Here is a 114,621-nt window from a genome sequence, read left to right as displayed (position 1 = left end):
GGGTGGAGGCGTTGACGGCGACGGTCGTGGAGTCGACCAGCTGGGTGAAGCGGCGGGCGGCGCGCTGGTCGGTGGTGACGATGGCCTCGGTGTGCCCGGAGGACCAGAGCCGGATGTGTTCGACGGCCCGGTCGAGGTCGTCGACGACGGCGGCGGCGATGTCGTAGGAGAGGTACTCGGTCTCCCAGTCCTCGTGGGTCGCCTCGACGACGGTGGCCTTGGAGCGGTCGGCGAAGGCGAGGATCCGCGGGTCGGCGTGGACGGTGACGCCCGCGTCGGCGAGGGCGTCCAGGGCGCGCGGCACGAACGCCTCGGCGATGTCCTGGTGGACGAGGAGCGTCTCGGCGGCGTTGCAGACGGAAGGGCGCTGCGCCTTGGAGTTGACGAGGATGTCGACGGCCATGTCGATGTCGGCGTGGGCGTCGACGTAGACGTGGCAGTTGCCGGTGCCGGTCTCGATGACGGGGACGATCGAGTTCTCGACGACGTTCTTGATGAGGGAGGCGCCGCCGCGCGGGATGAGGACGTCGACGAGGCCGCGGGCGCGCATCAGCTCGGTCACCGAGTCGCGGCTCTCGCCGGGCACGAGCTGCACGGCGTCGGCGGGCAGGCCGCTGCCGCCGACGGCGTCGCGGAGCACGCGCACGAGCGCGGTGTTCGAGGCGTACGCGGAGGAGCTGCCGCGCAGCAGGACGGCGTTGCCGGACTTGAGGCAGAGGGCGGCGGCGTCGACGGTGACGTTGGGCCGGGCCTCGTAGATGATGCCGACGACACCGAGGGGGACGCGGACCTGGCGCAGGTCGATGCCGTTGGGGAGGGTGTTGCCGCGGACGACCTGGCCGACCGGGTCGGGCAGGGCGATGACGTCGCGCACGTCGGAGGCGATGGCGCGGACCCGCTCGGGGGTGAGGGTGAGCCGGTCGATGATCGACTCGCTGGTGCCGGCCTCGCGCGCGCGGGCGGTGTCCTCGGCGTTGGCCTCGACGATCTCGGCCGTACGGACTTCGAGGGCGTCGGCGATGGCGGCGAGCGCGTCGTCCTTCTCGGCGCGCGGCAGCGGGGCGAGGTCGTTGGCGGCGCCGCGGGCGCGGTAGGCGGCCCGGGTGACGGGGGTCATCGAGTCGTACGGGTTGAGCGAAGGCGACGTCATGCACGGCAGGGTAACGGGGGACGGCGGGGCGTCCAGATCCTGTTCCGGGAGGTGAGACATGGCCGAAAAGGGGCAGGCCGACGCCGGGGAGTCGTTTGAAGCGGGTGCGTGCCCGAAATGTGGCGCCCGTCAAGAATGTGCACGTTCAACAGCCGGAGCGGGCCGGGACGGGTCAGAACGGGTGCACGCCCACCGGGGCCGCGGGCAGCGGTCCGTGCCCCTCCGCGATGCGGTGGTGGTAGGTCTCGCGGTCGATGACCTCCAGGCCGACGATCTCCCAGGGCGGCAGCTGCGAGGTCTGGCGGTGCTCGCCCCACAGGCGCAGGGCGACGGCCGCCGCGTCGTGCAGGTCGCGGGCCTCCTCCCAGTAGCGGATCTCCGCGTGGTCGACCGCGTAGCGGCTGGTCAGGAGGAAGGGGTGGTCGTGCGCGAGTTGTTCGAGGCCGCGGCGGACCTCGGCGAGCGGTGTCTCGGCGCCGGAGACGGTGAGCGTGATGTGCCAGAGCCGGGGGCCCTCCTCGGCCCTCGCCCCGCTGTCGGACCTCGTCTCCCCCGCCGTCTCCTCCTCGTAGGCGTCCCCCGCGGCCACGCTGGTCAGTGCCCGCTCCGCCGACGCTCGGGGCGTCGCCCCCGGGCGCGCTCGTCTCACGACGGCCTCCTTTGCGCAATGGTCGTGCGGAACTCCGCGCATGGTCCGCGTGCGCGCGCACTGCGTGAACATGCTCGGCATGAACTGCCTGCATCAAGAGTTGAGCAGGACGCGACTCGTCTTGGGGTGGTTTTACGGAAGGTCCCCCGCGGGTGGCAGGCTTTCGGCCGATTGCACAACGCTTTCGAAGGTGGCCGGGCGCCGGATCACGCCCGGAGGAGGACCAGATCGTCCGCGTGTACGACTTCGCGTTCGTAGGCGGGGCCGAGTTCGCGGGCGAGTTCGCGGGTGGAGCGGCCGAGCAGCCGGGGGATCTCCTTGGCGTCGAAGTTGACGAGCCCGCGGGCTACGGCCCGGCCCTCGCCGTCCCGCAGCTCGACCGGGTCGCCCGCGCTGAAATCGCCCTCCACCGCCGCGATCCCGGCCGGGAGCAGCGACGTACGGCGCTCGACCACGGCCCGCACGGCGCCGTCGTCCAGGGTGAGGGAGCCGCGCGGTGTGGACGCGTGCTGGAGCCAGAGCAGCCGGTCGGCGCTGCGGCGGCCCGTGGGGTGGAAGTAGGTGCCGGTGTCGCGGGCGGCGAGGGCGTCGGCTGCGTGGCTGGCGCTGGTGAGGACGACGGGGATGCCGGCCGCGGCGGCGATCGAGGCGGCCTCGACCTTGGTGACCATGCCGCCGGTGCCGACGCCCGCCTTCCCGGCGCTGCCGATCTTGACGTGCGCGATGTCGGCGGGGCCGCGCACCTCGGCGACGCGGGAGGTGCCGGGCCTGCTCGGGTCGCCGTCGTAGAGGCCGTCGACGTCGGAGAGGAGGACGAGCAGGTCGGCGTGGACGAGGTGGGCGACGAGGGCGGCGAGCCGGTCGTTGTCGCCGAAGCGGATCTCGTCGGTGGCGACGGTGTCGTTCTCATTGACGACCGGCAGGGCGCCCATGGTGAGGAGCTGGTCGACGGTGCGCGAGGCGTTGCGGTGGTGGGTGCGGCGGGCCATGTCGTCGCTGGTGAGGAGGATCTGGCCGACGCGGACGCCGTAGCGCGCGAAGGAGGCGGTGTAGCGGGCCACCAGGAGGCCCTGGCCGACGCTGGCGGCGGCCTGCTGGCGGGCGAGGTCCTTGGGGCGGCGGGAGAGGCCGAGCGGCGCGAGCCCGGCGGCGATGGCGCCCGAGGAGACCAGGACGATCTCCCTCTTGGCCGCACCGTGGTGTTTGGCGAGGACGTCCACGAGGGCGTCGACCCGGTCGGCGTCCAGGCCCCCCGCGGCCGTGGTGAGCGATGACGATCCGACCTTGACCACGATCCGGCGCGCTTCCGTCACGCCCTGTCGTGCCGCACGTGTAGCCCCTGACATGCACCGCAATGTACGTGACGTGACCACGGGGCCGCCGCCGGGTTTCGAGGGGCGGACAGCTCGAACGGCTCGCGGGCGGGCGGACGACCCTCCGAGGTGCGTACACTTTGCCCCTTTTTCGGGTGATTGCCGTCACGGAGGATTGCTACGGGACCGCTCCAAGTCATACGGTCAGTGGTCAGCCTTTTCACGCCTGACCCCCTGTTGATCCCCTCCTATTCCTGCCAGGAGCCCAGCCCGTGCCCTCCGCCGGACTTGCCCCGCGCCGCATCGTGCAGCTCTCAGCGCTGCTGGCGATGTTCGCGCTCTTCGTGGCCCAGCTCGTCAGCGCGTCCCTCCCGAACGTCCCGGTGTTCGTCGCCGCGAGCGCGGCCGGCCTCGCGCTCGACACCTACCTGCAGTACCGGCAGCCGGGCCTGCTGTCCCTCCTGGCCAAGGTGCGCTTCGACGTCACCGTGCGACAGCTGCTGCGCGACATGCTGATCTTCGTCGGCCTGCTGCGCATCGACGGCATCGACCCGACGGGCGAGCAGGCGCCGCTGCTCTTCGCGCTCCTCGCCGTCTACGTGCTGCACTTCGGCTGCCAGGCCGCCGCGGTCATGGTCCGCCGCAGCCGGACGCTGCCGATCCTCACCCGCAACATCGACGCCTCGGCGCTGCGCCTGTCCGCCGCCCCGCCGCGCATCCTGGCCCGCCGCCCCAGCCACCGCCTGCTGGCCTTCTCCCTGCCCGCCACCGCCGGTCTGCTCGCCACGGCCGCCACGACCGACGCCACCTGGGGCGGCATCGGCATCGGCGTCTCCATCGCCCTGTTCGGCGGCGGCCTGCTGTACCTGGCCACCTGGCTGCTGCCCAAGAAGCGGTCGCTGAACGAGGCCAAGGTCATGGAGTGGCTGGACAACTGGCTGGCCGACTACAAGCCGACCGTCGCCATGTACTTCTCGGGCGGCACGACCTCCGCGTACCAGGCGAACATGTGGCTGCCCACCCTCGCCGAGGTGGACGGCAAGCCGCTGATCGTGCTGCGCGAGCGCTTCATGGTCAACAAGATCGACGCGACCGACGTCCCGATCATCTGCTTCCCGAAGGTCGCCACGATGTTCTCCCTGGAGAACTCGACGCTGAAGATGATGCTGCACCCGGCGAACGCCGCGAAGACCTCCCAGGTGCTGCGCATCCCGACGATCAAGCACGCGTTCATCAACCACGGCGAGTCCGACAAGCTCTCGTCCTGCAACCCGTACGCGAAGGCCTACGACGAGGTGTGGGTCGCGGGCCCCGCCGCCCGCGACCGCTACCAGCTCGCCGATGTCGGCGTCGAGGACAAGGACGTCGTCGAGGTGGGCCGCCCGCAGCTCTCCCCCATCAGGACCGCCTCGGGCCCGGCCACCAAGCCGTACACGACCGTCCTCTACGCCCCCACCTGGGAGGGCTGGGACGGCAACCCCGGCAACACCTCGGTGATCCTGGCCGGTGAGAACATCGTCCGCCACCTGCTCGCCGACGACCGCGTGCGCCTGGTCTACAAGCCGCACCCGATGACCGGTTCGCAGGTCCCCGCCGCGGGCGCCGCCAACGAGCGCATCAAGGCGATGATCCGCGAGGCCAACACGCGCCGCTCCGGCGCCCGGCCCGGCCCCGAGGCCGCCGCCGAGCTGGCCCGCCGCACCGCCGAGCTGGACAAGCTGACCTCGACGGCGTTCCGCACCAGCGCCGACGACATGGAGAAGATGCTGCTCCAGGGCCGCCCCGACAGCGGTCGCCAGGCGGCCGTGGCCGAGGCGAGGGCGGCGTGGGAGGAGGCGTACTGGGCCTCGTTCCCCGAGTGGGAGCACCTCATCGTCACCGAGGCCCGGCCCGCGATCTTCACCTGCTTCAACCAGGCCGACGTCCTCATCTCCGACGTCTCCTCGGTCGTCTCCGACTGGCTCGCCAGCGAGAAGCCGTACGCCGTCGCCAACACCTCGGGGCTGACCGAGGCCGAGTTCCGCGCCGGTTTCCCGACGGTCAGCGCCGCGACGATCCTCGCGCCGGACGCGGAGGGCGTGCCCGCCCTTCTCGCGGCCGTGCGCGGCGAGACCGACGACGTGTACCGGGAGGCCCGTCTGGAGCTCAAGGAGCAGCTCCTGGGCCCCTCGGACCCGCCCTCCATCGACCGCTTCAACGCGGCCGTACGCGCCCTGTGCGAGCGCGCCGACGAGCGCCGCGCCCGGATGGCCGCGCGCGGCGACACGGACATCCCCGCGCAGCGCGAGGACTCCGTCGAGGAGCAGGTCGCCGACGCGGTGGCCGCGGAGGCGGCGCCGGAGTCGGAGGACGCGGACGCCGTGACGGCGTGACGCCGTCCCTCATCCGTTGACGGTACGAGGAAGGGCCCGGGGAGATCATCTCCCCGGGCCCTTCCTCGTACCGGCTGTCCTGCCAGGTCAGAACGGTTTGAACTCGTCGTACGCCTGCTCCGCCTCGTCCCGCTCGGCCTGCCGGTCGCGGCGGCGCTGGGCGGCCGGGCGCGGCGCCTCGAAGCGGTGGTCCTCGCCGCGGCGGCCGAGCATCTCGGCGCCGGCCATGACGGTCGGCTCCCAGTCGAAGACGACCGCGTTCTCCTCGGGGCCGATGGCGACGCCGTTGCCGTTGCGGGCACCGGCCTTCATCAGCTCCTCCTCCACGCCGAGGCGGGCGAGCCGGTCGGCGAGGTAGCCGACGGCCTCGTCGTTGTTGAAGTCGGTCTGGCGGACCCAGCGCTCCGGCTTCTCGCCGCGCACGCGGAACAGCGGCTCGCCGTCGGCCTCCTCGCGGGTGACGGTGAAGCCCGAGTCGTCCACGGCCTTCGGGCGGATGACGATGCGGGTCGCCTCCTCCTTCGGCTTCGCGGCGCGCGCGGCGCCGACCAGCTCGGCCAGGGCGAAGGACAGCTCCTTGAGGCCCTTGTGGGCGACGGCGGAGACCTCGAAGACGCGGTAGCCGCGCGCCTCCAGGTCGGGCCTGACCATCTCGGCGAGGTCCTTGCCGTCGGGCACGTCGATCTTGTTCAGGACGACGAGGCGCGGCCGGTTCTCCAGGCCCGCGCCGTACGCGCGCAGCTCGGCCTCGATGGTGTCGAGGTCGGAGACGGGGTCGCGGTCGGACTCCAGCGTCGCCGTGTCGAGGACGTGCACGAGGACCGAGCAGCGCTCGACGTGGCGCAGGAACTCAAGACCCAGGCCCTTGCCCTGGCTGGCGCCCGGGATGAGGCCGGGGACGTCGGCGATCGTGTAGACCGTCGAGCCCGCCGTGACGACGCCGAGGTTCGGGACCAGCGTCGTGAACGGGTAGTCGGCGATCTTCGGCTTGGCGGCCGAGAGGACCGAGATGAGCGAGGACTTGCCCGCGCTCGGGTAGCCCACGAGCGCCACGTCGGCGACCGTCTTCAGCTCCAGCACGATGTCGCGCAGGTCGCCGGGGACGCCGAGGAGGGCGAAGCCGGGGGCCTTGCGGCGGGCCGAGGCCAGCGCCGCGTTGCCGAGGCCGCCGCGACCGCCCTGGGCGGCGACGAAGGTCGTGCCCTGGCCGACGAGGTCCGCGAGGACGTTGCCCTGCTTGTCGAGGACGACCGTGCCGTCGGGGACGGGCAGGATCAGGTCCTCGCCGTCCTTGCCGGAGCGGTTGCCGCCCTCGCCGGGCCGGCCGGCGGTGGCCTTGCGGTGCGGCGAGTGGTGGTAGTCGAGGAGCGTCGTCACCGACTGGTCCACGACCAGGACGACGTCACCGCCACGGCCGCCGTTGCCGCCGTCCGGGCCGCCGAGCGGCTTGAACTTCTCACGGTGGACGGAGGCACAGCCGTGGCCCCCGCTACCCGCGGCGACATGCAGTTCGACGCGGTCCACGAAGGTGGTCATTGGTCAGTGCCTCCAGAAACATACGGTGCTGTCTGTGTGCGTGCTGTACCCATTCACAACACGCGAAAGGCGGACCCGCTTCCCCAGGGGGAAGTGAGGTCCGCCTCGCGAGAAAGAACTGGTCGAGACGCCTTAGGCGGCGGCGACCGGAACGATGTTCACGACCTTGCGGCCACGGTGGGTACCGAACTCCACCGCGCCGGCGTCGAGCGCGAACAGCGTGTCGTCCTTGCCACGACCCACACCGTTGCCCGGGTGGAAGTGGGTGCCGCGCTGGCGGACCAGGATCTCACCGGCGTTGACGGTCTGGCCGCCGAAGCGCTTCACGCCGAGCCGCTGAGCGTTGGAGTCGCGCCCGTTCCGAGTGGACGATGCGCCCTTCTTGTGTGCCATGTCTCAGTCCCTACCCTTACTTCGCAGCCGCGGGGATCTCAGTGACCTTGATCGCCGTGTACTGCTGGCGGTGGCCCTGACGACGGCGGTAGCCGGTCTTGTTCTTGTAGCGAAGGATGTCGATCTTCGCACCCTTGTGGTGGTCCACGACCTCGGCCTGGACCTTGATCCCGGCCAGCACCCACGGGTCGCTGGTCACGGCGTCACCGTCGACAACGAGCAGCGTAGAGAGCTCTACGGTGTCGCCAACCTTGGCCGTGGGGATCTTGTCAACCTCAACGATGTCGTCGACAGCAACCTTGTGCTGGCGACCACCGCTGCGCACGATGGCGTACACGCGGATCTCTCTTTCGCTCGGAACGGGACTCCCGCAGTCCAGCCACACGGGTGCGGCCTCTCCGGGGACTCCCAGGGGGATGCGCCCGGAGGAAAAAGGTTTACGGGAGTGCGGCGTATCGATGGACACGCCGACGGTCAAGATTACGGGTCCGGCCCGACAAGGGTCAAACCGGCCCCGCACAGGACGGGCGACGCCCCCGTACCGCGGCGGTGCGCCGCGGTACGGGGGCGTCGGACGGCTCAGGCCTCGTCGGCCGCGGCCGAGACGGAGGGCTGCGTCTGCTGCCCGGCCGCCGCGGTCTTCTTCGCGGTCGCCTTCTTGGCGGTGGTGGTCTTCGCCGCCTTCTTGGCCGTCGTCTTCTTCGCGGCCGTCTTCTTGGCCGCGGTCTTCTTCGTGGCGGCCTTCTTCGCCGTCGCCTTCTTGGCCGTCTTGCGGGCCGTCTTCTTGGCGGCGGGCGCCTCGGGCTCACCCTCCGTCTCCGGTGCGGCCTGCGGGGCCTCCTCCGCGGCGGCCGACGGGACGACCAGGACGGCCGCCTCCTCCGGCGCGGTGGGCGCCGCCGCCTTGCGGACGGCGCGGCGGCGCGGACGCGGCGCCGGAGCCTCCTGCACGGGCTCGGCCGGTACGGGCGCGGGCTCCTCGGCGACCGGCTCCTCCACCTTCGCCACCGGCTCGGCGACGGTCACCTCGGCGGCCTCCTCGGAGGACGCCTTCGGCGAACCGGCGGGCGCGGTCGCCTTGCGGGTGGCGCGACGACGCTGACGCGGCGCCGGAGCCTCCTCCTGCGCGGGCTGTACGGGCTCGGGCTCCTTCGGGGCCTCCGCCTCGACGGCCGGCTCGGGCGCGGGCGCCGGGGCCTCGGTGACCACCGGCTCCTTGGGCGCCCCCGCCGGGGCCGACGCACGGCGCGTGGCGCGGCGGCGCGAACGGCCGCCACGGCTCGCCGCGGCCTCCGCCTCGGCGGCGCTGGAGTACAGCTCCTCGTCCGGGGCGAACTCGGGCTCGGCGAGCGCCTTGGGCGCGGCCGCCTCGGCGGCGACCTCCGCCTCGGTCTCGACCGGCTCGGGCTCGGCGGCGGCCTCGTGCTCGTGACCCTGCTCGTGACCCTGCTCGTGGCTGTGGTCGTGGCCGTGGTCGTGCTCGCCGCCGTTACCACCGCGGCCGCGCTTCTTGCGCTTGCCGCCGTTGGAACCGCCGGAGACCGGCTGCTCCATATGGACGATGACGCCCCGCCCGTTGCAGTGCACGCAGGTCTCGGAGAAGGACTCCAGGAGGCCCTGGCCGACACGCTTGCGGGTCATCTGGACCAGGCCGAGCGAGGTGACCTCGGCGACCTGGTGCTTGGTGCGGTCGCGGCCCAGGCACTCCAGCATGCGGCGCAGGACCAGGTCGCGGTTGGACTCCAGGACCATGTCGATGAAGTCGATGACGACGATGCCGCCCAGGTCGCGCAGGCGCAGCTGGCGCACGATCTCCTCGGCCGCTTCGAGGTTGTTCCTCGTCACGGTCTCCTCGAGGTTGCCGCCCTGGCCGGTGAACTTCCCGGTGTTGACGTCGATGACGACCATGGCCTCGGTCTTGTCGATCACCAGGGAGCCGCCGGAGGGCAGCCACACCTTGCGGTCGAGCGCCTTGGCGAGCTGCTCGTCGATCCGGTACGTCGCGAAGACGTCGACCTCGCTGGTCCACCGCTGGAGGCGGTCGGCCAGATCGGGCGCCACGTGGGTGACGTAGCCGTGGATGGTCTCCCACGCCTCGTCACCGCTGACGATGACCTTGGAGAAGTCCTCGTTGAAGATGTCGCGGACGACACGGACCGTCATGTCCGGCTCGCCGTACAGCAGGCTCGGCGACGACGTCGAGATCTGCTTGGCCTTCTTCTGGATGTCCTCCCACTGCGCCTGCAGACGCTCGACGTCGCGGCGCAGCTCGTCCTCGCTCGCGCCCTCGGCGGCGGTGCGCACGATGACGCCCGCGTCCTCGGGGACGATCTTCTTGAGGATGGTCTTGAGGCGTGCCCGCTCGGTGTCGGGCAGCTTGCGGCTGATGCCGGTCATCGAGCCCTCGGGCACGTAGACCAGGTAGCGGCCGGGCAGCGAGATCTGGCTGGTCAGGCGGGCGCCCTTGTGGCCGATCGGGTCCTTGGTGACCTGCACGAGCACGGACTGGCCGGACTTGAGCGCGGTCTCGATGCGGCGCGGCCCGTTGGCCATGCCGAGCGCCTCGAAGTTGACCTCACCGGCGTACAGCACCGCGTTGCGGCCCTTGCCGATGTCGATGAAGGCGGCCTCCATCGACGGCAGCACGTTCTGGACCTTGCCCAGGTAGACGTTGCCGACGTACGAGGTCGACTGCTCCTTGTTGACGTAGTGCTCGACGAGGATGTCGTCCTCGAGCACGCCGATCTGGGTGCGCTCGCCGTTCTGGCGGACGACCATCACGCGCTCGACGGCCTCGCGGCGCGCCAGGAACTCGGCCTCGGTGATGATCGGCACGCGGCGGCGGCCCTGCTCGCGGCCCTCGCGGCGGCGCTGCTTCTTGGCCTCCAGACGCGTGGAGCCCTTGATGGACTGCACCTCGTCCGAGGAGGTCGACGAGCGCTCACGCTCGGCGAAGCTGTCCTTCTTGCGGGGCTCGCGGACCTTGACGACCGTGCGCTCCGGGTCGTCGGAGGCGTGCTGGTCGCTCTCGGCGGCGGCGTCACCGGCGCGACGGCGGCGGCGACGGCGACGGCGGCTGCTGCTCGACCCGGAGGCCGCGCTGTCGTCGCGCTCGTCGTGGCCGTGGTGCTCGTCCTGCTCGGCGTGGCTGTCCGCGCCGTCGTCGGCGGTGTCACCGTCGTCTTCCGCGTCCTGCTCGGCGTCGGCGTCCGCGTCACCGGACTCGTCCTGCTCGTTCTCGGCGTCGGCGGACTCGCCCCGGCGACGGCGGCGGCCACCACGACGGCGACGGCGGGCCGGACGGTCGCCGTTCTCGTGGTCGTGCTCGTCCTGGTCGTCGCCCGGCTCGTCCGCCTCCGCGGGCTCCTCGGCCGCGACCTGGGGCTCCGCCTCGACGGGCTGCTCGACGGGCTGCTGCTCGTCACTGGCGCGCCTGCGGCGGCGACGGCGCGGGGACTGCTCCTCCTCGGCGGCCACGACGGCGGCACCGGCGGCGGGCTCGACGGGCGCGGGCTTCTCCTCGGCGGCCTCGGCCGCGGCAGCGGCGGCGGCGCGCTCCGGCGTCTGGAACATCGGCTCGGTGAAGACGGGCGCCTGGAAGACGGCGACGGACGGCCGCTTCGGACGGCTCCCGCCCTCCTCCTCACGGGCGGCCTTGGACGCGGACCGCTGGGCCCTCGGCTCGGCGAAGCCGGCGGCGGCCTTACGGGTGGCGCGACGACGGCCGCGCGGCGCGGGCTCCTCGGCGGCCTCGGCCTGCGCGGCGGGCTCCGCCACCGGCTCGGCGGCCTGGGCCTCGGGGGCGGCGACGGCGCGGGTGGCGCGGCGGCGGGCGCGGCGCGGGGCGGCGTCCTCGGCCGGCTCCTCGACGGCGGGCTCCTCGGCCACCGGGGTCTCCTGGACCTCCGGGGTCTCCTGGGCCTGCTGGGTTTCCTGCGCCTGCTGGGTTTCCTGCGCGGCAGGGGCCGAGGCCGTACGGGTGGCACGGCGACGGCGGCGCGGCGCGGGCTCCTCGGCGGGGGCCTCCGGCTCGGCGGCGGGGGTGGTCTCGGCAGCGGGCTGCTCGGCCTCGGCGGCGGGCGCGGAGGTGGCACGGGTGGCACGACGGCGACGCGGCGCGGGCGCCTCGGCGGCAGCCTCCTGCTCGGCGGCGGGGGCTGTCTCGGCGGCGGCCTGCTCGGCCTCGGCGGCGGGCGCGGAGGTGGCACGCGTGGCGCGCCGACGGCGCGGCGCGGGGGCCTCTACGACAGGTGCGGCCTCGGGCTCGGGCTCGGCGGCGGGCGTCGCGGCCTGCTCAGCAACCTGCCCGGTGCTCTCCTCCGGCTCGGCGACCGGCGTCGACACGGCGCGCGTGGCACGGCGGCGGGTGCGGCGCGGGGCCGGCTCCTCGGCGGCGGGCTCGGCCAGCTCCTGCGGGGTGGCCGGGTCGGCGACGGCCTGGACTTCTTCCTGCACCTCGTCCGCCGCGGACGCGGCGGCGGGCGCACCGGCCGGCGCGGAGGCGCGGCGCGTGGCGCGACGGCGCGGGCGGGCGGCGGGCGCTGCGTCCTGCGCGGGGGCCTCGGCGGCCGGGGACGCGGCGGGCTCGGACTCTGCGTCCGCGGCGGTGGCCGGTATGGCCGGCGCGTTCCCGGCGGCGGTCTGTCCGGCGGGCGGGCCCGCGGGGCGCGACGCGGCCCGGCGCCGACGGCGCGGGGGCAGGGTGTCGCTGGGGCTGTCCAGTTCGGGGCTGGTCGCTTCGTTCTGCTCGGGCATGCGGGTGTGTCTCCCGTCGGCCCCCGGGCGCCGCGCCTCATCCGGATGACCGGTGACGCCTGCGGCTCGCGCGGGTGGCGCGGTGCCGCCGGTCCGGGGCGCGGGCGCCGCACGGGGGCTCTCTGTCTGTTCTCGCCGGTTCCGGTACGCGGGGTGCGTACGGCCTGGCGAAAGTCCTTGGGTGGGTGCGCTGCCCGACCCAGGTGGCTCCCGAGTACGAGGGCGGCGCTACGACGACCGCCTTACGCGGGACCTTCCACGGCAGACGCCGTCGCGGTGGCAGTTCCTGCGGCCTCCGGTCGGGGGGCCCGGACTGCCTCGCGGTCGGGCGCGAGCGGGTCGGTCACCGTGCCGGTCTCTTCATCGAAAGGCCCCTGCGCCAGCCTGGTCACCGCTGCGGGGACCGGCGGCGCCAGGTCAGCCACGGCGCGGAGACCGGACAGGACGTCGTCGGGTCGAACGGCAGGCGTCACGTGCCGAACAACCAGCCGCAGTATCGCACAGGCCCGCTCACCGGGCCTATCGGGCGCATCGACGGCTTCCAGACTCGCGACGGCTTCGCGGGCGTCGAACGTACGGATGCCGTTCTTCGTCCGGCGCTGCACCTCGACGCTGTCGGCGGCGCGGAACGCCTCGGCGGCGCGCGCCGCCTCCTCGACACCGACGCCGTCCAGGCGCAGCTCCCACACGGAGGCGGCGAGCCGGTCGGCGAGGCCGGAGGTGCGGGCCTCGACGGCGTCGACGATGTCGAGGCCGACGGGCATCGACTCGTCGAGCAGCTTCCTCAGCGTGTCGGGGTCGCGCTCCGCGGTCAGCGCGATCTCCAGGTACTCGGCCTCACTGCCCGTGCCGGTGGGTGCGGCATTGGCGTACGACACCTTCGGGTGCGGCGTGAACCCCGCCGAGTACGCCATGGGCACCTCGGCGCGGCGCAGCGCCCGCTCGAAGGCGCGCTGGAAGTCTCGGTGGCTGGTGAACCGGAGGCGGCCGCGCTTGGTGTAGCGCAGTCGGATGCGCTGCACCGCGGGTGCGGGCGGCGGGCCTACGGGCTGTCGCTTGCCCAGTGTCCTGATCCTTCGTGAGTACGGTCGTGCTGCTACCAAGAGTACGTCCACGCACGCGCTCCGGTTCCCCCGCACGGGCACTCACGAACCCTCATGGACGTTGACCTTCTCGAAAAGGCAAAATCAGCGCTGAAACCAGCGCCACTACGAGGGGGCTCCTCGCATGATCACGCTCACGAAGGAAGACGGCCCGGCGGACCTGGACGGGGTGACGCACCTGTCCATCGGGGTCTCGTGGGACCCCACCTCCGGGAGCAGCGGCGGCGTCCTGGGCGCCCTGCGCCGCAAGCAGGGCACCGACCTGGACCTGATCGCCATCGCGATGCAGGGCGCCGACCCGGTGCGCCTGGCGGGCCTGGACTCGCTCGACCCGCTGGGGAACGGCTCGCTGGTGCACTCCGGCGACAACCAGACGGGCAAGGGCGACGGGGACGACGAGACGGTCACGGTCGAGTTCGCGCGCGTCCCGCAGAACATCACGTCGATCGTGTTCATCGCGGCCGCGTTCAAGAAGGGCAGCTCCTTCCAGAAGGCGCGCAACGTCAGCATCAAGGTCTACGACGCCACGGGCGGCAGCAGTCAGCAGGTCGCCGACATCTGGCCGTCCATGCTCAGCACGGACAACGGCTGCGCGGTGGCAAAGGCGGTCCGCGCCCCGGGCGGCGCCTGGAAGCTCCAGGTCATCAACGAGACGGGCAAGATCAAGCAGGGCGACGAGGTCGCCTTGATGCGCTTCGCCGTGAGCAAGTAGCGCCCGCGCGCGGGGCTCACGCCGAAGGGGCGGCCGGTTGTGATCAACCGGCCGCCCCTTCGCGTACGTACGTGCTACTTGACGACCGTCAGCGGCAGCAGCTTCTTGCCCGTCGGGCCCACCTGGATGGAGGTGTCCATCGCCGGGCAGACGCCGCAGTCGAAGCAGGGGGTCCAGCGGCAGTCGTCGACCTCGGTCTCGTCGAGGGCGTCCTGCCAGTCCTCCCAGAGCCAGTCCTTGTCGAGGCCGGAGTCGAGGTGGTCCCAGGGGAGGACCTCCTCGTAGGTGCGCTCGCGCGTGGTGTACCAGTCGACGTCGACGCCGTGGGCGGGGAGCGTCTTGGCGGCGCACTCCATCCAGCGGTCGTAGCTGAAGTGCTCGCGCCAGCCGTCGAAGCGGCCGCCGTCCTCGTAGACCGCGCGGATGACGTCGCCGATGCGGCGGTCGCCTCGGGAGAGGAGGCCCTCGACGATGCCGGGCTTGCCGTCGTGGTAGCGGAAGCCGATGGAGCGGCCGTACTTCTTGTCGCCGCGGATCTTGTCGCGGAGCTTGGTGAGACGGGCGTCCGTCTCCTCCGCCGAGAGCTGCGGCGCCCACTGGAACGGGGTGTGCGGCTTGGGCACGAAGCCGCCGATCGAGACCGTGCAGCGGATGTCGTTGGAGCCGGAGACCTCGCGGCCCTTCTGGATCACGTTCATCGCCATGTCGGCGATCTGGAGGACGTCGTCGTCGGTCTCGGTGGGCAGGCCGCACATGAAGTACAGCTTCACCTGGCGCCAGCCGTTGCCGTAGGCGGTGGCGACGGTGCGGATGAGGTCTTCTTCCGAGACCATCTTGTTGATGACCTTGCGCATGCGCTCACTGCCGCCCTCGGGGGCGAAGGTGAGGCCGGAGCGGCGGCCGTTGCGGGTCAGCTCGTTGGCGAGGTCGACGTTGAAGGCGTCCACGCGGGTGGAGGGCAGCGAGAGGCCGATCTTGTCTTCCTCGTACCGGTCCGCGAGGCCCTTGGCGATGTCGCCGATCTCGGAGTGGTCGGCGGAGGAGAGCGAGAGCAGGCCGACCTCCTCGAAGCCGGTCGCCTTCAGACCCTTCTCCACCATCTCGCCGATGCCGGTGATGCTTCGCTCCCGCACGGGGCGCGTGATCATGCCGGCCTGGCAGAAGCGGCAGCCGCGGGTGCAGCCGCGGAAGATCTCGACGGACATGCGCTCGTGGACCGTCTCCGCGAGCGGCACGAGCGGCTGCTTCGGGTACGGCCACTCGTCGAGGTCCATGACGGTGTGCTTGGAGACCCGCCACGGCACGCCCGACTTGTTGGGCACGACGCGGCCGATCCGCCCGTCGGGCAGGTACTCGACGTCGTAGAACGCGGGGACGTAGATGTTGCCCGTCTTCGCGAGGCGGAACAGGACCTCCTCGCGGCCGCCGGGGCGCCCCTCGGCCTTCCACGCGCGGATGATCTCGGTCATGTCGAGGACAGCCTGCTCGCCGTCGCCGATGACCGCCGCGTCGATGAAGTCCGCGATCGGCTCCGGGTTGAACGCCGCGTGGCCGCCCGCGAGGACGATCGGGTCGTCGAGCGTACGGTCCTTGGACTCCAGCGGGATGCCGGCCAGGTCGAGCGCGGCCAGCATGTTCGTGTAGCCCAGCTCGGTGGAGAAGCTCAGGCCGAACACGTCGAACGCCTTGACCGGGCGGTGCGAGTCGACCGTGAACTGCGGCACCTTGTGCTCGCGCATCAGGGCTTCGAGGTCCGGCCAGACGCTGTAGGTGCGCTCGGCGAGGACGCCCTCGCGCTCGTTCAGGACCTCGTAGAGGATCATGACGCCCTGGTTGGGGAGACCGACCTCGTACGCGTCCGGGTACATCAGCGCCCAGCGGACGTCGGCGGACTCCCACGGCTTCACCGTGGAGTTGAGTTCACCGCCGACGTACTGGATCGGCTTCTGCACATGCGGGAGCAGCGCTTCGAGCTGCGGAAACACAGACTCGACCACTTGGGGTGCCGCGGCGGCGGCTTCGGCAGGCATAACCGTGGACCTTCGTGAGCTGGCAGGGGTGACCCTCAAGCCTAACCCGCTCACAAGCGCGGCTTCGCCGCCCGCTTCCAGACGGCGGGCAGCGCGCGCTCCCCGTCCGTCGCCGCCGCCTGCTCCTGCCCGTACAGCAGGCCCCACGCGAAGGCGGTCTCCCCCGCCGCGTGCGCCTGGATCGCCAGGTCGCGCAGCGCCTCGCGGGCGACGACGGAGTCCTGGTGGTCGCCGAGCAGCGACTGCACCTTCTTGACGCGCTTCGCGAACTTCTTCGCCTTCTTGCCGAGCGCGAGGACGGCGGTCTCCCCGGCGTAGCGGGCGCGCTTGGCGGCCTTGCGGGCGTCGTGCAGGGCGTGGTCGCGGTCGGTGCCGGGAGGCAGTGAGAGGGCGTGGTCGATACGGGCGGCGAGCCGGGCATGATCCTTGAGCGCCGCCTTGACCAGCACGTTCGCGGCCGGGCGGTCGGCGGCGGGCAGCAGCGGCGGGTCGGCGAGCAGCGCGTCGAGGGATTCGAGCAGCGCCAGGTAGCGGCGGCCGTCGAGCACGGCGACGGTGTGGCGGCGCGAGCCGAGGCGGCGGGCCACGGCCCAGATCCGCAGCCGGCCGCGGACGGGGCCGAGCAGCAGGGTGCGGGGCAGCGCGTCGATCCGGGCGGTCAGCCGGTCGGTCAGCACCTCGCGGTCCCGGTCGACGCCCAGTTCGGCGCCGAGCCACTTCAGCTCCTCGCCGACGGGTCCGGTGACGGCCGGGTCGAGGACCTTCTTGTACGTCTTGAACGCGCTGCGCAGCCGCCGGGTCGCGACCCGCATCTGGTGCACGGCGTCGGGCAGGTCGCGGCGGACGGCGGGGTCGAGCTCGACGAGGGCGTCGCGCTGTTCGCGGAGCCGGGCGAGGACGTGGTCCCCGGCGGTGACGGGCTTTCGCTCATCGGACTTCCCGGGGCCGCGGATGCCGGTCTCCTCCATGGCGCGGGCCAGCTTCGACGCGGAGGCGGAGCGCTCGACCCCGGCCTTGCGGAGCCGCTTCTCGACCTTGCCGAGGAACGCGGGGTCGCCGTCGTCGGCCAGCTCGACCTCGATCTCCGTCCACTCGGTGGCCTGCTCACCGCCGATCCGCTCCGCGCGTACGGCGTCGACGCAGACCTCGGCGAGTACGGTGCCGTCGGCGTCGGCCAGATGGGTGACGTCGCGGGACGAGCGCAGCCGTACGACGGGGACGAGCTGCGCGCTCCGCACCCGGGAGCGGACAAGCCCCGTGAGGGAGCGCGGCACGTCGTCGGAGAGGGGCGCCCGCACCTCGTCCCGTACGCCGTCCTCGACCCCGACGGGCAGCTTCAGATGCCAGCCCGCGTCGTCGCCGCCGGTGCGGCGCCGCAGGGTGATCCGCTGCGCGGCGAGCCGTTGGTCGGGCGTGTCGTAGTACACGGCGTCCAGCTCCACGACGCCCTTGTCGATGACCTCCGCGACACCAGGAACCTTGTGCAGGTCGGGCAGCCGGAAGCCCTCGTCCGGGGCGTCGTACTTCCGCTCGATCTCGCGCTTCGTCTCCGCCATGATTCGAATCTAGACGGCACGTGGGGCGCCGGATAGGGGCGGGGCGGGGACCCGGGGCGGCTTTCGGTCCTTCGGGGGCGGTTCTTCGGGTGCGGGACACGTCGTGGCTGGTCGCGCAGTTCCCCGCGCCCCTGAGATGCGCACTTCGTGCGGCATCTCCCTGGGGAAGGCTGCGCGCAGCGCATGCCTTCAGGGGCGCGGGGAACTGCGCGACCAGCCACAGCGAGACCGGCACACGCCCGACAACGCGCCGCCCCCAACGGCGAGCAGGCGGATCGGGGCGCAGCCCCGCCCCGAAAAACCGCTAAGCCGACAGCGGCCTCTGCACCCGGATCGACTGCAACAACCCCACCGCCACCCACACCGCAAACATCGACGACCCCCCGTACGAGACGAAGGGCAGCGGCAGCCCCGCCACCGGCATGATGCCGAGCGTCATCCCGATGTTCTCGAACGCCTGGAAGGCGAACCAGGCGATGATCCCGGCGGCGACGATCGTCCCGTACAGCTCCGTCGTCTCGCGGGCGATGCGGCAGGCGCGCCAGAGCACGACGCCGAGCAGCAGTATGATCGCGCCCGCTCCGACGAAGCCGAGCTCCTCGCCGGCCACGGTGAAGACGAAGTCGGTCTGCTGCTCGGGGACGAACTGGCCCGTGGTCTGGGAGCCGTGGAAGAGGCCCGAGCCCGTGAGCCCGCCCGATCCGATGGCGATGCGCGCCTGGTTGGTGTTGTAGCCGACGCCCGCCGGGTCGAGCGCCGGATTGGCGAACGCGGCGAAGCGGGCGATCTGGTAGTCGTCGAGGACGCCGAGCTGCCACACGGCGACGGCGCCGGCCGCGCCGACCCCGATGAGGCCGAGCACCCACCGGTTGGACGCGCCGGAGGAGAGCAGCACGCCGAGCACGATCATCACCATGACCATGACGGACCCGAGGTCCGGCATCAGCATGACGACGGCCATGGGGACGGCGGCGAGCCCGAGCGCCTGGAGGACGGTGCGGTGGTCGGGGTGGTCGCGGTCACCGGCGTCGACGCGCGCGGCGAGCAGCATCGCCATGCCCAGGATGATCGTGATCTTCACGAACTCGGAGGGCTGGAGCGAGAAGCCGCCGCCGATGATGATCCAGGCGTGCGCCCCGTTGACGGTCGCGCCGAGCGGGGTGAGGACGAGCAGCACCAGGAGGACGGAGATGCCGTAGAGGATCGGGACGGCGCCGCGCAGGGTGCGGTGGCCGAGCCAGATCGTCCCCACCATCAGGGCGAGCCCTATGCCGGTGTTGAGCAGGTGGCGCAGGAGGAAGTAGTACGGGTCGCCCTGGTTGAGCTCGGTGCGGTTGCGTGTCGCCGAGTAGACGAGCGCCGCGCCGATCATCGACAGGGCGAGGGCGGAGAACAGTATCGGCCAGTCGAGGCGCCGCACCATCGAGTCGCGGGCGAGGAGCCTGGACATGGTGGAGCGCTGGGGACCGTACCCGGAGACGGAGAAGCCATTGGTGCCGGCCATGCGGGTCAGTCCCTTCTGCCGTACGCGTTGGCGGGCAGGGCGCCCGCGAGTTGCTGCTGCTCGGGCGGTACCGGCTTCTGCGGCTTGTACGGCTTGACCTCGGGCGCGTCGATCGAGCCGTCGGAGCCGATCTTCGGCAGGGCGGTCTGCGGCTTGGGAAGGAGTGCCTTCTTCAGGTTCTGCTTGCCGTTGCTGTCGAGCCCGTACATCGCGTCGTAGATCTTGCGGACGGCGGGCCCGGACGCGCCGGAGCCCGTACCGCCCTGGGAGATCGTCATGACGATCGCGTAGTCCTTGGTGTACGTGGCGAACCACGAGGTCGTCTGCTTGCCGTAGACCTCGGCCGTACCGGTCTTGGCGTGCATGGGGATCTTCTTCTGCGGCCAGTTCTGGAAGCGCCAGGCGGCCGTTCCGCGGGTCGCCACTCCCGCCAGTGCCTGGTCTATGTGGTTGCGGGTCTGGCGGCTGAAGGGGAGCCTGCCGTTGCTCTTCGGCTTGATCTCGCTGATCTGCTTGCCGTCGGCGCTGACGACGGCCTTGCCGACCTCGGGCACGTGCAGGGTGCCGCCGTTGGAGATGGCCGCGTAGATCGACGCCATCTGGATGGGGGTGACGAGGGTGTCGCCCTGGCCGATGGAGTAGTTGACGGCGTCACCGGCGCGCATGAGGTTGCCTTCGAGGCAGTTCTCGTAGTTCAGCTTCTGGACGTAGTCGCCGTCCTTCTTGCCGGACTTGCACCAGGAGTCCTTGTTGGCCTTCCAGAACCGCTGCTTCCACTGGCGGTCGGGGACCCGTCCGCTGACCTCGTTGGGCAGGTCGATGCCGGTCTCCTTGCCGAGGCCGAACTGGTGGGCGGTCTTGTAGAACCAGTCCTGGGTGTCCTTGTTGCCCCGCAGGCCGCCGTCCTTCTTCCACTCCTTGTGCGCGAGGCCGTAGAAGACGGTGTCGCAGGAGACCTCGAGGGCGCGGCCGAGGCTGATCGAGCCGTAGTTCTCCGACTCGAAGTTCTTGAAGACCTGGCCGCCGATCGAGTACGAGCTGGTGCACGGGTAGCTGCCGTTGAACGGGTAGCCCGCCCTGACCGCCGCCGACGTCGAGACGACCTTGAAGATCGAGCCCGGGGCCGCCTGGCCCTGGATGGCCCGGTTCAGGAGCGGGTAGTTCGACTTCTTGCCGGTGAGCTTCGCGTAGTCCTTGCCGGAGATGCCGCCCACCCAGGCGTTCGGGTCGTAGGTCGGGTTGGAGGCCATGGCGACGACGCGGCCGGTCTTGGCCTCCAGGACCACGACGGCGCCGGAGTCGGCCTTGTAGTTGGTCCCGGTGTTGCGGTCGTGCTCCTTGCGGGCCGCCTTCATCGCCTCGTTCAGCTCGTACTCGGCGACGGCCTGCACGCGCGCGTCTATCGACGTGACGACGTTCGACCCCGACTCCGCCTTGTCGCTGTCGGCGCGGCCGATGACGCGGCCGAGGTTGTCGACCTCGTACCGGGTGACGCCCGCCTTGCCGCGCAGCTCCTTGTCGTAGGTGCGCTCAAGACCGGAGCGGCCGACCTGGTCGGAGCGCAGGTACGGCGAGTCGGTGTCCTTGGCCTTCTCGATCTCCGCGTCGGTGACGGGTGAGAGGTAGCCGAGGACCTGCGCGGTGTTGGAGCCGCCGGGGCCCGCGTAGCGGCGCACGGCGGTCGGCTCGGCGGTGATGCCGGGGAAGTCCTCGCTGCGCTCGCGGATCTGGAGCGCCTGCTTGGGCGTGGCCTCGTCGGTGATCGGGATGGGCTGGTACGGGGAGCCGTTCCAGCAGGGCTGCGGCGTCTTGGCGTCGCACAGCCGGACCTTCTCCTCGACCTCCTTGGGCTTCATCCCGAGGACGCCGGCGAGCTTGGCGAGGACCGCCTTGCCGTCGTCGTCCATCTTCATCAGGTCGGTGCGGGAGGCGGAGACCACGAGCCGGGTCTCGTTGTCCGCGATGGGCACGCCGCGGGCGTCGAGGATCGAGCCGCGCACGGCGGGCGTGACGACCTGCTGCACGTGGTTGCCGGAGGCTTCCTTGGCGTACTCGTCGCCGTTGCGGATCTGGAGGTACCAGAGGCGGCCGCCGAGGGTCAGCAGGAGGGAGAGGACGAGGATCTGCAGGACGATGAGCCGGATCTGGACGCGTGGCGTCCGGCCCGTCTCGGGGATGTTGGTCACGGTGGTGGGCTCCCCCTCTCAGTACGAGTACGAGTACGTGTACACCTGGAAGCTGTGCGCCAAGTGCCGGCGCGGCTGGGGGATCACAGGCGCTTGACCCCCTTGATGCGCCCGGCGCGGGCGGCGCGCGCCTTGGCGGTCTTGGTGCGCAGTCCGCCGCGCTGGTTGCCGATGCGCAGGCCGGTGCCGGCGGAGAGCCAGCCCGCGGAGACGTCGGCGGCCTTGGCGGAGCCGGTGGAGGTCTCGGCGAGCGGATCGTGCTCGGCGCGTCTGGCGAGCGCCATCACGCCGGGCACGACGAACGGCGCGAGCAGCAGGTCGTAGAGCGCGGCGGTGAACATCAGGGAGCCGAGGCCGACGTGGCGGGCGGCGGTGTCGCCGACGAGGGCGCCGACACCCGCGTAGAGCAGGGTCGTGCCGAGGGCCGCGGCGACGACCACGAGCATGGGTCCTGCGGCCGAGCGCAGCTTCCCGTTCTCGGGCTTGGCGAGGCCCGCGAGGTAGCCGATGACGCAGAGCACGAGGGCGTAGCGTCCGGCGGCGTGGTCGGCGGGCGGGGCGAGGTCGGCGAGGAGTCCGGCCCCGAAGCCGACGAGGGCGCCGCCCGTGTGCCCGTAGACCAGGGCGAGGCCGAGGACGGTCAGGAGCAGCAAGTCCGGTACGGCGCCGGGGAGTTGGAGCCGGGCCAGGACGCAGACCTGGATGACGAGGGCGACGACGACGAGGCTGGTGGAGAGCAGCATCCGGTTGAAGCGCATGGGTTTTGCTCCTCCTGACTACTGCTGGTAGCCGTTGTCGGCGGTGCCGCCCGCGGACGCGGACGGGGTGGCGGTGACGGTGACCGTCGGCGCGGGCTTGGGCTTGGCGGGCTTGGACGGCAGCACCGTGTCGCGCGGGTCGGTGCGCGGGGGCTGCACGACGACGCCGACGATGTCGAGCTTGGTGAACCCGACGTAGGGCTGGACGTAGACGGTACGGGTCAGGTCGCCGCCGGACGGATCGACGCGGACGACGGTGCCGACCGGCACCCCGGGCACGAACGGCTTGTCGGCCTGGGAGCCGAAGGTGACGAGCCGGTCGCCCTTCTTGACCTTGGCCTTGCCGTTGAGCAGCTGGACGCGGAGCGGGCGGTCGCCCTGCCCGGAGGTGAAGCCCAGCTCGTCGGTCTTCTCCATGCGGGTGCCGACGGTGAAGTCCGGGTCGTTGGCGAGCAGCACCGTGGCCGTGTTCGGGCCGACGGTGGTGACGCGGCCGACGAGCCCGTCCCCGTTGAGCACCGTCATGTCGCGCTTGATGCCGTCGTTGGCGCCCGCGTCGATGGTGACGGTCCAGGAGAAGCCCTGCGCCGACCCTATGGCGATGACCTGCGCGCCCTTGATGCCGTACTGGCCCGCGCCCGCCGTCCGCAGCATGGAGTCGAGCTGGCGGATCTTGCTGCGGTTGCGGTCGTCGCTGCCGAGCTTGGCCTTCAACGCGGCGTTCTCACGCTCCAGTTGGCTGATGCGGTCGTGCCGGTCACCTGAGTCGCGGACCGCGCCGATGGCGTTGCCGATGGGGTCGACCGCACCGGCGACACCGCTCTCCACCGGGCCGAAGACCTTGGCGGCGGCCTGGCGGGCACCGTCGACCGGCGAGTCCTCACCGCCGCGGATGTCCATCGTGATCAGTGCGAACGCGACGGCGACCAGCAGCACCAGGAGCAGCCGGCTCTCTCGTGTGTCCCTCACGTGCGGCGGCGTGCCTTCCTCGAGCGAATTCTGGGATTCCCAGTAATTTCTTGGGTTTTCTGGGGATTTATGCTCTGCCTATATATCAACGATCCGCCGCACGAAGTGACAGGCACTCGTACGGCGGACCGCCCGTTCGGGCGTATGCGCCCGGCTTATCCGCTTTACGTCCGCGTCATCTGCGGGGCGAGGCGTCGAGCACCTGCTGGAGCGCCTCGAACTCCTCGACACACTTCCCGGAGCCGAGCGCCACGCTGTCCAGCGGGTCCTCGGCGATGTGGATCGGCATGCCGGTCTCGCGGCGCAGCCGCTCGTCGAGGCCGCGCAGCAGGGCGCCGCCGCCGGTCAGCACGATGCCGCGGTCCATGACGTCGCCGGACAGCTCCGGCGGACACTTGTCGAGGGTGGTCTTGACCGCGTCGACGATCGCGTTGACCGGTTCCTCGATGGCCTTGCGGACCTCCGCCGCCGAGATGACGACGGTCTTCGGCAGGCCGGACACGAGGTCGCGGCCCCGGATCTCGGTGTGTTCGTCGGAGTCGAGGTCGTACGCCGAGCCGATGGTGATCTTGATCTGTTCGGCGGTGCGCTCACCGAGGAGGAGCGAGTACTCCTTCTTGATGTGCTGGATGATCGCGTTGTCCAGCTCGTCACCCGCTACGCGGATGGACTGTGCCGTGACGATTCCGCCGAGCGAGATGACGGCGACCTCGGTGGTGCCGCCGCCGATGTCCACCACCATGTTGCCGGTGGCCTCGTGGACCGGGAGGCCGGAGCCGATGGCGGCCGCCATGGGCTCCTCGATGATGTGCACCTGGCGGGCACCGGCCTGCGAGGAGGCCTCGATGACCGCGCGGCGCTCGACGCCGGTGATCCCGGACGGCACGCACACCACCACGCGGGGGCGGGCGAGGTAGCGCCGCTTGTGGATCTTCAGGATGAAGTAGCGGAGCATCCGCTCGGTGATCTCGAAGTCGGCGATCACGCCGTCCTTCAGGGGACGCACCGCCACGATGTTGCCCGGCGTACGGCCGATCATCTTCTTGGCTTCGGCGCCGACCGCGAGGATGCCGCCGGTGTTGGTGTTGATGGCGACCACGGACGGCTCGTTGAGCACGATTCCTCGACCCCTGACGTACACCAGCGTGTTGGCGGTCCCGAGGTCGACAGCCATGTCACGGCCGATGAACGACATTGAGTTCCCCATCAGGATTCGTCTGGCCTTCCCAAGTGGAGCGTTTGATTGCTTGTCAGGTAGGCGAGAGGTGGACGCGTGTGGCGTGGAGGCTTCCATCGTAGTCTCGCCTGCACGGGCACGGCGCGAGGGTCTTCGCCAATGTCAGCAGAAGAAGCCCCGCCCCGCTAATGGGGACGTGCCGACGGAGGCCCGCGTTCCCCCGATCGGGTCGCATATGCCAAAGAGCGGCCCAATTTCTCGGGCCGCTCCAGGTCAGCCGCGGCGCGCGGCTGACGGGGCGTCAGAAAGTCGTTCCGGCCGGTCTCAGCAGGCGAGACCGCTCCGCTCAGACCAGCTCCGGGAAGAACAGTTTCAGCTCGCGCGCGGCGGACTCCTCCGAGTCCGAGGCGTGGATCAGGTTCTCCCGGACGATGACACCGAAGTCGCCGCGGATCGAACCCGGCGCGGCGGCGATCGGGTCCGTCGGACCCGCCAACTGGCGTACGCCCTCGATCACGCGCTCGCCCTCGACGACCAGCGCGACGACCGGGCCCGACGACATGAACGCGACCAGCGGCTCGTAGAACGGCTTGCCCTTGTGCTCGCCGTAGTGCTGCTCCAGCGTCTCCTGGCTCAGGCTGCGCAGCTCCAGGGCGCTGATCGTCCAGCCCGCCTTGCGCTCGATACGGCCGACGATCTCGCCGATCAGGCCGCGGCGGACCGCGTCGGGCTTGAGCAGGACGAGCGTGCGCTGGGTCATTTTGGCTGGACTCCTTGTGCGGCCTGTTGGTGCGGTGGGCCCGAGATTACAGGCCACCCGCCGTGCCCCTGCCGGGAGGTTGCCGGCCGACCGTCTCGTCGTGGCTGGTCGCGCAGTTCCCCGCGCCCCTGAGATGCGCACTGCGTGCGCCATCTCAGCGCTATGGGGCTGCGGCGGAGCCGCATGCTCCAGGGGCGCGGGGAACTGCGCGACCAGCCACGACGCAACCCGCACCCGGCGACGGACAGTCGCTACGCGGCGCTGGCGTCCCGCTCCGCCCAGCGGGCCTTCGCCTCGTCGACCTTCCGCCCGAAATGGACCGAGGCCCACCACAGCGCGGCGAAGACGGCCCCCATGAAGAACATCAGCGGCACCCAGAACCCGCTCAGGATCAACGCGATCTGCAGCGCCCAGCCCGCCTGCACACCCCCGGGACGGGACAGCACACCGCACAGCAGCACGCTCACCACCATGGCGACCCCGCACACCGTCCAGACCACCCCGGAGGACAGGTCGGGGTCCTTCATCGCGACGAGCCCGGCGAACCCGATCACGAAGAACTCGCCGATCAGGGTCGAGGAACACAACGTACGCACAGCGGATCAGCCCTTCCCCAGCAACAGCCTGGCCTCGCCGACCGTGATCACGGACCCGGTGACGAGCACTCCCCCGCCCGCGAACTCCCCCTCTTCCTCGGCGAGAGTGATCGCGGCCTCCAACGCGTCGTCGAGCCGCGGCTCGACGACGACCCGCTCGTCCCCGAAGACCTCCACCGCGATCCCCGCCAGCTCGTCCGCGTCCATCGCCCGGTGGCTGGAGTTCCGCGTGACGACGACCTCCGCGAAGATCGGCTCGAACGCTTCGAGCAGCTCCCGTACGTTCTTGTCGGCGCTGGCGCCGACGACCCCGATGAGCCGGCTGAAGTCGAAGACCTCGCTGATCGCCTCGGCGGTGACGCGCGCGCCCGCCGGGTTGTGCGCGGCGTCGAGCACGACGGTCGGCGAGCGGCGCACGACCTCCAGGCGCCCCGGCGAGGTGACCGAGGCGAACGCCGTGCGGATCGTGTCGATGTCGAGCGGGCGGGCGTGCTGCGAGCCGATGCCGAAGAACGCCTCGACCGCGGCGAGCGCCACCGCCGCGTTGTGCGCCTGGTGCGCGCCGTGCAGCGGCAGGAAGATCTCCTCGTACTCGCCGCCGAGGCCGCGCAACGTGACGAGCTGGCCGCCGACGGCGACCTGGCGCGCGACGACGCCGAACTCCAGGCCCTCGCGCGCGACCGTCGCGTCCTTCTCGACGGCCTTCTTGAGGATCACCTGCGCCGCGTCGACCGGCTGCTGCGCCATGATCACGGTGGCGTCCTGCTTGATGATCCCGGACTTCTCGCCCGCGATCTCGCCGGGCGTGGAGCCGAGCCGGTCGGTGTGGTCGAGGTCGATGGGGGTGATGACGGCGACCGAGCCGTCGATCACGTTCGTCGCGTCCCAGCTGCCGCCCATGCCGACCTCGACGACCGCGACGTCCACCGGCGCGTCCGCGAACGCGGCGTACGCCATGCCCGTCAGGACCTCGAAGAAGGAGAGCCGGAACTCCTGCTGCGCGTCGACCATCTCGACGTACGGCTTGATGTCCTCGAACGTCTCGATGAACCGCTCGTACGGGATCGGCGCGCCGTCCAGGCTGATGCGCTCGGTGACCGACTGGACGTGCGGCGACGTGTAGCGGCCGGTGCGCAGGTCGAAGGCGCCGAGGAGCGCCTCGATCATGCGGGCCGTGGACGTCTTGCCGTTCGTCCCCGTGATGTGGATGGAGGGGTACGCGCGCTGCGGCTCGCCGAGCACGTCCATCAGGGCGGCGATACGGGCGACGGACGGCTCCAGCTTCGTCTCGCCCCAGCGCGTGGCGAGGTCGGCCTCGACGGCGCGCAGCGCCTTCTCCACCTCGGGGTCCTGCGGGCGCGCGGGGATGTCGTCACCCTGCGGGGCGCCGCCCCGGGCGCGCAGGGTGCGGCTGCCCGCCTCGATCACCGCGAGGTCGGGGTCGCGGTCGGTCTCGGCGCCCACGATCTCCTCGAAGGCGTCCAAGGCGTCGGGGCCGGGCTCGCCGGCGGGCTCGTCGTCGCTGCTGTCGCGCGGGGGGAGGTCACTCACGTACGCCAGTCTACGGAGGGCCGTAGGGAGCACGGGGGGCGCCACCCATGGCAAACTTGGCGATCATGGACATAGGCATTGATCTCGGCACCGCCAACACCCTCCTCTACGTGCGCGGTCAGGGCATCGTGCTGAACGAGCCCTCGGTCGTCGCCGTCAAGGAGAGCGGCCAGGGTGTGCTCGCCGTCGGCAGCGAGGCGAAGGAGACCATCGGCCGCACCCCCGGCACGATCACCGCGATCCGGCCCCTGCGCGGCGGCGTCATCAGCGACTACGAGGCCGCCGAGGAGATGATCCGGCACTTCGTGCGCAAGGCCGTGAAGGGGCGCCGTCCGCGTACCCGCATGGTCGTCTGCGTACCCAGCGGGGTCACGCCCGTCGAGCGGCGCGCCATCGTGCACGCCGCCCAGCGCTCCGGGGCGCGCGCCGTGCACCTGATCGAGGAGCCGATGGCGGCGGCGATCGGCGCGGGCCTGCCGGTCGCCGACCCGCGCGGCTCGATGGTCGTGGACATCGGCGGCGGCACGACGGAGGTCGCCGTCATCTCGCTGGGCGGCGTCGTCACCGCGCAGTCGCTGCGGGTCGGCGGCGACCGGCTCGACGAGGCCATCACCGACCACGTGCGCAAGGCGCACGGGCTGCTCATCGGGGAGCGCACCGCCGAGGACGTCAAGGTCGCCATCGGCTCGGCGTGGCCGGTGCCCGGCGAGGAGGAGTTCGAGACGCGGGCGTTCACCGTGCGCGGGCGCGAGAAGGTCGCCGGGCTGCCGAAGACCGTCGAGCTGACCGTGCAGGAGATCCGTGCCGCCCTGGACGAGCCGGTCGAGGCGATCATCGCCGCGGTGCGCGCCACCCTGGAGGAGTGCCCGCCCGAGCTGTCCGGCGACATCATGGAGCACGGCATCGTCCTGACCGGCGGCGGCGCCCTCCTGCCCGGCCTCGACCTGCGTCTGACGTCCGCCACCGGCATCCCCGTCTTCGTCGCCGAGGACCCGTTGAACAGCGTCGCCATGGGGTGCGGCCGGTGCGTGGAGGACTTCGACGAGCTCCAGCGGGTGATGAGCGCCGCATAGGGCCCTCCGGCGGATCTTCGCGCGGGCCTGCGGCGCGGTGACCCGTTCGGCCCGCACGCGCGGTGTACCCATCGGGTCATGTGGTACGCACCTCAACCCGGCCGCCGCGCTCGGCAGATCATCGGCGACGGCGCGGCCCTGCTGTGGACCGCGCTGTGGGCGGGGGCCGCGGTGACCGCGCACCGGCTCATCAGCCTCCCCGGCCGGGCCGCCCCGCACAGCCGCGCGGAGCTCCCGCTGCTCGGCCCCCGGATGACCGGCACCCTGCACGAGGCGGGGGGCCGGCTCGCCGACGCCGCGCCGACCGGGACCGCGCCCGTGCAGGCCCTGGCCGTGCTCGCGGCGATCGCCCTGTTCGTCGTCCCGGTCGGGCTGCTGCTCGCGCTGTGGCTGCCCCGGCGCATCCGCTGGACCCGGCAGGCCGCCGCCGCCCGCGAACTGGCCGCCACCGAGGACGGCCGCGAACTCCTCGCCCTGCGCGCCCTGGTCCGCCCCCTCGACGAACTGGCCCGCTTCACGGACGCGGGGCCCGGCCGCCTCGCGGAGGGGTGGCGGGAGGCGGACCCGGCGGTGCTCGCGGCCCTCGCCGACGTGGAGCTGCGGCACCTGGGGCTGAGCACGACCTGACGCGTGGGAGTACGTGTCCTGCGGGCTCTTACGGGACGAGGGCCCCGGAACCGCTCGGTTCCGGGGCCCTCGTCCGCGTACGACCGACCGCTCACGCCTGCGGCAGACGCTCCAGCTGTGCCTGGATGCGGGCGATGTCCTCGTCCGCCTTGGCGAGGCGGGCGCGGATGCCCTCGACGACCTTCTCGGGGGCCTTGCCGAGGAACTTCTCGTTGCCCAGCTTGCCCTCGGCCTGCGCCTTGTCCTTCTCGGCGGCGGCCAGGTCCTTGGCGAGACGCTTGCGCTCGGCGGCCACGTCGATCGCGCCGGACAGGTCCAGCGCCACCTCGGCGCCCGCCACCGGCAGCGTCGCCGTCGCCTGGAACTCCTCGCCCTCCGGCTGGAGCTTGAGCAGCTGGCGGATGGCCGCCTCGTGGGAGGCGAGCGCCGTGCCGTCGAGCGTGAGCCGGGCCGGGACGCGCTGGCCCGCCTTGAGACCCTGCTCGCCCTTGAAGCGGCGGACCTCGGTGACGACCTGCTTGAGCGTCTCGATCTCCCGCTCGGCGGCGTCGTCGCGGAAGCCACTGTCCTTGGGCCAGTCGGCGATCACGACGGACTCGCGGCCGGTCAGCGTCGTCCACAGCGTGTCGGTGACGAACGGGACGATCGGGTGGAGCAGGCGCAGCGTGACGTCCAGGACCTCGCCGAGGACCCGGCCCGACACCTCGGCCGGCTCGCCGCCCGCCATGAACGTCGTCTTCGACAGCTCGACGTACCAGTCGAAGACCTCGTCCCACGCGTAGTGGAACAGCGCGTCGGAGACCTTGGCGAACTGGTAGTCGTCGTAGAACGCGTCGACCTCGGCGACCGTCTTGTTCAGCCGCGACAGGATCCACCGGTCCGTGGCCGTCATCCGCTCCGGCTCGGGCAGCGGGCCCTCGACCGTCGCGCCGTTCATCAGCGCGAAGCGCGTCGCGTTCCAGATCTTGTTGGCGAAGTTGCGGGACGCCTGGACCCAGTCCTCACCGATCGGCACGTCCGTGCCCGGGTTGGCGCCGCGCGCGAGCGTGAAGCGCAGCGCGTCCGAGCCGTACTTGTCCATCCAGTCCAGCGGGTCCACCACGTTGCCGAACGACTTCGACATCTTCTTGCCGTTCTCGTCGCGGACGAGACCGGTCAGGGCGACCGTCTTGAACGGGACCTCGCCGTCCATCGCGTACAGCCCGAACATCATCATCCGGACGACCCAGAAGAAGATGATGTCGTGGCCGGTCAGCAGGACGTCGGTCGGATAGAACTTCTCCAGGTCCGGGGTCTCGTCGGGCCAGCCGAGCGTGGAGAACGGCCAGAGCCCTGAGGAGAACCAGGTGTCGAGGACGTCCTCGTCCTGCGTCCAGCCCTCGGCCTCGGTGCCCGGCGGCTGCTCGTCGGGGCCGACGCAGACGACCTGGCCCTCGGGCCCGTACCAGACCGGGATGCGGTGGCCCCACCAGAGCTGGCGCGAGATGCACCAGTCGTTGAGGTTGTCGACCCAGTCGAAGTACCGCTTCTCCATCTCCTTCGGGTGGAGCGTGACGCGGCCGTCGCGAACGGCGTCCCCGGCGGCCTTGGCCAGCGTCTCGACCTTGACCCACCACTGGAGCGACAGGCGCGGCTCGATGGTGGTCCGGCAGCGCGAGCAGTGGCCGACGGAGTGGACGTACGGGCGCTTCTCGGCGACGACGCGGCCCTGCTGGCGCATGGCGTCGACGATCGCCGAGCGCGCCTCGAACCGGTCGAGGCCCTGGAACGGGCCCGGGACCGTGATGACCCCGCGCTCATCCATGATCGTCAGGGTTTCGAGGTCGTGCCGCTGCCCGATCGCGAAGTCGTTCGGGTCGTGGGCGGGCGTCACCTTGACGGCGCCCGTGCCGAACTCCGGGTCCACGTGCGCGTCGGCGACGACCGGGATCGTGCGGTCCGTCAGCGGCAGCTTGATGCGCTTGCCGATCAGGTGCGCGTACCGCTCGTCCTCCGGGTGGACGGCGACCGCCGTGTCACCCAGCATCGTCTCGACCCGCGTGGTCGCGACGACGACCGTCTCGTCGCCCTCGCCGTACTTCAGCGAGACCAGCTCGCCGTCGTCGTCCTGGTAGTCGACCTCGATGTCGGAGATCGCCGTCAGACAGCGCGGGCACCAGTTGATGATGCGCTCGGCGCGGTAGATCAGCTCGTCGTCGTAGAGCCGCTTGAAGATGGTCTGGACGGCGCGCGACAGGCCCTCGTCCATCGTGAACCGCTCGCGCGACCAGTCGACGCCGTCGCCGAGGCGGCGCATCTGGCCGAGGATCTTCCCGCCGTACTCGCGCTTCCACTGCCAGACGCGGTCGACGAACTCCTCGCGGCCCAGGTCGTGCCGCGACTTGCCCTCCTCGGCGAGCTGCTGCTCCACCTTGTTCTGCGTCGCGATGCCGGCGTGGTCCATGCCCGGCAGCCACAGCGCCTCGAAGCCCTGCATGCGCTTGCGGCGCGTCAGGGCGTCCATCAGCGTGTGCTGGAACGCGTGCCCGAGGTGGAGCGAGCCCGTCACGTTCGGCGGCGGGATGACGATCGTGTACGGCGGCTTCTCGCTCTTGGCGTCGGCGGTGAAGTAGCCGCGCTCTACCCAGCGCTCATACAGCGCCCCCTCTACCTCGGCCGGCGCGTACTGGGTCGGCAGTTCGGTGGTGGGCGCTGGGTTCTGCTGCTGAGAGTTCTCGGTCACGGAGTCAGTTTAGAGGGGTCACAAGCTCGTACTGAAACCCATTCCGGTGGACCGATCCGCACGCGCGTACGTCAGGATGTCGGAAGCACATAAGCAGCGGGGAGGAACCCACACCATGAGTCACAACCAGCCGGGCCCGTACGGAGGCCAGCCCCAGCAGCCCGGGCCCTACGGCCAGCAGCCGCAGCAGCCCGGACCGTACGGTCAGCAGCCGCAGGCCCCGCAGCCCGGCTACGGGTACCCGCAGCAGGCCCCCCAGCCGGGGTACGGCTACCCGCAGCAGGCTCCCCCCGGGGTCCCGCCGCAGCAGCCCTACAGCCAGCCGCAGCAGCCGGGCCCCTACGGCCAGCAGCCCACGGCCCCCTACGCCCAGTACCCGCCGGTCCCGCCCCAGGGCGGCGGCAAGAAGAAGACGGGCCTGATCATCGCGGCGGTCGCGGTGGTCGCGGCGATCGGCGTGGGGGCGTACTTCGTGCTGGGCGGGACGGGCAGCACCGTCTCGGTCGCGGACGACGGCGCGCACAAGCTGACGGCGCCGGAGACGGTGCTCACGGAGTACAAGAAGGACTCGTCCTCGTCCGACGGCTTCAGCAAGGACGACATGAAGGACGCCGAGAAGGACGGTCTCAAGAACGGCAAGCCGGTCAGCGGCTCGTACGCGGTCAAGGACGCGTCCAACCCGCTGGGCGGCAAGGTGCTGCAGTTCCAGGGCGCCTACGGCGAGATCGACGACCCGGGCAAGCTGGTCGACGGCATGTTCGAGAAGGGTGCGCTGGAGATCGCGAAGGGCAGCGGCGAGGACGACGGCAAGGCCACCCTCATCGGCAGCCCGACCGACTTCAGCACGGACGACTACGTCCTGAAGTGCCAGGAGATGAAGTTCGAGCCCGGCGAGAACTCGGGTGCCGGTGCCGCGACGCCCAAGGAGATGCACATGCCCGTGTGCATCTGGAGCGACCACAGCACGCTCTCGACGGTCGTCTCGATGGAGATCTCGGACATGATGAGCGGCAAGACGCCCGACCTCAAGGCGTCCTCCGACATCGCCGCGAAGCTCCGCAAGGAGATCCGCGTCCCGGTGTAGAGCCGCACGCCGACAACGCAGAAGAGGGGCCCTTCCCAGGGCCCCTCTTCTGCGTTGTCCAGGTGCTGCGCGGCTACGCCGACTTCTGCTCCCCGCTGCCGCCACCCCGGGCATCCCGCGGGATCAGCGTCGGGTTCACGTTCGAGTGGACGGCGTCCGCGGTGATGACCACGCGGGCTACGTCCTTGCGCGACGGGACCTCGTACATCACCGACTGGAGGACCTCCTCCATGATGGCGCGCAGGCCGCGCGCCCCGGTGCGGCGGAGGATCGCCTGGTCGGCGATGGCCTCCAGGGCCTCGCGCTCGAAGTCCAGCTCGACTCCGTCGAGTTCGAAGAGGCGCTGGTACTGCTTGACCAGGGCGTTGCGCGGCTCGACGAGGATCTGGAGCAGCGCCTCGCGGTCGAGGTTGTGGACCGAGGTGATGACGGGGAGGCGGCCGATGAACTCGGGGATCATCCCGAACTTCACCAGGTCCTCCGGCATGACCTCCTGGAACTGGTCCTTCTCCTCCAGCTCGCGCTTGGAGTGGATGGTCGCGCCGAAGCCGATGCCCTTGGCGCCCGCCCGCGCCTCGATGATCTTCTCCAGACCGGCGAAGGCGCCGCCCACGATGAACAGCACGTTCGTCGTGTCGATCTGGATGAACTCCTGGTGCGGGTGCTTGCGGCCGCCCTGCGGCGGGACGGAGGCCGTCGTGCCTTCGAGGATCTTGAGGAGGGCCTGCTGGACGCCCTCGCCGCTCACGTCGCGCGTGATCGACGGGTTCTCCGACTTGCGGGCCACCTTGTCGATCTCGTCGATGTAGATGATGCCCGTCTCGGCCTTCTTGACGTCGTAGTCGGCGGCCTGGATGAGCTTCAGGAGGATGTTCTCGACGTCCTCGCCGACATAGCCGGCCTCGGTGAGCGCGGTCGCGTCGGCGATGGCGAACGGCACGTTCAGCATCCGGGCCAGCGTCTGCGCGAGGAGCGTCTTGCCCGAGCCGGTGGGGCCGAGGAGCAGGATGTTGGACTTCGCGAGCTCGATCGCGTCGTCACGGCCCGCCGCCCCGCCGTTCTCGCCGGCCTGGACGCGCTTGTAGTGGTTGTAGACCGCCACGGAGAGCGCCTTCTTGGCGGCCTCCTGGCCTACGACGTACCCCTCGAGGAACTCGTAGATCTCGCGCGGCTTGGGAAGCTCCTCCCAGCGCACTTCGCTCGTCTCGGCGAGCTCTTCCTCGATGATCTCGTTGCAGAGGTCGATGCACTCGTCGCAGATGTATACACCGGGGCCTGCGATGAGCTTCTTGACCTGCTTCTGGCTCTTTCCGCAGAACGAGCACTTGAGCAGATCGCCGCCGTCACCGATGCGTGCCACGAGGTGCTTCCCCTTCGCCTGGGAGACGCCACGTTCAGCGGCTCCTGGTGCCTGTATCCGACGGTACCTTGCCGGGCCCCCCGTTCGGGCCCCCCTTGGCACGGTTCACTTCTTACGTGAACCGTGCCGGGGAGTGGCAGACGATACAACGCCTTGTCAGGCGATCGCCTCGTTGTTCATCTTGCGCGTCGAGATGATCTGGTCGATCAGGCCGTACGACAGCGCGTCCTCGGCCGTGAGGATCTTGTCACGCTCGATGTCCTCGCTGATCTTCTCCAGCGGGGTCGTCGAGTGCTTGGCCAGCATCTCCTCCAGCTGCGTACGCATGCGGAGGATCTCGTTGGCCGCGATCTCCAGGTCGGAGAGCTGCTCACGGCCGGTGCCGCCGGACGGCTGGTGGATCAGCACGCGCGCGTTGGGCAGGGCCATGCGCTTGCCGGGGGTGCCCGCGGCGAGCAGCACGGCGGCGGCCGACGCGGCCTGGCCCATGCAGACCGTCTGGATGTCCGGCTTCACGAACTGCATCGTGTCGTAGATGGCCGTGAGGGCCGTGAACGAGCCACCGGGGCTGTTGATGTAGATCGAGATGTCGCGGTCCGGGTCCATCGACTCCAGGCACAGCAGCTGCGCCATGACGTCGTTGGCGGACGCGTCGTCGATCTGCACGCCGAGGAAGATCACGCGCTCCTCGAAGAGCTTCGCGTACGGGTCGTACTCGCGCACGCCCTGCGAGGTGCGCTCGACGAAGCGCGGGATCACATAGCGGTTGTCGACCTGCGGGCCGGTGTAGAGGCCGCTGCCGGGAAAGTTGTTCATGTCGTCGGTGTTCCGTCCTGGTGAGGGAGGCAGAGGGCTTGGGGGGCCGGCGCTGAGTCGGTGGGAACCGGTCAGGCGCCCGTGCCGCCGCCGCCCGGAACACCCGTAGCGGCAGAGATGATCTCGTCGATGAGGCCGTACTCCTTGGCCTCCTCGGTGGTGAACCAGCGGTCGCGGTCGCCGTCCCGGATGATCGTCTCGACCGTCTGGCCGGAGTGGCGGGCCGTGATCTCGGCCATCCGCTTCTTCGTGCGCAGCAGGTACTCGGCCTGGATCTTCACGTCCGAGGCGGTACCGCCGATGCCCGCGGAGCCCTGGTGCATCAGGATGTCGGTGTGCGGAAGCGCGAAGCGCTTGCCCGCCGTGCCGCCGGTGAGCAGGAACTGGCCCATCGAGGCGGCCATGCCCATGCCGATGGTGATGACGTCGTTCGGGATGTACTGCATGGTGTCGTAGATCGCCATGCCGGCCGTCACCGAGCCACCGGGGCTGTTGATGTAGAGGTAGATGTCCTTGTCCGGGTCGGCGGCAAGGAGCAGCATCTGCGCGGTGATCTTGTTCGCGATGTCGTCGTCGACCTGCTGGCCGAGGAAGATGATCCGCTCGCCGAGCAGTCGGTTGTAGACATGGTCGCCGAGGCCACCACCGATGGACGGCTCGCCGGCGGCGGAAGGCATCAGATTCGTCACGTATCCACCTGCTCGTCTCTGACGGCCTCGTGCCGTCTCGCGTCTCTTACTGAGGCCGGGGCCCTCGCTCGGGGACTCCCCTGCCCTCGTATTCATGGACCCTAACGCGCGGGTCCCTTCGGGGAATCCCGCGAAGTCTGCTGTTCGCTGTGAGCGCAGGGTGTGCGTGCCCCGTCAGGGGCGCGGGGAACTGCGCGCTCAGGCCCCACCGGGCGCGCGGACGCGTCTGCCGTCCTGAGCGACTATGGCGGGTGCGGCTTGTACGTGGTCGCTCGCGCAGTTCCCCGCGCCCCTGACGGGCGCGACAGGCCCCCGGGACTGACGTCCCGGGGGCCTGTCACAGGTACTGCTGGAGCGGATCAGGCCTCGGACTTCTCCTGGGCCTCGCCTGAGGTCTCGGCGGCGGCCTCGGTGGCCTCAGCGGCCTCCTCGGTCTCCTCCTCGTCGTCCTCCAGGTCGACGATCTCGCCGTTCGTGTCCTTCACCGTGGCGGCCTCGACCACGACGGCCAGGGCCTTTCCGCGGGCGACCTCGCCGACGAGCATCGGGACCTGGCCGCCCTCGACGACCGCCTGGGCGAACTGGTCGGGGGACATGCCGGAGGAGGCGGCGCGACGCATGAGGTGCTCGGTGAGCTCCTCCTGGTTCACGTTCAGCTTCTCCTTGTTGACGAGCTCGTCGAGGACGAACTGCGTCTTGATGCCCTTGACGGCCTGCTCGCGGGTCTCGGCGTCGAACTCCTCGGCCGTCTTGCCCTGGATCTCCAGGTACTTGGCGAGGTCGAGGCCCATCTGGCCGAGCTGGTGGTGCTCCAGGTTGTGCTTGCGGGTGTTGACCTCGTCCTCGAGCAGCTTCTCGGGGACGGGGACCTCGACCAGCTCCAGGAGCTTCTCGAGGACGCGCTCCTGGGCCTGCGTGGCCTGGTCGTACTGCTTCATGTTCTCGAGGCGCTTGCGGCTGTCGGCCTTCAGCTCGTCGAGGGTGTCGAACTCGGAGGCGAGCTGGGCGAACTCGTCGTCCAGGGCCGGGAGCTCACGGGCGGCGACCTGGGTGACCTTGACGGTGACCTCGGCCTCCTTGCCCTCGGCGGAGCCGCCCTTCAGCTCGGAGGTGAAGGTGGCCTCGCCACCGGCCTGAAGGCCCTTGACGGCGTCGTCGATGCCGTCGAGGAGCTCACCGGAGCCGATGGTGTAGGAGACGCCGGAGGCGACGCCGTCCTCGAGGACCTCGCCCTCGACCTTGGCCTCCAGGTCGATGGTGACGACGTCGCCGTCCTCGGCGGCGCGCTCGACCGGGGTGGTCGAGGCGAAGCGGTCGCGGAGCTGCTCCACGGACTTCTCGACGTCCTCGTCGGTGACCTCGACGGCGTCGACCTCGACCTCGATGCCGGAGTAGTCCGGGATCTCGATGGTCGGGCGGACGTCGACCTCGGCGGTGAAGTTCAGCGTCTCGCCGTCCTTCAGCTCCGTGATGTCGACCTCGGGCTGGCCGAGGACGTTGAGCTCCGCCTCGTTGACCGCGTCGGTGTAGAACTTCGGGAGCGCGTCGTTGACCGCCTCCTCCAGGACCGCACCGCGGCCGAACCGCTGGTCGATGACGCGGGCCGGGATCTTGCCCTTGCGGAAGCCCTTCACCGTGACCTGCTGGTTGATCTTCTTGTACGCCGCGTCGAGGCTGTCCTTGAGCTCCTCGAAGGGCACCTCAATGCTGAGCCGAACCCGGGTCGGGTTCAGGGTCTCGACGGCGCTCTTCACGGTTCGGTCTCCTTGGGGGCTGACTTCAGGAATCGTGCCCGGCTTGAGAGACACACGGGCATGCAGCTTGCATAGTAACGGCACGCCGGAGCACACCCACAACGCGATCATGGGGTTCGTTCCGGCGAGGACGCCCGTGGAGGACCCGCGGTCGTCGTGTCGCCGCGGCAACGCTGGTCGGGGTGGCGGGATTTGAACCCACGGCCTTCCGCTCCCAAAGCGGACGCGCTACCAAGCTGCGCCACACCCCGTCGGTGCGACACGTAGGGTACATGCCCGCAGGCAGTGCGGACGCCGCATTACGGCGCGCAGCGCGGGGCGCTTCCCGGCGCGGGGTGAGGGGGTGTGCGGGCGGGGCCACCGACCCGCTACGATGCCTGGTGTGCCGCGGGTCGACATCTTCGCCGACCTGGGTACGCGCTGTGCGGGCGTAGCTCAATGGTAGAGCCCTAGTCTTCCAAACTAGCTACGCGGGTTCGATTCCCGTCGCCCGCTCCATGCTTCAGGGCCAGGCCGGGGCTTCCGCTCCCGCCTGGCCTTGACTCTTTCCCGGGGCCGCCCGGCCGACGCTCAGAACTTTATGGCGCTGATGCTGTCCGCGACGGAGTTGAGGAAGTTGTTGATCGCGGGCGCCATTCCGGTCGAGGCCAGGAAGAAGCCGAAGAGGACCGCCACCACGGCGGGCCCCGCCTTCAGCGAGCCGCCGCGCATCAGCACGATGAGGACGATCGCCAACAACAGCACCACTGACAGCGAAATGGCCACACTGATCACACCCTAGGTCGGTCCGCTCTCCCGGCCCGGGGGGCTCAGCCCCACACTCCCCCCGCCAGAACCATCGTGCCACCAACGGAGCGTCTGTATGCGGTCGGTGACGTAACGTCGGCCACGCGCGCGTGGGCGCGCGTGTCGCCAGTGCCCTTGCGCCACCTGAGCCGTGCACGTCGGCGGGGCTGCCGAGGGGGGTTCGGGGGCGTCGAATTCGGCTTGATCGTTTCCATGGCCGCGCGGGCGCTCCGCGGCCGCTGTCCGCATATCGGTCCCGGTTTCCCCGCGTTTCCTTCGCGTCACAGTCACGGAAAATCCGGCAAATCGCACGGCTGAATATGAACGGTACGGGTGGGCCGGGAGTGCGGTGCGGCCCACCCGCGCATCCGTGGTCGCGGTCAGCGCATCCGCCGCAGGGCGAGGCGGGCGGGCAGGGCCGTCGCCGTCAGGCCGAGGAGGAGGGCGGCGCCCGCGAAGGATCCGTACAGCAGCGGCGGGACGTAGGGGTTCTCGCCGGTGAGGCCGTTCATCATCGGGACGAGGGTCGCGAGGGCGATGCCCGTGCCGAGGACGATGCCCGCGCAGGCCACGAGGAGCGCCTCCCAGCGGATCATGCGGAGCACCTGGCGGCGGGTGGAGCCGATCAGGCGGAGCGTGCCGAGTTCGCGGCGCCGGTCGAGGACCGTCATGACCAGGGTGTTGACGGCGGCGATCGCCGCGAACCCGCCGAGGACGGCGGCCATGGTCGTATTGGCCCAGGCGTTCAGCTCGCGGTCCAGGGACTGGGCGGTCGTGTAGTCGGCGCGGGCGAGCGGGGTGCCGAGCGCGGAGAGCGCCTCGGTCGTGCCGCCCTTGGTCCACAGCTCGGTGTCGTACGGGTTCGTGAGGTGCCCGGTGAGGGCCGCGCGCGGCAGGGTCACCTGGGAGAGGCCGAGGCCGCGCTCGTACGTGGCGGTGACCTTCGGGGACGCCTTCGTGCCGTCGGGCAGGCGCAGGGTGAGGCGGTCGCCGACGCCGACGTGCGCGGAGTGGGCCAGCGACTTGTCCAGGGCGATCGTGTCGGGGTCGGTGAGGTCGATCGTGCCCTTGGTGACCTTGAGGTCCTGGACGCGGGCGAGGTCGCGGGCCGTGCCGGTGACGGCCTGCGTCGACGCCGTCTCCAGCCAGTGGTCGCCGGCGGAGCCCGCGGGGACGAGCACGGAGGTCTTGAGCAGGCCGACGGCGGACGAGACGCCGGGCGTCGCGGCGGCGCGGGTGACCGAGCCGGGGGCGAGGCCCGCGTCGCCGGTGACGATGTGGTCGGCGGTGATGCCCGCCTTCTGCTGGCCCGCGGCCGCGTGGTCCTCGCTCGTGTGCATGAAGACGAGGACCGAGGCGAAGGCCATCGCGAGGACGATCGGGGTGATCGCGGAGGCGAGTCGGCGGGCGTTGCTGCGGGAGTTGGCCGCCGCGAGCGAGGCGGAGGCGCCCGCGCCGCGCAGCGGGAGGCCGAAGAGGGCAGCGACGAGGCGGGCCACGAGCGGGCCGAGCAGCGCCACGGCGAGCATGAAGCACATGACGACGCCGAGCGCCGCGTTGGCCGCGTCGTCGCCGCTGAGGTGCGCGGAGAGGAACGCGAAGACGGTGCCGCCGACCGCCGCCGCCACACCCAGCGGCGTACGGATCCATCCGGGCCGCAGCTGTTCGACGGACGCCTCGGCCAGCGCCTGGCCGGGCTTGACGCGGGAGGGGCGGCGGGCCGCCATGTACCCGGCGAGCAGGCCGGTCAGGACGGCGGTGCCGACGGCCGTGAGCAGCGGGATGAACGAGACCGAGAGCTCGACCGCGTCCGGGACCGCGCCCTTGTCCTGGAGCTGCCCGAACCACCAGCGGGCCAGCGCGATGCCGGGCAGGCAGCCGAGCGCGCCCGCGAGCGGGGCGACGAGCAGGGTCTCGGTGGCGATGGTGCGGCGGATCTGGCGCGGGGTGGTGCCGATGGCGCGCAGCAGGGCGTACTCGCGGGCGCGCTGGCCGACGGAGAGGGCGACTGTGCCGGCGGCGGTGAACACGGCGACGGCCGTCGCGACCCCGCCGAACGAGCCGCCGAGCCCCATCAGCGCCTCCGTGCCGTAGGCGAGGCCGGCGTCCTCGGCGGCGCCGCGGTCGTCGCCGGTGTGCACCTGGGCGGCGGGGACGGCGGCGAGGGCCTTCTTCACATGGGCCTTGAGGTCGGCTGCGCTGACGCCGTCCTTCGGCAGTACGGCGATGGCGTCCACGCGGCCGGGGTGGCCGGAGGCGGCGAGGGCCTCGGCGTCGGTGAGCCAGACGGTGGCGGGGCCGGTGGTGGTGCCGGAGACGCGGTACGTGTGCGGGCCCGCGGGGGTGGTGAGGGTGACGCGGTCGCCGGGGCGGGCGTGGGCGCCGGCCATGACGATCTCGCCCGTGTGCGGGGCGCGGCCCGCGGTCAGGCGTTCGCCGGTGAAGGCGGTGGAGCCCCAGTTGTGGGCGGTGACGGGGGCGCCCTTGTGCCGCACGGGGTAGGACAGGTCGGCGACGGCGGTACGTGCGCCGGGCGCCGAGGCCGCCTTCGCGACCAGGGAGTCGGCGAGGCGGGCGTGGTCCGGCAGCGGGACCGTCTGCTCCTCGCGGTCCTCGCCGGAGCCGGTGACGTAGTGGGCGCGCTGGTCGGCGGCGACGACGACGGGGGCGCCCGCGTACCGGTCGGCGGGGACCGAGGCGCGGATGCCCGTCTCCAGGAGGATGCCGCAGGCCGAGACGATCAGGGCGGACATCATCAGGGCGATGAACGTGCCGACGAAGGCCGCCGGCTTGAAGCGGACGGCGGCGCGGGCGAGGCCGTTGGGTCGGGACATCAGGCGGCCGCCGTCACGGGGGCGGACGCGTGGGCGGGCGCGGTCAGGGTGCGCATGCGGGCGGCGATGCGGTCGGCCCCGGCACCCTCCAGGTGGTCGACGATCGCGCCGTCCGCGAGGAACAGCACGCGGTCGGCGTAGGCGGCGGCTCCCGGGTCGTGCGTGACCATGACGACGGTGGCGCCCATCCGGTCGACGGCGGAGCGCAGGAGGGCCAGGATCTCGGTGGCCGTGGTGGTGTCGAGGGCACCGGTCGGCTCGTCGGCGAAGATCACGTCGGGCCTGGTGACCAGGGCGCGGGCGATGGCGACGCGCTGCTGCTGGCCGCCCGAGAGCTGGCCCGGACGGCGGCGCCCCTTGTCGGCGAGGCCGACCTGGGCGAGCACCTCGGCGGCGCGGCGCTTGTCGGGGCGCAGGCCCGCCAGGCGCATCGGCAGCAGCACGTTCTGCTCGACGGTGAGGCTGGGCAGCAGGTTGAACGCCTGGAAGACGAAGCCCAGGCGGGTGCGGCGCAAGGCGGTGAGCTTGTTCTCGCTCATGCCGGTGATCGTGGTGCCGCCGAGGGCGACGGTGCCGTCGGTGGGCCGGTCGAGCCCCGCCGCGCACTGCAGGAACGTCGACTTGCCGGACCCGGAGGGGCCCATCACGGCGGTGAACGTGCCGTTGGGCAGGGCGAGGTCGATGCCGCGCAGCGCGTGCACGGCGCCCGCGCCGCGGCCATAGCTGCGGCGCACTCCGCGCAGCTCCACGGCCCGGCCCTCGGCGGCGGGCCCGGGGGCGCCGATCCGGTCGTGCTGCCGCTTCTTGCGCAGGCCCATGGGTCCGCCCTTCGTCTTGATCTTCGTCGCTGTCCGATGAGGTTCGATGCTTCGAAGCTACGGAGACGGGGCCCCGGCGACCATGAGGGCGGCTGGCCGATCCGGGGTGGGGAGAACCCCCGAGTTGTTGCTGGTGGGGACCGGGCGGAACTCGTTTGGTAAGCTAAGTATTGACGCTTTCTTGACCTACCCTTTGCCTAGTCACTGCCACGGCACTCCTGCCTGCAAAGAGAGGAACGGGCCCATCGGACACGCGGACACCCTGATCGCCATGGGCGGCGCCTTTCTCGCCGCCGCCGTCCTCGCGCGCCTCGGCGGGCGCATCGGACTCCCCACCATCCCCCTGTTCATCCTGGCCGGGATCCTCCTCGGCCCGCATACACCCGGCGTCGTGCTCGTCTCCGACCCGCACGAACTCGAGATGCTCTCCGCGCTCGGCCTGGTGCTGCTGCTCTTCTACCTCGGCCTCGAATTCCACCTCGACGATCTCAAGGCGGGCGGCCGCAAGATGGCCGTCGCCGGAGCGGCGTACCTCGCGCTGAACGTCGGCGCCGGCCTCGGTTTCGGATTCGCCCTCGGCTGGGGCACCTCCGAAGCTCTGGTCCTCGCCGGGGTGCTCGGCATCTCCTCGTCCGCGATCGTCACCAAGGTCCTCGTGGACACCGGGCGGCTCGGGAACCCCGAGACCAAGCCGATCCTCGGGATCATCGTCGTCGAGGACATCTTCCTCGCGCTGTACCTGGCGGCGCTGCAACCCATCCTGTCCGGGGCCGACTCGCTCGCCGCCGCCGTCATGGACGGGGGCAAGGCGTTCGGGTTCCTGCTGCTGCTCGCGCTCGCGGCGCGGTTCGGCACGCGCGTCGTCGGCAAGCTCTTCCACACCCGGGACGACGAACTCCTCGTCATCTCCTTCCTCGGCGCGGCCGTCTTCGTCGCCGGGGTGTCCGAGTGGTTCGGGGTCGCCGACGCGATCGGGGCGTTCATGGTCGGGCTCATGCTCGGGTCCACCGCGTCCGGTGAACGCATCCTCAAACTGGTGCACCCGCTCCGGGACGCCTTCGGCGCCATCTTCTTCTTCGCGTTCGGGCTCTCCATCGATCCCGGCGACCTGCCCACCGTCGTCTGGCCCGTCCTCGCCGCCGTCGCCGTGACGCTGGTGATGAATGTGGTGGCGGGACTCGCGGCGGCCCGGGTCTACGGGTTCGGGGCCGGGCCCGCCGCCAACATCTCCACGACACTGCTGGCCCGGGGGGAGTTCGCGCTGATCCTGGCCACGATGGCCGCGGGTGCGGGGCTCGATGAGCGGCTGTCGCCGTTCATCGCGGGGTATGTGCTGGTGCTGGCGGTTCTTGGGCCCCTCGCGGCGGGGCGCTCCGCTTGGCTTGCGCGTGTGTTGCCCGGGGGGCGGGAGGTTGGGCCCGCGCCCGAGCCGGAGCTTGAGCGGGCCCGGGCGGGGTTGTGACCGGCCTCCCGCCGTAGGGGCCTTCCTTCGTCGCCGGGTGCGTGTTGCGTCGTGGCTGGTCGCGCCGTTCCCCGCGCCCCTGGAGCATGCGGCTCCGCCGCAGCCCCATAGCGCTGAGATGGCGCACGAAGTGCGCATCTCAGGGGCGCGGGGAACTGCGCGAGCGACCACGACGAAAGCCGCACCCGGCGACGGAGACGCAACCCCCGCGGCGCTACTGGTCCCGGCAGATCAAGAGGAGCGCCCTGTCGTCGTTGACGTCCTTGGCCACCGCCTCGATCAGATGCCAGGCCGCCCCGTGGAAGCCGCCCTGGACGTAGCGGTCGGCCTCGCCCGTCAGCCGGTCGATTCCCTCGGCGATGTCACGGTCGGAGGTTTCCACGAGGCCGTCCGTGAACAGCATCAGGACATCGCCGGGGCGCAACGTCCCCTTCGTCGCATCGAACTCCGCGCCGTCGTACACGCCGAGCAGAGGGCCTTCCGCCGCCTTCTCCTCCCAGCGCCCCGTGCCCGCGCTGAGCTGGAGCCCCGGCGGGTGGCCGGCCGAGTAGAGCTCGTAGTCCCCGGACTCGAGGTCGAGGACGAGGTGGATGGAGGTGGCGAACCCCTCGTCCCAGTCCTGGCGCAGGAGGTACCCGTTGGCCGCGGGCAGGAACGCGTGCGGGGGAAGTGAGCCGAGCAGCCCGCTGAAGGCCCCCGCGAGGAGCAGCGCCCGGGACGCCGCGTCCATGCCCTTGCCCGACACATCCGTCAGGACGACCTCCAGCGTGCGGCCGTTGTGCGTGCGGGCCGCGACGACGAAGTCACCGGAGAACGACTGCCCGCCGGCCGGCCGCAGCGCCATCTCACGGTGCCAGCCGGGCGGGAGCTTCGGCAGCCGGCTCTGCGTGCGGATGCGTTCGCGCAGGTCGAAGAGCATGGTGCCGCCGCGCCGCCAGGGCACGCCGACCCGGCTGCGGAACTGCGCTATGAGCAGGCCGAAGAAACCACAGGCGGCGACGGTGAGCACCGTGCCGGGGGTGACGCCCGCCGCGCGCTGCGAGTACGGCCCGAGCTGCACGGACTCCACGATCAGCGCCGCCGCCGCGGCCGCGTACAGGCCGAGGAGGCTGGCCGGGCGCAGCACGAGGCCGCCCGCGACGATCGGCAGGACGAGGACGGTGGGCGTGCACCAGACCGGGTCGAGGATCGTGCAGAGGGTGATGAGGGGGACGGTGAGGAGCAGGCCCGCCAGGGCGATCCAGTCGGAGCCGTCGCCCCGGAAGTAGTCGACGCCGGATTTGCGCACGGCGGTGCGGACCCGGTGCACACGCATCTTCAACCGGGCCGGAAACGTCTCTGCCGCCGCGCGCTGCTCGCCCGCGCGCCGCTCTCCTCGTACGGCCATTGCTCGTGGACCTTATCCACAGGGCCCGGATCTGTGCACGGGTGGTCCCACTTGTCCCCCTTTTCGGGCACAACCGGCCAGGGAGCGGCAGCGGGAAATTCGCTCGCACATGTCCGTTGCGTCCTGGTAGGGATGGCGCATGACGAGCGACATACGTGTGCTGCGCAAGGACGACTTCGAGCGCTGGTACGGCCGGCTCGAGCTGGCTTTCGGCGGGGTTCCCGAGCCGTCGCAGGAGCGGCGGCTGTGGGAGGACCTGACGGAGCTGGACCGCTCGATCGGCGTGTGGGACGGCGAGGAGTGCGTGGGCACGGCGGGCGCGTTCACCTTCCGGGTCGCGGTGCCGGGCGGCGCCTTCGTGGACGCGGCGGGCGTGACGATGGTGAGCGTCGCGGCGACGCATCGCAGGCGCGGCATCCTCACGTCGATGATGCGCCGCCAGCTCGACGACGTACGGGCCTGGGGCGAGCCCCTCGCCGTGCTCACCGCGTCCGAGCCCGCGATCTACGGGCGGTTCGGCTATGGCGTCGGCACCCGGCAGGCGGCCCTGACCGTCGACTCCACGCGGGTCCGGATCGAGGCCCCGGCCGGGGCCGACGACGTGACGCTGCGGTTCGTCGACGCCGCCGAGGCGGCCGAGCGGTGCGAGGCGGTGTATCTGCGCACGGTCGGCACCCGGCCGGGCATGCTCGCGCGGAGGCCCGGCTGGGAGCGGCTGCCGCTGCTCGACTCGCCGGAGGAGCGCGGCGGGGCGTCGCCGCTGCTGTGCGTCGTCGCGGAGCGGGGCGGGGAGACGGTCGGCTTCGCCCGCTTCCACAACAAGCCGGAGTCGGAGTGGGCCGGGCCGAAGGGCCGCGTCCAGGCGCGGGACGTCACGGCGCTGGACCCGGCGGCGTACGCGGCGCTGTGGCGCTTCCTGTGCGACATCGACCTGACGGCCACGGTGGAGGCGTACAACCGCCCCGTGGACGATCCGGTGCTCTCCCTCGTCTCCGACATCCGGCGGTGCGAGGTGCGGGTGCGGGACTCTATGCACGTACGCCTGGTGGATGTCGGGGCGGCCCTCGAAGCGCGTACGTACCTCACGCCCGTGGATGTCGTCCTGGAGGTGGAGGACCGCTTCTGCCCGTGGAACAGCGGGCGATGGCGGCTGTCCGGTGACGCGAAGGGCGCGTCCTGCGAGCGTACGGAGGAGGCCGCCGATCTCGCCCTGTCCGTACGGGAGTTGGGCGCGGCCTATCTCGGCGGCGTGTCCCTGGCGGAGCTGGCCGGGGCCGGGCGGGTGCGTGAGCTGCGGGAGGGCGCGCTGGCGGAGGCGGCGGTGGCGTTCGGGTCACCGGTCGCGCCGTGGCTCCAGCACGGGTTCTAGCGCTTGCCGGTGCTCGCCTGGCAGGTCGGGCACCAGAAGAGGTTGCGGGCCGCCAGCTCCGCCGTGCGGATCTCCGTGCCGCACAGGTGGCAGGGTTGCGGCGCGCGCCGGTAGACGTAGACCTCGCCGCCGTGGTCGTCGACGCGGGGCGGCCGGTTCATCGCCTCGGGCGTGTGCTCGGGGCGGACGGTGTCGATGCGGTTGAGGCGGACGCCCTCGCGCATCAGCAGCCGCAGGTCGTCCCAGACCGCCGTGAGCTGGGCCGGTGTGAGGTCCTTGCCCGGGGTGTACGGGTCGATGCCGTGACGGAAGAGGACCTCCGCCCGGTAGACGTTGCCGACGCCCGCGATCACCTTCTGGTCCATGAGGAGTGCGGCGATCGTCGTACGGCTGCGGGAGATCCGGGCGTACGCCTTCGCCGGGTCGGCGTCGGGGCGCAGCGGGTCGGGGCCGAGCCGGTCGTGTATGGCGTCCTTCTCGGCGTCCGTGATCAGGGCGCAGGCCGTCGGGCCGCGCAGGTCCGAGAAGGACGCGTCGGTGAGCAGGCGCAGGCGGACGGTGTCCGTGGGCGGCGGGGCCGGGGTGTCGCCGAGGGTGTACTTGCCGAAGAGGCCCAGGTGGATGTGGACCCAGTGGGCTCCGCCGAAGCCGAGGAAGAGGTGTTTGCCGTGGGCTTCCGTGCGGGTGAGTTCCTGGCCGGTCAGGAGTGCGGCCGCGTCGGAGAACTTGCCCTGCGGGCTGGTGACCTGGACTTTCCGCCCCGCGAAGCGTTCGGCGTGGTCCTGGGCCAAGCGGTGGATGGTGTGGCCCTCGGGCACGTCTTTCCTCTCGGGGCGGGCAGGGCCGACGGCGATCGAGGCGCGGACACGGGGCTCTGCCCCGGACCCCGCTCCTCGATCGCCGGAGGGCTGGGAAGTATCTCCGGAGGGGCTTACTTGGGGTGGTGCGCCGGGATGTCCGGCAGCTCGCCCGTCTCCTCGTAGCGCGACAGCATGTCGATGCGGCGCTGGTGGCGCTCCTCGTTGCTGTACGGGGTGGAGAGGAAGATCTCGACGAACTTCGTCGCCTCGTCCTGGGTGTGCATGCGGCCGCCGATGGAGATCACGTTCGCGTTGTTGTGCTCGCGGCCGAGCGCGGCGGTCTGCTCGCTCCAGGCCAGCGCCGCGCGGACGCCCTTGACCTTGTTCGCGGCGATCTGCTCACCGTTGCCCGAGCCGCCGATCACGATGCCGAGGGAGTCCGGGTCCGCCGCCGTCCGCTCCGCGGCGCGGAGGCAGAACGGCGGGTAGTCGTCCACCGCGTCGTAGATGTGGGGCCCGCAGTCGACGGGCTCGTGGCCGTGGGCCGTGAGCCATTCGACCAGGTGGTTCTTGAGTTCGTAGCCGGCATGATCCGAGCCGAGGTACACGCGCATGGCTCCGAGTGTGGCACGCCGCGCGCCGCGTGGCCGCGACCGGGGGCGGGTGTGAGCGGGGGCGACGAAGGCAACAATCCGGATTCAGCTCTTCCTCTGCGCACCCCTCTGCGCTTTGAATGCCAGGGCTCGTACCTCGAGAACTTAAGGAACCGGTCATGACTTCGCAGTCATCCCTTGCGACGGAAGACACATCACCCGGCGGGCCGCACGGCCCCGGCGGCGGGAGCGATGGCGGCGACGGCCTGAAGGCAGGCCTCAAGAACCGCCACCTCTCCATGATCGCCATCGGCGGTGTGATCGGCGCCGGCCTGTTCGTCGGCTCCGGCTCCGGAATCGCCGCGGCGGGCCCCGCCATCCTCATCTCCTACGCCCTGGTCGGCGCCATGGTCGTCCTGGTCATGCGGATGCTGGGCGAGATGGCCGCGGCGCGGCCGACCTCCGGGTCCTTCTCCGCCTACGCCGACCAGGCGCTCGGCCGCTGGGCCGGGTTCTCCATCGGCTGGCTGTACTGGTTCTTCTGGGTCGTGGTGCTCGCCGTGGAGGCGACCGCCGGAGCCAAGATCCTCAACGGTTGGGTGCCGGGCGTGCCGCAGTGGGCCTGGGCGCTGATCGTGATGGTCGTGCTCACCGCCGTGAACCTGGCGGCGGTCGGCAGCTACGGCGAGTTCGAGTTCTGGTTCGCCGGGATCAAGGTCGTCGCGATCGGCGCGTTCGTGATCGTCGGCCTGCTCGCCGTCTTCGGCGTGCTGCCCGGCTCCGACAACCCGGGCAGCGGCTTCGCGCATCTGACCGACTCGGGCGGCTTCTTCCCCGAGGGGCCCGGCGCCATCCTGACCGGTGTCCTCATGGTCGTCTTCTCCTTCATGGGCAGCGAGATCGTCACGCTCGCCGCCGGTGAGTCCGAGGACCCGCAGAAGGCCGTCACCCGCGCCACCAACTCCGTCATCTGGCGCATCGGCATCTTCTACCTCGGCTCGATCTTCGTCGTGCTGACCCTGCTGCCGTGGAACGACAAGTCGATCGTGGAGGACGGCAGCTACGTCGCCGCCCTCAACTCCATCGGCATCCCGCACGCCGGGCAGGTCATGGACGTCATCGTCCTCACCGCCGTCCTGTCCTGCCTAAACTCGGGCCTCTACACCGCCTCCCGCATGGCGTTCTCCCTCGGCCAGCGCGGCGACGCGCCGAAGGCGTTCGCCCGCACCACCTCGCGGGGCGTGCCGCGCGCCGCGATCCTCGGCTCGGTCGTCTTCGGCTTCCTCGCCGTCTGGTTCAACTACCAGTGGCCGGACACCGTCTTCGACTTCCTGCTCAACTCCTCCGGTGCCGTCGCCCTCTTCGTGTGGCTCGTCATCTGCTTCACGCAGCTGAGGATGCGCGGCATCATCCTGCGCGAGCAGCCCGAGAAGCTCGTCGTGAAGATGTGGCTGTTCCCGTACCTGACGTGGGCGGCCATCGCGATGATCTCGTTCGTGCTCGTCTACATGCTGACGGACGACGCCGGGCGCGAGCAGGTGCTGCTCTCGCTCCTCGTGGCCGTGTTCGTGGTCGCGTTCTCGCTCGTACGGGAACGGGTGCGGCCCCGCGCCAAGTGACGTGACGTGCCGGGCCCGTTCAGCCGCTGGACGGGCCCGGCACCGTGAACGTCCGCTTCACCTGCTCGTACACCTTCCGCGCCGGGCCCTGCGTCCACGGGCGGTACCAGGTGCCGATCTGGTACGACCGCGAGCCCTGCTCGAAGCCGAGCAGTTCGGCGTGCCAGCGCTCGCCCTTGAGGGTGAACAGGTACTCCCAGACCACGGCCGGGCGGCCTCTGAACACCGTCCGGTCCAGGCGGATCTTCCGGTAGTCCTGGCCCTGGTGGGCGTCCAGTTCCGCCTTCTTCCACGTCACGTACAGGTCGTCCCTGGCGAGCGCCGACTGGGCGACGAGCTCCTGGGTGCCGTCCGGTGACGTGTAGTGCACCTCCGACGCCGTCTTCACCACCCGCTCCCACCCCTTCGGCGGCACCCACGCGTATCCCGCCTCGCGGCGCGCCCCGGGCGGCAGGGCCGGAGATCCGCCGGACGGACGCGAGGTCCCCTCAACGGTGGGCGCGGAGACTGTCCCGCTCGCTCCCCCGCCGCGCTGTTCTTTTCCGCCGGACGACTCGTCACCGGGGAGGGTGAGCGCGAGCGCCACGGCGATGCCTGCGGCCAGTACGGCGATGAGGACGGTGCCGACGATGAGGGGCGCGCGGCGCCGGGACACCCGGGGTGCCCGGGTCGCGGGCTCGGGGCTTGGTTCGGGTTCGGGTTCGGGCTCAGGCTCGGTCTCGGGGGCCGGGCTCGGCTCCGGCAGAGGCGCCGGGGCCGGTGCGGTCGTCTCCGGGGTCGCGGGTGCTTCGTCGGAGGGCTGGCGTCGGGTGATCTTCAGGGTCTGAGGGCCCTGGAGCGGAGGCGGTGGGGTGAGGGCGCGCAGGACCGTGTTCAGGTCGGGGCGGGTCTCCGGGTCCTTGGCCAGCAGGGCCGTCAGAAGAGGGGCGAGCCGGCCCGCTTCGGCCGGGATCCGCGGTTCCTCGTACAGGACGGCGTGGAGCGTCGCCAGGGTCGTGTCGCGGCTGAACGGGGAGCGCCCGCCGAGCGCGGCGCACAGGGTCGTGCCGAGGGACCACAGGTCGGAGGGCGGGCCCTGCGGGCGGCCCGCGACCCGCTCGGGCGCCATGTAGTCGGGCGAGCCGACGAGCATGCCGGCCATGGTCAGGGCCGTGGCGTCCTCGATCGCGGCGATGCCGAAGTCGGTGAGCATGACGCGGCGCCGCCCGGCCCGCTCCAGCATGACGTTGCCCGGTTTGATGTCCCGGTGCAGGACGCCGCCCGCGTGGACGGGGCGCAGCGCCTCGGCGAGGCCCCGCCCGATCCCGGCGACCGCCTCGACGTCGAGCGGGCCGTCCTCGACGAGCACCTGTTCCAGGGAGCGCCCGTCGACCAGCTCCATCACGATCCACAGGCGTTCGCCCTCGTCCACGACGTCGTAAACCCGTACGACGTTGGGGTGGTCGATGCGGGCGGTCGCGCGCGCCTCGCGCAGGGTGCGTTCGCGGCGGGTGCGCGCGTCCTCGGGGTCGAGCCCGTCGATGCGCATCTCCTTCACGGCGACGGGCCGGTCGAGCATTTCGTCGACCGCCCGCCACACCCGCCCCATACCGCCCTGGCCTATGTGTGCGTCCAGGCGATAACGCGCGGCCACCAGGAGCCCTTGAGCGCCTCCACTCGCTTTTTCTGGCAAAGGACTGCACCCCCGGAACACGAAACACAGAATCGACGCGTCGTGCCGTCCCCAGCATAGTGGGGAGAAATCTTGTGGTAACTCTTCAAGTAGCGCGGAAAGAGGCCGAATTCGACTGGGCTGGGGGGACGGACATGGGTTCAAGGCGTCAGACCGCATGGGCCGCGACACTGCTGACCGCGACGGTCTCGACGGTGATGGTCCTGCCTTTGACCGCCACGGCCACCACCACGGCGGACGACGGTCCGGGGCCGGGCAGCAGCGAGGGCGGGAAGGTCGTGGACGAGGCGCCCGCGGGCGTGAAACTGTCCACGGGTCTCTCCGAGAAGATCTCGGTCGACAATGCGACCAAGGAAACGAAGAATCTTGTCGCGAGCATCAGCAATCAGGGCACGAAGGACAGCGGCAAGGTCAAATTGCTCGTCGTCGGTTACGACGGAATGGCGATCACGGATGTGCCGGGCTGCACAGCGATCGGGACGGCCGATCTGCCGGAGGGTTCGAACAGCGGATTCACCTGCCCGGTCGGCAATGTCGCGGCCGGGAAATCGAAGTCGTACAAAGTCACCGCGACCTTCGATCTGACGAAGACCGGAAAAATCTGCCTGCCCGTCGAGAGCGCGGACGGCAAGCAGAGGTTCTGGCAGCAGGGCCCCGTGCCGTTCGGCACGACGAGCCCCTCGCCCAACGCGCCGGTGACGCCCCTGCTCCTCGGCACCGAGAACAAGCCCGCGAGTCCGGCCGGTGACCAGGGCGGCGGCAAGGCCAAGGGTGAGGACCACAAGACGCTGCCGTCGACGGGCGCCGGACGTGACGTGCTGCCGCTCGGCGCGACCGGCGCGGCGCTGATCGCGGCCGGTGGGGCCGGGCTGTGGTGGTCCTCCCGCAAGCCGTCGCCGACGCGCTGAGGGACGGAGCGAAAAGCTGACGGCCGTTGTCAGGTTATGCGGGGACAGTACGGTCCATGACGACCACGCACTCCACCCCCGACAGCGGCCGCACGCTCCGCCCCGGCGACCCGGGCTACGACGAGGAGACCGCCGGGTTCCAGACCGGCTTCGTCCAGCGGCCCGACGTGATCTACGCCGCGACCGGCCCGGACGACGTACGGGCCGCCGTCCGCCACGCGGCGGCGCGCGGGCTGCCCGTCGGCGTCCAGGCCACCGGTCACGGCCTCCCCGGCGACGCCGACGGCGGGGTCCTGATCAGCACGCGGCGGATGGACGAGGTCACCGTGGACCCGGCGGCCCGCACCGTCCGGGTCGGCGCCGGGGCCCGCTGGGGCGCCGTCGCGGAAGCAGCTGCAGCGCACGGGCTGGCCCCGCTCAACGGTTCGGCGCCCAGTGTCGGTGTCGTGGGCTACGTCCTGGGCGGCGGGCTCGGCATCCTGGGCCGGGAGTTCGGCTACACCGCCGACCACGTCCGCTCCGTCGACGTCGTGACCGCCGACGGCACCGCCCGGCACGTCACCGCCGACAGCGACCCCGAACTCCTCTGGGGCCTGCTCGGCGGCGGCGCCCAGCTCGGCGCGGTCACCGCGCTGGAGATGGACCTCGTCCCGGTCACCCGCCTCTACGGGGGTTTCCTCGCCCACGACGGCCGGGCCACCGACCCGGCTTCCGTCCTTCACGCCTACGCGGACTGGACGGCGACCGTCCCGGGGACCCTCACCTCCTCGCTCGCCGCACTCGTCTACCCGGACCTGCCGCAGCTGCCGCCGCACCTGCGCGGCCAGTACGTGGTCTCGGTGCGGATCGCGTTCACCGGCAGCGCCGAGGAGGGCGAGCGCCTTGTGGCGCCGCTGCGCGCCGCGCTCGGGCCCGCCGTCACCGACACCCTGCGCGCGATGCCGTACGGGGAGAGCCCCACGATCCACAACGATCCGGCCTTCCCGCACGCCTACTACGGGGACAGCGTGTTCCTGAGCGAGCTGGACGTGACCGCCGCCGCCGAGTTGCTGGCCCTGTGCGGGCCCGCCGCCGACTCCATGCACGTCGTCCAGCTCAACCACCTCGGCGGCGCCCTGGCCCGACCCGCGCCCAACGCGGTGCCCCACCGCGACGCGGGCTGGCTCGTGCGGATCCTGTCGCCGCTCGACGGGTCCTCGAAGGACGCCGCGCGGGCCCACCACACCCGCGCCTTCGGCACCGTCGCCCCGCACACGCTCGGGCGGTCCCTCAACTTCGCCTTCGGCGGCGGGGACCGGGCGGACGGGCTGTACGACGCCGGTACGCGAAAGAGGCTCGCCGATCTGAAGGCCGCGTACGACCCGGCGAACCTCTTCCGGAGGAACTACGACCTGAGCTGAGCCGATCGCCTACTTGTCGGCGAGCTTCCAGGCCGTCGGCAGCGCGCCCATCGCCAGGGCCGCCTTCACCGCGTCGCCGATCAGGAACGGGGTGAGGCCGGCGGCGATCGCCGCCGTCAGGCTCATGCCGGTGGACAGGGCGAGGTACGGGACACCGATCGCGTAGATGATCGCCTCACCGAGGATCATCGTGCCGACCGTGCGCAGCGCCGAGCGGTCGCCGCCGCGGCGGGCCAGGGCGCCGACGACGGTCGCGGCGAGCAGCATGCCGAGCACGTAGCCGAACGACGGCATCGCGAAGCCGGAGCCGCCCTCCGCGAACCACGGCATGCCCGCCATGCCCGCCAGGGCGTACAGGGCGATCGAGAGGAAGCCGCGGCGGGCGCCGAGCGCGGTGCCGACGAGGAGCGCGGCGAAGGTCTGCCCGGTGACCGGCACCGGCGAGCCCGGCACGGGGACGGCTATCTGCGCGGCGATGCCGGTGAGCGCGGCGCCACCGACGACAAGGGCGATCTCCTTCGTGCGGGAAGCGGGGAGGAGGTCGGCCAGGACCTTGCCCGGCCGGGCGACTGCTGCGGTGGAGGTGGCGGTGCTCATGGGGACTCCGCGTATCTGTGGGCGCCTTGCGGGCGGGCAGGGTGGGACTCCGTGACGCTATCCCAGGGCGGTGGAGCCGATCACGGTCACCGCTCGACAAAGGCTCGGGCCGCGACTTGGTGGGCTCCGTACAAAGAGGCGTGCGTACACCTCGTACGGGGTGATGCTCGTCACTGACGACACGGGTAGTCACAGGCGGTTTTGCGGTGCGGGGCGCCCTGCGGGGAGACTGTAGGTTCCCGCCAATATCACCGTTGAGCACCGAGAGCCGGCCGATCACCCCATGCACGACCACATCGCCCCTGCCGCATCCGGCGAACCCCTGTCCGGCGGACTCAAGCAGCGCCATCTGACCATGCTCGGGCTCGGCGGTGTCATCGGCGCCGGGCTGTTCGTCGGGTCCGGGGCCGGGATCGCGGTCGCCGGGCCGGGGATCGTCGTGTCGTACCTGATCGCGGGCGCGCTCGCGATGTGCGTGATGCGGATGCTCGGCGAGATGTCGGCGGCGATGCCGGCGTCCGGCGCGTTCTCGGTCCACGCGGAGCGGGCGCTCGGGCGGTGGGCCGGGTTCAGCGTGGGATGGCTGTACTGGTTCATGCTCGTCGTCGTGCTCGCCGTGGAGGCGACGGGCGCCGCGCGGATCGCCAACGGCTGGGTGCCGGGTGTGCCGCAGTGGGCGTGGGTGCTGCTGTTCATGGTGGTGTTCACGGCGACGAACCTGGCGGCCGTGAAGAACTTCGGCGAGTTCGAGTTCTGGTTCGCGACGCTCAAGGTCGTCGCGATCATCGCGTTCCTGGTCCTCGGCACGCTGGCGATCTTCGGGCTGCTGCCCGGCACGGACGCGGTGGGGCTCTCGCATCTGACCGGCGACGGCGGGTTCCTGCCGCGCGGCTGGCAGGGCGTCGTCTCCGGGGTGCTCGCGGTCGTCTTCGCGTTCGGCGGCCTTGAGGTCGTCACGATCGCGGCGGCGGAGTCGGAGGACCCGGTGCGGTCGGTGGCGCGGGCCGTGCGCAGCGCGGTGTTCCGCATCCTCTTCTTCTACGTCGGCTCGATGCTGGTCATCGTGACGGTGCTGCCCTGGACCGCGCAGAAGGCGGGCATCAGCCCGTACGTCACCGTCCTGGACTCCGTCGGGGTGCCGTCGGCCGGGCAGATCATGAACATCGTCGTCTTCGTGGCGCTGCTCTCCGCCCTGAACGCCAACCTCTACGGCTCCTCCCGCATGGTCTTCTCGCTCGCCGAACGCGGTGAGGCGCCGAAGGGGCTCCTGAAGGTGGCCGGCGGGGTGCCGCGCCGGGCGGTGCTCGCGTCGGTGGCGTTCGGCTTCGTCTCCGTGCTGCTCAATCTGGAGTGGCCGGACACGGTCTTCCTCTACATGCTCAACTCGGTCGGCGCCGTGCTCCTCTTCGTGTGGGCGCTGATCGCCGCTTCGCAGTTGCGGCTGCGCCGCCGGATCGAGACGGAAGCGCCCGAGCGGCTCGTACTGAAGATGTGGGCGTTCCCATGGCTGACCTGGGCGGCACTCGCCGCGATGGGGGCGGTGTTCGGGCTGATGCTGACCGACGACACGGCGCGTCCGCAGCTGCTGTGGTCGACGGGGGCGACGGCGGTGGTGCTCGCCGTCGCGGGCGTACGTGAGCTACGGGCGCGGCGCGCCTGAGCCGGGGGCGGTGGAGACGGCAGCAATGCGAGGCTCGGGGGCTTGGCCCGGAGGGGACAGGCGGCGCGGGGGGTCTTCGGGGGCGTGGCCTTTTGGGGCCATCCGCGGGCGTCGGTCTTGACGGGGCGGGGACGCCACATAAGCATCTGCCTTCACAGAACGTTGACCAACACGTCGCAATGTGTGAGCTGCGTGTCCGTATAACGGAAACGTATTCCCACTGACCGGCGCGTCCGCTCAGACTGTGGGCCGTTTTATGTGGGCCTCACGAGGTCGACGCTCTCCCCGTCTCGGCTACTGAACAGGGCAAATCCATGTCTCGGACGTCCGCGCAGCCCCCCGCCCAAAAGGCGGCACCTACGCCACCCGGCGACCAGCCCTCCGACGCGTCGTCGCTCTCGCACGGCCTCAAGCAGCGCCACCTCTCCATGATCGCGCTCGGCGGCGTGATCGGCGCCGGCCTCTTCGTCGGCTCCGGCACCGCCATCGCGGCGGCCGGGCCGTCGATCATCCTCGCGTACGCGATCTCCGGCGCCCTCGTCATGCTCGTGATGCGCATGCTGGGCGAGATGGCGGCCGCGTACCCGGCGTCGGGTTCGTTCTCCGTCCACTCCGAGCGGGCGATCGGCCCGTGGGCCGGGTTCACGGCGGGCTGGGCGTTCTGGTTCCTGCTGTGCGTCGCCGTCGGCCTGGAGGGGATCGGCGCGGCGGGCATCGTGCACGGGTGGGTGCCGGGCGTGCCCGAGTGGGCCTGGGTCGCCGTGTTCATGGTGCTGTTCACGGGGACGAACCTCGCGGCGGTGAAGAACTTCGGCGAGTTCGAGTTCTGGTTCGCCGCGCTCAAGGTGGGCGCGATCGCGCTCTTCCTCGTCATCGGCGTCCTGGCGATCTGCGGCGCCCTGCCCGACGTCGACGCGCCCGGCATGTCCAACCTCACCGGCAACGGCGGCTTCATGCCGAACGGCACGGAAGGGCTGATCGTCGGCCTGCTCGCCTCCGTGTTCGCCTACGGCGGCCTGGAGACCGTCACCATCGCCGCCGCCGAGTCCGAGCACCCCGTGCAGGGTGTCGCCAAGGCGGTCCGTACGGCGATGTGGCGGATCGCGCTGTTCTACGTCGGCTCGATGGCGGTCGTCGTCGTCCTGCTGCCCTGGACCGCCGAGGAGATCCCGACCAAGGGCCCCTACGTCGCGACCCTCGACCACCTGGGTATCCCTGGCGCCGGGCAGATCATGAACGTGGTCGTCCTCGTCGCCCTGCTCTCCGCCATGAACGCCAACATCTACGGCTCCTCCCGCATGGCCAGTTCGCTGGTCGCGCGCGGCATGGGCCCGAAGGTGATCGGCAAGGTCTCCGGCGGCGTGCCGCGCATCGCGGTGCTGATCTCGGCGGCCTTCGGCTTCGTGTGCGTGCTGCTCAGCTACTGGCGGCCGGACGACGTCTTCGCCTGGCTGCTCAACACCATCGGCGCGATCATCCTCGTCGTCTGGTTCTTCATCGCCTTCTCGCAGCTGATCCTGCGGCGCAAGCTGGAGCGTGAGGCGCCCGAGAAGCTGGTCGTGAAGATGTGGGCGTACCCGTACCTGACGGTCGCGGCGCTCCTCGCGATGGGCGTCGTCTTCGTCCTGATGGCCCGTGAGCACGACACGCGGGTGCAGCTCTACTACACGGGCGGTCTGACGGTGGTCCTGGCGATCGTCGGCTACGTCCGGCAGAAGTCGGCGGAGAAGGCGGCCGTGCGGTAGCCCTGCCCCGTAGTCGTCGTGAAGGCCCCCGGACCGTTCGGTCCGGGGGCCTTCACGCGTATGGGCCCTAGGTCGAAGGGCTGATCACCACCAGGTCGCACCTGCTGTTAGCCTGCACTTGCACATTGATTGCAATAAGCTCTGCACTGCAGCACCTTCAGCCGGAGGACTCGGACGACATGGCGATCTACACGCTTCCTGAACTCCCGTACGACTACGCGGCGCTCGAACCGGTCATCAACCCGCAGATCATCGAGTTGCACCACGACAAGCACCACGCGGCGTACGTGAAGGGCGCGAACGACACCCTCGAACAGCTCGCGGAGGCGCGCGACAAGGAGGCGTGGGGCGCGATCAACGGCCTGGAGAAGAACCTGGCCTTCCACCTCTCCGGCCACATCCTGCACAGCATCTACTGGCACAACATGAACAGCCCGAAGGACGGGGGCGGCGGCGAGCCGCTCGCCGCGGACGGGGTCGGCGACCTCGCCGACGCGATCACCGAGTCCTTCGGCTCCTTCGCCAAGTTCAAGGCGCAGCTCACCAAGGCGTCGGCGACCACGCAGGGCTCGGGCTGGGGCGTCCTCGCCTACGAGCCGCTCAGCGGCCGCCTCATCGTCGAGCAGGTCTACGACCACCAGGGCAACGTCGGGCAGGGCTCGACCCCCATCCTCGTCTTCGACGCCTGGGAGCACGCCTTCTACCTGCAGTACAAGAACCAGAAGGTCGACTTCATCGAGGCCATGTGGCAGGTCGTCAACTGGCAGGACGTCGCCAAGCGGTACGCCGCCGCGAAGGAGCGCGTGAATTCCTTGCTGCTCGCCCCCTGACCGGGCGCGCCCCCCTACGCCCCGCCTCGTGATCGTCTTCTCAACCTTCACGCAGGGCGGCGGCCGAAAAGACAGCCCCCCGCGAGGACGTGACTCGCGGGGGGCTGTCGGTATGCGAGGTTCCGGTGGAATGTGGCGCCATGACCGTCGCCTCGAAGCACTGCCCCAACTGCGGGGGCAGCGGCGCTGCTCCCGCACGGGATGCCTGCGCGTGCAGCGGCACTTCAAGGCCGGTGACGGTTTCAACCTTCCGGAGTCCTTCCGCTGACCCGGAGAGGTCTGACCCGAGGGGGTGGGGCGCCATGGCCCGAAAGAGGAAGCTGCCGTGCGAGACCTGCGGAGACGACGAGCCGCACCACCTGCTCGACAAGGATGAGCAGCGCAAGCTCGTGAAGGCCGCCGGGGTCAAGCACCCGCACGAGTTCTGGATGTGCGACGGCGACGACGGGGACTGCCGGACCCTGCGGACAGGGTTCAACCAGCGCCCCTTCGGCGGCGGCCCCCGCAAGCTCTCCTAGGGCCGTTCCCCCGGGCCCGGTCAGTCGAAGATCGGGCCCTGGGTGCGGGTGCGCTTGATTTCGTAGAAGCCCGGGACCGAGGCGACCAGCAGGGTGCCGTCCCACAGCTTGGCCGCCTCCTCGCCCTTGGGGGCGGGGGTGACGACGGGGCCGAAGAAGGCGATCTGGTTGCCGTCCGCGCCGGGGACCGCGATGACCGGGGTGCCGACGTCCTGGCCGACCAGGTCGATGCCCTCCTTGTGGGAGGCGCGCAGCTCGTCCTCGTACTTGGTGCCGTCCCAGTGGTCGAGGAGCGACGCGGGCAGGCCGACCTCGTCGAGCGCGCCGGCGACGGCCTCCTTGGTCGGGCCCTGGCCCTGGTTGTGGATGCGGGTGCCGAGCGCCGTGTACAGGTCGCCGAGGACCTCCGCGCCGTGCTCCTGCTGCGCGGCGATGACGACGCGGACCGGGCCCCAGGCCTGGGTGCGCATCATCTCCTGGTACTCCTCGGGGAGCTCCTCCAGGCGCGGCTCGTTCAGGACGGCGAGGCTCATCAGGTGCCAGCGCACCTCGATGTCGCGGACCTTCTCGACCTCCAGGACCCAGCGCGACGTCATCCAGGCCCAGGGGCAGAGCGGGTCGAACCAGAAGTCGACGGGGGTCTTCTCGTCCACAGTGGACATTGCTCTCCTCAAGAAGTCGCGAAGTCACGAAGTCACCGGGTGGTTGTGCCTGCGGCAACGCGACCGCGGCCATGCGCATTCCCGGATGTCCGGCGCGGAGGCCGCGTGCGAGGATCGTAGGCGTTCGAACGGCCCCACGAGGGCCCGGACAGGCCACCGGCCGGACCACAGGTCGGGCCAGATCGAAACGTCACGAAGGAGTGCCGCCGTGCCCGGAGAGAATCTGTCCCGCGACGAGGCCCGCGAGCGGGCGGGTCTGCTGTCCGTCGACGGGTACGAGGTCGCGCTCGACCTGCGCTCCGCGGTCGGCGAGGCCACCGGCGACGGCCCGCGCACGTTCCGTTCCGTGACGACGATCCGGTTCCGCGCGAGCGAGCCGGGCGCCTCGACGTTCGTCGACCTGATCGCCCCGTCGGTCACCGCCGTCTCCCTCAACGGCGAGGACCTCGACCCGGCCGCCGTGTTCGACGGCAGCCGCATCCACCTGGAGAACCTCGCCGAGGAGAACGAGCTGGTCGTCGACGCCCAGTGCGCCTACTCCCGCACCGGCGAGGGCATGCACCGCTTCGTGGACCCCGAGGACGGCGAGGTCTACCTCTACACGCAGTACGAGCCCGCCGACGCGCGCCGCGTCTTCGCCAACTTCGAGCAGCCCGACCTCAAGGCCCCGTACCGCTTCAGCGCGCAGGCCCCCGAGGGCTGGACCGTCTGGTCGAACGGGGTCGGGGAGCTGGCCGACGGCGTGTGGCGGTTCGCCGAGACCAAGCCGATCTCGACGTACATCACCGCCGTCGTGGCCGGTCCGTACCACTACGTCACCGACACCTACGAGCGCACCCTCGACGACGGCTCGACCCTCGTCGTGCCGCTCGGCGCCATGTGCCGCAAGGGTCTCGCCCCCTACTTCGACGCGGACGACGTCTTCCTCGTCACCAAGCAGGGCCTCGACTTCTTCCACGACAACTTCGACTACCCGTACCCCTTCGGCAAGTACGACCAGGCGTTCGTGCCCGAGTACAACCTCGGCGCGATGGAGAACCCGGGCATGGTCACCTTCCGCGAGGAGTTCATCTTCCGCGGCAAGGTCACGCAGGCGTCGTACGAGCGCCGCGCCAATGTGATCCTGCACGAGATGGCCCACATGTGGTTCGGCGACCTCGTCACGATGCGGTGGTGGGACGACCTGTGGCTGAAGGAGTCCTTCGCCGACTTCATGGGCTCGTTCTCGATGGTGGAGGCGACCCGGTTCACCAACGGCTGGATCACCTTCGCCAACAACCGCAAGGCGTGGGCGTACCGCGCCGACCAGCTCCCGAGCACGCACCCGGTCACGGCGGACATCCGCGACCTGGAGGACGCGAAGCTCAACTTCGACGGCATCACCTACGCCAAGGGCGCGAGCGTGCTCAAGCAGCTCGTCGCCTATGTGGGCCGCGACGCGTTCCTCGAAGGCGCGCGCCGCTACTTCAAGCGCCACGCGTACGGGAACACCCGCCTGGGCGACCTGCTGTCGGTCCTGGAGGAGACGAGCGGGCGCGACATGGGGTCGTGGGCGCGGTCCTGGCTCCAGACCGCCGGGGTCAACTCCCTCACGCCGCAGGTGATCCTGAACAGCGAGGGACGGATCACCGAGCTGGCCGTCGTCCAGGAGGCCGCCGAGTCCCACCCGGAGCTGCGCCCGCACCGGGTCGCCATCGGCCTGTACCGCCGCTCGCCCGACGGCAGCGTGGAGCGGTACGCGCGCGCGGAGGTCGACGTGGAAGGACCGCGCACGATCGTCACCGAGCTGGCCGGGGCCGACGCCCCGGAGCTGGTCCTCGTCAACGACGACGACCTCACGTACTGCAAGATCCGCTTCGACGAGAACTCCCTCGCCACGCTCCGCGAGCGGCTCGGCGACATCACCGACCCGCTGGCCCGCGCCCTGTGCTGGTCCGCGCTGTGGAGCCTGACGCGGGACGCGCTCATGCCGGCCCGCGACTTCGTCGACCTCGTCCTGCGGTTCGCCGGGCGCGAGTCCGACATCGGCGTCCTCCAGATGCTGCACGCCTGGGCCCGCTCGGCGCTCACCCACTACGCGGTCCCGGCCTGGCGCGAGGAGGGCGGCAGGCTGCTCGCCGAGGGCGCCCTGCGCGAGCTGCGCAACGCCGAGCCGGGCAGCCAGCACCAGCTGACCTGGGCGCGGTTCTTCACGTCGGTCGCGTCGAGCCCGGCCGACCTCCAGCTCCTTGAGGGCCTGCTCGCGGGCAGCGCGAAGATCGACGGCCTGGAGATCGACCAGGAGCTGCGCTGGTCGTTCCTGGACACCCTCGCCACGTACGGCGCCGCCGACGAGGCGCTGCTCACCGCCGAACTGGCCCGCGACGACACCGCGTCCGGCAAGCGCCACCAGGTCCGCTGCCTGGCCGCCCGCCCCTCGCAGGCCGTGAAGGCGCAGGCGTGGGCGCAGGTCGTGGAGTCCGACGCGCTGTCGAACGCGCTGGTGGAGGCGGTCATCGCCGGGTTCCAGCAGCCGTCCCAGCGCGAACTCACCGCCCCGTACGCGCAGAAGTACTTCGACGTCATCGAGCGCGTCTGGCAGGAGCGTTCGATCCAGATCGGCATGGACGTCGTACGCGGGCTCTTCCCGGCGCTCCAGGACACCCCGGAGACCCTGGAGCGGACCGACGCGTGGCTCGCCGCGCACGAGGACGCGGCGCCCGCGCTGCGCCGTCTCGTCCTGGAGGCGCGGGACGACCTGGCGCGCGCGCTGCGCGGACAGGCGTGCGACGCGACCGCGGCCGGCTGACGGACCGGGCGTGGCGCCGGGTTGACGGAACCCCGGCGCCGCGCCGTCCGGCGGGTGTTACGGAATGCGGGTACGACTGCCCGTAACCCGTCTGCCGCCTGGCCCTTTCGGCATGAGCGGACCCCGACTTTAGGGCGAACTTGTCCGGTTTTGTCGACGGCCTTGTAACAGCGGTTAGCGGAGCGGTCCGGTCCGGGAAGGTCCGGGTCATGAACCACGACACCACCCCCGCCTCCCCCGGCACCCCCGCCCCGCTCTCCCCCGCCTCCCCGCGCCCCCTCGGCCACCTCCTCGACTCGCAGCGGCGCGTCATGAGCGCGGCGCAGCTCAAGGCCCACGGGGTCACCGCCGCCGCCGTCCACGGCCAGTGCCGCCCCGGCGGGCCGTGGCAGCGCGTCCTGCCCGGGGTGATCCTCCTCCACCCGGGTCCGGCGACCGGCGAGGAGCGGCTGCAGGCGGTGCTCCTGTACGCGGGCCGCCCCCAGGAGGACCGCGCACAGCCGCGCCGCACCGGGGGCGTACCGGCGCAGCCCCTCACCGGCGACGTCCACCCCGCGCCCGCCGTGCCGTACGCGGAGGCCATGGTCACCGGGCTCGCGGCGCTCTCCCTGCACGGGTTCGTGTCCGCTCCCCCGCTGCTCTCGCTCGACCACGTCGACGTCCTCGTGCCGCGCACCCGCAGGCTGCGCTCCACCGACTTCGCCCGCCTGGTCCGCACGACCGCGATGCCGACGCCCGTCCAGCGCGACGGAGTGCCGGTCGCGCCCGTGCCGCGCGCCCTCGCGGACGCGATCGCGCAGCTCTCCGACGCCTCCGCCGTGCGCCGCCTGCTGACGGAGGCGGTGCGCGCCGGACACTGCGAGCCGGCCGCCGTCGTACGGGAGTTGACGCAGGCCCGGCTGCTGACGCGGCCGCACGTCGTGGACGCCGTGGACTCCCTGCTCGCGGAGGGGCGGGCCATCGCCGAGGACCGCCTGTACCGCATGGTCGTCGAGTACGGGCTGCCCGACCCGCTGTGGAACGTGGACCTGCGCCTGCCCGGCGGCCCCCACCTCGGCGGCGTCGACGCCTACTGGCCCGAGCACGCCGTCGCCGTGGAGCTGGACACCCGGGCGCCGCGCCAGGACGAGGACGCGCTGTGGAGCGAGTACGCCCGCAAGCGCGAGCACCTGGAGCGGCTCGGGATCACTGTCGTGCACCTCACGCCGCGCAAGCTGCGCGAGGCCCTTGAGCAGCAGGCGGCCGTGGTCCGTACGGCGCTGATGGCGGCGGCCGACCGGGACCCTGCCGCCTATGTCGTGGTGCTGCCGCGCTAGCCCTTCTTCAGGACCAGCTCGGTGTTGCGGTCGCCCGGGGTGCCGGAGAGGGTCGCGCGGGAGCCGGGGGCGTTGAAGGCGAGTTCGCGGTAGAGGGCGGCGAGGCCGGTCTGGCTGAGATCGGTGAAGTCGGTGCGGGAGGGCGCGGCGGACTCGACGCACGTGGTGAAGAGGGAGAGCGTGCCGTCGTGGTTGTCGGTGATCTCGATGATCCGGGCCAGCTGGGGGAAGTCCACGTGGGACGCGGTGGAGATCTCCCAGTAGCCGCCGGTGCCGGGCTCGCCGGTGTGCGGGGTGATGGCGTTCTTGTGGCTGTGCCCGTTGACCCAGGCGAGGACCGGGCGGTGGCGGCCGAGGAGGGCGGCCAGCTCCTTGCCGCCGTGGCGCTGTTCGCCGGGGTGGTGCGGGTCCTCGCGGAGGTTGCGCATCGACTTGCTGGTGTGGTGCGAGAAGACGACGACGTGGTCGCCGTTCCTCTCGGCCTCCTGCAACTGGTGCACCAGCCAGCGCAGTTGGCTCGTGCCGAGGGAGCCCTCGTAGTGGCCGCCGGGGTCGGTCGTGTCGAGGCTGACGCCGAGGACGTCGCCGGAGATCCGGAACGTGTAGTACTGGGTGACGGCGGCGAGGTTGTCCCGCGTGTACCCGTGGCCGACCGGGCCCGGGCCCGTGTGCGCCGGGTCGAGGTGCGCGGCCAGGTATTCGGCGGGGGTGAACGGGGCGCGGGCCTCGTCCGGGGTGACCCGGCGCATCGCGCGCGTGTTGCTCCGCAGGAGGTCGCGGAAGGCGGTGCCCTTGGGGTCGCCGCCGCGCTTGACGTTGTCCCAGATCGCCTTGGACGCCGAGCCCGGCAGCTCCATCAGCTTGCGCCCGCCGACGGCGAACTCGGCGAAGAAGGAGTCGCCGGGCGCGTAGCAGCCGCCGGGCAGCGCGTCGTGGTTGCCGACCGTCGAGTACCAGGGCAGGTTCAGGCCCGGGCTGCGCAGTTCGGCGATGGCCGCCGCCAGGAAGCCGGGGATGCGCGGGAAGCCGTGGCCCTGCTTGTCGGCGTCGCGCCGGTCGGTGTCCGGCTGCCAGTAGAGCGGGATGCCGCTGTTCTGGACGCCCTCGTAGTGGCGCGGGTCGCCGCTGTTGGGTGTGATGCGGCCGCCGCTCATCGTCTTGAGGAACCAGTCGAGCTCGGTGCGGGAGTTGTTGTCCGTGTTGTCGCCGGTCGTCATGACGAAGTGGAGCGGGGAGGCGGTGACGGGCGCGCCGCGCAGCGCGTTGACCCGCTCGACGAGGGACACGGCCCCGGCGACCGAGAGCGCCTCTTGTGGGCGCCAGGCGCTGGCGGTCTGGGCGCGCAGGTACTCGTAGCGCAGCGGGTGCTGCACGTCGACCAGGTGCAGGTCGGTGAATTGCACGAAGGCCGCGAGCGCGGTGCGGCGGGCCGCGCGGCCGGAGCGGGCGGAGGACAGCTCGGCGCGGACGACGCGGTCCCAGGCCGGTCCGGCGCCGAGGCGGCGGTAGCCGGACCCGGCCGGTCCGGTGGCGACGGAGGCGAGGGTCGTGCCGCGGGGGTACGGGGTGAGCGGGGCCGCGGGCGCGCGGCGGGAGGAGAGCGTGCCGTCCGGGGCGGGGCCCGTGGCGGCGGCCGAGCCGCCCGGCGCGAGGGCGTAGCCGAGTCCGGCGGTGAGCGTCGCCGCGCCGGTGGCGGCCAGGAGCGTACGGCGGTCGAGTGCGGCGGCGGCTTTGGTGACAGAGCGTAGGCGCGACATGGCGCGGTCTCCCCGGGTGCGAACGCGTCGACAGTGGCGTACTGGATCGTTGGCAGCGGGGGTGGCGTGCGCGTGAACGGGGACGCAACGCGCAGCGCCGATCGCGGTACGTGGATCACCGGGGGCGTCCTGGCGCGCCGGGTCGTCATGCGCGGGGAGGAACTCGCCCCCCGCACTGTCACCCTGCGTTCACTTTTCAGGGAAGCAGGTGCCCTGACGGCGGGCGCTCGCGCCACAGTCGCAGGCCGACGTCGACGAGTTCGACGCGCGGCAGTTCGTCCACGGCGTCGAGGTCGTGCCAGGCGGCCATGTCCGTGGAGCCGCTCTCCTCGTGGCGCAGGGTGCCGCCGGTGACGGTGGCCTCGTAGACGAGGCGCAGGCCGTGGAAGTCGGCGACCGTGCCGAGCTTGCGGGGGTAGCGGCGCAGGACGGTGTGGACGCCGAGGAAGGCGATGGGGTCGACGGTGTAGCCGGTCTCCTCGTCGACCTCGCGCACGACCGTGTCGTAGGGGTCCTCGCCGTGGTCCATGCCGCCGCCGGGCAGGGTCCAGCGCTTGCTGCCGTCCCCGGCGACCCAGCGGGCGAGCAGGATCCTTCCGTCGCGCACGCACACGGCGTACGCCGCCACCCTCAGCTCTTTGTGCATTCCCCGACGCTAACGGAGAGTTCGAGCTCTCCACCGAGGGTTCAGGAACGGCCCACGATACGTCCGGTTAGCGGGCGGTTCGTCCCCGGTGGCGTATGGCGGAAGTACGCCATGGTTCCATCCCGCCCCGGGCAACTCTCCCCAAACTATGTCCACTTATATAAAGCTGAGCGGTCATCCGGCACCGAATTCCGGAGCCGTACGAACAATCTTCACGCACGACGCCCTCGTTGTCCCACTTCACGTACAGGGATGCTGATGACCCCCGATCCCCAGCGCGCACCCATATCCGGTGCGAGACGCGCGGCCCGGCTCGCGGCCGCCGCAGGTCTGGTGGCCGCGCTCACCGCGGCCGGGCCGATACCCATGGCCCTCGCCGCCGACGCGGACCCGGCAGGCACCACTCCGTCCGCCGACCCCGCCGTCAAGTCCGCCAGCGACAAGCTCGGCGCGCACGACGCGCAGCTCCTCGCCGACGCGAAGGCCGACGGCGAGAAGAACGTGACCCTCATGGTCGCGACCGCCCCGGGCGCCACCGAGCAGGTGGCCAAGCAGCTCGACGCGGTCAAGGGCGGCTCCGTGGGCCGCACCTACGACAAGCTCGGCTACGTCCGGGCGACGCTGCCGACCGGCAAGGCCGAGGCCGCCATCAAGGCCGCCGAGAAGCTCTCCTCCGTGCACGGCATCGACCTGCGCCAGGAGATTCAGCTCGACGACCCGACGCCCGCGGGTGACACCGCCAAGGGCGCGGCGAAGAAGGGCAGCGCCTCCTACGGGGCCCCGGGCAAGAACACCCCGGCGAAGAACCCGTACAACCCGTCCTTCGAGACGGGCGCCGTGGACTTCGTCAAGGACAACCCCAAGGCGGACGGCCGCGGGGTCACCATCGGCATCCTCGACTCCGGCGTCGACCTCGGCCACCCGGCGCTGCAGAAGACCACGACCGGCGAGCGCAAGATCGTCGACTGGGTCACGGCGACCGACCCGATCGTGGACAGCGACGGCACCTGGCGCCCGATGGTCACCTCGGTGACCGGGCCGACGTTCACCGCGGGCGGCCGTACGTACAAGTCGGCGGCGGGCACCTTCGGTTTCAGCACGTTCGCCGAGTCCGCGACGACCGGCGGCGACGCCAAGGGCGACCTGAACCGCGACGGCGACACCACCGACAAGTGGGGCGTCCTCTACGACGCGAAGGCCGGCACCGTCACCGTCGACCTGAACGACAACGGCGACTTCACCGACGACACCCCGATGAAGCCGTACAAGGACGGCTACCAGATCGGGTACTTCGGCAAGGACAACCCGGCGACGGACGTCGTCGAGCGCATCCCGTTCGTGGTGGAGATCCGCAAGGACGTCCCCATGGACCCGTACGGCGGTGACTGGGTCGGGCAGAAGCGGGACTTCGTCAACATCGGCGTCATCGAGTCCGAGCACGGCACGCACGTCGCGGGCATCACCGCCGCGAACGCGCTGTTCGGCAACAAGAAGATGAATGGTGCCGCGCCCGGCGCCAAGCTCGTCTCCTCGCGCGCCTGCACCTGGACCGGCGGCTGCACCAACGTCGCGCTGACCGAGGGCATGATCGACCTCGTCGCCAACCGCGGCGTCGACATCGTCAACATGTCGATCGGCGGCCTCCCGGCGCTCAACGACGGCAACAACGCGCGCTCCGAGCTGTACACGCGCCTCATCGACACCTACGGCGTGCAGCTCGTGATCTCCGCGGGCAACTCCGGCCCCGGCGCCAACACCATCGGCGACCCCGGCCTCGCCGACAAGGTCATCTCCGTCGGCGCGTCCATCTCCAAGGAGACCTGGGCCGCCAACTACGGCTCGCAGGTCGAGAAGCGCTACGCGATGATGCCGTTCTCCTCGCGCGGCCCGCGTGAGGACGGCGGCTTCACGCCGACCATCACCGCGCCCGGCGCGGCGATCAACACGACGCAGACCTGGCTGCCCGGCTCCCCGGTCGCCGAGGCGGGCTACTCGCTCCCGGCCGGCTACTCGATGCTCCAGGGCACGTCGATGGCGTCGCCGCAGGCCGCGGGCGCCTCGGCGCTGCTGCTTTCCGCCGCCAAGCAGAAGCACATCGCTCTGGACCCGGCGAAGCTGCGCACCGCGCTGACCTCGACCGCCAAGCACATCAAGGGCGAGCAGGCGTACGCCGAGGGCTCCGGCCTCATCGACATCGAGGACGCGTGGGGCGACATCCGGCGCGGCGCGAGCGCCCACACGTACACCGTGAAGGCGCCCGTCGACACCGCGATCGACTACGCGCTGAAGACGCCGGGCTTCGGCACCGGCATCTACGACCGCGAGGGCGGCCTCAAGGCCGGGCAGAAGAAGACCTACGACGTGACCATCACGCGTACGTCGGGCTCCTCGAAGCCGGTCCTGCACAAGCTGTCGCTGAAGAACAACTCCGGTGACACCTTCCGCATCGTCGGTTCGCGCCACGTCCTGCTGCCGCTGAACAAGGCCGTCACCGTGAAGGTGCAGGCCAGGCCGGACTCGGCCGGGCTGCGCAGCGCCATCCTCGAGGTGAACGACCCGCGCACCACGGGCGTCGACCAGCAGATCATGGCGACCGTCGTCGTCGCCGCGCCGCTGGCCAAGCCGTCGTACACCTTCAGCGCCAAGAGCTCGGTGCAGCGCAACAGCACCACGTCCTACTTCCTGACGGTCCCCGAGGGCGCCAAGGCGCTCCAGGTGCGGATGAGCGGCCTGAAGGACAAGAGCCAGACCCGCTTCATCTCCATCCACCCGTACGGTGTCCCGGTCGACCCGACGTCCACGCCGAGCTGCTACCCGAACTACGAGAACCCGGCCAACACCTGCCGCCCGGACCTGCGTTCGTACGCGGACCCGCAGGCCGGTGTCTGGGAGATCGAGGTCGAGTCGCGCCGTACGTCGCCGCTGCTCGACAACCCGTACACCCTGGAGGCGTCGGTCCTCGGCGCCACCTTCGACCCGGCGGTGCAGACGCTGCCCGAGGCGAAGGTCGGCACCCCGGCCGGCGTGAACTGGAAGGTCACGAACAACTTCGCGGCCATCAACGGCGGGAAGCTGGAGGGCGGCCCGCTCGGCTCGTCCAAGTCCGACCGGCCGTCCATCGCGAACGGCGCCACGCAGCGGACGACCGTCGAGGTGCCCGCGGGCGCCACGAAGCTCGACGTCTCCATCGGCAACGTCTCCGACCAGGCCGCCGACCTCGACCTGACGGTCAAGAACGCGGCCGGTGCCGTCGTCGCGACCTCCGCCGACGGTGACTCCGAGGAGTCCGTCAGCATCGCGAAGCCGGCCGCCGGTACGTACACGATCGAGGTCGCGGGCTACTCGGTGCCGTCCGGGTCGACCGCGTACGACTACGTCGACGTGTTCTACTCGCCGGCGCTCGGCGCGGTGAAGGTCGACGACACCAAGACCGTGACCCTGGCCAACGGCGCGTCCGCGAACGTGGCCGCCGAGGTCTCCGCCGCGGCCGCCGCGCCGCAGGGCCGCGAGTTCTTCGGCGAGGTGCGCCTCGTCAACGAGCGCGGTGTCGCCGCGGGCGTCGGCAGCGTGAAGATCGAGAAGGTCACCGAGTAAGCACGCGGGTGACGCAAGCGCGGGGGCGGATGCTGATGGGCGTCCGCCCCCGTCGCCGTTTCTCAGCCCCCGCCCGGGCCGGCGAAAGCCAGGCCGCGAGGACGCCGGCACGGGCGCCGGGCACACGGGCCCCGGTCACGCAATCCCGGCAGCCTTGCCGGACGCGCGGGTGACGTGAGCGTGGGGGCGGATGCCGATGAGCGTCCGCCCCGGTCGCCGTGGTTAAGCCCGCCTCCGGGCCGGGGAGAGTCAGGCCGCGAGGACGCCGGCACGTGTGCCGGGCACGCAGGTCTCGGTCACGCAAGACCGGCAGCCTTGCCGGTCGCGCGGGTGCAGCGGAAACGGGGGCGGATGCCGGTGGGTGTCCGTCCCCGTCGCCGTGGATCAGCCCGCGTCCGGGCCCGGGCAGGGTAGGTCGCGGGAGGTGGGGAGTGCCGTGAGGATGTTCTCGCGGGCGCGGGGGACGGCGGGGCCGGTCGCCCAGTCCCGGGGGCCCTGCCGGTCCTGGGGGTGCAGGGGGATCGCGATGAGCGTGTATGTGCCGGGCCGCAGGTCGGCGCGGGCCGTTCCGTCGAGCGTGACGCTCACCGTCGGGTGCCGCGCCGCCGACCGCTCGGGCCGGTAGTACCGCTTCACCTCCAGGACCACCTGTACGTCGCCGTCGGCGCGCGGCGTCACGCTCCGCACCGTGCCTTCGAGCGACCAGCGCAGGCAGGCCAGGCGCAGAGCTCGCTGATGGATGCTCGGTCCGTCCTTCGCCTTCCCGGCCGCGCTGTCGGCACTGACGCTCTTGTCACTCGCGCCACCCGGCGCCTGCACGCCGAGCCAGACCATGCCGCCCAGGACGGCGGCGGCGCAGGCCGCGACGAGCCCGCCGAACGCGATCCGCGACGGCCTGCGGCGGCGCGCCGGCGCGGTCACGCGTACGGGCTCCGGCTCCGGGCGGGCCGCGAGCGCGTCGCCGAGGCCGTGAATTCGCTCACGCAGGAGCGTGACGTCCGCGGCGACCGCCGCGGCGTCCGGGTCGTCGCCGGGCAACGGCTCCCCGGTGATCGCGAGCATCAGGAGCCGGTCCTCGCGCGCTTTGTCGTCCACGTCACACCACCTCCTGTTCGTGCAGTCGCGCCCTCAGCAGGCGCACGGCCGTGTGCAGCCGGCTCTTGACGGTGCCCTCGGGCACGCCCAGCTCGGCCGCGATGTCCCGGACCGGCAGATCCGCGTAGAAGCGGAGCACGACCACCTGCCGTTGCTGGTCCGGCAGCTCGTCGAGGCCCTGGGCGACCGCGAGGGAGAGGACGCGGGTGTCGGCTGCGTCCCCGGCGTCCTCCTGGCGCAGCGCGGCGAGGCGCTCCCCGAGCCGTTCCTGGCGGCGGCGCGCCCGGTGCCAGTCCATGGCCAGGTTGGAGGCGACGACCGCCGCCCAGGCCGAGACGTCGCGCGGCGCGTCCTGCCCCTTCGCCGCCCGTTCGAGCAGCCGGAGGCGGACCTGCTGCACCCCGTCCGGCAGGTCCGCGTACGGCACCCCGCCCAGTGACAGGACGGCCCGCACCCGGTCCTCGACGGCCGCGTCGAGCGGGTCGTCAGGACGCCCCCTGGGTCTTCTGCGCAGCACTGCCTCTCCCCTCCCGCGTGTGCCCTACGACGCACGGAGGGGCCGAAACGTTCGCCCGGATCGCGCGCGTGGTTCCCGGCGGGCCCTGTGGTGAAGCCCACGCGTCCCGCACCTCGGACAATCGATTGGACAAGGCGGCCCTGGACAGACACATCATGGACGCACCCGCAGGCCGGAGGGCCGCACGCACACTCGGAGGAACCCTGTGAAGGTCGGAATCGTCGGAGCCACCGGTCAGGTCGGCACGGTCATGCGCAAGATCCTGGTCGAGCGCGCCTTCCCGGTCGACGAGCTGCGCCTGTTCGCGTCGGCGCGCAGTGCGGGCACGGTGCTGGACGGCGTGACGGTCGAGGACGCCTCGACGGCCGACTACACGGGCCTGGACATCGTCCTGTTCTCCGCCGGTGGCGCCACCTCCAAGGCGCTCGCCGAGAAGGTCGCCTCGCAGGGCGCCGTCGTGATCGACAACTCCTCGGCCTGGCGCAAGGACCCCGAGGTCCCCCTCGTCGTCTCCGAGGTGAACCCGCACGCCATCGCGGACCGCCCCAAGGGCATCATCGCCAACCCGAACTGCACGACGATGGCCGCCATGCCGGTGCTGCGCCCGCTGCACGAGGAGGCCGGGCTCGAAGCGCTGGTCGTCGCCACCTACCAGGCCGTCTCCGGTTCGGGCCTCGCGGGCGTCGCCGAGCTGCACGGGCAGGCCCAGAAGGTCGTCGCCGACGCCGACAAGCTCACGCACGACGGCGAGGCGGTCGACTTCCCCGAGCCGAACGTCTACAAGCGCCCCATCGCCTTCAACGTGCTGCCGCTCGCGGGCAACATCGTCGACGACGGCCTGAACGAGACGGACGAGGAGCAGAAGCTCCGCAACGAGTCCCGCAAGATCCTGGAGATCCCGGCCCTCAAGGTCTCCGGCACCTGCGTCCGCGTGCCCGTCTTCTCCGGCCACTCCCTCCAGGTCAACGCCCGCTTCGCCCGCCCGATCTCCGTCGAGCGCGCCACCGAGCTGCTCGCGGGCGCCCCCGGCGTCGAGCTGTCCGACATCCCGACGCCGCTCCAGGCCGCCGGCAAGGACGCCTCGTACGTGGGCCGCATCCGCGGCGACGAGACGGTGGAGAACGGCCTCTCCCTGTTCGTCTCCAACGACAACCTCCGCAAGGGCGCTGCGCTGAACGCGGTGCAGATTGCGGAGCTGGTGGCGCAGGAGCTCGGCGCCAAGTAGGCGGGGCGCGTCTGCGGGGTTCTTCACCGTTGCCGGGTGCGGCGTACGTCGTGGCTGGTCGCGCAGTTCCCCGCGCCCCTGAGATGCGCACTGCGTGCGCCATCTCGTGGGGCTGCGGCACAGCCACCTCGCGTCAGGGGCGCCGTACCTCGAAGTGCAGGCAGCCGTACTCGACGGCCCGGACGTGCACCAGCGCCACGTCTGGGTCGGTGAACGCCTCGTCCAGCGCCGCGTCGAAGGCGGCCGTCGCGTCGGCCGGGATCTCCAGGAGCCGCCCGCCGACGATGTGCCCGCGCGCGTCGTAGCGGCGCAGGGTGCGCAGGGCGCCGGTCCGGTCGAAGGGGTAGCGGCCGGGGTCGGGCACGTAGCCCCCGCAGTCCTCGGCGTGGGCGTGCAGGAAGACCGGGCCCTGTTCGTCGTACGCGCCCGGGTCGGCGCCCGTCGCGGCGGCCCAGCGGCGCAGCGGCGCATACGAGACGAGCGCGATGCGCTCCCCCTCCCGGATCGGCGTGAGGCAGCAGCGCAGCGGGGAGCCCGCGTCCTGTGCGGTGGCGGTGTACGGGCGGCAGGGGCGGCCCGCGTCGTCGGTGGTCCTCAGCTCTTTCAGCGCGGCTTCCTCGATGGGGCGCGCGGTGTACCTGGTCATGGCTCCAGCGTGGTCCCGCGCCCGCGTGTTCACCGGCGGAAAACGGACATCGCGCTCGTACGCCCCCGCGTGGAAGGATGACCGGAAACGTCCGACCGCAGAACGACACGTAACCGCACTAGGAGATGACCGCGTGCCTGGCACCAATCTGACCCGCGTAGAGGCGCAGCAGCGGGCGAAGCTGCTCACCGTTGACTCGTACGAGATCGATCTCGACCTCTCCGGCGCGCAGGAGGGCGGCACCTACCGTTCGGTGACGACCGTGCGCTTCGACAGCGCGGAGGCGGGTGCCGAGACGTTCATCGACCTGGTCGCGCCGACCGTGCACGAGGTGGTCCTGAACGGCCGCGCGCTCGACGCCGCCGCCGTCTTCCAGGACTCGCGCATCGCGCTGAGCGGCCTGGAGCAGGGGGCGAACGAGCTGCGGGTCGTCGCCGACTGCGCGTACACGAACACCGGCGAGGGCCTGCACCGCTTCGTCGACCCGGTCGACGAGCAGGCGTACCTGTACACGCAGTTCGAGGTGCCGGACGCGCGGCGCGTGTTCGCGAGCTTCGAGCAGCCGGACCTGAAGGCCACCTTCCAGTTCACGGTGAAGGCGCCGAGCGGCTGGACGGTGATCTCGAACTCGCCGACGCCCGAGCCGAAGGACGACGTCTGGACCTTCGAGCCGACCCCGCGCATGTCGACGTACGTCACGGCGCTCATCGTCGGCCCGTACCACGCGGTCCACTCGACCTACGAGAACCCGCAGACGGGTCAGTCGGTTCCGCTCGGCATCTACTGCCGTCCCTCGCTCGCCGAGCACCTCGACTCGGACGCGATCTTCGAGGTGACGCGGCAGGGCTTCGACTGGTTCCAGGAGAAGTTCGACTACGCGTACCCGTTCGCCAAGTACGACCAGCTCTTCGTGCCCGAGTTCAACGCGGGCGCGATGGAGAACGCGGGCGCGGTCACCATCCGCGACCAGTACGTCTTCCGCTCGAAGGTGACGGACGCCGCGTACGAGGTGCGGGCCGCGACGATCCTGCACGAGCTGGCGCACATGTGGTTCGGCGACCTCGTCACCATGGAGTGGTGGAACGACCTGTGGCTGAACGAGTCGTTCGCCACCTACGCCGAGGCCGCCTGCCAGGCGTACGCGCCCGGCTCGAAGTGGCCGCACTCGTGGACGACGTTCGCCAACTCCATGAAGACGTGGGCCTACCGGCAGGACCAGCTGCCCTCCACCCACCCGATCATGGCGGACATCAACGACCTGGACGACGTGCTCGTCAACTTCGACGGCATCACGTACGCCAAGGGCGCCTCCGTCCTCAAGCAGCTCGTCGCCTACGTCGGCGAGGACGAGTTCTTCCGCGGTGTGCAGGCGTACTTCAAGCGCCACGCCTTCGGCAACACCCGCCTCTCCGACCTCCTCGGCGCCCTGGAGGAGACCAGCGGCCGTGACCTGAAGTCCTGGTCGAAGGCGTGGCTGGAGACCGCCGGCATCAACGTCCTGCGCCCGGAGATCGAGACCGACGAGCACGGCGTCATCACCTCCTTCGCCGTCCGCCAGGAGGCCCCCGCGCTGCCCGAGGGCGCGAAGGGCTCCCCGACGCTGCGCCCGCACCGCATCGCGATCGGCCTGTACGACCTCGACGACGCGAGCGGCAAGCTGGTCCGCGTCGACCGGGTCGAACTGGACGTCACCGCGAGCGAGTCGACGCAGGTGTCCGAGCTGGTCGGCAAGCGCCGCCCGGCCGTGATCCTGCTCAACGACGACGACCTCTCCTACGCCAAGGTCCGCCTCGACGAGCAGTCCCTCGCCACCGTCACCGCGCACCTCGGCGACTTCGAGTCCTCCCTGCCGCGCGCCCTGTGCTGGGCCTCCGCCTGGGACATGACCCGCGACGCCGAACTCTCCACCAGCGCCTACCTCGACCTCGTCCTCTCCGGCATCGCCAAGGAGTCCGACATCGGCGTCGTGCAGTCCCTGCACCGCCAGGTCAAGCTCGCCATCGACCTGTACGCGGCCCCGGCGCACCGCGACACCCTCCTCGCCCGCTGGACCGAGGCGGCGCTCACCCACCTCCGCACGGCCGAGGCGGGCAGCGACCACCAGCTCGCGTGGGCCCGCGCGTTCGCGGCGACGGCGCGTACGCCGCAGCAGCTCGACGTCCTGGTCGGGCTGCTCGAAGGCACCCAGACCATCGAAGGGCTCGCCGTCGACACCGAGCTGCGCTGGGCGTTCGTGCAGCGGCTCGCGGCGGTCGGACGCTACGACGAGGCGGAGATCACCGCCGAGTACGAGCGTGACCGCACCGCCGCCGGTGAGCGGCATGCGGCGACCGCGCGGGCGGCGCGGCCGACGCCCGAGGCGAAGGCGGAGGCGTGGGCCTCCGTCGTCGACTCCGACAAGCTGCCCAACGCGCTGCAGGAAGCGGTCATCGGCGGCTTCGTCCAGACCGACCAGCGGGAGCTGCTGGCGCCCTACACCGAGAAGTACTTCTCGGTGCTGCGCGAGGTGTGGGACTCGCGGTCCCACGAGATGGCGCAGCAGATCGCGGTGGGCTTGTACCCGGCGATCCAGGTCTCCGAGTCGACACTGACCCGCACCGACGAGTGGCTGTCGTCGGCGTCCCCCAGCGCGGCGCTGCGCAGGCTGGTCTCGGAGTCGCGGGCCGGGGTGGAGCGGGCGCTTCGGGCGCGGGCCGCGGACGCGTAGGCGGTTCCGTCTGCCCCGCTGCGGTTCGTCGCGGACCGCGGGTGCGTGGGGGCTGGTCGCGCAGTTCCCCGCGCCCCTGAGATGCGCACTGCGTGCGCCATCTCAGGGGCCCATGGGGCTGCGGCGGAGCCGCATGCCTCAGGGGCGCGGGGAACTGCGCGACCAGCCACCGCCGGGCCGCGGCCGCGAGACGACGTGGACCTGGCAGGACGTTGCGACACCCGCCCCGGGTGGAGTGACGTGGAGCACAAGCCGCTGCCGTACAGTTGAGCCCGGTCGATACCTGACCGCGGCAGATCGGAAGGGCAGCAGGCGTGACCGTCGACGACTCGGGCTCCGGCACGGGCACCCCATCCGACCCCGAAAAGGAGAAGCAGGACGCGGAGGACACCGATCCCGCCGATCCGCTCGCTCTCCGGCTCGAAGGGCTGATTCTCGGCGCCGAGCGCCGCTACACCCCGTTCCAGGCGGCCCGCAGCGCGGGCGTCTCCATGGAGCTGGCGTCCAGGTTCTGGCGGGCGATGGGCTTCGCCGACATCGGGCAGGCCAAGGCGCTGACGGAGGCGGACGTGCTGGCCCTGCGCCGCCTCGCCGGTCTCGTCGAGGCGGGGCTGCTCAGCGAGGCGATGGCCGTGCAGGTCGCCCGTTCGACCGGGCAGACGACCGCCCGGCTCGCCGAGTGGCAGATCGATTCCTTCCTGGAAGGGCTGACCGAGCCGCCCGAGCCCGGGATGACCCGTACCGAGGTCACGTATCCGCTGATAGAGCTGCTCCTGCCCGAGCTGGAGGAGTTCCTCGTCTATGTGTGGCGGCGCCAGCTCGCGGCGGCGACCGGGCGCGTCGTGCAGGCCGGTGACGACGAGGAGATGGTGGACCGGCGGCTCGCCGTCGGGTTCGCGGACCTCGTCGGGTTCACGCGGCTGACCCGGCGCATGGAGGAGGAGGAGCTCGGCGAACTCGTGGAGGCCTTCGAGACGACCGCGGCCGACCTGGTCGCGGCGCACGGCGGCCGGCTCATCAAGACGCTCGGCGACGAGGTGCTCTTCGCCGCCGACGACGCGGGCATCGCCGGGGAGATCGCGCTGCGCCTCATCGAGACGATGAGCAATGACGAGACGATGCCGGAGCTGCGGGTCGGGATGGCTTTCGGGACCGTGACGACGCGCATGGGCGATGTCTTCGGGACCACCGTCAATCTCGCCAGCCGGCTCACCTCGATAGCTCCCCGGGACAACGTCCTGGTGGACGGCGCCTTCGCCGAGGAGCTGATCCGTACCGGCGAGGCGCCCGCCTCGGAGGCCGAGGCGGCGGCCGCCGCGGAGAAGGCGGCGGAGCAGGGCGAGGAGCCGCCGTCGTACCGGTTCGCGTTGCAGCCCATGTGGCAGCGGCCCGTGCGCGGTCTCGGCATCGTCGAACCCTGGACGCTGACCCGGCGCACCTGACATCTTGGCGGTTAACTGTCGTTAACCGGAAGGGTGAGCCATGGGTGATGAGCAGCGGTTCGGGGAGTTCGTGGCCGTCCGGCGGCACGAGGGCGGGACCGTCGCCGAGGTGGTGCTCGACCGGCCCAAGGCCATGAACGCGGTCAGCAGCGAGATGGCCCGCTCCCTCGGCGCCGCCTGCGAGGCGCTGAGTGCGGACCGTGCCGTCCGGGTCGCCGTCCTCACCTCCAGCAACGAGCGCGCGTTCTGTGTCGGCGCCGACCTGAAGGAGCGCAACTCCTTCTCCGACGCCGAGCTGGTGCGCCAGCGGCCCGTGGCCCGGGCCGCGTACACGGGCGTCCTGGAGCTGCCGATGCCGACGATCGCGGCCGTGCACGGGTTCGCGCTCGGCGGCGGCTTCGAGCTGGCCCTTGCCTGCGATCTGATCGTGGCGGACGCGAGCGTGGTCGTGGGGCTGCCCGAGGTGTCGGTCGGCGTGATCCCCGGGGGTGGCGGTACGCAGTTGCTGCCGCGCCGGGTCGGAGCCGCGCGCGCCGCCGAGCTGATCTTCTCCGCGCGCCGCGTGGAGGCCGAGGAGGCGGGCGCGCTCGGCCTCGTCGACCAGGTGGTGGCGGCCGGGCAGGACCGCACGGAGGCGCTCGCCCTCGCCGCGCGGATCGCCGCGAACTCGCCCGTCGGGCTGCGGGCCGCCAAGCGCGCGCTGCGGCTGGGGCACGGGCTGGACCTGCGGGCCGGTCTTGAGGTGGAGGACGCGGCGTGGCGCTCGGTGGCGTTCTCGGGTGATCGGGCGGAGGGCGTCGCCGCGTTCAACGAGAAGCGGAAGCCGCAGTGGCCCGGAGAGTGAGCAATCCCGTACGGGCCTGATGCCCCCGGTATAGCCGTACCCAGCTCACCGTAATGCCGGAAAAGTCCCTAACCTGAATAGATGGGTGACGATGTCCGGCTGCGCGCCGTCGTGGAACTCGCGCAGGGCATGGCCGCTGCGCAGAGCCCGCGCGAGTCCTGGCGGGCCGCCGCCCTCGGCGCGTGCCACGCGTTGTCGGGGAGCTTCGCCGCCCTGTCGGTGTGGGAGCGCGAGCGCGGGCGGCTCCGGGTCCTGGCCAATGTCGGGGAGCGGGCCGAGGGCGAGGAGGAGTTCCCGGAGAACGAGGCGTATCCGGTGCACCGCTTCCCGGAGATCACCGAGTTCCTGCACGAGCGGTGGGCCGGGGGCGGGGAGCCGGACGCCTGGGTCGAGACGGCGGACGGGCCGGTCGAGCGCGCCGGGTACTGCCATCAGCGGGTCGCGGCCCTGCGGCGGCGCGGGCGCGGCTGCTGTGTCGTCGCGCCGATCGTGCTGCACGGCCGGGCCTGGGGCGAGCTGTACGTGGCGCGGAAGGCCGGGGCGCCGGTGTTCGGGCCCGAGGACGCCGACTTCGCCACGGTCCTGGCCTCCGTGGTCTCGGCCGGGATCGCGCAGACCGAGCGCCTGGAGGAGGCGCGGCGGCTCGCCTTCACCGACGCGCTGACCGGCCTCGCCAACCGCCGCCTGGTCGACATACGCCTCGACGAGGCCGTGGAGCGGCACACCGCGCAGGGCGCCGTCGTCAGCCTCGTCGTCTGCGATCTCAACGGGCTCAAGCGGGTCAACGACACCCTCGGGCACGCCGCGGGCGACCGCCTCCTGGAGCGGTTCGGCTCGGTGCTCTCGCTGTGCGGCGCCATGCTGCCGGGGGCGCTCGCGGCGCGCCTCGGCGGCGACGAGTTCTGCCTGCTCGCGGTCGGTCCGGGCGCGGACGAGGTGGTGCGTGTGGGCGACGAGATCTGCTCGCGCGCCGCCGAGCTCGAACTGGGCAACGGGGTCGCGTGCGGCATCGCCTCCACCGGCGACCCCATCGGCGAGGTGACCAGCGCGCGGCGGCTTTTCCGGCTCGCGGACGCGGCCCAGTACCGCGCGAAGGCGCTGCGCTCGGCCAAGCCGGTCGTGGCCGGGCGCCACGGCGGCCTCGACGACCCGGTCGTACGGCTCGCGGACTCGCCGCCGCCGGTGCCGGGGGAGCGGCGCCGCATTCGCGGCCGGGACCCGCGTCCGCCCGGGTAAGGGGCGAAGTGCCGCCCCACTCGTGACATCTTCGAATTCACTGTGTACGTTCCTGAATATGGATATGCACACTGTGGTGGTGGGGGCAGCCGGGGTCACCGCTGCCGATGTGATCGCCGTGGCGCGCCGTGGCGCCCGTATCGAACTGTCCCAGGAGGCCCTGGACGCGCTGGCCACGGCCCGCGAGGTCGTCGACGCGCTCGCCGCGAAGCCGGACCCCGTCTACGGCGTCTCCACCGGGTTCGGCGCGCTCGCCACCCGGCACATCGGGCCCGACCTGCGCGCTCAGCTCCAGCGCAACATCGTGCGCTCGCACGCGGCCGGGATGGGGCCGCGCGTCGAGCGCGAGGTCGTGCGCGCGCTGATGTTCCTGCGCCTGAAGACGGTCTGCTCCGGACACACGGGCGTGCGGCCGGAGGTGGCGCAGACCATGGCGGACGTCCTGAACGCCGGGATCACCCCGGTCGTGCACGAGTACGGGTCCCTAGGCTGCTCCGGCGACCTCGCGCCGCTCAGCCACTGCGCCCTGACCCTGCTCGGCGAGGGCGACGCCGAGGGCCCCGACGGCGTCGTGCGGCCCGCCGGTGAGCTGCTCGCCGCGCACGGCATCAGCCCCGTCGAGCTGCGCGAGAAGGAGGGGCTCGCCCTCCTCAACGGCACCGACGGCATGCTCGGCATGCTCTTCATGGCCCTCGACGACCTGGACAACCTCTACAAGGCCGCCGACGTGACCGCCGCCCTCACCCTGGAGGCGCTGCTCGGCACCGACAAGGTCCTCGCGCCCGAGCTGCACGCGATCCGCCCGCACCCGGGGCAGGCCGCGAGCGCCGCCAACATGCTCGCCGTCCTCGCCGGGTCGGGCCTGACCGGCCACCATCAGGACGACGCCCCGCGCGTGCAGGACGCGTACTCCGTGCGCTGCGCCCCGCAGGTCGCCGGGGCGGGCCGGGACACCCTCGCCCACGCCCGGCTCGTGGCCGAGCGGGAGCTGGCGGCGGCCGTCGACAACCCGGTGGTCCTCCCGGACGGCAACGGCGGCGGGCGCGTCGAGTCCAACGGCAACTTCCACGGCGCCCCGGTCGCCTACGTGCTCGACTTCCTGGCCATCGCCGCGGCCGACCTGGGCTCGATCGCCGAGCGGCGCACGGACCGGCTGCTCGACAAGAACCGCTCGCACGGCCTGCCGCCGTTCCTCGCCGAGGACGCCGGGGTCGACTCGGGCCTGATGATCGCCCAGTACACGCAGGCGGCCCTGGTCAGCGAGATGAAGCGGCTCGCGGTGCCCGCCTCGGCGGACTCGATCCCGTCGTCCGCGATGCAGGAGGACCACGTCTCGATGGGCTGGTCGGCGGCGCGCAAGCTGCGGACGGCCGTCGACAACCTGACGCGGATCATCGCCGTGGAGCTGTACGCGGCCACCCGCGCGATCGAGCTGCGGGAGGGGCTTGAGCCGGCCCCGGCGTCGCGGGCGGTCATCGAGGCGGTGCGCAAGGCGGGGGTGCAGGGTCCTGGACCGGACCGGTACCTGGCCCCCGATCTGGCCGCGGCGGACGCGTTCGTGCGCGGCGGCGCGCTGGTGGAGGCCGTCGAGTCGGTGACGGGCCCGCTCAAGTAGGCGTTCCGTACTGGGTGACCCGTACCAGGTGACTCGTACAGGGGTGCGGCGCATTCCGTCGCACCCCGCTTCGGTGCGTCAGGCGGGCGCCTCCAGGGAGCGGCCCCGGCGGACCGAGTACGCGACGAAGCCGACCCCGAGACCCAGGAACGCCGTGCCGCCGATCACGTACGGCGTCGTGTCGAACGTGCCGGTGTCGGCCAGTCTCAGCTCCTGCTCGGACCGGGTGTCCGCAGCCGTGGCGGCCTGGCCGCCCTGGTCGGGGGTGGTGGGGTGCTCGGCGGTGGCCGAGGCATTGGGGACGAACCACAGGGCGGCCAGGAGGGTCCCGGCGGCGGTGGCGGTGAACAACGATCGACGTGCGGCGGACACGGAAGCGATCCCCCTTGTGGCGCTGGCGAATTGGCCGTGTGGGCCGATGTTAGTGAAAGGGGCGGGTCACGGGAAAGTCACGGGGGGAGCGGGCCGTACGCTCCGGCCTATGAGCACTGATGAGACGTCACGTTTTGTTCGCCTGAAGGTGGAATTGGTCCTGGAGATCGCCGACGCGGAGGCGCTGACCGGGGCCGCGCTCCAGCGCGTCGCCGAGGACGGGTCCATGCCCGCCGAGGAGCGCGCCCACGCCGAGTACGCGGTGCAGGAGGACGAGGCGGAGGCGATCGCGTACCTGGTCGACCCGTTCGACCTGGTCGGCGACGTACCGGGCGCCGAACTCGTCCAGGCGTCCTGGTCCAGCGAGCAGGTCGACTACGACCCCGATTCGCCGGAATGGGATCTCGACGAGGATGATGGCGACGCGGACGAGGAGCGCGTCTAGGGCCTGTCCGACAATTCCCGTCGTCGCCCGGAGGGCGGCCCCGCGGCGTCTGGTGCGTGCTCCGGGGGTCCCCCCTGCTCGAAGAGCTTGGGGGAGCGTGCCAGGCGTCGCGAGGCTGGGGGTACCTCCCGGCCGGAGGCTGGGGGAGGGAATTGTCAGACAGGCCCTGGCGCCGGCCGGCGGGCAGGGGAGCCCGGGGGGCTGTCGTCGCCCGGGTTCTGTACGTGGCGTCCCCCACATCCGGGTTTTTTCGGGAACGGGGGGAACCAGTGGCGGCGTTGTCCAGTGTTAAGGGGAACTCCCGAGTTTCCCGCGGTCCGGCCGTGGCGGCCGGGCCTGTCGGGAGAATCGGTAATCGGCGACTATGGAGAAGCGTGTGATGACGGACGGTAAGCGGCGCAAGGGTCTGATGGCCGCGTCCGCTGTGCTCGGCGGTGTGCTGGTGCTCTCGGCGTGCGGCGGGGGCGACGACGAACCGGGCGCTTCGTCGAGCGGCAAGGCGGAGTCACAGGCGCAGGCGGACGAGGCCGCCGCGCAGAAGGCGTCCGAGGCCGACATCAAGATCGCCCCGAAGGACGGCTCGTCCAACGCGAGCATCAACAACGCGGCCAAGGTCACCGTCAGCAAGGGCACTCTCACCGAGGTCAAGATGACCACGGCGGACGGCACGGCCGTCGAAGGCCAGATATCCGCCGACAAGAAGAGCTGGAAGCCCGCCAAGCAGCTCGAGCGCGCCACGACCTACAAGATCGCCGCCACGGCGAGCGACAAGGACAACCGGATCGCGCACGAGAACGCCTCGTTCACCACGGTCTCCCCGGCCAACAGCTTCATAGGCAACTTCACGCCGGAGGACGGCTCGACCGTCGGCGTGGGCATGCCCGTGTCGATCAACTTCGACAAGGCGATCACCAACAAGGCGGACGTGCAGAAGCACATCACCGTCTCCTCCAGCAGCGGCCAGGAGGTCGTCGGCCACTGGTTCAACGCGAACCGGCTCGACTTCCGCCCCGAGAACTACTGGCAGGGCGGCTCCACCGTCACCCTCAAGCTGGCGCTCGACGGCGTCGAGGGCGCCGACGGCGTGACCGGTGTCCAGCAGAAGACGGTCACCTTCAAGGTCGGGCGGAACCAGGTCTCCACGGTCGACGCCAAGACCAAGACGATGACCGTCACCCAGAACGGGAAGACGATCAAGACCATCCCGATCTCCGCCGGTTCGCCCGAGAACAAGACGTACGAGGGCCAGATGGTGATCTCCGAGAAGTTCAAGGAGACCCGGATGAACGGCGCGTCGGTGGGCTTCACCGACGACGACGGCAAGGGTGAGTACGACATCAAGGACGTGCCGCACGCCATGCGCCTGTCGACCTCCGGCACGTTCATCCACGGCAACTACTGGGGCGCCAAGTCGATCTTCGGCTCGGTCAACACCAGCCACGGCTGCGTCGGTCTCTCCGACACCAAGGGTGCCAACGACCCGAGCACGCCCGGTGCCTGGTTCTACAACCACTCGATGGTCGGTGACGTCGTCGTGGTGAAGAACACCGGCGACAAGACGATCCAGCCGGACAACGGCCTCAACGGCTGGAACATGAGCTGGTCGCAGTGGAAGGCCGGCTCGGCCGTCTGACCCGCCCAGAGATGTGAGAAACCCCTGGCAGGCACGCCTGCCAGGGGTTTCATGCTGTTCTCATCCGTGCCTCACGCAACCCTTACAGCGCCTGCATACGTTTCGCTGGTTCCCACTCAGCGCCCCGGGCCGGGGCCGTCACCGGCGAGGCTTCGATGTTCTTCACCTATCTCAGGCGCGAGCTGCGCCGGCGCAGAAAGGCGGCCCTCGTGGTCGCCTCCGGGCTGGCGCTCGGTATCGCGCTCGTCATCGTCGTCAGCTCCGTCTCCTCGGGCATGGGCAAGGCGCAGGACAAGGTCCTGCAGTCGCTGTACGGCCTGGGCACGGACATGACCGTCACCAAGGCGGCCACGGCGCCCAAGGAGGGGCAGACGGGCCGCCCGCGCTTCGACTTCGACGCCAAGGACGCCGAGGACGGTGACTCCGGCCAGGAGCAGTCCAGCGATCGCGTGATGGTGCAGGGCTTCCAGACGCTCGCCTCGTCCACGGTCACGAAGGTCGCGCGGCAGAAGGGTGTCGCGGACACCGTCGGCGGCCTGAGCCTGCAAGTGATGAAGGTCAGCGGCCAGTTCACGCGCGGCCAGTTCAAGCAGGACCCGCAGCAGCAGGGGCAGCGCGGCGGTCCCGGCGGCGGCTCGGGTGAGCCGCAGGGCCGCGTCGAGGGCGGCGGTGCCAGCTTCGACGTCAACTCGTACTCGGTCTTCGGTACCGACGTCACCAAGCAGGACCTCGGCCCGCTGACCTCCTCGAAGATCACCGAGGGGCGGACCTTCAAAACCTCCGAGACGGACGCGAAGGTCGTCGTCGCCGACGCCTCGTACGCCAAGGAGAAGAAGCTCGCCCTGAATGACACCGTCACCGTCAAGGGCACGAAGTTCAAGGTCATCGGCGTCGCGACGCCCGACAGCGGGGACGCCGCCGCCAATCTGTACCTGCCGCTGAAGCAGGCCCAGACGCTCGCGGGCACCAAGGACAAGGTGACGACGGTCTACGTCAAGGCGGCCGACTCGCAGCAGATCGACGCGGTGAAGTCGACCATCCAGAAGAACATCTCCGGTACGACGGTCACCACCTCCGCCGACCTCGCCGACACCGTCTCCGGTTCGCTCTCCACCGCCTCCAACCTCGCCTCCAACGTCGGCAAGTGGCTGTCGGTCGCCGTGCTGGCCGCCGCGTTCCTGGTGGCGGGTCTGCTCACGTCGTCGGCCGTGTCGCGCCGCGTGCGGGAGTTCGGCACGCTCAAGGCGCTCGGCTGGAAGTCGGACCGGGTCACCCGCCAGGTCATCGGCGAGGCCGTCGTCAACGGCCTGATCGGCGGCGTCCTCGGCATCGCCGTCGGCCTCGCGGGCGCCTACGCGGTCACCGCCATCAGCCCGACGCTCTCCGCGCAGCTCGGCGTCGGTGGCGGCATGGGCGGCGGCCCCACTGGCGGCGGCTTCGGCGGCGGCATGCGCCAGGCCGCGAACGGCGGGGGCAAGACCCTCGACATCGCGCTCAGCGCCCCGGTCTCCGCCACCACCATCGCCCTCGCGGTCGGTCTCGCCGTCGCGGGCGGCCTGATCGCCGGCGCGTTCGGCGGCTGGCGGGCCTCGCGTCTGCGCCCGGCGGACGCCCTGCGCCGCGTCGAGTAGCGGCAGCCCTGCCACGGGCATCCACCCCAGTCACGTACAGCGATACGTACACCCGTGCGTACAGCCCTACGTGCAGCCATACGTACAGCGGGAGTTGCGGCATGTATCAGCTCAGAGACGTCACCAAGCAGTACCGGCGCGGCAAGGACACCGTCGACGCGCTCGCGGGTGTCGATCTGACCATCGGGGACGGCGACCGGCTCGTCATCCAGGGCCCCACCGGCGGCGGCAAGTCGACCCTGCTCCAGATGCTCGGCGGCCTCGACCGGCCCACCTCGGGCAGTGTCGAGCTGGACGGCACCGATCTGGCGAAGCTGCCCGAGGCGCGGCTCACCAAGGTCCGCGCCGAGTCCATCGGCTTCGTCTTCCAGTCCTTCAACCTCATCCCGACGCTGACCGCGCAGGAGAACGTCGAGACGGCCCTCGTGCCGCTCGGCCTGAAAAGCGGCGACCGGCGCGAGCGAGCGGCGGAGGCGCTGAAGTCGGTCGGCCTCGGCGAACGCCTCGCGCACCTGCCCTCGGAGATGTCCGGCGGCCAGCAGCAGCGCGTCGCCATCGCCCGCGCGCTGGTCAAGAACCCGAAGGTGCTGCTCGCCGACGAGCCGACCGGCAACCTCGACGAGTCCATGCGGGACGAGATCATGGACGTACTGGAAGCGCAGTGGAAGGAGCACGGGCTGACGTTCATCATGGTCACCCATGACTCGGCGATCGCCCGCAAGGCGCCGCGCCTCGCCACGATCCGGAAGGGACGGATCAAGGTGACCGAGAACAGCTCCCTCGCCTGACCAGCAGGCAACCTCCGGCCCTCCCGCGCCCTCTGTGTGCAGGGGGGCCGAGCGCGGTCCCCCGAACGGTGAACCACATCTGGGGGGAACGTTGCACAGACAGTCGTCCGCACCGGCATCCGGAAGACCCGCCCGAGCGCGGCGCGCGGCGGTGCTCGCCTCCGCGACCGCCGTCGTCGCGCTGGCCGCCGGGCTCGTCGTCCCGTCGGCCACCGCCGCGCCCGCGTCCGGCGCGGCCGCACGGCACGGCCAGGACCTGAAGCCCCGTACGCACGTCACGCTCATCACCGGCGACCGGGTCGCCCTGAACGCCAAGGGCAAGCCGGTCGGATTCGAGCGGGCCGCCGGGCGGGACCGCATACCCGTGCAGATACGCACGCTGCAAGGGCACGTCCACGTCATACCGGCCGACGCCCGGCGCCTCATCGACGAAGGCCGCCTCGACCGGCGCCTCTTCGACGTCACCGAGCTCTCCAAGGCCTCGTACGTCAAGGCCCGGCGCGACGGCCTCAAGGTCATCGTCGGCTACCGGGGCAGCGCCGCCGCCGCGCGCGCCGAGGTGCGCGACGCCGGGGACACCACGGTGCGCCGCAGCCTGCGGACGCTCAACGCCGACGCCCTCACCACGCCCGAGGACGACGCGGGCAAGCTGTGGAAGGCGGTCACGAACGGCAAGGGCGCCACCGCCTCCGGTGTCGGCCGCATCTGGCTCGACGGCCTGCGCCGGGCGAGCCTCGACAAGTCGGTGCCGCAGATCGGCGCCCCCGCCGCGTGGGCGGCGGGCTACGACGGCAAGGGCGTCAAGATCGCCGTCCTGGACTCGGGCATCGCCGCCTCGCACCCCGACCTCAAGGACCGGATCGCCGGGGCGAAGAACTTCTCGACGGCCGCCGACACCGTCGACCGCCTGGGACACGGCACCCACGTCGCGTCCATCGCGGCCGGTACGGGCGCCAAGTCCGGCGGAAAGTACAAGGGCGTCGCCCCCGGTGCGAAGCTCCTCATCGGCAAGGTCCTCGACGACGACGGCTTCGGTGACGACTCCGGCATCCTCGCCGGCATGGAGTGGGCGGCCGCGCAGGGCGCCGACGTCGTCAACCTCAGCCTCGGCGGCCGCGACACCCCGGAGACCGACCCGCTGGAGGCCGAGGTCGACAAGCTGTCCGAGCAGAAGGGCATCCTCTTCGCCATCGCCGCGGGCAACGAGGGCCCCCACTCCATCGGCTCGCCCGGCAGCGCGGACGCCGCGCTCACCGTCGGCGCCGTCGACGACAAGGACAAGCTCGCCGACTTCTCCTCGACCGGGCCGCGCGTCGGCGACGACGCGATCAAGCCGGACGTGACGGCGCCGGGCGTCGACATCACGGCCGCCGCCGCCCCCGGCAGCGCCATCGCGAAGGAGGTCGGCGAGAAGCCCGCCGGGTACCTCACCATCTCGGGCACGTCGATGGCGACCCCGCACGTCGCGGGCGCCGCCGCCCTCCTCAAGCAGCAGCACCCCGACTGGACGTACCGGGAGCTGAAGGGCGCGCTCGTCGGCTCCGCGAAGGGCGGCCCGTACGCGGCGTTCCAGCAGGGCAGCGGCCGTATCCAGGTGAACAGGGCGATCAAGCAGACGGTGTTCGCCGAGAACGTCTCGGTGAGCTTCGGCCTCGCGCGCTGGCCGCACACCGACGACGAGCCGGTCACCAAGTCGCTCACCTACCGCAACACCGGCACCGAGGACGTCACCCTCGACCTCGCCCTCACCACCGTGAACCCGAAGGGCCAGGCCGCCCCGGCCGGCTTCTTCACGCTCGGTGCCTCGCGAGTCACCGTCCCGGCGGGCGGCACCGCCGACGTGCCCGTGACGGTGAACCCGAAGCTCGGCGGCGCCCTCGACGGCGCCTACTCCGCGTACGTGACGGCGAGCGGCGGCGGCCAGTCGGTGCGCACGGCGGCAGCGGTGCAGCGCGAGGCCGAGTCCTACGACGTCACGCTGAAGCACATCGGCCGTGACGGGCGCCCCATGTCCACCTACCAGACCGACCTGCTCGGCACGGCGGGCCCCGGCCGGAACCAGATGTTCTCGGCGGAGCCGTCCGCCTCCGGCACGGTCACACTGCGCGTGCCCAAGGGCACCTACCTCCTGGACGGCCTCCTCGCCAAGGACCTGGAGGAGTTCAAGGGCGGCGTCGACTGGCTCGTGCAGCCGAAGCTCGACGTCACCAAGAACCTGACGGTCACGCTCGACGCCCGCAGGACGAAGGGCGCGACGATCACGGTCCCGGACAGCGGAGCCAAGCCGCTCAGCGCGATGGTCGCCTACGACTACGACCCGGTCGGCCTCTCCGCCGTCCTCGGCGACTCGTTCGCGAACATCCGCACCGCGCCGCTCGGCAGCACGGTGGCGAGCGGGCTGACGCAGACCTGGTTCGGCCAGTGGACCAAGGGCGGGAGCACCGAGTACGACGTGGTGACCAGCGCCAAGGTCAAGCAGCTCCAGGGCGCCAAGGTCCGCCACTTCAAGGCGGGCGAGCTGGCCACCGTCACCGTCGGGCTCGGCGCCCCGGCCGCACGCAAGACCGGGATGCTCGAAAGCACCGCGGAGATGCCGGACAGCGCCGGCTTCGGCCTCACCGTCGAGCGGAAGCTGCCCACCACCCGCACCCTGCGCCTGTCCACCGCCGACCGGGCCGCCTGGTCGTTCGACTTCACCCAGCTCGGCGGCCGGGACGCGGACGGCAGCCCGATCGCCGACGCCTCGTACACGCTCGGCGCCGCGCAGACCCTCAAGGGCGGAAAGTCGTACGCGAAGACGTTCAACACGGCCGTGTTCGGGCCGCGCGTCGGCGGTGAGTACGGCCTCTTCCGCGACGGCAACGACCTGTACGGGTACCTGCCGCTGTTCGCAGACGGCCAGACGCACGCGGGCCAGTCGACCTTCACCTCGGTCAGGACGGAGCTGTACCGCAACGGCACCAGGATCGCCGGCGGCGCCGACCCGCTCTTCGGGGACGTCGATTACCGGCTCCCGTCCGGTGACGCCGCGTACCGCCTCACGACCTCGGTCAAGCGCGACGCGAAGGTCTCGGCGGCGTCGACCCGGATCGACGCGGCGTGGACGTTCCGCTCCAAGAGGACGGCCGACCTGACCCGCCTCCCGGCGTCCGGCGTCCGGTTCGCCGCGGCGGTCGGCCTGGACAGCAAGGTGACCGCGGGCCGGACCCAGACCTTCCCGGTCACGGTCCAGGGCGCGGCGGCGGGCCGCAACCTCAAGTCCCTCACGGTGTACGCCTCCTACGACGGCGGCCACACCTGGAAGAAGGTGACGGTGACGCGCGGCAAGGTCACCGTGAAGAACCCCGCGAAGAACAAGACGGTGTCGTACCGGGCCAAGGTCGTCGACAAGAAGGGCAACACGTCGACGATCTCGATCTACAACGCGTACACGGGTAAGTAGCCCACTTATCGCGCGAGGCCCGCTCCGGCTTATGGCCGGGGCGGGCTCCGTTGTTCTAGCCCCTCCGGCGATTGAGGAGCGGGGCCGGGGCGGAGCCCCTGGGCTGGGCGTCATCGCCGAGTGCGAATGCGTCGTGGCTGAGCGCGCAGTTCCCCGCGCCCCTAGCGGGGCGCCTCGCTACCGGCGCGGGTGGCATCGGCGCCCCAGCTCGCGAGCAGCCGCAGGGCCTCCGCCGACGGCGAGCCGGGCTCCGCGTGGTACACGGACAGGAACTGCCCGTCGTCGTCCGGCAGATGCAGCGTCTCGTAGGCGAGCGTCAGCTCACCGACGAGCGGATGCCGCATCCGCTTCACGCCGTGCCCCTTCTCCTTCACGTCATGGGTGGCCCACAGCGTGCGGAACTCCTCGCTCTTGACGGAGAGTTCACCGACGAGGGCCGACAGCTCCGGGTCGTCCGGGTGCTGACCGGCGTACAGCCGCAGATAGCTGACCATGTCCGACGCCTTCTGCTCCCAGTCGCGGAACAGCTCGCGGTAGTCGGGGTTGAGAAAGGTGAGCCGGGCCCAGTTGCGCTCGTGGGGCTGCATCGCACCCCAGTCCCCGAACAGCGCGGCCGCCATCCGGTTCCAGGCGAGGATCTCGGACCGCGCCCCGCCGATGTACGCGGGCACGCCCTCCATCGAGTCGAGCAGATGCTGGAGCGCGGGCCGGGCGTGCTGCCGCCGGGCGGCCCGGTGCTTGCGACGCTGCTGCCTCGGCTTGGCCAGATGGGTCAGATGGGCATGTTCCGTCTCACTGAGCCGCAGGGCGCGCGCGATGGCGTCGAGCACCTCCGCCGACACATTGCGCCCGTTGCCCTGTTCGAGCCGGGTGTAGTACGCCACCGAGACCCCGGCGAGCTGCGCCAGCTCCTCGCGCCGCAGCCCCGGCACGCGCCGGTGCCGCCCGATCGTCGGCATCCCCACGTCCTCCGGCTTGAGCCGGGCCCGCCGGGAGCGCAGGAACTCGCTCAGCTCGGCACGCTGATCGAGCCCCTCGGGGCCGCCGTCGGGGTTGTCCGGTTTGGCATCCATGGTGTCCAGTATTCCCGGTCGTACGCCCACCAGCCTGACCCCGCCAGTGGTAGGACCGCTGAGCGTACGCAAAGCGGTGACCTGGGTGAATGCGCGCGTACGCGGCACGCTGGGAGCCATGACCACGACTGTTGCCGCATACGCCGCGCCCAGCGCCAAGGCCCCGCTGGAGCGCACCACCATCGAGCGCCGCACGGTCGGCGAGCACGACGTACTGATCGACATCCAGTTCGCCGGCATCTGCCACTCGGACATCCACCAGGCCCGTGAGGGCTGGGGCGAGGCCATCTTCCCGATGGTCCCCGGCCACGAGATCGCCGGTGTCGTCTCCGAGGTCGGCTCCGGCGTCACCAAGTTCAAGGTCGGCGACCGCGTCGGCGTCGGCTGCATGGTCGACTCCTGCCGCGAGTGCGAGCCCTGCCTGAGCGGCCAGGAGCAGCACTGCGTCCGGGGCAACGTCCAGACGTACAACGGCATCGGCAAGGACGGGCAGCCCACCTACGGCGGCTACTCCCAGAAGGTCGTCGTCGACGAGGCGTTCACGCTCCGCATCCCCGACGGCATCTCCCTCGACGTGGCGGCCCCCCTCCTCTGCGCGGGCATCACCACGTACTCCCCGCTGAAGCACTGGGGCGCGGGCCCCGGCAAGAAGGTCGCCGTCGTCGGCCTCGGCGGCCTCGGCCACATGGGCGTCAAGCTCGCCCACGCCCTCGGCGCGGAGGTGACGGTCCTCTCCCAGTCGCTGCGCAAGAAGGACGACGGGCTGAAGCTCGGCGCGGACCGGTACTTCGCGACCAGTGACCCGGCGACCTTCGAGGAGCTGGCGGGGTCTTTTGATGTGATCCTTTCTACCGTCTCGGCCCCGCTGGACTTCGGCGCGTACCTGAGCCTGCTCAAGACGGGCGGCGCCCTGGTGAACGTAGGCGCCCCCGAGGAGCCCATCTCCCTGAACCTCTTCTCCCTCATCGGTGGCAACAAGACCCTCGCCGGTTCGATGATCGGCGGCATCGCCGAGACCCAGGAGATGCTGGACTTCTGCGCGGAGCGCGGGATCGGCGCGGAGATCGAGCTGATCGAGGCGAGTCAGGTGAACGAGGCGTACGAGCGCGTCCTGAACTCGGACGTCCGGTACCGCTTCGTGATCGACGCGGCGACGATCTGAGCCCGGCCCTTACCCGGTAGGTAATCGACGCCCTCTTCGGAACCCGGCAGGCTGCTTTGTGCAGCCACACCCGCCGGACCCGAGGAGGGCTTCGTCATGACCGCTTACGCCATCGCCGTACTGCGCCCCACGGCCCCGGTCCACCCCGAGGTCCTGGAGTACATCGAGCGCGTACAAGGAACGTTCGCACCGTACGGGGGTCGGTTCCTCTCGCATGGGAAGCGGAGCGAGTACGTGGAGGGGGAGTGGAACGGGGACATGGTCATCGTGGGCTTCCCGGACCTGGCGCGGGCGCACGAATGGTACGCGTCGGAGGCGTACCAGGAGATCGTGCGGCTCCGGGCCGATCACATCCCGGGGGAGATGGTGTTCGTGGAAGGTGTGCCGGAGGACTACGACGCGGGGCGCACGGCAGCGGCGATGCGGTCTGCCTTGTCGTAATAGGGCCGTACGAGGGGGAGGTGGCTCACGTCGACGCGGGCTGCTTCGGCGGCTTCGCGGGCGTAGGGGCTGCGCGGGCGTGGTGGTGGTTCGTAACAGGGTGCGGGTTCGGGGAGCGGCGGTGCGTGGGCGCGGCGGCGGCCCGTGCCCGGCAGGAACACGGTGAGCAGGGCCCGGGCGAGCCGCCTCACAGTTCGCACCACACCGTCTTGCCGCGCAGCCCTTGCTCCACGCCCCAGCGCAGGGCCAGTGCCCCTACGAGAGTCAGCCCTCGGCCGCACTCGTCCGTCAAGGTGGCGTGAAGGAGCGTGGGGAGGGCGCGCGGGTCCGGGTCGGTCACCTCCACGCGGGTGCGGTCGCCGTCGGTCGTGTAGACCCGTACGGAGACGGGGGTGCCCTCGCCCAGATGGTCGATGACGTTGGTCATCAACTCCGTTGCGCAGAGCCGGACTTCGTAGTCGTGAGCGCGGAGGCGGTGACGGATCTCCGGGACGGATTTCGGGGTGGCGAGGAGATCGAGGGCGAGGTCGGGCATGAGCGGGCGTCACCTTCCTGGGCGCACTGTGACGGTTCGCTCACACTGTGGCGTCACGCTGCGTACCGTGACGAGGGTTTCAAGTACGCAGCGCAGGCTGCGGAAGCCCCCCACACGCGGCGGTGAGCGATGGCACGACGCAAGGACATCGACGGGTCGATGAGCGTCCCGACCTTCTACGGCAAGGAACTGAGGTGGAAGCGGGAGGCGGCGGGCTTGTCGCTTGAGGAGCTGGTGGAGGGCAGCTTCTACGGAAAGTCACTCCTCAGCGACATCGAACGCGGCGAACGCCGGATGCCGATGGAATTGGCCCGGCATGTGGATCGCGTGCTGAGTACCGATGGGTACTTCGCGCGGAGTTGCGAGGATGTGGGCAGGGCGCGGCGGGGGCCGCATGCGGCGTACTTCCAGCAGGTGCTGGAGGCTGAGCGGCACGCGGAGGTCATCGAAGAGTGGTGCCCGAGCACCATCCCTGGCCTGCTCCAACTGGCCCCGTACGCCCGCGTGCAGGTCAGGGCGGCCCACCCGATGGCTGCTGACGACTGGGTCCAGGAGAAGGTCACTGCCCGGCTCGGACGGGCCCGCCTCTTCGACGAGCACCACGACACCCCCGAGTACTGGGCAATCCTGCACGAGTCGTTGCTGACGGACCCGGTGATCCCGGCGTCCGACATGGCTGCGCAACTCGACCGCATCGCAGAGCTTGCGCGCTGCCACCGGATCGTTCCGCAGGTGATTTTGCGGAAGAGTGGGCCGTATCCCTTGATGGCCGCGTCCATCAAGGCGATGGGCTTTCCGGATGCTCCGCCACTCGTCTACCTGGAAGCTTCCTACAGCGGCACGACGATCGACGATCCGGCTCTCGTGAAGCAGTACCGCAAGGCATACGATCGGCTCAGGGCCGTCGCGCAGGCACCGGACGTGTCCCTGGCCATGATCGAGTCAGCGGCGGAGGAATTCCGAAATGGCAGGCAGCCGGACCGACTTGAATAACGCGCTCTGGGTCAAGAGCAGCTACAGCAACGGCGATGGCGGCGACTGCGTGGAGGTCGCCCGTGACTTCCCCGGCGCGGCCCGCTGGCGCAAGTCGAGCCACAGCAACGGCGATGGCGGTAACTGCCTGGAGGTCGCTATCGACTTGCCTGGCGCTGTGCGCTGGCGCAAGTCTGAGCACAGCAATGGCGACGGCGGTCACTGCGTCGAGGTCGCTGAAGGCATCCCGGGCATCGTCCCGGTCCGCGACAGCAAGGACCCTGCCGGGCCCGTGATCGTCGTAGCCGACACGACCTGGTCCGCGTTCATCGCAGGTGTGCGCCGGTCCTGACACCCGACGCCACCAGGTGCTCGACCAATCGCTCCTGCCCGGGGTACGGCCGCTCGGCCGGGAGCAATTGGGTCGCCGCCTCCACATCGCCCCCGGCGACCAACCCCCGTATCTCACGCACAAGCGGGGTCACATCAGTAACGGACACCAACCACTCATCCGCGTACCGCCGAACCGCCTCCCCGGAGAGCCCGAGCTGCAACGACCGGTGCTGAAGCGGCCTCAGCCACACATCCCGCTCGGGATCCCACTGCACCCGCGCGGGCGCCTCCCGCAACTCCCGCTTCCAGGCGGCGTGATCGGCATGCACCCCGGACTCGTAGCTCGACAGGCACGCATGACGCAGCGCCCACTCGAAGCCGTCCCGGTCGATCTCCACAGCCAGGACAACCTCCTGCCCCGGCTTGGTGGCCCAGCCGCACCGGTACATCATCCACAGGAACGACGGCTTGATCCACGTCATCCGCTCCCGCTTCCACCCGGCAGGGAAACGGCCGTCGCGCGCGGCGGGCAGCCCGATCTCCGGCGCGTAAGCCTGGTAGACCGTCACCGTGGAATCCGTATAGCGGGCCCGAATCTCATGCCGGGGAACTGAAGGCGTCTCACTCATGGCCGCCACAATGCGCGCCCCGCGCGGACGCCCGCCAGCGAATAAAGCTCAGCGCAACAAACTCGCCGGGCTCCCCCCATTCGCCTCGTACCCGGCGACCGCCAGCGCCCGGTACACCGCGTACGCCGCCGCCGGGTCCTCCTCCGCCGTCCACGGGATCGCGCCGACGTGGCCGTCGACGTGGACGATCTGCTGCATCGCCTCGGACCAGCGCTCGCTGCGGACCAGGAAGAAGACCAGCAGGTGACGGACGTGCGCGAGCATCGGGTCGTCGGGGCGCGCGGCGTTCACCGCGAAGAGGGCGCCGTGCAGCGCCTTGGTCACGACCTCGCTCTCGTAGAAGCCGCGGACGAGGTTCAGGTCGGGCATGTGCTCGTACAGGGCGAAGAGTGGCAGCGCCGCCAGGAGCGAACCGCGCGGGGCGCGTGCCGCCGCCGCTTCCGCGAACGCGAACGCCTCGTCGCGCGAGCCGTGCCACTTCTCCGTCCAGTAGCGCAGGCCGGCCAAGTGCGCCCCCATGTGCCCGGGAGCCGTGTCGAGGATCTTCAGCCACAACTGCTCGAACTCGGACTGCGAGTAGCCGAGGCCGCGCGCCACCGCGAGGTGCGTGATGTGGGGGACCGGGTCGCCGGGGGCGAGGAGCGCCGCCTGTTCGCAGGCCGCCCGCGCCTCCTCCAGGATGATGCGCTGCTCGTCCTGGGTGCCGCCGTTGCGCCACGCCTGCTGCACCAGGAACTCGGCGAAGACCTGCGCCCCGCCCGCGTCCTTCGGCTTCTGCGAGCGCCACGCGTGCAGCCAGCCCGCACCCAGGCGCGGCGTCTGCGCCAGTTCGATGGCCGCCGCACCGGCGATGGCCTGGACGCGCTCCCAGCGGGTCTCGGTCTCCTTGCCGGTGCCCGCCAGCAACTGTGACGCCGCCGTGAAATCTTGATTGCGCTGGACGACGGCCATCACGTCCAGGAGGTCCTGGTCCGGGCCCGGCAGGCGCACGTCCAGCTCCTCCTGGCGCACGAAGCCGTAGTCCGCCGGGTCGGCCGCGTCGGGCGAGCCCGGGGCCACCTGACGGATCCCGCCCCCACCGCCGCGCCGGCGCAGCATCACCACCCAGGCGATCATCAGCACGGCCATCAGGACCCAGAGAATTCCCATGTCCTCAAAGCTAACCGAGGCGGCGTGAGAGGCCGTCCCTGGACCGTGCGCGCACTAGGCTCGGGCCCCATGAGCGACACCCACAGCCAGAACGCCGCACACCGCGGGTTCGAGACGACCGCCATCCACGCCGGGAACACGGCCGACCCCGTCACCGGCGCCGTCGTCCCGCCGATCTACCAGGTCTCCACGTACAAGCAGGACGGCGTCGGCGGCCTGCGCGGCGGCTACGAGTACAGCCGCAGCGCCAACCCGACCCGTACCGCCCTGGAGGAGAACCTGGCCGCGATCGAGGGCGGGCGGCGCGGTCTCGCCTTCGCCTCCGGGCTCGCCGCCGAGGACTGCCTGCTGCGCACCCTGCTGAGCCCCGGTGACCACGTCGTCATCCCGAACGACGCCTATGGCGGTACCTTCCGACTGTTCGACAAGGTCGCCTCCAGGTGGGGGGTCGAGTGGTCCGTCGCCGACACCAGTGACGTCGACGCCGTGCGGGCCGCCATCACGCCGAAGACGAAGGCGGTCTGGGTCGAGACGCCCTCGAACCCGCTGCTCGGCATCACCGACATCGCCGCCGTCGCCCAGGTCACGCGCGAGGCCGGGGTCCGTCTCGTCGTGGACAACACCTTCGCGAGCCCCTACCTCCAGCAGCCGCTCGCGCTCGGCGCGGACGTCGTCGTGCACTCGATGACCAAGTACATGGGCGGGCACTCCGACGTCGTCGGTGGCGCCCTCGTCGTCAACGACCAGGCGCTCGGTGACGAGCTGGCCTACCACCAGAACGCCATGGGCGCCGTGTGCGGGCCCTTCGACGCCTGGCTGGTCCTGCGCGGCATCAAGACGCTGTCCGTCCGCATGGACCGGCACAGCGAGAACGCCGGTCGCGTGGTCGAGATGCTCAGCCGCCACCCGCGCGTCACCGCCGTCCTCTACCCGGGGTTGCCCGAGCACCCGGGGCACGAGGTCGCCGCCAAGCAGATGAAGGCGTTCGGCGGCATGGTGTCCTTCCGCGTCGAGGGCGGCGAGGAAGCGGCCGTCGAGGTCTGCAACCGCGCCAAGGTCTTCACCCTCGGTGAGTCCCTGGGCGGTGTGGAATCCCTCATCGAGCACCCCGGCCGCATGACGCACGCCTCGGTCGCGGGCTCGCTCCTCGAGGTCCCCGCCGACCTCGTCCGCCTCTCCGTCGGCATCGAGTCCATCGACGACCTGCTCGCCGACCTTCAGCAGGCCCTCGACCAGCGCTCGTAAGCCCCCAGGTCACCAGCCGGTAAGCGGTGGAGTCGTCGTGTCCGGCGGCTCCACCCACGGCCGCGCCATCGTCGCCCACACCACGAACGCCACCACCGCCGCGCACAGCAGCAGCCACAGCACCCGCCGCGCCGCCTGGCGCCGCCGCAGCGTACGGCCGCCCCTGCGCATCGCCTCCGCGCACAGGTCCGCCGGTACGGCCGGTGGCGGCGCCGCGTCGAGCACCGCGCGCACCGTGGCCTCCGTACGCTCCTGAAGGCTCATGTGTTCGCCTCCGTACGCTCCTGAAGGCTCATGCCGGGGCCGCCCCGGGCAGCTTCGTCGCGGGCGCCGGGCCGCGCGGCGGGTGCAGGGCGAGCGCCATCGCCCGCGCGTGCACCGTCCGTACGCGCTCCACGGGCAGTCCGAGCAGCGCGGCGACCTGCTCCTCGCCGATGCCCTCGAAGAGCCGCAGGACGAGGACGAGGCGCTCCTGCGGGGTCAGATGGCCGAGGACGCCGCCGTGCCCGCGGTGCTGGTGCCACGCCCCGCGCGCGAAACGCACGCCTAGTTCCTTGCGCGCGCAGTCGTAGGGGTCCTCGCCCCGAAGACGGTCCCAGGAGGCGTACGTACGGGCGAGGGCGGCCGTGAGCAGCTTCCGCGCGCGCGGGTTGGCGTCGTGCGGCTCGGCGGTGAGCAGCGTCGCGGCATGCAGCAGCCGCCCGGCCGCGCCCGCGACGAACGCCTCGAACTCACGGGCCCGGCGGGCGTTCCTCGACGCCTGCCGTTCGCGCACGCTTCATATGAGGCCCGCCGCGGGCCCCTGGTCAAGAGGCGGGGGCCGCGACGGTACGGACGGGGCGGGCGGGGTTCAGGAGGCGGCCGGGGGCGCCGACTGGCCCGACTGGCGAGCGGAGAGGGCGGAATTGAAGCGCGTGAGGAGCGCACAGAACTGCTCGCGCTCCTGTGGCTCCCACTCCTCCGTCAACTGCGCCATCAATTCCCGCCGGGACGAGCGCACCTCGTCGAGGCGGGCGAGACCGCGCGGGGACAACTGGAGCACGACGGCGCGGCCGTCCTCCGGGTGGGAGGTGCGCTTGACGAGGCCGGTGTCGACGAGCGGGGCGACCTGACGCGTCACCGTCGAGGAGTCGATCCCCATGCTCGACGCGAGCGCCTTGACGCCCATCGGGCCTTCCTTGTCGAGGCGGTTGAGCAGCAGGTACGCGGCACGGTCCATCGAGTTGCGCACCTGCCCGACCCCGCCGAGCCGGGTCTGTTCGGCGCGACGGGCGAAGACCGCCACCTCGTGCTGCAGCGTTTCGAGGAGGCCGGTGTCGCCGGCGGTCGTCATGTCCATCGTTTCCTGTGGTGTGGGCATGGCCGGGGGCTCACTTCATGCGTGGGTGGTGGATTGCACTGGATTGGGGCACAGGGTACGCGGCGAAAGCGCTGGCCGTACCGGCGCTGCGCAATCCGGTCTCGGAGCGTGAACATCCGGGGAGACCCGCGCCGTGAGCTGCGAGACTTCGGTCATGAGCTACAACGCGTCTGACTCCTTGCCGCACCCTCTGCCCGCCGTGACCCTCGACGACGTACTCGGCGCCCAGAAGATGCTCTCCGGGGTGGCGCGGACGACCTCCATGTCCCACAGCCACCACCTCTCCACGCTGGTCGGCACGGCTGTCCACCTCAAGTGCGAGAACCTCCAGCGGACCGGCTCCTTCAAGCTGCGCGGCGCCTACGTGCGCATCGCCGGGCTCTCCCCCGAGGAGCGCGCGGCCGGTGTCGTCGCCGCCAGCGCGGGCAACCACGCGCAGGGCGTGGCCCTCGCCTCCTCACTCCTGGGCGTGCGCTCCACGGTGTTCATGCCCGTCGGCGCGCCCCTCCCGAAGGTCGCCGCGACCCGGGACTACGGCGCCGAGGTGCGCCTGCACGGCCAAGTGGTCGACGAGACGCTGGCCGCCGCGCAGGAGTACGCGCGCGAGACCGGCGCCGTCTTCATCCACCCCTTCGACCACCCGGACATCGTCGCGGGCCAGGGCACGCTCGGCCTGGAGATCCTGGAGCAGTGCCCCGAGGTGCGCACCGTCGTGGTCGGGATCGGCGGCGGCGGGCTCGCGGCGGGCGTCGCCGTCGCGGTCAAGGCACTGCGCCCCGACGTGAAGGTCATCGGCGTGCAGGCGGCGGGCGCCGCCGCCTACCCGCCCTCCCTGGAAGCGGGCCGCCCTGTCTCGGTCCCGCACCCGGCGACCATGGCCGACGGCATCAAGGTGGGCCGCCCCGGCGATGTCCCCTTCGCGCTCGTGCGCGGCCTGGTCGACGAGGTCCGTACGGTGTCGGAGGACGCCCTCGCGAGCGCGCTCCTGCTCTGCCTGGAGCGCGCCAAGATGGTCGTCGAACCGGCGGGCGCGAGCCCCGTGGCGGCGCTCCTGAGCGAGCCGGACGCCTTCGAGGGCCCGGTCGTCGCGCTGCTGTCCGGCGGGAACGTCGACCCGCTCCTGATGCAGCGCATCCTCACCCACGGCATGGCGGCGGCGGGCCGCTACCTGTCGCTGCGGGTGCGCCTCACCGACCGGCCCGGCGCCCTGGCCTCCATCGCCGAGGTGTTGTCAGTGGCGGACGCTAACGTCCTGAACGTGGGCCACGTGCGGACCGATCCGCGGCTCGGGCTCACGGAGGCGGAGGTGGAGCTGCACCTGGAGACCAAGGGCCCCGAGCACTGCGCCGAGGTCGGGGCGGCGCTGCGGGCCGCCGGTTACACGGTCCTCGGCTGAGTCCGGGAAAACCTGTTGAGGGGACGCGATACATCGCGATACGGTGTGCGCCGCGCCACCCCATTGCCGGGAACGGTCAGCTCGGCGAGACTGAAATTTCGGCACATAAACGCATAGGCACCACCCACCAACCCATGGGGGAACCAATGCCAGGCGCCATCTACGCCGAAGGTCTGGTGAAGACCTTCGGCGATGTAAGGGCTCTGGACGGCGTCGATCTGGACGTACCAGAAGGCACCGTCCTGGGCCTGCTCGGACCGAACGGAGCGGGCAAGACCACGGCCGTCCGCTGCCTCACCACGCTGCTGACACCGGACAGCGGCAAGGCGGTCGTCGCGGGCATCGACGTACTGAAGCACCCGAACGAGGTACGGCGCTCGATCGGCCTCTCCGGCCAGTTCGCCGCGGTCGACGAGTACCTGACCGGCCGCGAGAACCTCCAGATGGTCGGCCAGCTCTACCAGATGCGGGCCAAGGAGGCGAAGGCGCGGGCCGGGGAGCTCCTGGAGCGGTTCCACCTCGCGGACGCCGCCGACCGGCCCTCCAAGACGTACTCGGGGGGCATGCGCCGCCGCCTCGACCTCGCGGCGGCGCTCGTCGTCTCCCCGCCGGTCATGTTCATGGACGAGCCGACCACCGGCCTCGACCCGCGCAACCGGCAGCAGCTCTGGGAGGTCATCCAGGAGCTGGTGGCGGGCGGCACGACCCTGCTGCTCACCACCCAGTACCTGGAGGAGGCCGACCACCTGGCGCACGACATCTGCGTCGTCGACCATGGCCGCGTCATCGCGCGCGGCACCTCCGACCAGCTCAAGGCCCAGACCGGCGGCGAGCGCGTCGAGGTCGTCGTGCACGAGCGCGAGCACATCGACACCGCCCGTCAGATCCTCGCCGGCTTCGGCAAGGGCGAGGCCACCGTCGAGCAGCACACCCGCAAGCTGACCGTCCCCGTCACCGGCGGCGCCAAGCTGCTCGCCGAGGTGATCCGCGAGTTGGACGCCCGCGGCATCGAGATCGACGACATCGGCCTGCGCCGTCCGACCCTGGACGACGTGTTCATCTCCCTCACGGGACACGTGGCGGAGGAGAAGCCGGAGGACGCCGATTCCACCGGGGACACCGGGGGCGCCGGTCCGCGCCCGACCGAGGAGGTCCGCGCATGAGCGCCGTCACCCAGAGCGTGCGCGTCCCGCGCGCGGCGGGCGGCATCGGGCAGTCCGTCCGGGACTCCCTGGTCGTCGCCAAGCGCAACCTGATCCGGATGACCCGCATCCCCGAGATGATCCTCTTCGGGGTCATCCAGCCGGTGATGTTCGTGGTCCTCTTCACGTACGTCTTCGGCGGCTCCATCAACATCCCGGGGGCGCCCGCGGGCAGCGCGAGCGCCTACAAGGAATTCCTGATGGCGGGCATCTTCGCGCAGACCGTCACCTTCGCCACGGCGGGCGCGGGCGCCGGCATCGCCGACGACATGCACAAGGGCCTCATCGACCGGTTCCGCTCGCTGCCCATGGCGCGCGGCGCCGTCCTGACCGGCCGCACCCTCGCCGACCTGGTGCAGACGGCCGTGACCCTCGCCGTCCTCGCCGTCGTCGCCGTGCTCGTCGGCTGGCGCACGCACGAGAACATCGGTTCGGTCCTCGCCGGGTTCGGCCTGCTCCTGCTCCTCGGCTACGCGTTCACCTGGATCGGCGCGCTGATCGGCCTGTCCGTGCGCACCCCGGAGGCGGCGACCTCGGGCGGCCTCATCTGGCTGTTCCCGCTGACCTTCATCTCGAACGCGTTCGTGCCGGTGGACGGCATGCCGAAGTTCCTGCAGTACGTCGCCGAGTGGAACCCGTTCAGCGCCACCGTCGCCGCGGCCCGCGAGCTGTTCGGCAACACGATCGACGGGGCGCCGAAGTCGGTCACCGGCGCCTGGCCGATGGAGCACCCGGTGTGGGCGTCCCTGATCTGGTCCGTGCTGATCATCCTGTTCTTCCGCACCCTCGCGGTCCGCAAGTACCGCAACGCGACGGCCTGACCGAGGTACGACGAGGCCCCCGCGGCGCAGGGCGCAGCGGAGGCCTCATGCGTGCGGCGTCAGCCGCTGTACGGCTCCGCCTTGAGGATCTTGACCATGGCGAACTTGCCGTTCGGCAGCTCGTACTGGGCGTCCTCGCCGACCTTCTTGCCGTTCACGCCCGTGCCGAGCGGCGACTGCGGCGAGTACGTCTCGATGTCGGAGCTCGCGTACTCGCGGGAGGCGAGCAGGAAGCTCATCGTGTCGTCCTCGTCGCCGTCGAACGCGATCGTGACGACCATGCCGGGAGCGACGACACCGGTGGCCGCGGGCGCCTCACCGACCTTGGCCTTCTCCAGGAGCTGGGTCAGCTGGCGGATGCGGAGCTCCTGCTTGCCCTGCTCCTCTTTGGCCGCGTGGTACCCGCCGTTCTCCCGCAGGTCGCCCTCCTCGCGCGCAGCGGCGATCTTCTGCGTGACTTCCTCGCGCGCGGGACCAGACAGGTACGCCAGCTCGTCCTTGAGCTTGGTGTACGCCTCCTGCGTCAGCCAGGTGACGTCTTCGCTGGTCTGGGTCACAGGTCGCTCCTCGTAGGTACTGGGAAATAAAAAGCATCGCCCTACCCAGAAGGATGTTCCCTTACGGGTGGGCGAAACCACGAGCCTAACAATTGTGCGGTCGAAGGGGGAGGACATATGGCCGCGTTTTTACGACCATGCAGGTCAGCCCGTACGAGACCGGGCGGCGTCAGTCCGCGTGGCAGCCGACCAGCTCCGCGCTCGTGCCCCGGCCGCCCGTCGTGCGCAGCGTGACGACCTTGTCGATGCGGTCCTCGTGCCCGGAGAAGCGGAAGTCCGCGCGGCCCACCTCGGCGCCGTCGGCGGCCTGCGAGCGGATGGTGCAGTAGCCGCTCGCGCCGCTGTCCTTGCGGATCTCCAGATGGACCTTGACGCTGTCGTCGTACGTCTTGAAGGCGATGATCTCGCCGCTGAACTTGTTCCCGGCCACGTAGTACCAGCCGAACCAGCACATCATCGCGGCGAACAGGGTGCCGAGGACGATCGCGGCGATCTTCAGCTTCCGGTCGGCGCGGGCATCGGCCGAGCGCGACGCCCCGTAGCGGCCCTCGGGCACCTGCTGCACGGCGCTCATCAGCCAGTTCCTTCCACCACGCCCGCCAGGGTCCGGGCACCGGAATTTTCCGCCCCCCGGTTCGGTCACTATAGAAGCGCCCAACGCGCCGAATCACACCAGGGCGCCCTAATTCACCAAGGATCTTGTCTTGACTGAGCAGCTACGACTGATGGCCGTTCACGCCCACCCGGACGACGAGTCGTCGAAGGGCGCGGCCACCATGGCCAAGTACGTGTCCGAGGGGGTGGACGTGCATGTCGTGACCTGCACGGGAGGCGAGCGCGGCTCGATCCTCAACCCGAAGCTCCAGGGGGACAAGTACATCGAGGAGCACATCCACGAGGTACGCCGCAAGGAGATGGAGGAGGCCCGCGAGATCCTCGGCGTCAAGCAGGACTGGCTGGGCTTCGTCGACTCGGGGCTGCCCGAGGGCGACCCGCTGCCGCCGCTGCCCGAGGGCTGCTTCGCGCTGGAGGACGTCGACGAGGCGGCCGGCCGGCTGGTCCGCCAGATCCGCTCCTTCCGACCGCAGGTGATCACCACCTACGACGAGAACGGCGGCTACCCGCACCCCGACCACATCATGACCCACAAGATCACGATGGTGGCGTTCGACGGCGCGGCCGACGCGGAGAAGTACCCCGAGGACGAGTTCGGCCCGGTCTTCCAGCCCAGCAAGCTCTACTACAACCAGGGCTTCAACCGGCCCCGCACCGAGGCCCTGCACAAGGCCATGATCGACCGCGGCCTCGAGTCCCCGTACACGGACTGGCTCAAGCGCTGGGACGAGTCCGACCGCGTGGAGCGCACGCTCACCACCCACGTGCCCTGCGCCGACTTCTTCGAGATCCGCGACAAGGCGCTCATCGCGCACGCCACGCAGATCGACCCGGACGGCGGCTGGTTCCGCGTCCCGATGGAGATCCAGAAGGAGGTCTGGCCGACCGAGGAGTACGAGCTGGCCAGGTCTCTTGTCGATACCTCCCTCCCCGAGGACGACCTCTTCGCCGGCGTCCGTCACAATGCCTGATGTGACATCGAATCTGGCATTGACCCATCTCGTCCCCCTTGCCGCGCAGGAGGTCGACGAGAACAAGGTGACCCCGGGCGTGCTCGGGTTCATCGTCTTCGCCGTGATGGCGCTCGCCGTCTGGGGCCTGATGAAGTCGATGAACCGGCACATGGGCAAGGTCGACTTCAAGGAGAAGGCGGCCTCCGGCGCCGAGCCGGCCGGTGCGGCGGGCTCCGGCAAGGCGTCCGAGCGGTCCTAGGACCCGTCTCCCGGGCGGCCCGCGATGATTTTCGCGGGCACGCCCGGTCGTACAGGCATGAGTCCTGAAGACACGAGCCCTGTACTGATGCACGCGGTCGTCTCCGTGGACGGCTACATCGCCGACGCCGAGGACCAGGTCGGACCGTTGTTCGACTGGTACGGCAACGGTGACACGCCGCTCGGCGACGGCGGCGGTCTCCGTGTGTCCAACGCGTCCGCGGCGTACACACAGCCGATCTGGGACAGCCTCGGCGTGATCGTCATGGGACGCCGCCTGTTCGACCTCACCGACGGCTGGGACGCCAAGCCCCCGGCCGGTGAACACGTCGTCGTGGTCTCCCACCGCCCCCGCCCTGCGGACTGGCACCCCGAGGCGTCCCACTACCACTTCGCCCCCGACATCCCCGAAGCCGTCACCCGCGCCAAGGAACTCGCGGGCGACCGCGCCGTCGCCATCACCGCCGGGGACATCGGCGGCCAGGCCCTCGCGCTCGGCCTGGTCGACATCGTGGCGATGGACGTCGCCCCCGTGATCCTCGGCACGGGCAAGCGCTACTTCGGCCCGCTCCAGGCCCAGCACCTCCTGGAGGACCCCCACGTGATCGTCCAGGGGGAACGGGTGCTGCATCTTCAGTACCGGGTGCGCAAGCCGTAGCTCACTGCCGCGGCGCGCTCTCCACCACCCCCATCACATCTCGCGCGTGCCGGTTCGGGACCATGCCCAGGCGCCAGGCCTGCCAGCCCGCGTCCAGGTCCACGCCGCGTTCGAGGAGCAGGGCGTACGCGCTCAGGTAGTCGTCGAGCTTGCCGTCGCGGGCCGGGTTCGGGGTGCGGGCGAGCTGGGAGAGCTCCTCGTGGGCGACCGCCGTGCCGATCTCCGAGCCGCCCGGCGACGCGTAGGGCAGCAGCGTGCAGCGCAGGAACGCGGCCCAGTCCTCGCCGCGCCGGTCCCCGTACGAGGCGAACAGCGCCGCCGCCTCCTCGCAGAGCGCCATCGCCTGCTGGAGCCGGGCGTTGCCCGCGTCGACGACCGCCAGCTCCAGACACGTCCACGCCTCACCGTGCGCGACACCGATCCGCTGGAAGTCGGCGCGGGCGTCCACCAGGAGCTGCCGGGCGAAGCCGGAGTTGCGCAGCGAGCCCGTCTGCGCCGCCCGCTGGTCGCGGGTGACCCGCGCCGAATGGTGCCGGGCGCACGCGAGACCGTAGACGTCCCGCATACGGGAGAACATCGTGCGGGAGCGTTCCAGCTCGCGCACCGCCCGGTCGAGATCGCCCGTCTCCTCCAGGGCCTGGCCCAGGTAGTAGTGGGTCCAGGCCACGCCGCGCGCGTCCTCGTTGTCCTGGTGGCGGGCGATCGCCTGGCGCAGATCCTCCACCGCCGCCGACGCGTCACCGTCGACCAGCCGGACCCGGGCCAACTGCGTCAGCGCCCACGCCTCGCCGCGCCCGTCGCGCGTACGGCCGTACAGGTCGAGAGCCGCTCGCAGCTCACGGTCGGCGCGCGGCAGGTCGCCCATGCGCAGACAGAGCTGCCCGAGCTGGAAGTGCGCCCACGCCTCGCCGTGCAGCGACTCGTTCTCCCGGTGCAGGGCGAGGGCGTCGGTCAGCAGGGCGAGCGACTCGTGGACGTGGGCCCGGTCCCGCTCGACGGCCGCGAGCGCGTGCAGCGTCCAGCCGCGGTCGCCGCGCGTCTCCGGCGTCGTCTGCAGGTCGAGCGCCTCCCGCAGCTTGGCCGCCGCGTCCGTGAGCTGGCCCTGGTGGTGCAGGGTGATGCCCAGCGAACACAGGGCGCGGGCCTCGCCCGCCCGATGGTGGGCCTCCCGGTACAGGTCGACCACCGACGTCAGCGTCGTCCGCGCCTTGTCCAGCTCACCGAGCTGGCGGGCCGCGATGCCCGTACGCCACTGGACCGAACGCACGAGCAGCCCCTGGTCGATGGCCTGCGTCAGCTCGCTGATCTCACCGAGGCGGTACAGGTCGCCGCGCAGCAGGCAGTAGTCGCACAGCGCGCCGAGCAGACCGAGGACCGCCTCCTGGCTGACGCCCTCCGCGTGGCGCAGCGCCGCCGTGATGAAGCTCGACTCGTCGTCCAGCCAGCGCAGCGCGGCATCGAGGGAGGTGAAGCCGTGCGGGCCGGGCTGCCCCGCACGCGTGGACATGTTGCCGTCGACCAGGCGGATCACCGAGTCCGCGAGATCCGCGTAGTTCTGGATCAGGCGCTCCTGCGCCGCCGTGCGCTCGGCCGGCTCCTCCTCGTCCGCGAGGCGGGCCTGCGCGAAGGAGCGCACCAGATCGTGCAGGCGATAGCGGTCGCCCCGGACGTGGTCGATCAGCCCCGCGCGCGACAACGCCGCCAGATGCCGGGCGGCCTCCTGCTCACCCGTCGCGAGGAGCGCGGCGGCGGCACCCGCGCCGAGCGAGGCACGCCCCGCCAGCGCGAGCCTGCGCAGGAGGCGGCGGGCCGCGTCGGACTGGTCGGTGTAGCGCAGCCACAGGACACGCTCGACCGGCTCGACGGGCCCGTACGCGGCCAGGTCAGCGGCGAGCTGCCGAGTCGTACGGGGGCCGATCGCCGACCCCGCGACGCGCAGGGCCAGCGGAAGCCCGCCGCACAACTCCCGCACCTCGTCGCTCGACTCGGCGTCGTACGGCCCGCTCGCGTCCTCGGCGGCCTCCCGCAGCAACTCCTCGGCACCGGCGGCGTCCAGCACCTCGACCGGCAGGTGATGCACCCATGCGGGCGTCGACTCCGAAAGCTCCAGCGGCTTGCGCGCGGTGACGATGACGAGACTGTCCGACCGCTCCGGGATCAGGGTCCGCACCTGCTCGGCGTCGGCGGCGTCATCGAGCACGATCACCACCGGAAGCCCCGTCAGATGCTGGTGGTACAGCTCGCTCAACCGCTTCACCTGCTGATCCGGTGACGAACGCTCCCGGAACAGCAGTTGCTCGCGCGGCGCCCCCAGCCGGTTCAGCAGATGCAGCAGCGCGTCCCGCGTCGTCAGCGGCGCCGCGTCCGCCCGGTCCCCGCGCAGGTCCACCACGCACGCCCCGCGGAACTGGTCCCGCAGATCGTGCGCCGCCCGCACCGCGAGCGTCGTACGCCCCGAACCGGGCGCCCCGTGCAGCACCACCACCGTCGGCCGCGTCTCCGTACTGGCCCGCGCCGCGTGCACCCACTGCGCGATCCGCGCCATGGCGACCCGCCGCCCAGCGAACGGCCCGTCCGGCACCGGCAGTTGCCCGAACGACTGCTCAAGCACACTGCGCCGCCGCGCCGCCGCGCTCTTGTCGGTCCGCCGGGCGCCCGGCCCGGCCGTCTTCTTCGTCGTCCCGGTACTGGCGGCGAGCACCCGCTGCTGATCCAGGAACGGCCGGATGCCCCGCACCTCCAGAGCGGTCAGCCACTGCAACCGCAACTGCTCAGGACCGCCCGGCTGATTCAACGCGCCCGCGCTGCGACTTGCCGCCGGCAGATGCGCCGCCGTCACCTTGGCCACGGTGGTGGCGGCCCCGAGCACGGCCACGGCCGCCCCCGCGCCCATGGCGACCCCGGTCCCGGCCCCGAGCGCCAGATCGGCGACCACAGCGGTGACGGCCCCGACCCCCGCCACCATCAACGGCGTCGCCCCGCCCTCCTTCGCGAACCTCTCCCCGAACGACATCTGCCCGGCCGCCGCCTCGTCCAGCGCCCGCGTGTACGCGACGTACTCCTCATCGGCGGTCCGCGCCATGGCATCGAGCGCGCCCTTGGCCCGGCTCAGCAACACGCTCCCGTCCGTCCGCCCGCCCGATCGCCGCACCTCCTCCTCCACGGCCCGGGCCAACAGCCGCTCGGCCTCGCCCCGATGGCTGTCCCGCATGGTCGGTCCCCCTCCGGTGGTGACAGTTCCGGGTCAAGTGTCCTGCGTATGGGGTGAAGGCGCGAGGGGCCCGGCGATCAAAGACACGTCCGTGGCGGACATGGGCGAGGATGGAGGACATGCCGAACCGACTGGCCCAAGAGACGTCCCCCTACCTCCTCCAGCACGCCGAGAACCCGGTGGACTGGTGGCCCTGGTCGGCCGAGGCCTTCGAGGAGGCGCGGCGGCGGGGGGTGCCGGTGCTGCTCAGCGTCGGGTACTCGAGTTGCCACTGGTGTCATGTCATGGCGCACGAGAGTTTCGAGGACGACGCCACCGCCGCCGTCATGAACGACAACTTCGTCAGCGTGAAGGTCGACCGCGAAGAGCGCCCCGACGTCGACGCTGTCTACATGGAGGCCGTGCAGGCCGCCACCGGGCACGGGGGCTGGCCCATGACCGTGTTTTTGACGCCGGATGCCGAGCCGTTCTACTTCGGGACGTACTTCCCGCCGGAGCCGCGGCACGGGATGCCTTCCTTCACGCAGGTGCTCCAGGGGGTGCGGGACGCGTGGGCGGACCGGCGCGGGGAGGTCACCGAGGTCGCCGGGAAGATCACGCGGGATCTCGCGGGGCGGCAACTCGGGCTCGGGGACACGGACGTGCCGGGAGAGGGCGAGCTGGCGCAGGCGTTGCTCGGGCTGACGCGGGAGTACGACGCGACGTACGGCGGGTTCGGCGGGGCGCCCAAGTTCCCGCCGTCGATGGTGATCGAGTTCCTGCTGCGCCACCATGCCAGGACGGGTGCCGAGGGCGCGCTCCAGATGGCCGTCGACACATGTGAGCACATGGCGCGCGGCGGGATCTACGACCAGCTCGGCGGCGGGTTCGCGCGGTACTCCGTGGACCGTGAGTTCGTGGTGCCGCACTTCGAGAAGATGCTGTACGACAACGCCCTGTTGTGCCGTGCGTACGCGCATCTGTGGCGGTCGACCGGTTCCGAACTGGCCAAGCGCGTGGCCCTGGAGACGGCCGACTTCATGGTGCGGGAACTGCGGACCAACGAGGGCGGGTTCGCTTCCGCGCTCGACGCGGACAGTGAGGATCCCGCGACCGGGAAGCATGTCGAGGGTGCCTTCTACGTGTGGACCCCGGCGCAGTTGCGGGAGGTGCTCGGCGCCGAGGACGCCGATGTCGCCGCCCGGTACTTCGGGGTCACCGAGGAAGGGACCTTCGAGGAAGGCGCTTCCGTGCTGCAACTGCCGCGGGTGGACGAGGTGTTCGACGCCGCGCAGATCGCCTCCGTCCGGCAGCGGTTGCGTGACGCGCGCGCCGAGCGGCCCGCTCCCGGTCGTGACGACAAGGTCGTCGCCGCGTGGAACGGGCTCGCGATCGCCGCTCTCGCCGAGACCGGCGCCTACTTCGGCCGGCAGGACCTGGTGGACGCGGCGGTCGGCGCGGGTGATCTGCTCGTGCGGCTGCACATGGATCCGCTCGCCCGTATCTCCCGTACCAGCAAGGACGGGCGGGTGGGCAACAACAGCGGGGTCCTCGAGGATTACGCCGATGTCGCCGAGGGGTTCCTCGCGCTGGCCTCCGTGACCGGTGAGGGGGTGTGGCTGGAGTTCGCCGGGTTCCTGCTCGACCACGTACTCGACCGGTTCGTGGATCCGGAGACCGGCGCCCTCTACGACACCGCCGTCGACGCCGAGCGGCTGATCCGCCGGCCGCAGGACCCGACCGACAACGCCACCCCGTCCGGCTGGACCGCCGCGGCCGGAGCGCTCCTCTCGTACGCGGCCCACACCGGCAGCGAACCGCACCGCGCGGCGGCCGAGAAGGCACTCGGTGTCGTCAAGGCGCTGGGTCCGCGCGCCCCGCGCTTCATCGGCAACGGCCTCGCGGTCGCCGAGGCCCTGCTCGACGGGCCCCGTGAGATCGCCGTGGTCGGGGAGGTCGGCGGGCGCATGCACCACGCGGCGCTCACCGGGACCGCGCCCGGCGCCGTCGTCGCCGCGGGCCCGGAGGGCGGCGACGAGCTGCCGCTGCTCGCCGGCCGGCCGCTCGTCGAGGACCGGGAGACGGCGTACGTGTGCCGCCACTTCGTGTGCGACGCGCCGGTGAACGATGTCGAGCGGCTCAGCCGCGTGCTGGGCGAACCCCGGCAGGGGTGACCGACCGCGAGCGGCGGCGGCCCGGTCCTAGAGGCCGTGTTGCAGCGTGTCCAGCGCCCGTACGGACAGTTCGCGCAGGTCCGGGCCCTTCTGGTCGTGCTCGGCCCAGTACATCGTGGCCTCCATGAGCGCGCCGACGACCGCCATCGCGTAGACCCGGACCTCCAGGTCACCGGCGTCGCGGCCGGTGCGCTCGGCGAGGACGCGGCAGACGATCTGGCCGGTGACGGACATCGACTCCATCATCCGGGAGCGCACCGCGGGCACCTCCACCTGGAGCCGGGTGCGCAACCGGGTGACCTCGGGGTCCTCGCTGTCGAAGGCGAGCTGGAGGCTGTGGTCGATGACGTGGCGCAGGGAGTCGATGAGGGACTCGTCGGCCGGCCGTGCCCGCAGCTCCCGTTCGAGGACGGGGTCGAACTCGTCGGTGAGGACGATGTCCTCCTTGGTCGGGAAGTAGCGGAACACGGTGGAGGGCGACACCTCGGCGGCTTCGGCGATCTGCTCGACGGTCGTCGCGTCGTACCCCTGCTCCATGATGAGGCGGTACGTCGCCTCGCGGATCGCCGTACGGGTCTTGAGCTTCTTGCGCTCCCGGAGCCCGAGCTTGGCTTCGGGGGTCTGTGCTGAGGCGGCCATGACCGTCATTGTCGGGTATCCGCGCTGACCGGGGCCACCTCGGTACCGGCCGTGGCGTGCGGCGCCGGGGCCTCGGCGCGGGGCATGAGCACCGCCGTGAGGACGGCCGCGACCAGGGCGGCGATGCCGATGACGGTGAGGGCGAGGTTCATGCCGTGCAGGAAGGCGGCGTCGGCGGAGGCCGCGAGGGCCCGGTCGCCGAGCCGGCCGGCGACGACATGGGCGCCGATCACCGAGTCCCGTGCCGCGTCGGCCGCCGGGCCGGGCAGGCCGCGCGTGCCGAGCCGGTCCGTGTAGGCGCCCGCGATGAGGGCGCCGAGCAGGGCGACGCCGAGCGCGCTGCCGGTCTGGCGGACGGTGCTGAGCAGCCCGGAGCCGCGGCCCGCCTGGTCCTTGGAGAGGGCGCCGAGCGCGCCGCCCATCGCGGGGATCATGGCGAAGGCCAGTCCGAGCCCGGCGATCGTCAGCCACAGGGCCGTGAACCCGTAGCCGGAGTCGGTGGTGGTGCGCGCGCCGAGGAAGGTGGCGAAGGCGAGGACGGTCAGCGCGGCGCAGACCACCGCGCGCGCCCCGAACCGGACGACGAGCGGCTGCGCGAGCTTCGCGGCGAACAGCATCCCGGCCATGAGCGGGATGACGCGCAGTCCGGTGCCGAGGGCGTCGGTGGAGAGCGCGGTCTGGAGGTACTGCGGCAGTACGAACATGAGGCCGGCGAGGACGAACATGGCGAACGTCGCGACGAGGGTGTGGGTGAGGAAGCCGCGCTGGGCGAGGAGGGAGAGGTCGAGCATGGGGCGCGGGCTGCGGCGCTCACGCAGGACGAGCGCGCCGAGCAGGGCGACGGCCGCGGCGAAGCCGCCGAGGACGAGGGGGTCGGTCCAGCCCTTCGCGGGGCCCTCGATGATCGCGTAGACGAGGGTGCCGAGGCCGAGCGCGGTGAGCACGGTCGAGACGGTGTCGACGGCGGGCGCGGCCGGGTCCTTCGTCTCGGGCAGCAGGAAGAGGCAGGCGGTGATGCCGATGGCGACCATCGGCACGTTGATCACGAAGACGGCGCCCCACCAGAAGTGGTTGAGGAGCCAGCCGCCGATGACCGGGCCGAGGGGCATGCCGAGCGCGGAGGCGGCGGAGATCATGCCGATGGCCTTGGTCTGTTCCTCGCGCGGGAACAGTGACGGCAGTACGGAGATGGCGAGCGGCATCACGAAGGCGCCGCCGACGCCCATCAGGGCGCGGGCGACGATGACCCAGGTGACGTCGGAGGTGAGGGCGCCCACGACGGAGGCGGCGAGGAAGACGCCGAGCCCGGTGACGAGCATGCGGCGGCGTCCGAAGCGGTCGCCGAGGAGGCCGGCGGGGAGCATCAGCGCCGCGAAGACGACGACGTAGGCGTCCGCCATCCACTGCTGCTGGCCGGTGGTGGCGCCGAGCTGTTCGGTGATCGTCGGGAGCGCCACGTTGAGGATCGTCATGTCGAAGCCGAGCACGAGCATGCTCGCGACCAGGGCCCCGAGGGCCCACCAGCGCCGGGGGTCCGGGCGCGGCTCCACTTGCTGAGTGACAGTAGCCATGAAATGAGAGTAACTCGCAGTTTGTAGTGAGTGTCAATCAATAGCGACTGTCAAACAGGGGTGCGGGCGCGCGAAAAAGGGCCGCGGCTCATGGCCGCGGCCCTGTCGGTGCAGGTGGGAAGGGGTCAGGCGTGCTGGTAGGCCACCAGCGAGATCCCGACGTAGTGCACGACGAACGCCGCGAGCGTCAGGGAGTGGAACACCTCGTGGAAGCCGAACCAGCGGGGCGAGGGGTTCGGCTTCTTGATGCCGTAGATGACCCCGCCGACGCTGTAGAGCAGCCCGCCCGCGACGACCAGGACCAGCACCGTGACCCCGCCCGCCTTCATGAAGTCGGGCAGGAAGAAGACGGCCGCCCAGCCCATCGCGATGTAGCAGGGGGTGTAGAGCCAGCGCGGGGCGCCGACCCAGAAGACCCGGAAGGCGATGCCCGCCGCGGCCGCCACCCAGATCCCCCACAGCAGCGCGTCGCCCTTGGAGTCGGGCAGCAGGAGCAGGGTCAGCGGCGTGTAGGTGCCCGCGATGATCAGGAAGATGTTGGCGTGGTCGAGGCGGCGCAGGACGCCGTCCGCGCGCGGACCCCAGTTGCCGCGGTGGTAGAGGGCGCTCACGCCGAACAGCAGGCACGCGGTCAGGACGTAGATGCCACAGGCGATCCGGCCGCGCGTGGAGTCCGCCAGGGCCGTGAGGAAGAGACCGGCGACGAGCACGGCGGGGAACATGCCCGCGTGCAGCCATCCGCGCAGTCTCGGCTTCGTCAAGGAAGGCTGCGCGAGGGGGACTTCAGGCTGGTTGGCGGTGACGCTCATGGTTCGCATCGTACCGACGCGACCGTAGGTAATGGATATGGAGAGCGTCAGCTCTCACCGGGGGTTAACCCGAAGTCCTGATCCATAAGCATTCCGCGCCGCCCGGAGCTAGTGGTGATGCTCACGTCGCTCGAATGTGAGGCCCCCTGGACAGATGGGCGAAACGGTCGGATGATCAAATGAGTGCGGTCGGCACCGGATGAGCGCTCACTGGGGTCCAGTGGAACGGGAGGCGCGGCGTCCGGGTCGCGGCCCCCACGGGGCAACCAACACAGACACCCTCATTTAGGAGCGATCGTGGCGCGCGACATCGCGGCTCCCGTTTCCCAGGTCCTGACCCTCCCGGCCGACGACCACCTCCCGACGAAGCACCAGGAACTGATCTCGTGGGTCAACGAGATCGCCGAGCTGACGCAGCCGGACCGCGTGGTCTGGTGCGACGGCTCCGAGGCCGAGTACGAGCGGCTCGCGGAGGAACTGGTCGAGAAGGGGACGTTCAAGAAGCTCGACCCGACCCTGCGCCCCAACTCCTACTACGCCGCCTCCGACCCGACCGATGTCGCGCGGGTCGAGGACCGGACGTTCATCTGCTCCGAGAAGGAGGAGGACGCCGGCCCCACGAACCACTGGAAGGCCCCCGCCGAGATGCGGGAGATCTTCCAGGGCAACGAGGGCAACGGGGGGATCTTCCGCGGCTCCATGAAGGGCCGCACGATGTACGTCGTGCCCTTCTGCATGGGCCCGCTCGGCTCGCCGCTGTCCGCGATCGGCGTCGAGATCACCGATTCGGCCTACGTGGCCGTCTCCATGCGCACGATGACCCGGATGGGCCAGGCCGTCCTCGACGAACTGGGCAGCGACGGCTTCTTCGTCAAGGCCGTCCACACCCTCGGCGCCCCGCTGGAGCCGGGCCAGGAGGACGTGCCCTGGCCGTGCAACTCCACCAAGTACATCTCGCACTTCCCCGAGGACCGCGAGATCTGGTCCTACGGCTCCGGCTACGGCGGCAACGCCCTGCTCGGCAAGAAGTGCTACGCCCTGCGCATCGCCTCCGTCATGGCCCGCGACGAGGGCTGGCTCGCCGAGCACATGCTGATCCTCAAGCTCACGCCGCCGCAGGGTGAGCCGAAGTACGTCGCGGCCGCGTTCCCGTCGGCCTGCGGCAAGACCAACCTCGCCATGCTGGAGCCCACGATCTCCGGCTGGACCGTCGAGACGATCGGCGACGACATCGCCTGGATGCGGTTCGGCGAGGACGGCCGGCTCTACGCGATCAACCCCGAGGCCGGTTTCTTCGGCGTCGCGCCCGGCACCGGCGAGCACACCAACGCCAACGCGATGAAGACCCTGTGGGGCAACTCCGTCTTCACCAACGTCGCGCTGACCGACGAGGGCGACGTCTGGTGGGAGGGCATGACGGAGGAGACCCCGGCCCACCTCACCGACTGGAAGGGCAACGACTGGACGCCCGAGTCCGGCACCCCCGCCGCCCACCCCAACGCCCGCTTCACCACCCCGGCCGCGCAGTGCCCGATCATCGCGCCCGAGTGGGAGGACCCCAAGGGCGTACCGATCTCGGCGATCCTCTTCGGCGGACGGCGCGCGTCCGCGGTGCCGCTGGTCACCGAGTCCTTCGACTGGAACCACGGCGTCTTCCTCGGCGCCAACGTGGCCTCCGAGAAGACCGCCGCCGCCGAGGGCAAGGTCGGTGAGCTGCGCCGCGACCCGTTCGCGATGCTGCCGTTCTGCGGCTACAACATGGGCGACTACATGGCCCACTGGGTGAAGGTCGCCCAGGGCAGGGACCAGTCGAAGCTGCCCAAGATCTACTACGTCAACTGGTTCCGCAAGGACGCGGACGGGCGCTTCGTGTGGCCCGGCTTCGGCGAGAACAGCCGCGTCCTGAAGTGGATCGTCGACCGCCTCGACGGACGGGCGGAAGGTGTCGAGACCCCGATCGGCATCCTTCCGGCCAAGGGCTCACTGGACACGGACGGCCTGGCTCTGGCCGACGCGGACCTGGAGTTCCTGCTCACCGTCGACAAGGAGGTCTGGCGCGAGGAAGCTGCGCTGATTCCGGAGCACTTGAACACGTTCGGCGATCACACTCCGCCGGAACTGTGGGACGAGTACCGGAAGCTGGTCCAGCGACTCGGCTGACCGGGCCTGGCTGAGCCCCCGCACAACGACGTGCGGGGGCTCAGTTGTGCCCCGCCAGGGGCGCGGGGAACTGCGCGCTCAGCCACGGAAAAAGCCGCAGTCGCGTCTGCTCATGTACCGAGCAG

General features: G+C 71.2%; 92 protein-coding genes and 2 tRNA genes (1 of these 94 only partly in view). 42 read left to right on the top strand and 52 right to left on the bottom strand.

Annotated elements, in window-relative coordinates; genetic code table 11:
• The 3 genes from ABZ877_RS26110 to proB all read right to left on the bottom strand — a co-directional run.
• Positions 1 to 1,150, bottom strand: partial view of a glutamate-5-semialdehyde dehydrogenase gene (locus ABZ877_RS26110; RefSeq protein ID WP_361075276.1) — the 5' portion only. 140 nt of this gene lie to the left of the window's left edge; 1,150 of the gene's 1,290 nt are visible here — the first part of the coding sequence; its start codon is at positions 1,148 to 1,150; its stop codon lies beyond the left edge, outside the window.
• A 172-nt stretch (positions 1,151 to 1,322) separates the two neighbouring features.
• Complete coding sequence (locus tag ABZ877_RS26105; RefSeq protein ID WP_361075274.1) at positions 1,323 to 1,799, bottom strand: hypothetical protein; 477 nt, start codon at positions 1,797 to 1,799, stop codon at positions 1,323 to 1,325.
• A gap of 206 nt (positions 1,800 to 2,005) precedes the next feature.
• Positions 2,006 to 3,145, bottom strand: coding sequence for a glutamate 5-kinase (proB, locus tag ABZ877_RS26100; protein WP_361075272.1), 1,140 nt, complete (start codon positions 3,143 to 3,145; stop codon positions 2,006 to 2,008).
• A gap of 239 nt (positions 3,146 to 3,384) precedes the next feature.
• On the opposite strand from proB, the gene ABZ877_RS26095 reads away from it, so the two are divergent.
• The gene (locus tag ABZ877_RS26095; RefSeq protein ID WP_361075270.1) at positions 3,385 to 5,484 is read left to right on the top strand and encodes a hypothetical protein; all 2,100 of its coding nucleotides are present in this window, start codon (positions 3,385 to 3,387) and stop codon (positions 5,482 to 5,484) included.
• An 87-nt stretch (positions 5,485 to 5,571) separates the two neighbouring features.
• Here the strand turns inward: ABZ877_RS26095 and obgE are convergent, their stop codons facing one another.
• The 5 genes from obgE to ABZ877_RS26070 form a co-directional block, all read right to left on the bottom strand.
• Positions 5,572 to 7,020, bottom strand: a complete 1,449-nt coding sequence (gene obgE, locus ABZ877_RS26090; protein WP_361075268.1) for a GTPase ObgE — start codon at positions 7,018 to 7,020, stop codon at positions 5,572 to 5,574.
• 132 nt (positions 7,021 to 7,152) lie between these two features.
• Positions 7,153 to 7,413: a 50S ribosomal protein L27 gene (gene rpmA / locus ABZ877_RS26085; RefSeq protein WP_361075266.1), complete on the bottom strand. Its 261-nt coding sequence runs from the start codon at positions 7,411 to 7,413 to the stop codon at positions 7,153 to 7,155.
• Between the two features lie 16 nt (positions 7,414 to 7,429).
• Positions 7,430 to 7,750, bottom strand: coding sequence for a 50S ribosomal protein L21 (gene rplU / locus ABZ877_RS26080; RefSeq protein WP_361075264.1), 321 nt, complete (start codon positions 7,748 to 7,750; stop codon positions 7,430 to 7,432).
• 242 nt (positions 7,751 to 7,992) lie between these two features.
• Complete coding sequence (locus ABZ877_RS26075) at positions 7,993 to 12,168, bottom strand: Rne/Rng family ribonuclease (RefSeq protein WP_361075262.1); 4,176 nt, start codon at positions 12,166 to 12,168, stop codon at positions 7,993 to 7,995.
• 242 nt (positions 12,169 to 12,410) lie between these two features.
• Complete coding sequence (locus ABZ877_RS26070; RefSeq protein ID WP_361075260.1) at positions 12,411 to 13,190, bottom strand: TIGR03936 family radical SAM-associated protein; 780 nt, start codon at positions 13,188 to 13,190, stop codon at positions 12,411 to 12,413.
• A gap of 205 nt (positions 13,191 to 13,395) precedes the next feature.
• On the opposite strand from ABZ877_RS26070, the gene ABZ877_RS26065 reads away from it, so the two are divergent.
• Positions 13,396 to 13,983, top strand: a complete 588-nt coding sequence (locus ABZ877_RS26065) for a TerD family protein (RefSeq protein WP_361075258.1) — start codon at positions 13,396 to 13,398, stop codon at positions 13,981 to 13,983.
• Positions 13,984 to 14,057: 74 nt separating this feature from the next.
• Here ABZ877_RS26065 and ABZ877_RS26060 read toward each other — a convergent pair whose 3' ends face one another.
• From ABZ877_RS26060 to ABZ877_RS26015, 10 genes are all read right to left on the bottom strand, one after another.
• On the bottom strand, positions 14,058 to 16,013 hold the full coding sequence (locus ABZ877_RS26060) for a TIGR03960 family B12-binding radical SAM protein (RefSeq protein WP_361075256.1): 1,956 nt from the start codon (positions 16,011 to 16,013) through the stop codon (positions 14,058 to 14,060).
• Between the two features lie 50 nt (positions 16,014 to 16,063).
• A complete protein-coding gene (locus ABZ877_RS26055; protein WP_361075254.1) occupies positions 16,064 to 17,569 on the bottom strand; it encodes a CYTH and CHAD domain-containing protein in 1,506 nt (501 codons plus the stop codon).
• A 304-nt stretch (positions 17,570 to 17,873) separates the two neighbouring features.
• Positions 17,874 to 19,073, bottom strand: a complete 1,200-nt coding sequence (rodA, locus tag ABZ877_RS26050; RefSeq protein WP_361075252.1) for a rod shape-determining protein RodA — start codon at positions 19,071 to 19,073, stop codon at positions 17,874 to 17,876.
• 5 nt (positions 19,074 to 19,078) lie between these two features.
• Positions 19,079 to 21,259: a penicillin-binding protein 2 gene (gene mrdA, locus ABZ877_RS26045; protein ID WP_361075250.1), complete on the bottom strand. Its 2,181-nt coding sequence runs from the start codon at positions 21,257 to 21,259 to the stop codon at positions 19,079 to 19,081.
• 83 nt (positions 21,260 to 21,342) lie between these two features.
• Positions 21,343 to 22,017 (bottom strand): rod shape-determining protein MreD, encoded by a 675-nt coding sequence (mreD, locus tag ABZ877_RS26040; protein ID WP_361075248.1) that lies wholly within the window; start codon positions 22,015 to 22,017, stop codon positions 21,343 to 21,345.
• Between the two features lie 18 nt (positions 22,018 to 22,035).
• Positions 22,036 to 22,986, bottom strand: a complete 951-nt coding sequence (gene mreC, locus ABZ877_RS26035; protein WP_361075246.1) for a rod shape-determining protein MreC — start codon at positions 22,984 to 22,986, stop codon at positions 22,036 to 22,038.
• A 175-nt stretch (positions 22,987 to 23,161) separates the two neighbouring features.
• On the bottom strand, positions 23,162 to 24,181 hold the full coding sequence (locus tag ABZ877_RS26030; RefSeq protein WP_018531437.1) for a rod shape-determining protein: 1,020 nt from the start codon (positions 24,179 to 24,181) through the stop codon (positions 23,162 to 23,164).
• Between the two features lie 328 nt (positions 24,182 to 24,509).
• Positions 24,510 to 24,923, bottom strand: a complete 414-nt coding sequence (gene ndk, locus ABZ877_RS26025) for a nucleoside-diphosphate kinase (RefSeq protein ID WP_361075244.1) — start codon at positions 24,921 to 24,923, stop codon at positions 24,510 to 24,512.
• A 251-nt stretch (positions 24,924 to 25,174) separates the two neighbouring features.
• A complete protein-coding gene (locus ABZ877_RS26020; protein WP_361075242.1) occupies positions 25,175 to 25,519 on the bottom strand; it encodes a DUF4233 domain-containing protein in 345 nt (114 codons plus the stop codon).
• Between the two features lie 6 nt (positions 25,520 to 25,525).
• On the bottom strand, positions 25,526 to 27,070 hold the full coding sequence (locus ABZ877_RS26015; RefSeq protein WP_361075240.1) for a folylpolyglutamate synthase/dihydrofolate synthase family protein: 1,545 nt from the start codon (positions 27,068 to 27,070) through the stop codon (positions 25,526 to 25,528).
• A gap of 65 nt (positions 27,071 to 27,135) precedes the next feature.
• Between ABZ877_RS26015 and ABZ877_RS26010 the strand changes: the two genes are divergently transcribed.
• Together ABZ877_RS26010 and ABZ877_RS26005 are read left to right on the top strand one after the other, a co-directional pair.
• Positions 27,136 to 28,143, top strand: coding sequence for a rod shape-determining protein (locus ABZ877_RS26010; RefSeq protein WP_361075238.1), 1,008 nt, complete (start codon positions 27,136 to 27,138; stop codon positions 28,141 to 28,143).
• A gap of 78 nt (positions 28,144 to 28,221) precedes the next feature.
• Positions 28,222 to 28,770 carry a hypothetical protein gene (locus ABZ877_RS26005; RefSeq protein ID WP_361075237.1) on the top strand — a complete coding sequence of 183 codons (549 nt, stop codon included), beginning with the start codon at positions 28,222 to 28,224 and terminating at the stop codon, positions 28,768 to 28,770.
• 91 nt (positions 28,771 to 28,861) lie between these two features.
• Here ABZ877_RS26005 and ABZ877_RS26000 read toward each other — a convergent pair whose 3' ends face one another.
• The gene (locus ABZ877_RS26000) at positions 28,862 to 31,492 is read right to left on the bottom strand and encodes a valine--tRNA ligase (protein ID WP_361075235.1); all 2,631 of its coding nucleotides are present in this window, start codon (positions 31,490 to 31,492) and stop codon (positions 28,862 to 28,864) included.
• 115 nt (positions 31,493 to 31,607) lie between these two features.
• Here ABZ877_RS26000 and ABZ877_RS25995 point away from each other — a divergent pair, with 115 nt between their 5' ends.
• The gene (locus ABZ877_RS25995) at positions 31,608 to 32,576 is read left to right on the top strand and encodes a hypothetical protein (RefSeq protein WP_361075233.1); all 969 of its coding nucleotides are present in this window, start codon (positions 31,608 to 31,610) and stop codon (positions 32,574 to 32,576) included.
• A 73-nt stretch (positions 32,577 to 32,649) separates the two neighbouring features.
• Here ABZ877_RS25995 and clpX read toward each other — a convergent pair whose 3' ends face one another.
• The 5 genes from clpX to ABZ877_RS25970 all read right to left on the bottom strand — a co-directional run bounded on the left by clpX (position 32,650) and on the right by ABZ877_RS25970 (position 37,446).
• Entirely contained in the window at positions 32,650 to 33,936 is a 1,287-nt protein-coding gene (clpX, locus tag ABZ877_RS25990) for an ATP-dependent Clp protease ATP-binding subunit ClpX (RefSeq protein WP_361075231.1), read from the bottom strand.
• Between the two features lie 156 nt (positions 33,937 to 34,092).
• Complete coding sequence (locus ABZ877_RS25985) at positions 34,093 to 34,752, bottom strand: ATP-dependent Clp protease proteolytic subunit (RefSeq protein WP_361075229.1); 660 nt, start codon at positions 34,750 to 34,752, stop codon at positions 34,093 to 34,095.
• Positions 34,753 to 34,823: 71 nt separating this feature from the next.
• Complete coding sequence (locus ABZ877_RS25980; protein ID WP_361075325.1) at positions 34,824 to 35,429, bottom strand: ATP-dependent Clp protease proteolytic subunit; 606 nt, start codon at positions 35,427 to 35,429, stop codon at positions 34,824 to 34,826.
• Positions 35,430 to 35,800: 371 nt separating this feature from the next.
• Positions 35,801 to 37,195: a trigger factor gene (gene tig, locus ABZ877_RS25975; RefSeq protein ID WP_361075227.1), complete on the bottom strand. Its 1,395-nt coding sequence runs from the start codon at positions 37,193 to 37,195 to the stop codon at positions 35,801 to 35,803.
• A 174-nt stretch (positions 37,196 to 37,369) separates the two neighbouring features.
• Positions 37,370 to 37,446: transfer RNA gene (locus ABZ877_RS25970), tRNA-Pro, on the bottom strand.
• Positions 37,447 to 37,619: 173 nt separating this feature from the next.
• Here ABZ877_RS25970 and ABZ877_RS25965 point away from each other — a divergent pair.
• Positions 37,620 to 37,693, top strand: a tRNA-Gly gene (locus ABZ877_RS25965).
• Between the two features lie 72 nt (positions 37,694 to 37,765).
• On the opposite strand, the gene ABZ877_RS25960 is transcribed toward ABZ877_RS25965, so the two are convergent.
• The 3 genes from ABZ877_RS25960 to ABZ877_RS25950 form a co-directional block, all read right to left on the bottom strand.
• On the bottom strand, positions 37,766 to 37,960 hold the full coding sequence (locus ABZ877_RS25960; protein ID WP_361075225.1) for a hypothetical protein: 195 nt from the start codon (positions 37,958 to 37,960) through the stop codon (positions 37,766 to 37,768).
• Between the two features lie 401 nt (positions 37,961 to 38,361).
• Positions 38,362 to 40,815 carry an FtsX-like permease family protein gene (locus ABZ877_RS25955; RefSeq protein ID WP_361075223.1) on the bottom strand — a complete coding sequence of 818 codons (2,454 nt, stop codon included), beginning with the start codon at positions 40,813 to 40,815 and terminating at the stop codon, positions 38,362 to 38,364.
• Positions 40,815 to 41,633: an ABC transporter ATP-binding protein gene (locus tag ABZ877_RS25950; RefSeq protein ID WP_361075221.1), complete on the bottom strand. Its 819-nt coding sequence runs from the start codon at positions 41,631 to 41,633 to the stop codon at positions 40,815 to 40,817. The genes ABZ877_RS25955 and ABZ877_RS25950 overlap by 1 nt, the downstream gene beginning before the upstream one ends.
• A gap of 271 nt (positions 41,634 to 41,904) precedes the next feature.
• On the opposite strand from ABZ877_RS25950, the gene ABZ877_RS25945 reads away from it, so the two are divergent.
• A complete protein-coding gene (locus ABZ877_RS25945) occupies positions 41,905 to 43,095 on the top strand; it encodes a cation:proton antiporter (RefSeq protein ID WP_361075219.1) in 1,191 nt (396 codons plus the stop codon).
• 214 nt (positions 43,096 to 43,309) lie between these two features.
• On the opposite strand, the gene ABZ877_RS25940 is transcribed toward ABZ877_RS25945, so the two are convergent.
• A complete protein-coding gene (locus ABZ877_RS25940; RefSeq protein WP_361075218.1) occupies positions 43,310 to 44,482 on the bottom strand; it encodes a PP2C family protein-serine/threonine phosphatase in 1,173 nt (390 codons plus the stop codon).
• A gap of 139 nt (positions 44,483 to 44,621) precedes the next feature.
• On the opposite strand from ABZ877_RS25940, the gene ABZ877_RS25935 reads away from it, so the two are divergent.
• Positions 44,622 to 45,851: a GNAT family N-acetyltransferase gene (locus ABZ877_RS25935; protein WP_361075216.1), complete on the top strand. Its 1,230-nt coding sequence runs from the start codon at positions 44,622 to 44,624 to the stop codon at positions 45,849 to 45,851.
• On the opposite strand, the gene ABZ877_RS25930 is transcribed toward ABZ877_RS25935, so the two are convergent.
• Positions 45,848 to 46,669 (bottom strand): DNA-formamidopyrimidine glycosylase family protein, encoded by an 822-nt coding sequence (locus tag ABZ877_RS25930; protein WP_361075214.1) that lies wholly within the window; start codon positions 46,667 to 46,669, stop codon positions 45,848 to 45,850. The two genes, ABZ877_RS25935 and ABZ877_RS25930, sit on opposite strands and share 4 nt — an antisense overlap.
• 113 nt (positions 46,670 to 46,782) lie before the next feature.
• Complete coding sequence (locus ABZ877_RS25925; protein ID WP_361075212.1) at positions 46,783 to 47,265, bottom strand: ribose-5-phosphate isomerase; 483 nt, start codon at positions 47,263 to 47,265, stop codon at positions 46,783 to 46,785.
• A 158-nt stretch (positions 47,266 to 47,423) separates the two neighbouring features.
• On the opposite strand from ABZ877_RS25925, the gene ABZ877_RS25920 reads away from it, so the two are divergent.
• A complete protein-coding gene (locus ABZ877_RS25920) occupies positions 47,424 to 48,863 on the top strand; it encodes an amino acid permease (RefSeq protein WP_361075210.1) in 1,440 nt (479 codons plus the stop codon).
• Between the two features lie 19 nt (positions 48,864 to 48,882).
• Here the strand turns inward: ABZ877_RS25920 and ABZ877_RS25915 are convergent, their stop codons facing one another.
• Positions 48,883 to 50,496 (bottom strand): serine/threonine-protein kinase, encoded by a 1,614-nt coding sequence (locus ABZ877_RS25915; RefSeq protein WP_361075208.1) that lies wholly within the window; start codon positions 50,494 to 50,496, stop codon positions 48,883 to 48,885.
• A gap of 173 nt (positions 50,497 to 50,669) precedes the next feature.
• On the opposite strand from ABZ877_RS25915, the gene ABZ877_RS25910 reads away from it, so the two are divergent.
• Both ABZ877_RS25910 and ABZ877_RS25905 read left to right on the top strand, forming a co-directional pair.
• Positions 50,670 to 51,443 (top strand): hypothetical protein, encoded by a 774-nt coding sequence (locus ABZ877_RS25910; protein WP_361075206.1) that lies wholly within the window; start codon positions 50,670 to 50,672, stop codon positions 51,441 to 51,443.
• A gap of 56 nt (positions 51,444 to 51,499) precedes the next feature.
• On the top strand, positions 51,500 to 52,843 hold the full coding sequence (locus ABZ877_RS25905; RefSeq protein ID WP_361075204.1) for an FAD-binding protein: 1,344 nt from the start codon (positions 51,500 to 51,502) through the stop codon (positions 52,841 to 52,843).
• Between the two features lie 9 nt (positions 52,844 to 52,852).
• Here ABZ877_RS25905 and ABZ877_RS25900 read toward each other — a convergent pair whose 3' ends face one another.
• The gene (locus ABZ877_RS25900) at positions 52,853 to 53,440 is read right to left on the bottom strand and encodes a biotin transporter BioY (protein WP_361075203.1); all 588 of its coding nucleotides are present in this window, start codon (positions 53,438 to 53,440) and stop codon (positions 52,853 to 52,855) included.
• A 283-nt stretch (positions 53,441 to 53,723) separates the two neighbouring features.
• Here ABZ877_RS25900 and ABZ877_RS25895 point away from each other — a divergent pair, with 283 nt between their 5' ends.
• The 4 genes from ABZ877_RS25895 to ABZ877_RS25880 all read left to right on the top strand — a co-directional run bounded on the left by ABZ877_RS25895 (position 53,724) and on the right by ABZ877_RS25880 (position 58,193).
• Entirely contained in the window at positions 53,724 to 55,100 is a 1,377-nt protein-coding gene (locus ABZ877_RS25895; protein WP_361075201.1) for an amino acid permease, read from the top strand.
• 314 nt (positions 55,101 to 55,414) lie between these two features.
• Positions 55,415 to 56,845: an amino acid permease gene (locus ABZ877_RS25890; protein WP_361075199.1), complete on the top strand. Its 1,431-nt coding sequence runs from the start codon at positions 55,415 to 55,417 to the stop codon at positions 56,843 to 56,845.
• 179 nt (positions 56,846 to 57,024) lie between these two features.
• Entirely contained in the window at positions 57,025 to 57,675 is a 651-nt protein-coding gene (locus ABZ877_RS25885; protein WP_361075197.1) for a superoxide dismutase, read from the top strand.
• Positions 57,676 to 57,977: 302 nt separating this feature from the next.
• Complete coding sequence (locus tag ABZ877_RS25880) at positions 57,978 to 58,193, top strand: hypothetical protein (RefSeq protein ID WP_361075195.1); 216 nt, start codon at positions 57,978 to 57,980, stop codon at positions 58,191 to 58,193.
• Between the two features lie 20 nt (positions 58,194 to 58,213).
• Here the strand turns inward: ABZ877_RS25880 and ABZ877_RS25875 are convergent, their stop codons facing one another.
• The gene (locus tag ABZ877_RS25875; RefSeq protein ID WP_361075193.1) at positions 58,214 to 58,855 is read right to left on the bottom strand and encodes a DsbA family protein; all 642 of its coding nucleotides are present in this window, start codon (positions 58,853 to 58,855) and stop codon (positions 58,214 to 58,216) included.
• A gap of 208 nt (positions 58,856 to 59,063) precedes the next feature.
• Between ABZ877_RS25875 and pepN (ABZ877_RS25870) the strand changes: the two genes are divergently transcribed.
• Both pepN (ABZ877_RS25870) and ABZ877_RS25865 read left to right on the top strand, forming a co-directional pair.
• Positions 59,064 to 61,643, top strand: coding sequence for an aminopeptidase N (pepN, locus tag ABZ877_RS25870; RefSeq protein WP_361075190.1), 2,580 nt, complete (start codon positions 59,064 to 59,066; stop codon positions 61,641 to 61,643).
• Positions 61,644 to 61,852: 209 nt separating this feature from the next.
• Positions 61,853 to 62,959 (top strand): hypothetical protein, encoded by a 1,107-nt coding sequence (locus ABZ877_RS25865; RefSeq protein WP_361075189.1) that lies wholly within the window; start codon positions 61,853 to 61,855, stop codon positions 62,957 to 62,959.
• Here the strand turns inward: ABZ877_RS25865 and ABZ877_RS25860 are convergent.
• Positions 62,956 to 64,716: a TIGR03767 family metallophosphoesterase gene (locus tag ABZ877_RS25860; protein WP_361075187.1), complete on the bottom strand. Its 1,761-nt coding sequence runs from the start codon at positions 64,714 to 64,716 to the stop codon at positions 62,956 to 62,958. The two genes, ABZ877_RS25865 and ABZ877_RS25860, sit on opposite strands and share 4 nt — an antisense overlap.
• 196 nt (positions 64,717 to 64,912) lie before the next feature.
• Positions 64,913 to 65,362, bottom strand: coding sequence for an NUDIX hydrolase (locus ABZ877_RS25855; RefSeq protein ID WP_361075185.1), 450 nt, complete (start codon positions 65,360 to 65,362; stop codon positions 64,913 to 64,915).
• 258 nt (positions 65,363 to 65,620) lie between these two features.
• Between ABZ877_RS25855 and ABZ877_RS25850 the strand changes: the two genes are divergently transcribed.
• Positions 65,621 to 68,956: a S8 family serine peptidase gene (locus tag ABZ877_RS25850; RefSeq protein ID WP_361075183.1), complete on the top strand. Its 3,336-nt coding sequence runs from the start codon at positions 65,621 to 65,623 to the stop codon at positions 68,954 to 68,956.
• 384 nt (positions 68,957 to 69,340) lie between these two features.
• Here ABZ877_RS25850 and ABZ877_RS25845 read toward each other — a convergent pair whose 3' ends face one another.
• Entirely contained in the window at positions 69,341 to 70,051 is a 711-nt protein-coding gene (locus ABZ877_RS25845; RefSeq protein WP_361075181.1) for a hypothetical protein, read from the bottom strand.
• A gap of 1 nt (position 70,052) precedes the next feature.
• Positions 70,053 to 70,568, bottom strand: a complete 516-nt coding sequence (locus ABZ877_RS25840) for a sigma-70 family RNA polymerase sigma factor (protein WP_361075179.1) — start codon at positions 70,566 to 70,568, stop codon at positions 70,053 to 70,055.
• 205 nt (positions 70,569 to 70,773) lie between these two features.
• Between ABZ877_RS25840 and ABZ877_RS25835 the strand changes: the two genes are divergently transcribed.
• Entirely contained in the window at positions 70,774 to 71,793 is a 1,020-nt protein-coding gene (locus ABZ877_RS25835; RefSeq protein ID WP_361075177.1) for an aspartate-semialdehyde dehydrogenase, read from the top strand.
• A gap of 133 nt (positions 71,794 to 71,926) precedes the next feature.
• Here the strand turns inward: ABZ877_RS25835 and ABZ877_RS25830 are convergent, their stop codons facing one another.
• Positions 71,927 to 72,439 carry a DUF1203 domain-containing protein gene (locus tag ABZ877_RS25830; protein ID WP_361075175.1) on the bottom strand — a complete coding sequence of 171 codons (513 nt, stop codon included), beginning with the start codon at positions 72,437 to 72,439 and terminating at the stop codon, positions 71,927 to 71,929.
• A 133-nt stretch (positions 72,440 to 72,572) separates the two neighbouring features.
• Here ABZ877_RS25830 and pepN (ABZ877_RS25825) point away from each other — a divergent pair, with 133 nt between their 5' ends.
• From pepN (ABZ877_RS25825) to hutH, 5 genes are all read left to right on the top strand, one after another.
• Positions 72,573 to 75,146: an aminopeptidase N gene (pepN, locus tag ABZ877_RS25825; RefSeq protein ID WP_361075173.1), complete on the top strand. Its 2,574-nt coding sequence runs from the start codon at positions 72,573 to 72,575 to the stop codon at positions 75,144 to 75,146.
• Positions 75,147 to 75,460: 314 nt separating this feature from the next.
• Positions 75,461 to 76,588 carry an adenylate/guanylate cyclase domain-containing protein gene (locus tag ABZ877_RS25820; protein WP_361075171.1) on the top strand — a complete coding sequence of 376 codons (1,128 nt, stop codon included), beginning with the start codon at positions 75,461 to 75,463 and terminating at the stop codon, positions 76,586 to 76,588.
• Positions 76,589 to 76,628: 40 nt separating this feature from the next.
• Positions 76,629 to 77,432 (top strand): enoyl-CoA hydratase-related protein, encoded by an 804-nt coding sequence (locus ABZ877_RS25815; protein WP_361075170.1) that lies wholly within the window; start codon positions 76,629 to 76,631, stop codon positions 77,430 to 77,432.
• Positions 77,433 to 77,513: 81 nt separating this feature from the next.
• Positions 77,514 to 78,668: a diguanylate cyclase gene (locus tag ABZ877_RS25810; RefSeq protein WP_361075169.1), complete on the top strand. Its 1,155-nt coding sequence runs from the start codon at positions 77,514 to 77,516 to the stop codon at positions 78,666 to 78,668.
• 64 nt (positions 78,669 to 78,732) lie between these two features.
• The gene (gene hutH / locus ABZ877_RS25805) at positions 78,733 to 80,283 is read left to right on the top strand and encodes a histidine ammonia-lyase (RefSeq protein ID WP_361075323.1); all 1,551 of its coding nucleotides are present in this window, start codon (positions 78,733 to 78,735) and stop codon (positions 80,281 to 80,283) included.
• A gap of 78 nt (positions 80,284 to 80,361) precedes the next feature.
• On the opposite strand, the gene ABZ877_RS25800 is transcribed toward hutH, so the two are convergent.
• Complete coding sequence (locus ABZ877_RS25800) at positions 80,362 to 80,655, bottom strand: hypothetical protein (protein WP_361075167.1); 294 nt, start codon at positions 80,653 to 80,655, stop codon at positions 80,362 to 80,364.
• A gap of 109 nt (positions 80,656 to 80,764) precedes the next feature.
• On the opposite strand from ABZ877_RS25800, the gene ABZ877_RS25795 reads away from it, so the two are divergent.
• From ABZ877_RS25795 to ABZ877_RS25775, 5 genes are all read left to right on the top strand, one after another.
• Positions 80,765 to 81,100: a hypothetical protein gene (locus ABZ877_RS25795; RefSeq protein WP_361075165.1), complete on the top strand. Its 336-nt coding sequence runs from the start codon at positions 80,765 to 80,767 to the stop codon at positions 81,098 to 81,100.
• A 379-nt stretch (positions 81,101 to 81,479) separates the two neighbouring features.
• Positions 81,480 to 82,733: an Ig-like domain-containing protein gene (locus tag ABZ877_RS25790; protein WP_361075163.1), complete on the top strand. Its 1,254-nt coding sequence runs from the start codon at positions 81,480 to 81,482 to the stop codon at positions 82,731 to 82,733.
• Between the two features lie 155 nt (positions 82,734 to 82,888).
• Positions 82,889 to 84,364: an ABC transporter permease gene (locus ABZ877_RS25785; RefSeq protein WP_361075161.1), complete on the top strand. Its 1,476-nt coding sequence runs from the start codon at positions 82,889 to 82,891 to the stop codon at positions 84,362 to 84,364.
• A 101-nt stretch (positions 84,365 to 84,465) separates the two neighbouring features.
• Positions 84,466 to 85,152, top strand: coding sequence for an ABC transporter ATP-binding protein (locus ABZ877_RS25780; protein ID WP_361075159.1), 687 nt, complete (start codon positions 84,466 to 84,468; stop codon positions 85,150 to 85,152).
• A 151-nt stretch (positions 85,153 to 85,303) separates the two neighbouring features.
• The gene (locus tag ABZ877_RS25775) at positions 85,304 to 88,594 is read left to right on the top strand and encodes a S8 family serine peptidase (RefSeq protein ID WP_361075157.1); all 3,291 of its coding nucleotides are present in this window, start codon (positions 85,304 to 85,306) and stop codon (positions 88,592 to 88,594) included.
• A 161-nt stretch (positions 88,595 to 88,755) separates the two neighbouring features.
• Here ABZ877_RS25775 and ABZ877_RS25770 read toward each other — a convergent pair whose 3' ends face one another.
• Entirely contained in the window at positions 88,756 to 89,667 is a 912-nt protein-coding gene (locus ABZ877_RS25770; RefSeq protein ID WP_361075155.1) for a helix-turn-helix transcriptional regulator, read from the bottom strand.
• A 118-nt stretch (positions 89,668 to 89,785) separates the two neighbouring features.
• Between ABZ877_RS25770 and ABZ877_RS25765 the strand changes: the two genes are divergently transcribed.
• Together ABZ877_RS25765 and ABZ877_RS25760 are read left to right on the top strand one after the other, a co-directional pair.
• Positions 89,786 to 90,829 carry an NAD(P)-dependent alcohol dehydrogenase gene (locus tag ABZ877_RS25765; protein WP_361075153.1) on the top strand — a complete coding sequence of 348 codons (1,044 nt, stop codon included), beginning with the start codon at positions 89,786 to 89,788 and terminating at the stop codon, positions 90,827 to 90,829.
• Positions 90,830 to 90,925: 96 nt separating this feature from the next.
• Positions 90,926 to 91,270 (top strand): DUF1330 domain-containing protein, encoded by a 345-nt coding sequence (locus ABZ877_RS25760; protein WP_361075151.1) that lies wholly within the window; start codon positions 90,926 to 90,928, stop codon positions 91,268 to 91,270.
• 187 nt (positions 91,271 to 91,457) lie between these two features.
• Here the strand turns inward: ABZ877_RS25760 and ABZ877_RS25755 are convergent, their stop codons facing one another.
• Entirely contained in the window at positions 91,458 to 91,805 is a 348-nt protein-coding gene (locus ABZ877_RS25755) for an ATP-binding protein (protein WP_361075149.1), read from the bottom strand.
• A gap of 129 nt (positions 91,806 to 91,934) precedes the next feature.
• Here ABZ877_RS25755 and ABZ877_RS25750 point away from each other — a divergent pair, with 129 nt between their 5' ends.
• Positions 91,935 to 92,798 carry a helix-turn-helix transcriptional regulator gene (locus tag ABZ877_RS25750; protein WP_361075147.1) on the top strand — a complete coding sequence of 288 codons (864 nt, stop codon included), beginning with the start codon at positions 91,935 to 91,937 and terminating at the stop codon, positions 92,796 to 92,798.
• On the top strand, positions 92,770 to 93,129 hold the full coding sequence (locus tag ABZ877_RS25745) for a DUF397 domain-containing protein (RefSeq protein WP_361075145.1): 360 nt from the start codon (positions 92,770 to 92,772) through the stop codon (positions 93,127 to 93,129). Before ABZ877_RS25750 ends, ABZ877_RS25745 begins: the two co-directional genes overlap by 29 nt.
• On the opposite strand, the gene ABZ877_RS25740 is transcribed toward ABZ877_RS25745, so the two are convergent.
• Entirely contained in the window at positions 93,104 to 93,739 is a 636-nt protein-coding gene (locus tag ABZ877_RS25740; protein WP_361075143.1) for a DUF4291 domain-containing protein, read from the bottom strand. The genes ABZ877_RS25745 and ABZ877_RS25740 overlap by 26 nt on opposite strands.
• A 48-nt stretch (positions 93,740 to 93,787) precedes the next feature.
• On the bottom strand, positions 93,788 to 94,888 hold the full coding sequence (locus tag ABZ877_RS25735) for a hypothetical protein (RefSeq protein ID WP_361075141.1): 1,101 nt from the start codon (positions 94,886 to 94,888) through the stop codon (positions 93,788 to 93,790).
• A gap of 69 nt (positions 94,889 to 94,957) precedes the next feature.
• Here ABZ877_RS25735 and ABZ877_RS25730 point away from each other — a divergent pair, with 69 nt between their 5' ends.
• Positions 94,958 to 96,133, top strand: a complete 1,176-nt coding sequence (locus ABZ877_RS25730) for a cystathionine gamma-synthase (RefSeq protein WP_361075139.1) — start codon at positions 94,958 to 94,960, stop codon at positions 96,131 to 96,133.
• A 9-nt stretch (positions 96,134 to 96,142) separates the two neighbouring features.
• Here ABZ877_RS25730 and ABZ877_RS25725 read toward each other — a convergent pair whose 3' ends face one another.
• The 3 genes from ABZ877_RS25725 to ABZ877_RS25715 all read right to left on the bottom strand — a co-directional run bounded on the left by ABZ877_RS25725 (position 96,143) and on the right by ABZ877_RS25715 (position 97,472).
• On the bottom strand, positions 96,143 to 96,397 hold the full coding sequence (locus ABZ877_RS25725) for a hypothetical protein (protein ID WP_361075137.1): 255 nt from the start codon (positions 96,395 to 96,397) through the stop codon (positions 96,143 to 96,145).
• A gap of 28 nt (positions 96,398 to 96,425) precedes the next feature.
• On the bottom strand, positions 96,426 to 96,908 hold the full coding sequence (locus tag ABZ877_RS25720) for a sigma factor-like helix-turn-helix DNA-binding protein (protein WP_361075135.1): 483 nt from the start codon (positions 96,906 to 96,908) through the stop codon (positions 96,426 to 96,428).
• A 75-nt stretch (positions 96,909 to 96,983) separates the two neighbouring features.
• Positions 96,984 to 97,472 (bottom strand): MarR family transcriptional regulator, encoded by a 489-nt coding sequence (locus ABZ877_RS25715; RefSeq protein WP_361075321.1) that lies wholly within the window; start codon positions 97,470 to 97,472, stop codon positions 96,984 to 96,986.
• Positions 97,473 to 97,647: 175 nt separating this feature from the next.
• Between ABZ877_RS25715 and ilvA the strand changes: the two genes are divergently transcribed.
• The 3 genes from ilvA to ABZ877_RS25700 all read left to right on the top strand — a co-directional run bounded on the left by ilvA (position 97,648) and on the right by ABZ877_RS25700 (position 100,912).
• Positions 97,648 to 98,889 (top strand): threonine ammonia-lyase, encoded by a 1,242-nt coding sequence (ilvA, locus tag ABZ877_RS25710; protein WP_361075133.1) that lies wholly within the window; start codon positions 97,648 to 97,650, stop codon positions 98,887 to 98,889.
• Positions 98,890 to 99,035: 146 nt separating this feature from the next.
• Positions 99,036 to 100,052, top strand: a complete 1,017-nt coding sequence (locus ABZ877_RS25705; protein WP_361075131.1) for an ATP-binding cassette domain-containing protein — start codon at positions 99,036 to 99,038, stop codon at positions 100,050 to 100,052.
• Positions 100,049 to 100,912, top strand: a complete 864-nt coding sequence (locus ABZ877_RS25700; RefSeq protein ID WP_361075129.1) for an ABC transporter permease — start codon at positions 100,049 to 100,051, stop codon at positions 100,910 to 100,912. The genes ABZ877_RS25705 and ABZ877_RS25700 overlap by 4 nt, the downstream gene beginning before the upstream one ends.
• Before the next feature lie 59 nt (positions 100,913 to 100,971).
• Here ABZ877_RS25700 and greA read toward each other — a convergent pair whose 3' ends face one another.
• Together greA and ABZ877_RS25690 are read right to left on the bottom strand one after the other, a co-directional pair.
• Positions 100,972 to 101,469 carry a transcription elongation factor GreA gene (greA, locus tag ABZ877_RS25695; RefSeq protein WP_361075127.1) on the bottom strand — a complete coding sequence of 166 codons (498 nt, stop codon included), beginning with the start codon at positions 101,467 to 101,469 and terminating at the stop codon, positions 100,972 to 100,974.
• 169 nt (positions 101,470 to 101,638) lie between these two features.
• Complete coding sequence (locus tag ABZ877_RS25690) at positions 101,639 to 102,046, bottom strand: DUF4307 domain-containing protein (RefSeq protein ID WP_361075319.1); 408 nt, start codon at positions 102,044 to 102,046, stop codon at positions 101,639 to 101,641.
• A gap of 127 nt (positions 102,047 to 102,173) precedes the next feature.
• Here ABZ877_RS25690 and mca point away from each other — a divergent pair, with 127 nt between their 5' ends.
• From mca to ABZ877_RS25675, 3 genes are read left to right on the top strand one after another with little or no spacing between them, the layout of a single operon-like run.
• A complete protein-coding gene (gene mca, locus ABZ877_RS25685; protein ID WP_361075125.1) occupies positions 102,174 to 103,055 on the top strand; it encodes a mycothiol conjugate amidase Mca in 882 nt (293 codons plus the stop codon).
• On the top strand, positions 103,048 to 103,296 hold the full coding sequence (locus ABZ877_RS25680) for a hypothetical protein (protein ID WP_361075123.1): 249 nt from the start codon (positions 103,048 to 103,050) through the stop codon (positions 103,294 to 103,296). The genes mca and ABZ877_RS25680 overlap by 8 nt, the downstream gene beginning before the upstream one ends.
• Before the next feature lie 57 nt (positions 103,297 to 103,353).
• A complete protein-coding gene (locus ABZ877_RS25675; protein WP_361075121.1) occupies positions 103,354 to 103,953 on the top strand; it encodes a dihydrofolate reductase family protein in 600 nt (199 codons plus the stop codon).
• 1 nt (position 103,954) lies between these two features.
• On the opposite strand, the gene ABZ877_RS25670 is transcribed toward ABZ877_RS25675, so the two are convergent.
• Entirely contained in the window at positions 103,955 to 107,164 is a 3,210-nt protein-coding gene (locus ABZ877_RS25670; RefSeq protein ID WP_361075119.1) for a tetratricopeptide repeat protein, read from the bottom strand.
• A 119-nt stretch (positions 107,165 to 107,283) separates the two neighbouring features.
• On the opposite strand from ABZ877_RS25670, the gene ABZ877_RS25665 reads away from it, so the two are divergent.
• Positions 107,284 to 109,317 carry a thioredoxin domain-containing protein gene (locus tag ABZ877_RS25665; protein WP_361075118.1) on the top strand — a complete coding sequence of 678 codons (2,034 nt, stop codon included), beginning with the start codon at positions 107,284 to 107,286 and terminating at the stop codon, positions 109,315 to 109,317.
• A 27-nt stretch (positions 109,318 to 109,344) separates the two neighbouring features.
• On the opposite strand, the gene ABZ877_RS25660 is transcribed toward ABZ877_RS25665, so the two are convergent.
• The 3 genes from ABZ877_RS25660 to ABZ877_RS25650 form a co-directional block, all read right to left on the bottom strand.
• Positions 109,345 to 109,956, bottom strand: coding sequence for a TetR family transcriptional regulator (locus ABZ877_RS25660; protein ID WP_361075116.1), 612 nt, complete (start codon positions 109,954 to 109,956; stop codon positions 109,345 to 109,347).
• Positions 109,957 to 109,961: 5 nt separating this feature from the next.
• On the bottom strand, positions 109,962 to 111,527 hold the full coding sequence (locus tag ABZ877_RS25655) for an MFS transporter (protein WP_361075114.1): 1,566 nt from the start codon (positions 111,525 to 111,527) through the stop codon (positions 109,962 to 109,964).
• Between the two features lie 125 nt (positions 111,528 to 111,652).
• The gene (locus ABZ877_RS25650; RefSeq protein ID WP_361075112.1) at positions 111,653 to 112,336 is read right to left on the bottom strand and encodes a hemolysin III family protein; all 684 of its coding nucleotides are present in this window, start codon (positions 112,334 to 112,336) and stop codon (positions 111,653 to 111,655) included.
• A 333-nt stretch (positions 112,337 to 112,669) separates the two neighbouring features.
• On the opposite strand from ABZ877_RS25650, the gene ABZ877_RS25645 reads away from it, so the two are divergent.
• The gene (locus tag ABZ877_RS25645) at positions 112,670 to 114,496 is read left to right on the top strand and encodes a phosphoenolpyruvate carboxykinase (GTP) (RefSeq protein ID WP_361075317.1); all 1,827 of its coding nucleotides are present in this window, start codon (positions 112,670 to 112,672) and stop codon (positions 114,494 to 114,496) included.
• Positions 114,497 to 114,621 lie beyond the last annotated feature (125 nt).

This window comes from Streptomyces sp. NPDC046939, from assembly GCF_040644575.1.
Classification (GTDB): domain Bacteria; phylum Actinomycetota; class Actinomycetes; order Streptomycetales; family Streptomycetaceae; genus Streptomyces.
This window is presented reverse-complemented; position numbering and strand designations above follow the sequence as displayed.

What these genes read in the sequence shown, in the direction of transcription:
- proB (WP_361075272.1), bottom strand. Translation starts at nt 3,145, where the DNA reads ATGTCAGGGGCTACACGTGCGGCACGACAGGGCGTGACGGAAGCGCGC.
- obgE (WP_361075268.1), bottom strand. Translation starts at nt 7,020, where the DNA reads ATGACCACCTTCGTGGACCGCGTCGAACTGCATGTCGCCGCGGGTAGC.
- rpmA (WP_361075266.1), bottom strand. Translation starts at nt 7,413, where the DNA reads ATGGCACACAAGAAGGGCGCATCGTCCACTCGGAACGGGCGCGACTCC.
- ABZ877_RS26075 (WP_361075262.1), bottom strand. Translation starts at nt 12,168, where the DNA reads ATGCCCGAGCAGAACGAAGCGACCAGCCCCGAACTGGACAGCCCCAGC.
- ABZ877_RS26065 (WP_361075258.1), top strand. Translation starts at nt 13,396, where the DNA reads ATGATCACGCTCACGAAGGAAGACGGCCCGGCGGACCTGGACGGGGTG.
- ABZ877_RS26060 (WP_361075256.1), bottom strand. Translation starts at nt 16,013, where the DNA reads ATGCCTGCCGAAGCCGCCGCCGCGGCACCCCAAGTGGTCGAGTCTGTG.
- ABZ877_RS26055 (WP_361075254.1), bottom strand. Translation starts at nt 17,569, where the DNA reads ATGGCGGAGACGAAGCGCGAGATCGAGCGGAAGTACGACGCCCCGGAC.
- rodA (WP_361075252.1), bottom strand. Translation starts at nt 19,073, where the DNA reads ATGGCCGGCACCAATGGCTTCTCCGTCTCCGGGTACGGTCCCCAGCGC.
- mreD (WP_361075248.1), bottom strand. Translation starts at nt 22,017, where the DNA reads ATGCGCTTCAACCGGATGCTGCTCTCCACCAGCCTCGTCGTCGTCGCC.
- ABZ877_RS26030 (WP_018531437.1), bottom strand. Translation starts at nt 24,181, where the DNA reads ATGTCGTTCATCGGCCGTGACATGGCTGTCGACCTCGGGACCGCCAAC.
- ndk (WP_361075244.1), bottom strand. Translation starts at nt 24,923, where the DNA reads ATGACCCAGCGCACGCTCGTCCTGCTCAAGCCCGACGCGGTCCGCCGC.
- ABZ877_RS26010 (WP_361075238.1), top strand. Translation starts at nt 27,136, where the DNA reads ATGGACATAGGCATTGATCTCGGCACCGCCAACACCCTCCTCTACGTG.
- ABZ877_RS26005 (WP_361075237.1), top strand. Translation starts at nt 28,222, where the DNA reads ATGTGGTACGCACCTCAACCCGGCCGCCGCGCTCGGCAGATCATCGGC.
- ABZ877_RS25995 (WP_361075233.1), top strand. Translation starts at nt 31,608, where the DNA reads ATGAGTCACAACCAGCCGGGCCCGTACGGAGGCCAGCCCCAGCAGCCC.
- ABZ877_RS25985 (WP_361075229.1), bottom strand. Translation starts at nt 34,752, where the DNA reads ATGAACAACTTTCCCGGCAGCGGCCTCTACACCGGCCCGCAGGTCGAC.
- ABZ877_RS25980 (WP_361075325.1), bottom strand. Translation starts at nt 35,429, where the DNA reads ATGCCTTCCGCCGCCGGCGAGCCGTCCATCGGTGGTGGCCTCGGCGAC.
- ABZ877_RS25955 (WP_361075223.1), bottom strand. Translation starts at nt 40,815, where the DNA reads ATGTCCCGACCCAACGGCCTCGCCCGCGCCGCCGTCCGCTTCAAGCCG.
- ABZ877_RS25950 (WP_361075221.1), bottom strand. Translation starts at nt 41,633, where the DNA reads ATGGGCCTGCGCAAGAAGCGGCAGCACGACCGGATCGGCGCCCCCGGG.
- ABZ877_RS25945 (WP_361075219.1), top strand. Translation starts at nt 41,905, where the DNA reads ATGGGCGGCGCCTTTCTCGCCGCCGCCGTCCTCGCGCGCCTCGGCGGG.
- ABZ877_RS25940 (WP_361075218.1), bottom strand. Translation starts at nt 44,482, where the DNA reads ATGGCCGTACGAGGAGAGCGGCGCGCGGGCGAGCAGCGCGCGGCGGCA.
- ABZ877_RS25935 (WP_361075216.1), top strand. Translation starts at nt 44,622, where the DNA reads ATGACGAGCGACATACGTGTGCTGCGCAAGGACGACTTCGAGCGCTGG.
- ABZ877_RS25925 (WP_361075212.1), bottom strand. Translation starts at nt 47,265, where the DNA reads ATGCGCGTGTACCTCGGCTCGGATCATGCCGGCTACGAACTCAAGAAC.
- ABZ877_RS25920 (WP_361075210.1), top strand. Translation starts at nt 47,424, where the DNA reads ATGACTTCGCAGTCATCCCTTGCGACGGAAGACACATCACCCGGCGGG.
- ABZ877_RS25910 (WP_361075206.1), top strand. Translation starts at nt 50,670, where the DNA reads ATGGGTTCAAGGCGTCAGACCGCATGGGCCGCGACACTGCTGACCGCG.
- ABZ877_RS25905 (WP_361075204.1), top strand. Translation starts at nt 51,500, where the DNA reads ATGACGACCACGCACTCCACCCCCGACAGCGGCCGCACGCTCCGCCCC.
- ABZ877_RS25900 (WP_361075203.1), bottom strand. Translation starts at nt 53,440, where the DNA reads ATGAGCACCGCCACCTCCACCGCAGCAGTCGCCCGGCCGGGCAAGGTC.
- ABZ877_RS25895 (WP_361075201.1), top strand. Translation starts at nt 53,724, where the DNA reads ATGCACGACCACATCGCCCCTGCCGCATCCGGCGAACCCCTGTCCGGC.
- ABZ877_RS25890 (WP_361075199.1), top strand. Translation starts at nt 55,415, where the DNA reads ATGTCTCGGACGTCCGCGCAGCCCCCCGCCCAAAAGGCGGCACCTACG.
- ABZ877_RS25885 (WP_361075197.1), top strand. Translation starts at nt 57,025, where the DNA reads ATGGCGATCTACACGCTTCCTGAACTCCCGTACGACTACGCGGCGCTC.
- ABZ877_RS25880 (WP_361075195.1), top strand. Translation starts at nt 57,978, where the DNA reads ATGGCCCGAAAGAGGAAGCTGCCGTGCGAGACCTGCGGAGACGACGAG.
- ABZ877_RS25875 (WP_361075193.1), bottom strand. Translation starts at nt 58,855, where the DNA reads ATGTCCACTGTGGACGAGAAGACCCCCGTCGACTTCTGGTTCGACCCG.
- ABZ877_RS25865 (WP_361075189.1), top strand. Translation starts at nt 61,853, where the DNA reads ATGAACCACGACACCACCCCCGCCTCCCCCGGCACCCCCGCCCCGCTC.
- ABZ877_RS25860 (WP_361075187.1), bottom strand. Translation starts at nt 64,716, where the DNA reads ATGTCGCGCCTACGCTCTGTCACCAAAGCCGCCGCCGCACTCGACCGC.
- ABZ877_RS25855 (WP_361075185.1), bottom strand. Translation starts at nt 65,362, where the DNA reads ATGCACAAAGAGCTGAGGGTGGCGGCGTACGCCGTGTGCGTGCGCGAC.
- ABZ877_RS25850 (WP_361075183.1), top strand. Translation starts at nt 65,621, where the DNA reads ATGACCCCCGATCCCCAGCGCGCACCCATATCCGGTGCGAGACGCGCG.
- ABZ877_RS25830 (WP_361075175.1), bottom strand. Translation starts at nt 72,439, where the DNA reads ATGACCAGGTACACCGCGCGCCCCATCGAGGAAGCCGCGCTGAAAGAG.
- ABZ877_RS25815 (WP_361075170.1), top strand. Translation starts at nt 76,629, where the DNA reads ATGGGTGATGAGCAGCGGTTCGGGGAGTTCGTGGCCGTCCGGCGGCAC.
- ABZ877_RS25810 (WP_361075169.1), top strand. Translation starts at nt 77,514, where the DNA reads ATGGGTGACGATGTCCGGCTGCGCGCCGTCGTGGAACTCGCGCAGGGC.
- hutH (WP_361075323.1), top strand. Translation starts at nt 78,733, where the DNA reads ATGCACACTGTGGTGGTGGGGGCAGCCGGGGTCACCGCTGCCGATGTG.
- ABZ877_RS25795 (WP_361075165.1), top strand. Translation starts at nt 80,765, where the DNA reads ATGAGCACTGATGAGACGTCACGTTTTGTTCGCCTGAAGGTGGAATTG.
- ABZ877_RS25790 (WP_361075163.1), top strand. Translation starts at nt 81,480, where the DNA reads ATGACGGACGGTAAGCGGCGCAAGGGTCTGATGGCCGCGTCCGCTGTG.
- ABZ877_RS25785 (WP_361075161.1), top strand. Translation starts at nt 82,889, where the DNA reads ATGTTCTTCACCTATCTCAGGCGCGAGCTGCGCCGGCGCAGAAAGGCG.
- ABZ877_RS25780 (WP_361075159.1), top strand. Translation starts at nt 84,466, where the DNA reads ATGTATCAGCTCAGAGACGTCACCAAGCAGTACCGGCGCGGCAAGGAC.
- ABZ877_RS25770 (WP_361075155.1), bottom strand. Translation starts at nt 89,667, where the DNA reads ATGGATGCCAAACCGGACAACCCCGACGGCGGCCCCGAGGGGCTCGAT.
- ABZ877_RS25765 (WP_361075153.1), top strand. Translation starts at nt 89,786, where the DNA reads ATGACCACGACTGTTGCCGCATACGCCGCGCCCAGCGCCAAGGCCCCG.
- ABZ877_RS25760 (WP_361075151.1), top strand. Translation starts at nt 90,926, where the DNA reads ATGACCGCTTACGCCATCGCCGTACTGCGCCCCACGGCCCCGGTCCAC.
- ABZ877_RS25755 (WP_361075149.1), bottom strand. Translation starts at nt 91,805, where the DNA reads ATGCCCGACCTCGCCCTCGATCTCCTCGCCACCCCGAAATCCGTCCCG.
- ABZ877_RS25750 (WP_361075147.1), top strand. Translation starts at nt 91,935, where the DNA reads ATGGCACGACGCAAGGACATCGACGGGTCGATGAGCGTCCCGACCTTC.
- ABZ877_RS25745 (WP_361075145.1), top strand. Translation starts at nt 92,770, where the DNA reads ATGGCAGGCAGCCGGACCGACTTGAATAACGCGCTCTGGGTCAAGAGC.
- ABZ877_RS25740 (WP_361075143.1), bottom strand. Translation starts at nt 93,739, where the DNA reads ATGAGTGAGACGCCTTCAGTTCCCCGGCATGAGATTCGGGCCCGCTAT.
- ABZ877_RS25735 (WP_361075141.1), bottom strand. Translation starts at nt 94,888, where the DNA reads ATGGGAATTCTCTGGGTCCTGATGGCCGTGCTGATGATCGCCTGGGTG.
- ABZ877_RS25730 (WP_361075139.1), top strand. Translation starts at nt 94,958, where the DNA reads ATGAGCGACACCCACAGCCAGAACGCCGCACACCGCGGGTTCGAGACG.
- ABZ877_RS25725 (WP_361075137.1), bottom strand. Translation starts at nt 96,397, where the DNA reads ATGAGCCTTCAGGAGCGTACGGAGGCCACGGTGCGCGCGGTGCTCGAC.
- ABZ877_RS25715 (WP_361075321.1), bottom strand. Translation starts at nt 97,472, where the DNA reads ATGGACATGACGACCGCCGGCGACACCGGCCTCCTCGAAACGCTGCAG.
- ilvA (WP_361075133.1), top strand. Translation starts at nt 97,648, where the DNA reads ATGAGCTACAACGCGTCTGACTCCTTGCCGCACCCTCTGCCCGCCGTG.
- ABZ877_RS25705 (WP_361075131.1), top strand. Translation starts at nt 99,036, where the DNA reads ATGCCAGGCGCCATCTACGCCGAAGGTCTGGTGAAGACCTTCGGCGAT.
- ABZ877_RS25700 (WP_361075129.1), top strand. Translation starts at nt 100,049, where the DNA reads ATGAGCGCCGTCACCCAGAGCGTGCGCGTCCCGCGCGCGGCGGGCGGC.
- ABZ877_RS25680 (WP_361075123.1), top strand. Translation starts at nt 103,048, where the DNA reads ATGCCTGATGTGACATCGAATCTGGCATTGACCCATCTCGTCCCCCTT.
- ABZ877_RS25675 (WP_361075121.1), top strand. Translation starts at nt 103,354, where the DNA reads ATGAGTCCTGAAGACACGAGCCCTGTACTGATGCACGCGGTCGTCTCC.
- ABZ877_RS25670 (WP_361075119.1), bottom strand. Translation starts at nt 107,164, where the DNA reads ATGCGGGACAGCCATCGGGGCGAGGCCGAGCGGCTGTTGGCCCGGGCC.
- ABZ877_RS25665 (WP_361075118.1), top strand. Translation starts at nt 107,284, where the DNA reads ATGCCGAACCGACTGGCCCAAGAGACGTCCCCCTACCTCCTCCAGCAC.
- ABZ877_RS25660 (WP_361075116.1), bottom strand. Translation starts at nt 109,956, where the DNA reads ATGGCCGCCTCAGCACAGACCCCCGAAGCCAAGCTCGGGCTCCGGGAG.
- ABZ877_RS25655 (WP_361075114.1), bottom strand. Translation starts at nt 111,527, where the DNA reads ATGGCTACTGTCACTCAGCAAGTGGAGCCGCGCCCGGACCCCCGGCGC.
- ABZ877_RS25650 (WP_361075112.1), bottom strand. Translation starts at nt 112,336, where the DNA reads ATGAGCGTCACCGCCAACCAGCCTGAAGTCCCCCTCGCGCAGCCTTCC.